94 protein-coding genes, 2 tRNA genes, 1 pseudogene and 1 riboswitch (1 of these 98 cut by a window edge) are annotated in these 93,480 nt (G+C 70.8%); of the genes and pseudogenes, 50 read left to right on the top strand and 47 right to left on the bottom strand.

The genetic code is table 11. The features are described 5' to 3' along the window. The 5 genes from ABZS51_RS01390 to ABZS51_RS01410 all read left to right on the top strand — a co-directional run. Positions 1 to 854, top strand: partial view of an MDR family MFS transporter gene (locus tag ABZS51_RS01390; protein ID WP_355434641.1) — the final stretch only. 1,024 nt of this gene lie to the left of the window's left edge; only the last 854 of its 1,878 coding nucleotides appear in the window; its start codon lies beyond the left edge, outside the window; its stop codon occupies positions 852 to 854. Beyond that, positions 851 to 1,399, top strand: coding sequence for a hypothetical protein (locus tag ABZS51_RS01395; protein WP_310707585.1), 549 nt, complete (start codon positions 851 to 853; stop codon positions 1,397 to 1,399). Before ABZS51_RS01390 ends, ABZS51_RS01395 begins: the two co-directional genes overlap by 4 nt. Then, positions 1,396 to 1,644 (top strand): SPW repeat protein, encoded by a 249-nt coding sequence (locus ABZS51_RS01400; RefSeq protein WP_310707586.1) that lies wholly within the window; start codon positions 1,396 to 1,398, stop codon positions 1,642 to 1,644. The genes ABZS51_RS01395 and ABZS51_RS01400 overlap by 4 nt, the downstream gene beginning before the upstream one ends. 34 nt (positions 1,645 to 1,678) lie before the next feature. Continuing rightward, on the top strand, positions 1,679 to 2,461 hold the full coding sequence (locus ABZS51_RS01405; RefSeq protein WP_355434644.1) for a M15 family metallopeptidase: 783 nt from the start codon (positions 1,679 to 1,681) through the stop codon (positions 2,459 to 2,461). A gap of 232 nt (positions 2,462 to 2,693) precedes the next feature. Then, on the top strand, positions 2,694 to 3,413 hold the full coding sequence (locus tag ABZS51_RS01410; protein WP_355434646.1) for a hypothetical protein: 720 nt from the start codon (positions 2,694 to 2,696) through the stop codon (positions 3,411 to 3,413). Between the two features lie 339 nt (positions 3,414 to 3,752). Here the strand turns inward: ABZS51_RS01410 and ABZS51_RS01415 are convergent, their stop codons facing one another. After that, on the bottom strand, positions 3,753 to 7,079 hold the full coding sequence (locus tag ABZS51_RS01415) for an AAA family ATPase (protein WP_355434648.1): 3,327 nt from the start codon (positions 7,077 to 7,079) through the stop codon (positions 3,753 to 3,755). A gap of 474 nt (positions 7,080 to 7,553) precedes the next feature. Next, positions 7,554 to 8,207, bottom strand: coding sequence for an XRE family transcriptional regulator (locus tag ABZS51_RS01420; protein ID WP_355434651.1), 654 nt, complete (start codon positions 8,205 to 8,207; stop codon positions 7,554 to 7,556). 149 nt (positions 8,208 to 8,356) lie between these two features. On the opposite strand from ABZS51_RS01420, the gene ABZS51_RS01425 reads away from it, so the two are divergent. The 3 genes from ABZS51_RS01425 to ABZS51_RS01435 all read left to right on the top strand — a co-directional run bounded on the left by ABZS51_RS01425 (position 8,357) and on the right by ABZS51_RS01435 (position 9,828). Then, positions 8,357 to 8,710, top strand: a complete 354-nt coding sequence (locus tag ABZS51_RS01425; RefSeq protein WP_253769799.1) for a hypothetical protein — start codon at positions 8,357 to 8,359, stop codon at positions 8,708 to 8,710. Beyond that, a complete protein-coding gene (locus tag ABZS51_RS01430; RefSeq protein ID WP_355434654.1) occupies positions 8,694 to 9,194 on the top strand; it encodes a GntR family transcriptional regulator in 501 nt (166 codons plus the stop codon). Before ABZS51_RS01425 ends, ABZS51_RS01430 begins: the two co-directional genes overlap by 17 nt. A gap of 67 nt (positions 9,195 to 9,261) precedes the next feature. Further along, positions 9,262 to 9,828: an HD domain-containing protein gene (locus tag ABZS51_RS01435; protein WP_355434657.1), complete on the top strand. Its 567-nt coding sequence runs from the start codon at positions 9,262 to 9,264 to the stop codon at positions 9,826 to 9,828. Here the strand turns inward: ABZS51_RS01435 and ABZS51_RS01440 are convergent. Together ABZS51_RS01440 and ABZS51_RS01445 are read right to left on the bottom strand one after the other, a co-directional pair. Next, positions 9,796 to 10,272, bottom strand: coding sequence for an NUDIX domain-containing protein (locus ABZS51_RS01440; protein WP_355434660.1), 477 nt, complete (start codon positions 10,270 to 10,272; stop codon positions 9,796 to 9,798). The genes ABZS51_RS01435 and ABZS51_RS01440 overlap by 33 nt on opposite strands. 2 nt (positions 10,273 to 10,274) lie before the next feature. Then, positions 10,275 to 11,015, bottom strand: a complete 741-nt coding sequence (locus tag ABZS51_RS01445) for an XRE family transcriptional regulator (RefSeq protein WP_355434663.1) — start codon at positions 11,013 to 11,015, stop codon at positions 10,275 to 10,277. A 154-nt stretch (positions 11,016 to 11,169) separates the two neighbouring features. Here ABZS51_RS01445 and ABZS51_RS01450 point away from each other — a divergent pair, with 154 nt between their 5' ends. Together ABZS51_RS01450 and ABZS51_RS01455 are read left to right on the top strand one after the other, a co-directional pair. Beyond that, complete coding sequence (locus tag ABZS51_RS01450) at positions 11,170 to 11,382, top strand: hypothetical protein (protein ID WP_355434666.1); 213 nt, start codon at positions 11,170 to 11,172, stop codon at positions 11,380 to 11,382. Further along, entirely contained in the window at positions 11,379 to 11,570 is a 192-nt protein-coding gene (locus ABZS51_RS01455; protein WP_355434669.1) for a hypothetical protein, read from the top strand. Before ABZS51_RS01450 ends, ABZS51_RS01455 begins: the two co-directional genes overlap by 4 nt. Here ABZS51_RS01455 and ABZS51_RS01460 read toward each other — a convergent pair. Continuing rightward, the gene (locus tag ABZS51_RS01460; RefSeq protein ID WP_355434672.1) at positions 11,530 to 11,898 is read right to left on the bottom strand and encodes a GntR family transcriptional regulator; all 369 of its coding nucleotides are present in this window, start codon (positions 11,896 to 11,898) and stop codon (positions 11,530 to 11,532) included. The genes ABZS51_RS01455 and ABZS51_RS01460 overlap by 41 nt on opposite strands. 99 nt (positions 11,899 to 11,997) lie before the next feature. Here ABZS51_RS01460 and ABZS51_RS01465 point away from each other — a divergent pair, with 99 nt between their 5' ends. The 8 genes from ABZS51_RS01465 to ABZS51_RS01500 all read left to right on the top strand — a co-directional run bounded on the left by ABZS51_RS01465 (position 11,998) and on the right by ABZS51_RS01500 (position 17,924). Beyond that, the gene (locus ABZS51_RS01465) at positions 11,998 to 12,327 is read left to right on the top strand and encodes a hypothetical protein (RefSeq protein WP_185083445.1); all 330 of its coding nucleotides are present in this window, start codon (positions 11,998 to 12,000) and stop codon (positions 12,325 to 12,327) included. Beyond that, complete coding sequence (locus ABZS51_RS01470) at positions 12,320 to 13,654, top strand: FtsK/SpoIIIE domain-containing protein (protein WP_355434674.1); 1,335 nt, start codon at positions 12,320 to 12,322, stop codon at positions 13,652 to 13,654. Before ABZS51_RS01465 ends, ABZS51_RS01470 begins: the two co-directional genes overlap by 8 nt. A 19-nt stretch (positions 13,655 to 13,673) precedes the next feature. Beyond that, complete coding sequence (locus ABZS51_RS01475) at positions 13,674 to 14,318, top strand: DUF2637 domain-containing protein (protein ID WP_355434677.1); 645 nt, start codon at positions 13,674 to 13,676, stop codon at positions 14,316 to 14,318. Positions 14,319 to 14,337: 19 nt separating this feature from the next. Then, complete coding sequence (locus tag ABZS51_RS01480) at positions 14,338 to 14,673, top strand: hypothetical protein (protein ID WP_355434680.1); 336 nt, start codon at positions 14,338 to 14,340, stop codon at positions 14,671 to 14,673. 19 nt (positions 14,674 to 14,692) lie between these two features. Then, positions 14,693 to 14,854 carry a hypothetical protein gene (locus ABZS51_RS01485; protein WP_355434683.1) on the top strand — a complete coding sequence of 54 codons (162 nt, stop codon included), beginning with the start codon at positions 14,693 to 14,695 and terminating at the stop codon, positions 14,852 to 14,854. Positions 14,855 to 15,121: 267 nt separating this feature from the next. Beyond that, complete coding sequence (locus tag ABZS51_RS01490; RefSeq protein WP_355434871.1) at positions 15,122 to 16,474, top strand: replication initiator; 1,353 nt, start codon at positions 15,122 to 15,124, stop codon at positions 16,472 to 16,474. Continuing rightward, entirely contained in the window at positions 16,471 to 16,656 is a 186-nt protein-coding gene (locus ABZS51_RS01495; RefSeq protein ID WP_355434686.1) for a helix-turn-helix domain-containing protein, read from the top strand. The genes ABZS51_RS01490 and ABZS51_RS01495 overlap by 4 nt, the downstream gene beginning before the upstream one ends. Beyond that, positions 16,653 to 17,924: a site-specific integrase gene (locus ABZS51_RS01500; protein WP_355434689.1), complete on the top strand. Its 1,272-nt coding sequence runs from the start codon at positions 16,653 to 16,655 to the stop codon at positions 17,922 to 17,924. The genes ABZS51_RS01495 and ABZS51_RS01500 overlap by 4 nt, the downstream gene beginning before the upstream one ends. Before the next feature lie 46 nt (positions 17,925 to 17,970). On the opposite strand, the gene ABZS51_RS01505 is transcribed toward ABZS51_RS01500, so the two are convergent. Continuing rightward, the gene (locus tag ABZS51_RS01505; RefSeq protein ID WP_355434691.1) at positions 17,971 to 18,666 is read right to left on the bottom strand and encodes an alpha/beta hydrolase family protein; all 696 of its coding nucleotides are present in this window, start codon (positions 18,664 to 18,666) and stop codon (positions 17,971 to 17,973) included. A 188-nt stretch (positions 18,667 to 18,854) separates the two neighbouring features. On the opposite strand from ABZS51_RS01505, the gene ABZS51_RS01510 reads away from it, so the two are divergent. Continuing rightward, on the top strand, positions 18,855 to 19,667 hold the full coding sequence (locus tag ABZS51_RS01510; protein WP_355434694.1) for a helix-turn-helix transcriptional regulator: 813 nt from the start codon (positions 18,855 to 18,857) through the stop codon (positions 19,665 to 19,667). Here the strand turns inward: ABZS51_RS01510 and ABZS51_RS01515 are convergent. Beyond that, a complete protein-coding gene (locus tag ABZS51_RS01515) occupies positions 19,603 to 20,577 on the bottom strand; it encodes a helix-turn-helix domain-containing protein (RefSeq protein WP_355434696.1) in 975 nt (324 codons plus the stop codon). The genes ABZS51_RS01510 and ABZS51_RS01515 overlap by 65 nt on opposite strands. Positions 20,578 to 20,648: 71 nt before the next feature. Here ABZS51_RS01515 and ABZS51_RS01520 point away from each other — a divergent pair, with 71 nt between their 5' ends. Continuing rightward, the gene (locus tag ABZS51_RS01520; RefSeq protein ID WP_355434698.1) at positions 20,649 to 21,539 is read left to right on the top strand and encodes an NAD-dependent epimerase/dehydratase family protein; all 891 of its coding nucleotides are present in this window, start codon (positions 20,649 to 20,651) and stop codon (positions 21,537 to 21,539) included. A gap of 34 nt (positions 21,540 to 21,573) precedes the next feature. Here the strand turns inward: ABZS51_RS01520 and ABZS51_RS01525 are convergent, their stop codons facing one another. From ABZS51_RS01525 to ABZS51_RS01535, 3 genes are read right to left on the bottom strand one after another with little or no spacing between them, the layout of a single operon-like run. Then, positions 21,574 to 22,686 carry a hypothetical protein gene (locus ABZS51_RS01525; protein ID WP_355434700.1) on the bottom strand — a complete coding sequence of 371 codons (1,113 nt, stop codon included), beginning with the start codon at positions 22,684 to 22,686 and terminating at the stop codon, positions 21,574 to 21,576. Next, complete coding sequence (locus ABZS51_RS01530) at positions 22,683 to 23,201, bottom strand: SigE family RNA polymerase sigma factor (protein WP_310707593.1); 519 nt, start codon at positions 23,199 to 23,201, stop codon at positions 22,683 to 22,685. Before ABZS51_RS01530 ends, ABZS51_RS01525 begins: the two co-directional genes overlap by 4 nt. Positions 23,202 to 23,261: 60 nt before the next feature. Continuing rightward, positions 23,262 to 24,731, bottom strand: coding sequence for a glycoside hydrolase 43 family protein (locus ABZS51_RS01535; protein ID WP_355434703.1), 1,470 nt, complete (start codon positions 24,729 to 24,731; stop codon positions 23,262 to 23,264). Between the two features lie 240 nt (positions 24,732 to 24,971). Between ABZS51_RS01535 and ABZS51_RS01540 the strand changes: the two genes are divergently transcribed. Further along, on the top strand, positions 24,972 to 25,817 hold the full coding sequence (locus ABZS51_RS01540; protein ID WP_355434705.1) for an NUDIX domain-containing protein: 846 nt from the start codon (positions 24,972 to 24,974) through the stop codon (positions 25,815 to 25,817). A gap of 57 nt (positions 25,818 to 25,874) precedes the next feature. Next, positions 25,875 to 25,961, top strand: a tRNA-Ser gene (locus tag ABZS51_RS01545). A 25-nt stretch (positions 25,962 to 25,986) separates the two neighbouring features. Here ABZS51_RS01545 and ABZS51_RS01550 read toward each other — a convergent pair. After that, entirely contained in the window at positions 25,987 to 28,434 is a 2,448-nt protein-coding gene (locus tag ABZS51_RS01550) for an AAA family ATPase (protein WP_355434708.1), read from the bottom strand. Positions 28,435 to 28,547: 113 nt separating this feature from the next. Here ABZS51_RS01550 and ABZS51_RS01555 point away from each other — a divergent pair, with 113 nt between their 5' ends. Next, positions 28,548 to 29,504, top strand: a complete 957-nt coding sequence (locus ABZS51_RS01555) for an NAD(P)H-quinone oxidoreductase (RefSeq protein WP_355434712.1) — start codon at positions 28,548 to 28,550, stop codon at positions 29,502 to 29,504. 5 nt (positions 29,505 to 29,509) lie between these two features. Continuing rightward, complete coding sequence (locus ABZS51_RS01560; RefSeq protein ID WP_355434715.1) at positions 29,510 to 30,022, top strand: bacterial proteasome activator family protein; 513 nt, start codon at positions 29,510 to 29,512, stop codon at positions 30,020 to 30,022. Here the strand turns inward: ABZS51_RS01560 and ABZS51_RS01565 are convergent. Then, positions 30,013 to 30,840, bottom strand: coding sequence for an HAD family hydrolase (locus ABZS51_RS01565; protein ID WP_355434718.1), 828 nt, complete (start codon positions 30,838 to 30,840; stop codon positions 30,013 to 30,015). The genes ABZS51_RS01560 and ABZS51_RS01565 overlap by 10 nt on opposite strands. A gap of 224 nt (positions 30,841 to 31,064) precedes the next feature. Here ABZS51_RS01565 and ABZS51_RS01570 point away from each other — a divergent pair, with 224 nt between their 5' ends. After that, on the top strand, positions 31,065 to 31,268 hold the full coding sequence (locus ABZS51_RS01570) for a cold-shock protein (protein WP_043619750.1): 204 nt from the start codon (positions 31,065 to 31,067) through the stop codon (positions 31,266 to 31,268). A 180-nt stretch (positions 31,269 to 31,448) separates the two neighbouring features. Here the strand turns inward: ABZS51_RS01570 and serS are convergent, their stop codons facing one another. From serS to ABZS51_RS01590, 4 genes are all read right to left on the bottom strand, one after another. Beyond that, positions 31,449 to 32,714, bottom strand: coding sequence for a serine--tRNA ligase (serS, locus tag ABZS51_RS01575; protein WP_355434721.1), 1,266 nt, complete (start codon positions 32,712 to 32,714; stop codon positions 31,449 to 31,451). 67 nt (positions 32,715 to 32,781) lie between these two features. Next, a complete protein-coding gene (gene pheA, locus ABZS51_RS01580; protein ID WP_310707601.1) occupies positions 32,782 to 33,705 on the bottom strand; it encodes a prephenate dehydratase in 924 nt (307 codons plus the stop codon). 2 nt (positions 33,706 to 33,707) lie between these two features. Continuing rightward, on the bottom strand, positions 33,708 to 34,136 hold the full coding sequence (locus ABZS51_RS01585) for a DUF4446 family protein (RefSeq protein WP_355434724.1): 429 nt from the start codon (positions 34,134 to 34,136) through the stop codon (positions 33,708 to 33,710). Between the two features lies 1 nt (position 34,137). Further along, positions 34,138 to 35,376: a glycosyltransferase 87 family protein gene (locus ABZS51_RS01590; RefSeq protein ID WP_310707603.1), complete on the bottom strand. Its 1,239-nt coding sequence runs from the start codon at positions 35,374 to 35,376 to the stop codon at positions 34,138 to 34,140. Between the two features lie 338 nt (positions 35,377 to 35,714). On the opposite strand from ABZS51_RS01590, the gene ABZS51_RS01595 reads away from it, so the two are divergent. After that, a complete protein-coding gene (locus ABZS51_RS01595) occupies positions 35,715 to 38,645 on the top strand; it encodes a hypothetical protein (RefSeq protein WP_355434727.1) in 2,931 nt (976 codons plus the stop codon). A gap of 634 nt (positions 38,646 to 39,279) precedes the next feature. On the opposite strand, the pseudogene mptB reads toward ABZS51_RS01595, so the two are convergent. From mptB to ABZS51_RS01610, 3 genes and pseudogenes are all read right to left on the bottom strand, one after another. Further along, a pseudogene (gene mptB / locus ABZS51_RS01600) lies at positions 39,280 to 40,674 on the bottom strand (polyprenol phosphomannose-dependent alpha 1,6 mannosyltransferase MptB); the annotation flags it as partial. Positions 40,675 to 40,929: 255 nt separating this feature from the next. Next, positions 40,930 to 41,655, bottom strand: a complete 726-nt coding sequence (locus ABZS51_RS01605) for a glycosyltransferase (RefSeq protein WP_355434730.1) — start codon at positions 41,653 to 41,655, stop codon at positions 40,930 to 40,932. 298 nt (positions 41,656 to 41,953) lie between these two features. Then, positions 41,954 to 42,301 carry an STAS domain-containing protein gene (locus tag ABZS51_RS01610; protein WP_175594545.1) on the bottom strand — a complete coding sequence of 116 codons (348 nt, stop codon included), beginning with the start codon at positions 42,299 to 42,301 and terminating at the stop codon, positions 41,954 to 41,956. Between the two features lie 118 nt (positions 42,302 to 42,419). Between ABZS51_RS01610 and ABZS51_RS01615 the strand changes: the two genes are divergently transcribed. Further along, positions 42,420 to 42,935 (top strand): hypothetical protein, encoded by a 516-nt coding sequence (locus ABZS51_RS01615; protein WP_310707606.1) that lies wholly within the window; start codon positions 42,420 to 42,422, stop codon positions 42,933 to 42,935. 125 nt (positions 42,936 to 43,060) lie between these two features. Here ABZS51_RS01615 and ABZS51_RS01620 read toward each other — a convergent pair whose 3' ends face one another. Beyond that, the gene (locus ABZS51_RS01620) at positions 43,061 to 44,152 is read right to left on the bottom strand and encodes a HAMP domain-containing sensor histidine kinase (RefSeq protein ID WP_355434734.1); all 1,092 of its coding nucleotides are present in this window, start codon (positions 44,150 to 44,152) and stop codon (positions 43,061 to 43,063) included. Between the two features lie 134 nt (positions 44,153 to 44,286). Then, complete coding sequence (locus tag ABZS51_RS01625) at positions 44,287 to 44,985, bottom strand: response regulator transcription factor (protein WP_355434736.1); 699 nt, start codon at positions 44,983 to 44,985, stop codon at positions 44,287 to 44,289. 94 nt (positions 44,986 to 45,079) lie between these two features. Between ABZS51_RS01625 and ABZS51_RS01630 the strand changes: the two genes are divergently transcribed. Genes ABZS51_RS01630 through yidC form a run of 3 tightly spaced genes read left to right on the top strand, consistent with a single transcriptional unit; the run spans position 45,080 to position 46,189 of the window. Next, positions 45,080 to 45,250 carry a hypothetical protein gene (locus ABZS51_RS01630; protein WP_310707609.1) on the top strand — a complete coding sequence of 57 codons (171 nt, stop codon included), beginning with the start codon at positions 45,080 to 45,082 and terminating at the stop codon, positions 45,248 to 45,250. 19 nt (positions 45,251 to 45,269) lie between these two features. Continuing rightward, complete coding sequence (locus tag ABZS51_RS01635; RefSeq protein ID WP_355434739.1) at positions 45,270 to 45,491, top strand: DUF6412 domain-containing protein; 222 nt, start codon at positions 45,270 to 45,272, stop codon at positions 45,489 to 45,491. A 50-nt stretch (positions 45,492 to 45,541) separates the two neighbouring features. Further along, positions 45,542 to 46,189 (top strand): membrane protein insertase YidC, encoded by a 648-nt coding sequence (gene yidC, locus ABZS51_RS01640; protein WP_355434742.1) that lies wholly within the window; start codon positions 45,542 to 45,544, stop codon positions 46,187 to 46,189. A gap of 41 nt (positions 46,190 to 46,230) precedes the next feature. Here yidC and ABZS51_RS01645 read toward each other — a convergent pair whose 3' ends face one another. Beyond that, on the bottom strand, positions 46,231 to 46,668 hold the full coding sequence (locus ABZS51_RS01645) for an ATP-binding protein (RefSeq protein ID WP_355434745.1): 438 nt from the start codon (positions 46,666 to 46,668) through the stop codon (positions 46,231 to 46,233). Positions 46,669 to 46,811: 143 nt separating this feature from the next. After that, on the bottom strand, positions 46,812 to 48,680 hold the full coding sequence (locus tag ABZS51_RS01650) for a PAS domain S-box protein (protein ID WP_355434748.1): 1,869 nt from the start codon (positions 48,678 to 48,680) through the stop codon (positions 46,812 to 46,814). A 93-nt stretch (positions 48,681 to 48,773) separates the two neighbouring features. Here ABZS51_RS01650 and ABZS51_RS01655 point away from each other — a divergent pair, with 93 nt between their 5' ends. Continuing rightward, entirely contained in the window at positions 48,774 to 49,334 is a 561-nt protein-coding gene (locus ABZS51_RS01655) for a methylated-DNA--[protein]-cysteine S-methyltransferase (protein ID WP_310707614.1), read from the top strand. Positions 49,335 to 49,344: 10 nt separating this feature from the next. Here ABZS51_RS01655 and ABZS51_RS01660 read toward each other — a convergent pair whose 3' ends face one another. From ABZS51_RS01660 to ABZS51_RS01685, 6 genes are all read right to left on the bottom strand, one after another. Beyond that, the gene (locus tag ABZS51_RS01660; RefSeq protein WP_355434750.1) at positions 49,345 to 50,688 is read right to left on the bottom strand and encodes a cytosine permease; all 1,344 of its coding nucleotides are present in this window, start codon (positions 50,686 to 50,688) and stop codon (positions 49,345 to 49,347) included. Then, positions 50,679 to 50,791, bottom strand: a riboswitch (TPP riboswitch). (Overlaps the previous gene by 10 nt.) 96 nt (positions 50,792 to 50,887) lie before the next feature. Next, a complete protein-coding gene (locus ABZS51_RS01665) occupies positions 50,888 to 51,637 on the bottom strand; it encodes a GNAT family N-acetyltransferase (RefSeq protein ID WP_355434753.1) in 750 nt (249 codons plus the stop codon). Between the two features lie 54 nt (positions 51,638 to 51,691). Further along, entirely contained in the window at positions 51,692 to 52,015 is a 324-nt protein-coding gene (locus ABZS51_RS01670; protein WP_310707619.1) for a rhodanese-like domain-containing protein, read from the bottom strand. Next, on the bottom strand, positions 52,012 to 52,425 hold the full coding sequence (locus ABZS51_RS01675; RefSeq protein ID WP_355434756.1) for a helix-turn-helix domain-containing protein: 414 nt from the start codon (positions 52,423 to 52,425) through the stop codon (positions 52,012 to 52,014). The genes ABZS51_RS01670 and ABZS51_RS01675 overlap by 4 nt, the downstream gene beginning before the upstream one ends. Before the next feature lie 48 nt (positions 52,426 to 52,473). Further along, entirely contained in the window at positions 52,474 to 53,352 is an 879-nt protein-coding gene (locus tag ABZS51_RS01680; RefSeq protein WP_355434758.1) for a DNA-formamidopyrimidine glycosylase family protein, read from the bottom strand. A gap of 62 nt (positions 53,353 to 53,414) precedes the next feature. Next, positions 53,415 to 54,020: a transcriptional regulator gene (locus ABZS51_RS01685; protein WP_355434761.1), complete on the bottom strand. Its 606-nt coding sequence runs from the start codon at positions 54,018 to 54,020 to the stop codon at positions 53,415 to 53,417. Positions 54,021 to 54,043: 23 nt separating this feature from the next. On the opposite strand from ABZS51_RS01685, the gene ABZS51_RS01690 reads away from it, so the two are divergent. Next, on the top strand, positions 54,044 to 54,703 hold the full coding sequence (locus ABZS51_RS01690; protein ID WP_355434764.1) for a GPP34 family phosphoprotein: 660 nt from the start codon (positions 54,044 to 54,046) through the stop codon (positions 54,701 to 54,703). A 44-nt stretch (positions 54,704 to 54,747) separates the two neighbouring features. On the opposite strand, the gene ABZS51_RS01695 is transcribed toward ABZS51_RS01690, so the two are convergent. Beyond that, a complete protein-coding gene (locus ABZS51_RS01695; protein ID WP_355434767.1) occupies positions 54,748 to 56,055 on the bottom strand; it encodes an LCP family protein in 1,308 nt (435 codons plus the stop codon). A 624-nt stretch (positions 56,056 to 56,679) separates the two neighbouring features. Between ABZS51_RS01695 and ABZS51_RS01700 the strand changes: the two genes are divergently transcribed. Then, complete coding sequence (locus ABZS51_RS01700) at positions 56,680 to 58,056, top strand: hemolysin family protein (protein ID WP_355434770.1); 1,377 nt, start codon at positions 56,680 to 56,682, stop codon at positions 58,054 to 58,056. After that, complete coding sequence (locus tag ABZS51_RS01705; RefSeq protein WP_355434773.1) at positions 58,053 to 59,090, top strand: hemolysin family protein; 1,038 nt, start codon at positions 58,053 to 58,055, stop codon at positions 59,088 to 59,090. Before ABZS51_RS01700 ends, ABZS51_RS01705 begins: the two co-directional genes overlap by 4 nt. Before the next feature lie 294 nt (positions 59,091 to 59,384). On the opposite strand, the gene ABZS51_RS01710 is transcribed toward ABZS51_RS01705, so the two are convergent. Next, positions 59,385 to 59,467: transfer RNA gene (locus ABZS51_RS01710), tRNA-Leu, on the bottom strand. 199 nt (positions 59,468 to 59,666) lie between these two features. Here ABZS51_RS01710 and ABZS51_RS01715 point away from each other — a divergent pair. The 7 genes from ABZS51_RS01715 (at position 59,667) to pknB (ending at position 68,506) form a co-directional block, all read left to right on the top strand. Continuing rightward, complete coding sequence (locus tag ABZS51_RS01715; protein WP_310707628.1) at positions 59,667 to 60,407, top strand: DUF3662 and FHA domain-containing protein; 741 nt, start codon at positions 59,667 to 59,669, stop codon at positions 60,405 to 60,407. Positions 60,408 to 60,424: 17 nt separating this feature from the next. Next, the gene (locus ABZS51_RS01720; protein ID WP_310707629.1) at positions 60,425 to 60,895 is read left to right on the top strand and encodes an FHA domain-containing protein; all 471 of its coding nucleotides are present in this window, start codon (positions 60,425 to 60,427) and stop codon (positions 60,893 to 60,895) included. After that, complete coding sequence (locus tag ABZS51_RS01725; RefSeq protein ID WP_355434778.1) at positions 60,892 to 62,226, top strand: Stp1/IreP family PP2C-type Ser/Thr phosphatase; 1,335 nt, start codon at positions 60,892 to 60,894, stop codon at positions 62,224 to 62,226. Before ABZS51_RS01720 ends, ABZS51_RS01725 begins: the two co-directional genes overlap by 4 nt. Next, the gene (locus tag ABZS51_RS01730) at positions 62,227 to 63,645 is read left to right on the top strand and encodes an FtsW/RodA/SpoVE family cell cycle protein (RefSeq protein ID WP_355434781.1); all 1,419 of its coding nucleotides are present in this window, start codon (positions 62,227 to 62,229) and stop codon (positions 63,643 to 63,645) included. Next, positions 63,642 to 65,105 (top strand): penicillin-binding protein 2, encoded by a 1,464-nt coding sequence (locus ABZS51_RS01735; protein ID WP_355434784.1) that lies wholly within the window; start codon positions 63,642 to 63,644, stop codon positions 65,103 to 65,105. The genes ABZS51_RS01730 and ABZS51_RS01735 overlap by 4 nt, the downstream gene beginning before the upstream one ends. Before the next feature lie 21 nt (positions 65,106 to 65,126). Beyond that, positions 65,127 to 66,566, top strand: coding sequence for a serine/threonine-protein kinase (locus ABZS51_RS01740; RefSeq protein ID WP_355434787.1), 1,440 nt, complete (start codon positions 65,127 to 65,129; stop codon positions 66,564 to 66,566). Between the two features lie 83 nt (positions 66,567 to 66,649). After that, positions 66,650 to 68,506 carry a Stk1 family PASTA domain-containing Ser/Thr kinase gene (gene pknB, locus ABZS51_RS01745; RefSeq protein ID WP_355434790.1) on the top strand — a complete coding sequence of 619 codons (1,857 nt, stop codon included), beginning with the start codon at positions 66,650 to 66,652 and terminating at the stop codon, positions 68,504 to 68,506. Between the two features lie 274 nt (positions 68,507 to 68,780). On the opposite strand, the gene ABZS51_RS01750 is transcribed toward pknB, so the two are convergent. From ABZS51_RS01750 to ABZS51_RS01760, 3 genes are read right to left on the bottom strand one after another with little or no spacing between them, the layout of a single operon-like run. Continuing rightward, positions 68,781 to 69,353: a gamma-glutamyl-gamma-aminobutyrate hydrolase family protein gene (locus tag ABZS51_RS01750; protein ID WP_355434793.1), complete on the bottom strand. Its 573-nt coding sequence runs from the start codon at positions 69,351 to 69,353 to the stop codon at positions 68,781 to 68,783. Next, complete coding sequence (locus tag ABZS51_RS01755) at positions 69,350 to 69,508, bottom strand: hypothetical protein (protein WP_310707636.1); 159 nt, start codon at positions 69,506 to 69,508, stop codon at positions 69,350 to 69,352. The genes ABZS51_RS01750 and ABZS51_RS01755 overlap by 4 nt, the downstream gene beginning before the upstream one ends. A gap of 4 nt (positions 69,509 to 69,512) precedes the next feature. Further along, a complete protein-coding gene (locus tag ABZS51_RS01760; RefSeq protein WP_355434796.1) occupies positions 69,513 to 70,157 on the bottom strand; it encodes a class E sortase in 645 nt (214 codons plus the stop codon). 172 nt (positions 70,158 to 70,329) lie between these two features. On the opposite strand from ABZS51_RS01760, the gene ABZS51_RS01765 reads away from it, so the two are divergent. Beyond that, entirely contained in the window at positions 70,330 to 70,578 is a 249-nt protein-coding gene (locus tag ABZS51_RS01765) for a cell division protein CrgA (protein WP_310707638.1), read from the top strand. Positions 70,579 to 70,628: 50 nt separating this feature from the next. On the opposite strand, the gene ABZS51_RS01770 is transcribed toward ABZS51_RS01765, so the two are convergent. Together ABZS51_RS01770 and ABZS51_RS01775 are read right to left on the bottom strand one after the other, a co-directional pair. Beyond that, positions 70,629 to 71,489 carry a rhomboid family intramembrane serine protease gene (locus tag ABZS51_RS01770; RefSeq protein WP_355434799.1) on the bottom strand — a complete coding sequence of 287 codons (861 nt, stop codon included), beginning with the start codon at positions 71,487 to 71,489 and terminating at the stop codon, positions 70,629 to 70,631. Positions 71,490 to 71,577: 88 nt separating this feature from the next. Then, entirely contained in the window at positions 71,578 to 72,114 is a 537-nt protein-coding gene (locus ABZS51_RS01775; protein ID WP_310707640.1) for a peptidylprolyl isomerase, read from the bottom strand. Between the two features lie 184 nt (positions 72,115 to 72,298). On the opposite strand from ABZS51_RS01775, the gene ABZS51_RS01780 reads away from it, so the two are divergent. Both ABZS51_RS01780 and ABZS51_RS01785 read left to right on the top strand, forming a co-directional pair. Next, positions 72,299 to 72,814, top strand: coding sequence for a hypothetical protein (locus ABZS51_RS01780; protein WP_355434802.1), 516 nt, complete (start codon positions 72,299 to 72,301; stop codon positions 72,812 to 72,814). A gap of 106 nt (positions 72,815 to 72,920) precedes the next feature. Next, positions 72,921 to 74,009, top strand: a complete 1,089-nt coding sequence (locus ABZS51_RS01785; protein ID WP_355434805.1) for a hypothetical protein — start codon at positions 72,921 to 72,923, stop codon at positions 74,007 to 74,009. A gap of 8 nt (positions 74,010 to 74,017) precedes the next feature. On the opposite strand, the gene ABZS51_RS01790 is transcribed toward ABZS51_RS01785, so the two are convergent. Further along, entirely contained in the window at positions 74,018 to 74,578 is a 561-nt protein-coding gene (locus ABZS51_RS01790; RefSeq protein ID WP_355434808.1) for a hypothetical protein, read from the bottom strand. Positions 74,579 to 74,714: 136 nt separating this feature from the next. Between ABZS51_RS01790 and ABZS51_RS01795 the strand changes: the two genes are divergently transcribed. After that, on the top strand, positions 74,715 to 75,386 hold the full coding sequence (locus ABZS51_RS01795) for a response regulator transcription factor (protein WP_355434811.1): 672 nt from the start codon (positions 74,715 to 74,717) through the stop codon (positions 75,384 to 75,386). Further along, on the top strand, positions 75,383 to 76,846 hold the full coding sequence (locus tag ABZS51_RS01800; RefSeq protein WP_355434814.1) for a HAMP domain-containing sensor histidine kinase: 1,464 nt from the start codon (positions 75,383 to 75,385) through the stop codon (positions 76,844 to 76,846). The genes ABZS51_RS01795 and ABZS51_RS01800 overlap by 4 nt, the downstream gene beginning before the upstream one ends. A gap of 32 nt (positions 76,847 to 76,878) precedes the next feature. On the opposite strand, the gene ABZS51_RS01805 is transcribed toward ABZS51_RS01800, so the two are convergent. From ABZS51_RS01805 to ABZS51_RS01830, 6 genes are all read right to left on the bottom strand, one after another. Next, entirely contained in the window at positions 76,879 to 77,280 is a 402-nt protein-coding gene (locus ABZS51_RS01805; RefSeq protein ID WP_355434817.1) for a hypothetical protein, read from the bottom strand. Next, positions 77,258 to 77,884 carry a PadR family transcriptional regulator gene (locus ABZS51_RS01810; RefSeq protein WP_355434820.1) on the bottom strand — a complete coding sequence of 209 codons (627 nt, stop codon included), beginning with the start codon at positions 77,882 to 77,884 and terminating at the stop codon, positions 77,258 to 77,260. The genes ABZS51_RS01805 and ABZS51_RS01810 overlap by 23 nt, the downstream gene beginning before the upstream one ends. Before the next feature lie 78 nt (positions 77,885 to 77,962). Further along, a complete protein-coding gene (locus tag ABZS51_RS01815) occupies positions 77,963 to 78,769 on the bottom strand; it encodes an MBL fold metallo-hydrolase (RefSeq protein ID WP_355434823.1) in 807 nt (268 codons plus the stop codon). A gap of 27 nt (positions 78,770 to 78,796) precedes the next feature. Further along, on the bottom strand, positions 78,797 to 79,438 hold the full coding sequence (locus tag ABZS51_RS01820; protein WP_355434826.1) for a response regulator transcription factor: 642 nt from the start codon (positions 79,436 to 79,438) through the stop codon (positions 78,797 to 78,799). Further along, positions 79,429 to 80,586, bottom strand: a complete 1,158-nt coding sequence (locus tag ABZS51_RS01825) for a sensor histidine kinase (protein WP_355434829.1) — start codon at positions 80,584 to 80,586, stop codon at positions 79,429 to 79,431. Before ABZS51_RS01825 ends, ABZS51_RS01820 begins: the two co-directional genes overlap by 10 nt. A 157-nt stretch (positions 80,587 to 80,743) precedes the next feature. Beyond that, positions 80,744 to 81,040, bottom strand: a complete 297-nt coding sequence (locus ABZS51_RS01830) for a hypothetical protein (RefSeq protein WP_355434832.1) — start codon at positions 81,038 to 81,040, stop codon at positions 80,744 to 80,746. 218 nt (positions 81,041 to 81,258) lie between these two features. Between ABZS51_RS01830 and ABZS51_RS01835 the strand changes: the two genes are divergently transcribed. Continuing rightward, positions 81,259 to 81,735, top strand: a complete 477-nt coding sequence (locus tag ABZS51_RS01835; RefSeq protein ID WP_355434834.1) for a hypothetical protein — start codon at positions 81,259 to 81,261, stop codon at positions 81,733 to 81,735. Positions 81,736 to 81,850: 115 nt separating this feature from the next. Next, positions 81,851 to 83,242: an AlkA N-terminal domain-containing protein gene (locus ABZS51_RS01840; RefSeq protein WP_355434837.1), complete on the top strand. Its 1,392-nt coding sequence runs from the start codon at positions 81,851 to 81,853 to the stop codon at positions 83,240 to 83,242. 51 nt (positions 83,243 to 83,293) lie between these two features. On the opposite strand, the gene ABZS51_RS01845 is transcribed toward ABZS51_RS01840, so the two are convergent. Genes ABZS51_RS01845 through ABZS51_RS01855 form a run of 3 tightly spaced genes read right to left on the bottom strand, consistent with a single transcriptional unit; the run spans position 83,294 to position 86,076 of the window. Next, on the bottom strand, positions 83,294 to 84,493 hold the full coding sequence (locus ABZS51_RS01845) for a cytochrome P450 (RefSeq protein ID WP_355434840.1): 1,200 nt from the start codon (positions 84,491 to 84,493) through the stop codon (positions 83,294 to 83,296). Positions 84,494 to 84,542: 49 nt separating this feature from the next. Next, positions 84,543 to 85,388, bottom strand: a complete 846-nt coding sequence (locus ABZS51_RS01850; RefSeq protein ID WP_355434843.1) for a DUF72 domain-containing protein — start codon at positions 85,386 to 85,388, stop codon at positions 84,543 to 84,545. Between the two features lie 34 nt (positions 85,389 to 85,422). Continuing rightward, positions 85,423 to 86,076, bottom strand: a complete 654-nt coding sequence (locus ABZS51_RS01855; RefSeq protein WP_355434846.1) for a DUF4291 domain-containing protein — start codon at positions 86,074 to 86,076, stop codon at positions 85,423 to 85,425. 121 nt (positions 86,077 to 86,197) lie between these two features. Here ABZS51_RS01855 and ABZS51_RS01860 point away from each other — a divergent pair, with 121 nt between their 5' ends. Then, the gene (locus tag ABZS51_RS01860) at positions 86,198 to 86,932 is read left to right on the top strand and encodes a TetR/AcrR family transcriptional regulator C-terminal domain-containing protein (RefSeq protein WP_310707666.1); all 735 of its coding nucleotides are present in this window, start codon (positions 86,198 to 86,200) and stop codon (positions 86,930 to 86,932) included. Between the two features lie 63 nt (positions 86,933 to 86,995). On the opposite strand, the gene ABZS51_RS01865 is transcribed toward ABZS51_RS01860, so the two are convergent. Beyond that, entirely contained in the window at positions 86,996 to 90,760 is a 3,765-nt protein-coding gene (locus tag ABZS51_RS01865; protein WP_355434849.1) for a S8 family serine peptidase, read from the bottom strand. Between the two features lie 160 nt (positions 90,761 to 90,920). Here ABZS51_RS01865 and ABZS51_RS01870 point away from each other — a divergent pair. Next, the coding region (locus ABZS51_RS01870; protein ID WP_355434852.1) for an AAA family ATPase at positions 90,921 to 93,480 on the top strand (2,560 nt) is incomplete at its 3' end.

Consider the following 93,480-nt stretch of genomic DNA (forward strand, 5'->3'; position numbering starts at 1 on the left):
TGCTGATCGTCGCCGTGGGCCAGTTCCTGCTGTCGCGGCTGCACGTCGACTCCAGCCAGTGGCTGATCGGGATCGACGTGGCCGTGCTGGGCCTCGGGCTCGGCCTGTCCATGCAGATGCTCATCCTGGCCGCGCAGAACGGCTCCGAGCCGCGCGACATGGCCTCCACCACGTCCGGCGTCTCGTTCTTCCGCTCGCTCGGCGGCGCCGTCGGCGTGGCCGCGTTCGGCGCGATCCTGCTGAACCGGCTCAAGGACGAGATGACCGGCCTGCTCGCCGCCCGGCACGTCAAGGTCCCCGGAGGGGCCTCGATGTCCCTGGGCAGCCCCGACGAGATCCAGCACCTCCCCGAGCCGATCAGGGGCATCGTGCTGGAGTCGTTCACCCGGGGGCTGGAGACGGTGTTCCTCGTGGGAGTGCCGATCACGCTGCTCGGCTTCGTCGCCGTGGTCTTCCTCAAGGAGCTGCCGCTGCGCGGCGCCTCCTCGGCACCGGCCGCCCAGCAGCCCGCCGCCGCCGAGCCGGCGTCGGCGCCGCTCAGCAAGGACGACCTCGTGCTCGCCGGTCTGCTGCTGGAGCTGGTGGCGCAGCGGGTGGAGCTGGTGAACGGCCGGCGGTCCGCGCTGCTCAGCGCCGTCGCCAGGATGGCGCCGGCCGACGACCACCGCACCGAGTCCGAGCGCGCCCGCTCGGTCGCCCGCACGGTGCTGCGGCCCACCTCGCGCGCCCTGATCGCCCACGCCGCCACGCCACAACCTCCTGGCGCCCCGCCGTCCCCCGCGTCCGCACACCCCGGGACGCCACGGCCGGGCAGAACGTACGCAGACCTCGTCTCCGGAAGGACCACACGATGATCCGCAAGTTCGCGGGGGCGGTCGCGGCCACCCTGGCGTTCCTGGCCGGGCTCTGGCTCATGCTCGCCCCCTTCGCCCTGGGCACGCAGCCCTCCGGCGACGACTGGACCGACGCGACGACGACCGAGTTCTTCACCGGCCTCGGCGTGGCCGTCGTCGGGCTCGCGGGCGCCGCCCTCTTCGCCTCCGCCATCCGGGAGACGCTCGTGGAGCGCGGCCTGGTCACCGTACGGCAGCGGCCCGAACCCGAGCCGCAGCCCGAGCCCGAGCCCGTCCCCGCGCCGCCCGTCGCCTCCGGCGTGCCGCAGCCGTCGTCGGCCGAGCTCGCCGCGCTGCTCGCACCGCTCGTCGAGGCACTGCGCGCCGACCTGAACGCCGACCTGGCCACCACCGAACGCCCCATCACCGAACGCCCCGCCCCGCGCCTGGACCCGCGTCAGGCCGGCGACCAGCACCCGAACCTGTTCACCCCCGGCCACACCGGCCGGCACGAGCCCGAGCCGACCCACCCGAACGGCTTCGTCGGAGCGGAGGACCACCGTTGAACAAGGCCAAGGCGGGCGTCGTCGCCCTCGCCCTGCTGCTCCTGGCCGGCCTCTGGCTGGTCGCCGCCCCGTTCGTCGTCGGCTACCAGCCGCGCGGCGCCGACTTCTCCGACGCCACGGTCAACGACCTGTGGGTGGGCGGCCTGCTGGCCGGCCTGTCGTTCGCGACGCTCGTCGGGTACACCGGCGCGGCGCTGCGTGCCGTCGCCCGGCGTGGTCGGCACACGGGGGAACACACGGCCTGACCTGGTGAAACGGAGCTTCGCATAGGGTGGTCAGATGAAAGGTGCCGCCACCCTGGCGTTCGTGGTGCTCGCGTCCGTCTCCTGCGGCGGGCAGGCCCCGGCCGCCTCGTCCACGCAGAGCCCGCCACCCGCCTCCGCCCCGGCCTCCACCCCTGAGACGAGCGGGGCCGGCATCACCCCGGCCCCCTCCTCCCCGTCCCCCGCGAGCCCGTCCCCCACGAGCTCCGCGAAACCCACCCAGGCCGGCCCGCCGCCGTTCACGGCCAAGGTCACCCGCATCGCCCGTGACCGCCTGCCGTACTCGTGGCGGCCGGGCTGCCCCGTCTCCTACCGGGACCTGCGCCTGGTCACGATGACGTACTGGGGCTGGGACGACCGCGCCCACACCGGCGAGCTCGTCGTGCGCAAGACCGTCACCGACGACATCGTGACGGCCTTCAGGAAGCTGTACGCCATGCGCTATCCCATCAGGCAGATGCGGCTCGTGGACGTCTACAAGGGCGACGACTACGACTCCATCGACGCGGACAACACCTCGGCCTTCAACTGCCGCCCCGCCACGGGATCGAGCAACTGGTCCAACCACGCCTACGGGGAGGCGGTGGACGTCAACCCGCGCGAGAACCCGTACGTGACGGCCTCGGGCGGCACGGCGCACGCCAACGCCAAGAAGTACGACCACCGCCCGATGCGCGGCAAGGGCGTCATCAACCCGGGCGACCGCGTGGTCCGCACGTTCGCCGCGGTCGGCTGGGGCTGGGGCGGCGCCTGGTCCGGCACCAAGGACTTCCAGCACTTCTCCCGCAGCGGCCGTTGAGGGCTGGAGTGATGCCGCGACCTGGCCATTGACCTGCGGTGCGGCCACTCACCGCTTCTCGGCTTCTCCGGTCGCCTCACACCCTCGTGTGCCCTCGTTGTGCCCTACCTGGAAGGTATCGCCGGAGGTGCTTGCGCTACCTTCCAGTACACAGGTGGCCGGCACCCGATCCGGTGCATCGCGGCCGCCGACGACGTATACATACCTCTACATACCTCGGCGAGGAGTCCGGTTGGCAGTCAGGACCACACGACCCCATGTCGCCCGCGTCCTGGAGCTGACCCGTGCCGCCCTCTTCATCTTCGACGACGCGATCTGCGGCCTCTTTCACCATGTGGACCCCCAACCGATCGCCGGGGAGATTCACGATCGGCTCTTGGCTTCGGGGCACCAGATGCCGTTCCTCGTCGCTCTCAACCCGGACCCGATCTCCATGATGTGGTACGCCCAGGACGTCAACCGGGACATCGGCACCGAAGCGGCCCGGCTCGTGCGTGATCTCGAGGTCGCGGCGGTGCGCACGGCCGTGCCCGTACCCGGAGTGCGTGAGGCGCTGCACGCCTGCCACGCCAGCGGCAGAGGTGTCGCGGTGGTCGGCGACACCTCCGCCGACGCGATGGAGACCTACCTGGACCTGCACGGCCTCCGGCAGTTCGTCGGAGCGGTCGTCGGCCGCGAGAGCCTCTTCCCGCTGCCCGCCGGCAACCGGACGGGCGAGACCCTCCTCAGGGAGGCCGCGCAAGCGCTCGACGCCAAGCCCGCCGACTGCGCCCTGGTCACTCTGAGCCCACAGTCGGCGCTCGTGGCCGGGCTCGCCGGGATCCGCTCCCTCGGAGTGGTCAACAAGCGTGGCCCCCGCAAGCACCTCGCCGATCCCCCCGACGCGGTGGCCGTCTCCTCCATGGCTGATCTCGCCGACGGCTTCGCAATGGTCCCTGTGCTGAGCACTTGATTACGAGTGAAGCGGAAAACCTTGGTCGGCGACCGGCCCTGCTGCTCACCGTGTGATGCGGTACGGAACGATCAGCCTGCGTGAGGCGGCGTTGCTGTACTTCCCTGCTGTACAGCGGACCACAGCAACCCGCGTATCCGGTGGCAAGCCGACCCGGAGCGCAGGGCCGCCCAGGCCCGAGCACCGGAAGCGGCGCGGCAGCATGGGGTTCTGCTTGTGAGTCAAACACTCATCCCGTTCGGCCATCACAGAAGACCATCGCCGCTGAAAAGCCTATCGGGCGAAGAATGCGAAGCTGGTTACATAAGGTACATATCCACCCATCAGGCCAGATGTCCGTTACAACAGTTCAGGCTTAGTTTGATCATTGACCCATTCGTCACCAGCAGGACGGATAGTCATCGATGTCTTCAGAATCCGCGTTCTAACACTACCTGGACCGCGCAAGAGGAATGCCTCTAGCAGGTCTGCCGCTAACATGAATTCCGGCCGTGAAGTATCAAGGTCTATATTGGCATTGCCGTCGAAGCCACTGCCCGCGCCTTCTATTTCCTCACGAAGGCGCTTGAGGGCCTCTCGAAGAGAATCGCTTGATTGATACTCCGCAAGGAGAATCAATAGAGCCGTACCGGCAGCGGATTTGTACAACTCCGGGTCAGCGATTGCAGGGATTTCTACCACTAAGTTAGGGTGCGCCCAGATAGCACTTGCCAAACTATACGGATCCACATGCCGAATCTCCCGATGAGAGACTCTCCATTTAACCAAGTCGGCAAGAGACTCGTATTGGATGGAATGGCTGCCCAACTTCAGCAATATATCGACGGCCTTTAAAGCAGCTGAGACTTCCTTTTCACTTCCAACCAGTTTGGGAGGCAACAGGATCGAAGTGCTGCGATGACGCCGAAGGGGTACCATGAACGATGCAATACAAGGTTCAATGAGATCGACAATGCTTTCTTCGACGTCACAGTAGTTGGCACCGCTTTGAACGGCCATTCCGATACGGATCCAGGACTCAAGCCTACGATCTCCGATCAGACGCGCATAAGAAGCGTACTGGAAATCGGAGCCAAGCATGCCGGCACCAATACCAACTGCGTCGCCATCCAGACCGAGGGTGTCCAATATGGCATTCCAGCCATTCTGATCCAGACTCCCTCGCCAAAGGTTCACTAGGGATGCCCATGAGGCTCGTGGACTATCCCCTACCGGGAATAGCTCGCTGAGTTGTACAGCCTGTTCAGAGAAAATGATGCGCAGTAGCACTAGATTGGCGCTGTAGGCCCCTATTTGCCGCACTCGATCCAGCGGCAAGGGGCAGTATCCGCTGTAGCGCTCCGACATGTGACGCTGTCGACAACTGGTTAAGAGCATCCCTAGCAACCGCAGCACATCTTCTTGATCTTTCGGGGCGAGCGCTCTAAAGATTTCAGACAAAAATGACGATATTTGTTCTCGTATAGCAATAGGCTGATGAGACAGTAGTGCGAATAGTAGATCATCGTTGAGCGCTGTCGCGCCGCGTCGATATTCATTGGCCACATACATGAGGCTTTTGAGTATCTCGATAATCTGGGCAGCTACCAAGTATTCAGCAAATGTGGCATGAAGAAATTCGTAGCTCCTTCTTGCGGTTCTCTGTCCTTCAATCTGAGCCTCTGCTGTATGAATGAAGAAGAATCGCCCTACTAAATCTCGACCCAATGTGGCAGTATCGATACTCATGGACCGATTGCCATTTAGCGCGACGATATCGTTCCCCAATTCGATATCTGTCGTATCCTGCCTACCTCGGTTGAACATCGCAAAGGCAGCTATCGACAGGTGCCACAACCTGTCATTTACCTCGTCGCGAGCCTGATGCGAGTTAAGGGCGTTACCCTGTTTCGATATTTCCCGAGTAAGAAAATTCTCTAGGAGATGCCGATAAACTTCGGAACTGGACACGTCGGCGTCCAGAGGAGGGGAAGATGGGTCTGAGGAGTAAAGAGCAAGCATCATCAATAGCAAAGGCTGAGATGATAGCTCTCGCAGCCTCATCGCTCCTTCGAGGGAAAGTACACCAATCTTGCCTTCGGTGATTAAGGATGCATTCTCCTCATTCCATGACTGGAGCCACGATGCAACCTGATCTCTATCGAACTCTTCCAGCCGAATTAGTGGAGTTCCCTCAGCTATTTCGACACGGTCCGCTACAAGAGTGCGAGACGTAACGACTACGACTACGGGCCGCTGTTGTTCAGCTTCTCGACGCTGGAATTCCGCTACTTCTAGCAGGTAGCTCGCCCGGTGTAAGGCGGACGCCTGCAGAAGCTCGTCTAGCCCGTCGAGTAGCACTACTCTAATTGTCTTTCGACTTTCGTCAGCCAATTCATGCCATTCGACTCTCTTATGTGTCGAATGATCAAGAGCCTGTTGTATTTGTTCGAATATCGGAGCGTCAGAGCTAACCCGCCTCAGCGGCACTCGTACTACTGTATACGATTGGACAGGGAGACGTGCTGCAAGGACTTTCGTGAAGAGGCTTTTTCCAGCTCCAGGGTGCCCCAGTACTACCAAGGGGAGTCGTGTTGCTTCGACACTGGTGATATGAGCCGCAAGGATCAAGTCTATATCCGTGTGTATAGACTGCTTCTGCCACCATTCCTCACTGGAGGGTCGTGCCGTGGAGTTGTTTCGTGCCATTCGACAATACGGATCCACGTATATCTGGCCGACCGTTGGGAAGCTGATTGGCTCCTGCTGCTTCGCCATATCTATGGGAACGATCAAATCGGAGAGTGCACCCTTATTTGCGCGACTCACGATATTCATTAGTTCGCGGCTACCTGCACGTGTCGAGGCGGCCGCTACAGTCAGCAATCGTTCGATGCGACTCAAGGCTACACTTTTGCTGTCGATGGCCGCGTGAAGGTCAGCTTGTATAGCGCGCATCTGGTAGCGAGTCGATGCATGCTCGTTCATACTGGCCCACACCAGAAACTCGGGCACACTGGAGGCCAGTTGTAGATATTGCGTCCTATATTTCTCAACTGCACCATCTACAACAACTTGCATTGAAGATCCTTTGGGCATTTTATTCCATGCTTCGAGACCCCCTAGAAACCGTTCCGTACGCCCACAAAGCTGCTCCATCCATTTTCTCACATGAGTAACATTTTCTTCGAAGCCACGAATAGCCGAGGGTGCAGGTATAGCTGTGCTATATATTGCATCAAAAAAGGATTCGCGCGAATCCCTCCACTTCCCGGTCACAAGCATCTCTCGCTCGTCATCGCTCAATGCAAGGGAGAGGCTTGCCTTTTCGCCAGCCCACTCGCGCAGGGCATCGAAGAACGCAGCTGCTACTACTGTCGTATGAGCCGCCGTAATCAATTGATAGCGATCGTATCCGTTAGTGCCCAAGAGATGATCTGAAACTTTGTTGACTACCTTTCTCAGCAAACCCATCGCTTCATTTTTCTGGTCAACCCATCCCCAGACAGCTGCCAGGCCTGCGAGCGGCGCTAGATTGGGCACTCCGATAGCAATCGCTCCTGCCAACATCCCACCAGATAGAATCGCGCCTCCCAGAAGCTTGTCGAGCTTTTCGACAGTAGGGCGTTCATAGTGGCCGAGAATGCTGAGTGCACCTTGGTACGTCAGCGCGGGATCTCGTCTCATTTAATCTCCAGTGCTGTGCGTGTTTCGCAGGGCCACATCCCGCATCGCAGGTGTCAACTGACACGTAGCTTGGAGGATGGTCTGCGCTTGAGCGCAGTGAGAATCTATAGCGGCCTGCAACCGCATTACAAGCTGGATCTGTACATCTGTCCCATGCTCATTTCTACGGCGCCGTCTTACCCCTGGCAACCTCAGCCGCCATCTCCTGACCTCTGTCGTCCACGAGCTGTCTGACGCCATTTCGCCGTGGGCGGCGCTGGCCGCGACCGGCCGGAGAGCCGCAGCGCGGCCAGCGACCGTCCGACGCGCGGCAGGCCGCCGCAGGCGGGCTGCCCTTGATGACGTACAGAGAATTTGCTTTCTGATCTTGCTGATCTGCAGCTCGATCCGGCTCAGCAGTCGTGGCGATAGGGCTCAGCGGCAGTCCACACACGTTCGAAGCAGGTGAGGTACGTGGCTGCTGCGCCATGATCTTCATTGTGGCGTAGGTGCATGACGGGGGCGTCGGCTGCTTGGGGTCGCATAGGCGTGTGTGTTGACGAGGAGGTCGTCGTCGGCTCGGTAGATCGAGCTGTAGAGCACCGTGCGGTGTAGCCGGAGCTCGATACCTTCGCCGGCTGTCAGAGGGTGGTAGAAGGCGAGGGCGTTGCGAATGCGTGCGGACATGACGTCGGGGCCGATGCCTTCATCGCTTCCTCGGGTCGCTACCTCAGTGCTGGCGGGGTCGCCGAGGAGGATGCGGACCTTGGTGCCGGCGCTGGCGCGATCGGTGAGGATGCCGAGGAGGCCGGGGTCTTCGGCGATGAACAGGGCGCTGTAGGCGAGGATGCCGATCTCAGCCGTTGCTCCTTGGAACAGGCTGCGCCAGACCCTCTGGGGGACGCTCCAGCGGTGTGGGTAGACCGCTTCGACGCCGTCGGCAAACGCTCGGTGTCGCTGGGCGGCTTCTGGCCATAGATCGGCCTCGTCGGTGTGGAGGAGGTCGGCGATGGCCCAGCGGTGGCGTGGGTAGGGGGTGCGGCCTGCGAGCCAGCGTGCGACCGTCTTCGGGTCGACAGCTAATTCGGCGGCGACGTCGGTCGGGGTGAGTCGAGCTGCTGCCAGTGCGTAGCGCAGGTTGTTGTTCATGGGCCCGCCTGCTTGTCTCGCGAAACGGTCTCGTGCTGCGACGATACATCAGACGTCCCTAGACGTCCCTAAGTTGTGGTGTTCCCGCCCCTGACCTCTGGACGAACCTCGACGCGTACACCCAATCGGGAGCGTCAGGAGGGACGAGTATGCAGACGAGCAAGACCGTCAAGGAGCAGCAGCGGGCCTATGCGGAGCGGTTGTTGACCGCGCTGGGCAAGGAGTTGGCGCGGCGGGAAATCACGGCGGTGCTGGTCGTGGCACAGGACGGGCGGCCGGCCCTGGACGTCACCGACAGCCGATGCAGGATGCGGCGGGTGTTCGTGCAGCTGCCGTTCTGCTGGTTCTACTGGGGCGACCAGGGCGACGAGCGGGTCTCGTTCCTCCAGATGCCCGCCGCGGTGGACCGGGTCGAGCAGGCTGCCCGCGACGGGTGGAACGACGGCGAACAGCGCGAACTCAGCATCGACCTGAACAAGATGATCGATGCCTACCGCGGTTAATCCGGTGGCCAGAGGTCGGTGGCTGACTGGCGGGCGCGTCTACCCCCAGGTCGCCGACCGGCTTCGGGAGCGGATCGTCTCGGGTGAGTTCCCGCCGGGCAGTGTGCTGCCGTCGGAGACGGCGTTGGGTCGCCTCTTTGGGGTGGCGCGTAACACGGTCCGGCGGGGGCTGGCGATGCTGGAGGACGAAGGACTGTTGGTCACCGTTCCGTCCAAGGGGCGGGTGGTGTGCGGGGAGAGGCCGGCGGCACCGCCGTACCGGTATCTGGTGATCGCCGCCGAGTTGCGCGAGCGGATCGCGCGTGGGGAGCTTGGCCCGGGTGCTGCCATACCGAGTGAGGCTGACCTTCGGCGGCGCTTCGGTGCCTCGCGTAACACGGTGAGACAGGCGTTGGCGGTGCTGGAGCAAGAGGGCCTGGTCGTGGCCGAGCATGGTCGCGGCCGGTTTGTCCGGGTGAAGGGTGAACGGCAGGCGGGAGAGTGAGACGTCCTGGGACGTCTGGCCTTGCCCTCTAGATGCGGCTCGGTCCGTGATGTCTATGGTGTGGCTCGTGGGACAGGTTGAGTGGGCATACGGGCTGGCCAAGGACCTATTGGCGACCGCGTTGCCCCGGCGGTGGGCGCATACACAGGGGGTCGCCGAACGGGCCGAGAGCCTGGCCGGGATCCTCGGCGCGGACACGGACACGTTGATCGCCGCCGCGCTGTTGCATGACATCGGGTACGCCCCTGACCTGGTCGACACTGGCATGCATCAGCTCGACGGCGCCCGGTATCTGCGAAATGTGGTCGGCGCCGAGGGTCTCTTGTGTCGGCTCGTGGCGTACCACTCGTGTGCGGACAACGAGGCTCGGGAACGAGACCTGCTCGACGTCCTGGCGGCGGAGTTCGCCGCGGAGCGGCCGGATCTGGCGCGGGCGCTGACGTACTGCGACATGACGACCGATCCGGATGGCCGGCACCTGGATGTACGGGACCGGCTGGCGGAGATCCACTCTCGTTATGGGAGTGACCATGTGGTGAGCCGGTCGATCATGGCGGCGACGCCATGCATCGTGTCGTCGGTGCGGGCAGTGGAGGCGGCGCTAGCCGATGTGCGGCAGGCCGACGCCGGATAGGAAGTGCTCTATCCGCATTCGCATCGAGGCCGCCATAGGCAGTGACAGGACCTCGTCGCGGGGCACCCATTGCACCTCGCGCGACTCCGCGCTCGGCGTCGGGCTCCCGGAGATGGGCCGTCCGGTGAGGACTATGGAGAACTCTTGACGTACCTCACCGTTGGAGGTGTAGAGGATCACATGGCCGGGGTCGGTGTAGGTGCCGACCAGGCCGGTGATCTCGCACGTGATGCCGGTTTCCTCCAGCGTCTCCCGGACCGCGGCTTGGGGCAGGGATTCGCCGAGGTCGATGGCGCCGCCGGGCGGGGCCCAGTTGTCGTTGTCGGTGCGGTGGATCATCAGCAGGTCGCCGGCGTCGTTGGTGACGATGACGTTGACGGACGGGACCAGGCTGTTGGGCTTGGGCGCGTCGGGGTCGTGGTGGAAATCGATGCGCTGGCCCATGGTCAGGACTCTACCGGGGTGGCCTTGGCCCAGACCTTCTCGTAGCTCTCGGCGTAGGTAGCGACCATGTCGCCTCCGGCCACGCGGCGTAGGTGCAAGACGGGGGCGTTGCCGGCTCGGGTGCCGAACACGTGGGTGTTGATCAGGTATTCGTCGTCGGCGCGGTAGATCGAGTTGTACAGGATCGTGTCGTGCAGCCTGAGCTCGAAGTTGTCGAGGCCGAGGATGGGGCGGTAGAAGACGAGGGCGCTGCGGATCTGGGCGGCCATGCTGTCGCCGATGCCTTCGTCGGCGCCGCGCTGGGCGACTTCGTGGCTGTCGGGGTCGCCGAGCAGGACGCGGACGCGTACCCCGGAGCGGGCCTTGTCGCCGAACATGCGCATCAGGCCGGCGTCGTCGGCGAGGAACAGGCCGCTGTAGACGAGGACGTCGATCTCCTCGGACGCGCCTGAGAAGAGGCGTCCCCAGATGTCCCGCGGGACCGCCCAGCGGTGCGGGTAGATCGTGAGGACTTCGCTCTGTGAGGCCGCGGCGACCTGGTCGCGGGTGAGGGCTTCGGGCCAGAGGTACGTCTCGTCGACGCCGAGGTAGGAAGCCGTGGCGAAGCGGTGCTTTCGGTAGGGTTCGCGTCCTTTGGTGATCCAGCGTTCGACGGTCTTGGGGTCGACTTCGATCGCGTCGGCCAGGTCGGCGATGGTCACGCCTTTCTGGAGAAGCGCCGCGCGTAGCCGTTCGTTCGCCATCGCACCTGCCCAGTGAGGACGTCCGGGGACCTGCACATCGTAGGCCGGACGTCTTGAACATGTCCCGTCGTGTAGTGATCTCGTCCTGACTCTGCGTCGCATCCTCGGTTGCACAACGCCACAACGGCCCCCAACCGAAGGAGGAGATGCCTCAATGAACATGATCAGCTTCCTGGACGAGACCCCCGCGTGCGAGTGCGGCAACGCGCTGGCCGACGGCCAGGTGCGGTGCTCCAAGTGCCTGGCGCGAGAGCGGTACACGCGCAAGCAGCGGGCCAGGAACCGGCGTGAGCGGCGGCGGGCCGAGTCCCGGCGTCCCCCACGCGGTCCCCGCACCGTCACCGCGGCGGGGGTGAGCTGGACGTGAGCTGGCTCCCGCTGATCGGCGCCGGACTGCTCGGCGCACTGCTGCTGGTGGGTTACGTGACGGTCCTGGTCGGGATCCGACGTCAGGACAAGGCCATGACGCTGCGGCGTGAGGTGTCCGGCGTGTCGGCGTCGCTGGCTCGCCGGGTCACCGGCTGCCACGTGAGGGACGGCGTGCAGTGGACGTAGCCAACTGCTCCTCGACCTTCGCCAGGCGCGCCGACAGGTCTAGTACGGCGGTGCGCAGTTCGGCGACCTCGCCGGCCAGGTCGCCGGCGGGCGGGGCTTCGGTCTGGTCGCGGACGAAGACGCCCTTTCCCTGCTGGCCGATGACCACGCCCTCGTTGCGCAGGATGCCGACGGCCATCTTCACCACCGACAGGGAGGCGTCGTACTCCTCGGCGAGTTGGGCGGTGGACGGGAGCGGGCTGCCGGGCGCGAGGGCGCCGCCGCGGATCTGGGCGCGGAGATCGTCGGCGATCTGGAGGTAGCCGGGCCGCCCGGTGTGCTTGACCATCGCGTCAATCTCACCACACCAAGACAGCCACGCCAACATTGACAACTGAGCCAACTAGGTTAACTATGTTGGCTACGACGTATGAGGAGGTCACACGCCATGCGCACCATCCCGATCCCGGTCGACACCGGCAAGCTCACCATCACCTGCGTCAAGGCACCCCGGCCGCGCGTGCTCAACCGGGACACCGGCGAGATCAAGACCGACAAGAACGGCAACACCGTCTACGAGGTCACCGTCTCGGTCGAGGACGAGTTCGGCCGGATCGAACTCGTCAAGATCGGCATCACCGGCGAGCCGCCCATCACCGCCGGCGACCCGGTCAACGCCGTCGGCCTGGTCGGCTACGTCTGGGAGATGTCCGGCCGGTGGGGCATCTCCTACCGCGCCTCGGCGCTGCTCCCGGCCCGGGAGGCCGCCGGTGTCTGACCTGCCGCTCTGGCTCGCAGTCCTGCCCCTGATCGGGGTGGGACTGTGGGCCTGGCGCCGCTTCCATTACCCGTCGTTCTGGCTGATCGCCGGCTTCCCGATCGCCGCCGTCTTGGTGCGTGCGTCGTGGCGGCGGGTGGCGCTGGGCTGTGGGCTGACGAAGAAGCGGCAGCGATGGTGGTTCACCACCATGCCGGGGCTGGTCGCCTCGACCGGGATCGTCAAGGTCAAGCGGCGCTTCCAGCGGGTTGCCGTCGACACCAAGCCGTTTATGTGGCTGCCGCTGCCCACCCGACATGGTTGGCGCGTCACCGTCCACACGCTCGAAGGGCAGATCCCCGGCGACTACGCCGACGCCGCCGAACGGCTTGCCCATTCCTGGGGCGTCCATGCGATCCGCGTCTCCTCGCCCGGACCCGGACGAGTCATCCTCGCGGCGACCATGCGGGATCCGCTGGTCACCGTCGACCAACTCCCGCCCTCGGCCGACCTACTTAAGGTCACTGTAGGCAGGCTGGAGACCGGCAAGCCGTGGACGATCGACTTCCGCACAGTGCCCCACTGGCTGAACGCCGGAGCGACACAGTCCGGCAAGTCCAACCTCGCCAACGCCCTCATCGTCGGCCTCGCTCCACAACCTGTTGCCTTGGTCGGCGTCGATCTCAAAGGCGGGGTGGAGTTCACCCCGTACGCGCCGCGCCTGTCGGCCCTGGCCACCTGCCGCAGCGAAGCCGGCCGACTCCTGGACGACCTCGTCGCGCTGATGCTCGATCGGATGGGCGTCTGCCGCCAAGCCTCCGCCCGCAACATCTGGCAGCTCCCACCCGCCCTACGTCCGGTGCCCATCGTGGTCCTGGTCGACGAGCTCGCCGAGCTGTACCTGATGGCCGACAAGAGCGAAAAGGATGAGATCGCAAAGACCTCCACCGCGCTGCTGCGCGTGGCCCAGCTCGGCCGAGCGTTCGGCATCTACCTGTTCTGCTGCGGCCAAAGGATCGGCTCCGACCTCGGCCCCGGCGTCACCGCCCTGCGCGCCCAGTGCTCCGGCCGGATCTGTCACCGCGTGAACGATCCGGAGACCGCGACCATGACGCTGGGCGACCTCGACCCGGCCGCGCTCGCCTCGGCTCGCGCCATCCCAGCTGAGACACCCGGCGTCGCCATCGTCGCCTCACAGGACGGCCAGTGGTATCGGGCCCGCTCCTTCTACGTCAGCGAGCAGACCGCCGAACACGCCGCTCACACCCACGCCCATCTCACCCCGCCCTGGCCGGAGATCATCGCCCACCTGACTCAGCACGACCCGTCCGAACTGCTCGACGCCTGAACCCATGAAGGGAGGAACGATGCGACGCATCACCTGCTGGCTCCTCGACACCGGCCCCGTGCTCGTCCTGGCCGCCATCGCCGGCGCCGGATCGTTCACCCACATCCGCGACACCGCCACCGAACACGGCCAGACCGGCTGGATGTCCTGGGCCGTCGCCGTCTGCATCGACCTCACCTGCGTCATGGCCGCCCGCGAACGCCAACGCGACAAGAAGACCGATCGTCAGCGCCGCGGCCCGATCTCCTGGCCCATCCTCGTCCTGACCGGCGGCATCGCCCTCTCGCTGGCCGCCAACCTCCAACAAGCCGACCCAACCGTCTGGGGCTGGATCACCGCCGCCACCCCGGCCGGCGCCTTCCTCATCGCCGTCTCAATGCTCGAACGCCGCGCTGCCGGCGCCCCGCCTGAACCGTCCCCGGATACCGCGTCGTCCACAGCGCTCGTTCCAGCCTCGTCCGACGTCGTAGCCCGCCCAAACGTCGACGACCAGGACATCCGCAAGGACGGCCCCGCCCCCGCACTGATCGACTACGCCCGCCGCATCGCCGACGAACACCACACCCGACACGGCACACCCATCACCCGCGACGCCCTACGCGCCCGCCTCGGCATCTCCAACCAACTCGCCACCGACCTGCTCAACACCCTGCACACCGCCTGACCCCGAAGGGAGAGCCACCATGACCCACGACCGAACCGCCATCATCACCGGCCTGCGCCACCTGGCCGACTTCCTCGACGCCCACCCCGACATCCCCGTCTCCGCGACCGCCCCGCTCTACCACTTCACCCGAACCGGCAACGACGCCGACCAGCGCGCCGAGATCGACCAGATCGCCACCCGCCTCGGCACCCCCATCAAGGACGAGACCGACCACGGCCACTACACCACCGCGATCAGCTTCGGCCCCATCGAATACCGCGCCATAGCCATCACCACCGAAGCCCGCGCCCGCCAAGCGGCAGCCGCCAGCTACCACGGCTGCGTCCAACCCGACCCCACACCCGCCACCTGACCGACGAAAGGAGAAACCGATGCGCATCCGCCTCGACGGCACCCGCGCCGAACTCATCGACGCCCTGTTCCGGCTCCGCCTGAACTTCACCGTCTCCGGCGTCTCCCGCGCCTACCCCGACCGCGCCAAGCCCCGCCACTGGCACATCTACGTCACCACCCACCCGCGCGAGCGGACCTGACGGCCGTGAACGAGCAGGAGCCGGTGATCACGCACTACCGCTGTTGCACCTGCAACGGAACTGGTCTCGACGAGGACCGCAACCGCTGCCTCGACTGCGACGGCACCGGAATCGACAACCACGGCGCCCCATAGGCGCAGCGCCCCCGGCCTGGCCGCACATCCGCCAAGACACACGCCAGGTCGGGGGCCATCCCCTCACCCGAACGAGTGAAAGGAGGTCTCCATCTTGCCTGCAACCCACACCACCGCGCACGCCAAAGCGGGCATGATCGCCCGGCTCAACAGCCCCGACTACGACCGCTGGGCCGCCCAGATCCACCGCACCGGCGGATGCCGCCAGCCCATCCACCTGCGCGGCAAGGTCGACCACTACGACCGCGTCACCGGTCGGCTCCTGCACCGCTACACCACCCGCACCGAGCCGGACGGCGTCCTGCGCCTGCCCTGCAAGACCCGCCGCGCCTCCCGGTGCCCGGCCTGCGCCGAGGTCTACCGCACCGACACCTACCACCTCATCCGAGCCGGCGTCACCGGCGGGAAGGGTGTTCCGGACACGGTCACGAGCCACCCGACGTTGTTCGTCACCCTGACCGCGCCCTCCTTCGGCACGGTCCACGCCCGCCGTGAGAAGGGCGGCAAGGTCCTGCCCTGCCACCCCCGCCGCGACGCTGAGATCTGCCCACACGGCCGGACCATGTCCTGCACCACCAAGCACAGCCTCGACGACCCGCGCCTCGGCGAACCGCTGTGCCCGGACTGCTACGACTACACCGGCTCGGTCCTGTTCAATGCCCTGGCCCCGCTGCTGTGGAAGCGCTTCGCCGACTCCCTACGTCGCCACCTCGCCAAACTCGGCGGCATAGCCCTCAAAGACCTCCGCCACCACCTCACGGCGTCGTTCGCCAAGGTCGCCGAGTACCAACGGCGCGGCGTCGTCCACTTCCACGCCGTCATCCGCCTCGACGGCCCCGGAGGACCAACCGCCCCGCCACCGGCTTGGGCAACCGCCGACGCCCTGACACAGGCCGTCCAGCACGCCGCTCGCGTCGTCAGCGCTCTGGTCCCCGCCTACGACGACCAGCCCGCCCGCCTCTTCAAGTGGGGCATCCAACTCGACATCCGCCCCATCACTCTGACCGGCGACCTCACCGACCAGGCCGTCGCCGGCTACATAGCCAAGTACGCCACCAAAGCCGCCGAATGCGTCGGCACCCTGGACCGCCGCATCAACCCCCTCGACAACCTCGACACCTACAACCTCCGCGACCATGCCAAACGCCTCATCACCGAATGCCTCCGCCTCGGCGCCATCGAAGACCTGGCCGACCTGCGCCTCGCCCAATGGGCCCACATGCTCGGCTTCCGCGGCCACTTCTCCACCCGAAGCCGCCACTACGGCCCCACTCTCGGCGACCTTCGCGCCGCGCGCGAGCAGCACGCCCGCGATGACGACATCACCACAGGCCGCCTGCCGCTCTTCGACGAGGACACCGTTCTCACCGTCAGCGAATGGGCCTACGCAGGCAAAGGCCATTCCGCCGGGGACCTGCTTCTCGCCGCAGCCATCACCGCCTCCATGCCCGCATACGCCCACGGACACCGAGAGGAGGCGTCATGACCGTACCCGCGAGCGAGGAGCGGATGTGGACGGTGCAGCGGCTCGCCGACTTCCTCGGCATTCCGACGACCACGCTCTACCAGTGGCGCTACCTCGGCAAGGGCCCAAGGGGTTGCAAGATCGGGCGCCACGTGCGCTACCTCCCCGAGGACGTCTACGCCTGGGTGCGTGAGCAGTCATGACGGTCTACGACAGGTGGCACAAGTCCAGACCACGCCCAGGGGACGCCAAGTGCGCCGAACACAACCGCGTGCCCTCTTCCGACCACGGCAAGGGCGAACGCTGGCAGGTCCGTTGGCGCGACGACCACGGTGAACAGCGGAAGAAGAACTTCGACAAGCGCGCCGCAGCCGACGCGTTCGACGCCAAGGTCAAGAACGAACTGGCCGTCGGCACCTACGTGGATCCCAGCGCCGGCAAGGTCCTCTTCCGCCAGCGCGCGGACGAATGGCTGAGATCGGCACCGTTCGACGAGGCCGTCCACGACCAGGTCGCGATGAGGCTCCGCAACCACATCTATCCCGTCCTGGGCGACCGGGAGATGCGCGTGCTGGCCAACCGGCCATCGATGGTCCAAGCCTGGCTACGCGGGCTACAGGGCGAACTGGCCCCTTCCTACATCAGGGTCCTGCTGGCGCACGTGTCCGCTGTCTTCTCCGCGGCCGTGGACGACGGCCTCGTCGCGCGGAACCCATGCAAGGCATCGGTCGTGCGAGCGCCGAAGGTCTCACGCGACAAGGTGAAGCCGTGGACGTACGAGATGGTGGAAGGCATGCGGGCCGCTCTCGGGCAGAGATACGCCGCGATGGTCGACATCGGGGCCGGCCTCGGTCTGAGGCAAGGCGAAATCTTCGGCCTGACCGTTGATGACGTCGACTTCCTTCGGCGGGTCGTCCACGTGCGCCGCCAGGTGAAGATCATTCGTAGCAGGCAGGTCTTCGCTCCACCGAAAGGCGGGAAGACGCGCGACGTTCCGCTTCCGGACTCGGTGGCGCTCCGGCTCTCCGCCCACCTCGCCGTCTTCCCCGCCGTGGACGTCACGCTGCCCTGGCTGGCGCTCGCCGGCAAGCCGGTGACGCACCGACTGCTCTTCTCCACGCCGAACGGCAACGCGATCCACTGCACGTACTTCAACCAAGGACAGTGGCGGTTGGCCCTCGTCCGCGCGGGCATCGTGCCCGCCCCTCCCCAAGGCCAGATGCCCGAGTCGCACCGCGAGCACGGCATGCACGCTCTTCGCCACTTCTACGCCTCCGTACTGCTCGACGGGGGCGAGAGCATCAAGGCCCTCAGCGAGTACCTCGGGCACCACGACCCGGGCTTCACCCTCCGCACGTACACGCACCTCATGCCGTCCAGCGAGGACCGCACCCGCAAGGCCGTCGACCAGGTCTTCGGGACACACTCACCCGAGCCGTGTGCCCTCGATGTGCCCTCTCAAGAAGCCTGACCCACGTAACCGCAGGTCAGAAGCTCAGAGAACAACTACCAGCACTTCAGCCGGAACGGCCGCTGAGACCGTCGCCTTCGCCGAGCAGCAGTGCGGCGACCGCTTCCGGGGCCTCATGCATGGCGTCGTGGCCGGTCGGGAGGTCGTGGACCTGCCAACCCGGATCGGCTCGGAGCCGGGTGCGGAGTTCGGCGAACGGCGTCCTGTCCTCCCATCCCGAGCAGTAGACGAACTCCCGGCGGGGGACCTGGGCGTGCCCGCCTGCGAGCCGGATCCCCTGCAGGAACGAGGCGAGGGGATGGGGACGGCGGCGGGGATCGCCGCCGTCCGGCGGTCGGACGGCGTAGCCGGTGGTCGCGGCCCCGGCAGCGAACACTTCCCGGTAGCGCTCGGTCGTCGACGACCAGCACGACTCGCCGTCGCGCGGTACGTAGGCGTCGAGATGCACCAGTCGTGAGACCCGGCCCTCGGCGCGATCGGCGGCGGCGGCGATCACCATCCCGCCGTAGCTGTGGCCGACCAGCGTCGCGCTGGTGACGTGGGCGCGATCGAGGAGCCGCAACACGTCGTCGGCGTGCGTGTCGAGGTTGGCGGTCGCGACCGTCGCGTCGTCGTCGTCCGGCCGCAGACCGGTCAGGGTCAGGGCGTGAACGGCATGACCCGCACGCTCCAGCAGCGGAACCACCGCCTCGAACGACCAGGAGCCGTGCCAGCCGCCGGGCACCAGAACGAACGTCGCCATGCGTTTCTGCCTTCTCTCAAGCCGCGGCATCGAGGCACGCCGCCTCGATGCCATGTGATCCGGTCGGGCGCTCCGCGCGATCGAGGAACGCTCCGCATGAAGGCAGTTTCACCGGAGCAAGGTGTGGCTTGCCACCGATAGGATGCCAACTTATGCCCGTTCGCCGCCAACCTCGCCGGGACGCCGGTGTGACGTCACACCTGTGGCCGTCCGGCGGGCGCCACCTCTGGCCGTCCGGCGAGACGAGCACGGTGCAGTCGCACGCACGGGGACACCTGGTATACGCGGCCAGCGGCGTCCTGGCGGTTCACACCGAGCGCGGCACGTCGATCGTGCCCGCCAACCGGGTCGCCTGGACCCCCGCCGGGTTCACGCACCACCATCGCGCCCACGGCGACACCGACATGCGGATCGTCTTTCTCGCGCCGGCCCTCGCCCGGCTCATACCAGACCATCCCGCAGTGTTCCTGGCCTCCGACCTCGCCCGCGAGATCCTGCTCGCCCTGACCGGCCCCCGCAACTACGACGACGCCGCGCCTGCCTACAGCCGCTCCGCGCGCTCTCGCCTCCTTCGAGTCCTCGTCGACGAACTCCGCGAAGCCCACGAACAGCCACTGCACCTGCCGCAGCCACGGGACGACCGACTGCGGGCCATCGCCCGGATGCTGTACGAGTCGCCGGGAGACAACGCCACGCTGGCCGAACTCGGGAAGACGGTCGGAGCCGGCACCCGCACCCTCAGCCGGCTGTTCCGCGACGAACTCGGCATGACCTTCTACGAGTGGCGCACGCAGCTACGCATCCACCACGCGCTCGTGCTCCTCGCCGACGGCCACGACACCATCCGAACCGCCGGCGCCTGCGGATGGGCCAACCCCAGCAGCTTCATCGCGGCATTCACCAACATCATCGGAACGACCCCGGGCCGCTACCGGGTCAGTCGCCGGACCGCCGCCCGCGCATCGCGGCTCCCCGAACCGCCTGGCCCCTCACCCGGGTGAAGCTGGCACGGTAGGCCGTGGGAGTGAGCCCGACCCGGCCGGCCAGGTGCTTGCGAAGGGAGTCCGCGCTGCCCAGACCGCTCTGCTCCGCCACCTGGTCCATGGGCAGCTCGGTGGTCTCCAGCAGCTCCCTGGCCCGGTCGACGCGCCGGTGCAGCAGCCACTGGAGCGGGCTGAGCCCCGTCTCCGCGTGGAAGCGCCTGGTCAGGGTCCGTACGCTCATCCCGGCGTGACGGGCCAGGTCCGCGAGGGTGAGCGGGCGATCGAGGTGTTCGAGCGCCCAGGCCCGGGTGGGGGCGAGCGACGTGCCGCGGTCGTCGGGCAGCGGGGTCTCGATGAACTGCGCCTGGCCCCCCGGCCGTACGGGAGGGACGACCGCGAGCCGCGCGGCCGTGTTGGCGACCGCCGCGCCGTAGTCGAGCCTGACCAGATGCAGGCACAGGTCGATGGCGGCCGCGGCGCCCGCCGAGGTGAAGATGCCGCCGTCCTCGACGAAGAGCAGGTCGGGCTGGACGTCGACCGAGGGGAAGCGGGCGGCGAGGTCGTCGGCCAGTCCCCAGTGGGTGGTGGCGCGGCACCCGTCCAGCAGGCCGGCCTGGGCCAGGACGAACGCGCCCGTGCAGAGCGAGGCGATGCGCGCGCCGCCGGCCGCGGCCTTCCGCAGGGCGTCGAGGACCTCCGCGGGAGCCTGCTCGCCGCCGCTGCCGACGGCGAGCACCGTGTCGGCGCCCTCCATCACGTCCAGGCCGTCCGTCACCACGATGTCGGGACCCCCCACGGTCGGCACCGTGCCCGGCCGCGCCGTACAGACGCGCACGTCATAGTGGGGGACGTTGTTGAACACCATGAGCGGGATCGAGACGTCGAAGCTGAGCACGGGGGGCACGATTACCGCGGCGACGAGGTGCATGGCCAGATCTTCCGGATAGTTGGCATTCCAGCCACTATGTCACGGGGCCGCGGATCGGCACTGTTGTCCTCATGACATCTCATGTGATCGTGGGTCGCGGGGCTGCCGCGTCGAGGGCCGCTCTGCTGCTCGCCGAGGACGGCGAACGGGTGCGGATGATCAGCCGCACGGGTGGCGGGCCCGACCACCCGCTCGTCGACAAGGTCGCCGCGGACGCGACCGACACCGATCGGCTCACCGAGCTGACCGAGGGGGCGGACACGCTGTTCTCCACCGCCGCGCCGCCGTACCACGCCTGGCCCGAGCAGTTCCCCGCCCTGGCCGGATCCCTGCTCACCGCGGTGAAGCGGACCGGCGTCGCCTACGTCATGCTCGGCAACCTCTACGCCTACGGGCCGGTGGACGGGCCGATCACGCCGGACTTCCCGCTCACCGCGACCGGGCGCAAGAGCCTGGTCAGGGCGCGCATCTGGGAGGAGGCCGCAGCCTCGGGAGTGAAGGTCACCGAGGTGCGGGCCGCCCAGTTCTACGGCGCCGGCGCCTTCTCGGTGTTCAGCCTCATGGTGCAGCGGCAGGTGCTGGAGGGCAGGCCCGTGCTGGTGCCGCAGGAGCTCGACGTGCCGCACAGTTACTCGGCGATCGGCGACACCGCACGCACGCTGGTCGCCGCGAGCCGCCACGAGCAGGCGTACGGCCGGGCCTGGCACGTGCCCACCTCGACGCTGTCGGTACGGGAACTGGCCGGGCGACTCGCCGACCTCTCGGGAGCGCCCGAGCCGCGGATGGAGGAGATGACCGAACGCGACCTGACCTTGCTCGCGTTCACCGAGCCGTTCTGGGCGGAGCTGCACGAAGTGCTCACCAAGCCCGGCCACCCGTTCGTCATCGACTACTCCGAGACCGAGAAGATCCTCGGCGTGAGCGCCACACCGGTCGACGACGTGCTCCGAGAAGTGCTCTAGCTCCGTCACGGCCATGGTGTCCACCGTCAGGGGATCACTGGGCGAAACCGGGCAAGGTCAAGCCCTCGTGGCGGCCCGGGTAGCGGGACAGGAGCCGGGCCTTCCCCGTGGTGACGTCCACCCCGTACGTGCTCGTGTCCCCCTTGGCCCCGTAGGCGATCGTGACCTCGTGGCCGTTCAGCCAGGGACCCGCGCCCATGGCCTGGCCCCCGCCCTTCGGCATGCCGCGCATGGTCACCTTGCGGAGGATCCGGCCGGTCCTGGCGTCGAGCACGGTCAGCCTGTTCCGGGCGAGGTCGTCCGTCGCGGGGGCGGCGCCGTCCCTGCCGAAGGCGACAACCGTGCGACCGTCAGGGGCGGTCTCGCTGAACATGATGAACACGCCGTCGAAGCGCACCGGCCTGCCTCCGCCGGCGACGGGCATCAGCCACAGGTCCGTCTTGATGTACCGGACCAGCTCGGCGACGCCGCCCTTGATGGCGACCGGCTCGTACTTCCCGTTGATCGGCACCGTCCTACCCGTGCGCGTGTCGATCAGCGAGCCGGGCTGCTTGCTGCCCTCGCGCGGGTCGAAGGCCAGGTAACGGCCGTCGTCGGAGACCACGAGCATGGAGCCGACGCCGATCCGGTCCTCCTTCACGGTGGCGGTGGAGATCGTCTTCGCGCCGGTGACCAGGTCGCGCACCACGTGCGCCTGCGCCTGGCGGCTGTAGTACGCGAGCAGGCGCCCGTCCCTGCTGATCGCGACCGGCGTGGTGTCCATTCTCGTGGTCTGGGCCAGCGCCTGCGGCACGCGGTACGTGGTGCCGGCGGCGGTGACCACCCGCCACTCGACGGCGCTGCAGTCCAGATGCCGCTCCGCGTCCACTTCGCAGGAGGTCAGGTACGCGTGGCTGAGCGGTCCCACTCGGCCCTCGGGCAGGTCGTGGACCGTGTCCAGGCGCTGGGGCGTGGCCGGTGGGTTCGCGCCCTGACCCGGCAGCGTCACCACGGCCGTCGTCACGCCCAGGACCACGGCCGTGGCGAGCGCGGCCAGCGCCGTGCCGGTGCGACGCCTGCGACGGTGACCCGCGATGGCCAGGTCGGCCAGGTCCACCAGAGGGGCGTCGTCGGCGATGCCGTTCAGTGCCTCGCGCAGCCGCGTCATGGGGCCACCTCCGCGATCTCGGAGTCGGACAGCAGGTGCGCCAGCTCGGGCGCGTGTTCGCGCAGGCGGGCCAGCGCGTGGTGGGTCTGGCTCTTGACGGTGCCGACGGCACAGCCGAGCACCTCGGCCGTCTGCGCCTCGGTGAGGTCCTCGCGGAAGCGCAGCACGATCACCGCGCGCTGCTTGGGCGTCAGCCTCGCCAGGGCCTGGCGCAGGACCATGCGGTCGAGCGCGGCGTCGTCGTAGGAGACGCCGCGCTCGGGCGGGTCGCCGCTGGGCAGTTCGAGACGCCGCCGACGCTGCCAGGAGATGTACTGGTTGACCAGCGCCTTGCGGGTGTACGCCTCGGGGTTGCCGCCCCGTGACAGCTTGTGCCACTGGCCCACGACGTTGGTCAGGACACTCTGCAGCAGGTCCTCGGCGAGGTGGGCGTCGCCCGTCAGCAGGTACGCGGTGCGCATGAGCGCCTGCTGGCGGGCGAGCACGAACTCGCGGAAGCCGTCGTGACGATCCAAGGTGGGACTCCTCTCGCCCGTTGCCAACGCGATCGGCGGGGCGAAAGGTTGCAGGACTTCTTACCTTTCGAGATCGACGGTGAAGGCGTCGAAGGCGGCGTGTCCCGCCGGGGCGTCCCCGTGGGAGGCGGCGAACAGCCCGAGCACCGCACCCACCCACCGGCCCTGCGTGGCGTGGAACGGCTCGCCGATCTCGCGCAGGCCGTCCCCGGTGTCGGCCAGGAACGTGACCACCGCGCCCTGCCCGACACGCGCGCCCAGGGTGACGGCCACGCCCTCGGGCACGGGCACCGGCGCGGAGCCCGCGCACACCACGGCGGGCCCGTCCTGCGTCGACTCGACCGCCACGTACGCGGAGGTGCGGCCGACCACGGCCAGGCCCGCCCGGCCCTCGCCGTGCAGGGTGACCTGGGTGACGACCGTGCAGGGCTCGCCGGGGAGCCGCTGGGTGAGGACTGCCGGGCGTTCCCACAGGTCCGCGGGGCCCGGCACGCAGGTGAGCCGGAGTGTCCCGTCGCGCAGCTCCCACCAGGACGGGTCGGGGTTGGCCTGCCAGCTCCACTGCGGGCCGAGGCCGGGCCCGGCGAAGTCGTCGGACGTGGCCGGCGCGGCCGGCTCCCCGCCCGGCACGGGCACGGGCCCGCCCGGCACCGGGACGCCGTCCGCGCCCATGACCGGCCAGCCGTCCCGCCACTCCATGGGCTGCAGGTGCACGACCCGGCCGTACGGGCCGCGGTCCTGGAAGTGCATGAACCAGTGCTCACCGGACGGGGTGTCCACCCAGCCGCCCTGGTGCGGGCCGTTGACGTCGGTGCCGCCCTGCTCCAGCACGATCCGGTCCTCGTACGGTCCGAAGATCGACCGGGACCGGAACACCGACTGCCAGCCCGTCGCCACGCCGCCGGCCGGGGCGAAGACCCAGTAGTGGCCGTCGTGCCGGTACAGCTTCGGGCCCTCCAGCGTGCGGTAGCCGGGCAGCAGGTCGGCGTCGATGACGATCGCGCCCTCGTCGAGCACCCGGCTCGCGTCGGGCGCCATGCGGTGCAGCGTGAGCCGGTTGCTGATCCCCGCCCGGCTCTTCGCCCAGGCGTGCACCAGGTACGCCTGGCCGTCCTCGTCCCACAGCGGACACGGGTCGATGAGGCCGAGACCCGGCTTGACCAGGTGCGGCTCGCTCCACGGACCCCGCGGGTCCTCGGCGTTGACCTGGTGGATCCCCACGTCGGGGTCCCCGTAGAAGATCCAGAAGCGGCCGTCGTGGTGGCGCAGCGAGGGCGCCCACACGCCGCAGCCGGGACGCACCTCGTCGTGGCCGGCGGTCACGGCGTGCCCGATGATCGTCCAGTTGACCAGGTCGCGCGAGTGCAGGATCGGCAGGCCCGGGACCTTGGTGAAGGTGGAGGCGGTCAGGTAGAAGTCGTCGCCCACGCGGATCACGTCGGGGTCCGACCAGTCGGCGTTGAGCACGGGGTTGCGGTAGGTGTCGGCGGGGTCCAGGGGCACGGTGGATCTCTCCTGGTCGATCAACATGTTGTCTCAGGGACTCTATCTGCAACCGGTTGCAGAAACCATCCTCCAATGTCCGGGTCAGGACGGCCGAAAGCACGCCGTCACCGGCGCCCGACCCGCCAGTCTTCGCCCGAGCAGACGGCCTGACCCTCGCAACCGTTTCCAAAGCCCCTCCCGGGGGGAGCGGCCCTAGGCTGGAGTCCTTGGGGCCCGGACACGGAGACCCGGACAGGGGAGACTCGGACAGGGAGACACGAGAGCATGGCGGCTGGCGACGGCGACGGTTGGGCGGAGTGCGGACGAGGTCACCGGCACTGGGGACTGCACGGCGCCTCCGGGCTGCTCGCCGTCCACCATGACCAGGCCGGCGTGCCGTACGTGCTCATGCAGAAGCGCTCGTGGTGGAGCCACCACGGCGGCACATGGGGCCTGCCGGGAGGCGCGCTCGACAGCCACGAGGACGCCGTCGCCGGCGCGCTGCGCGAGGCCCGCGAGGAGGCCGCGCTCCCGGCCGACGCGCTGCGGATCAAGGGCGTGTACATGGATGACCACGGCGGATGGGCGTTCGAGACGGTGATCGCCGAGTCGGCCGAGCTGCTGCCCGCCGTCCCCACCAACGGGGAGAGCGACGAGCTGCGCTGGGTGCGCCTGCCGGAGATCACCGAGCTGCGGCTGCACCCCGGGTTCGCGGAGACCTGGCAGGAGGTGCGGCAGGAGCTGCGGCCCGAGACGCTCGTCCTCGACGTGGCGAACATCGTGGGCGCCCAGGCCGAGCACGGCTGGTGGAACGACCGGCTCGGCGCCGCCACCCGGCTGCTCGGCGAGGTGTCACGGCTGGCGCCGGCCCACCCCGTGCTGGAGCGGTGGTACCCCCGGATCGTGGCCGTCGTGGAGGGGGCCGCCCGCGAGGTTCCGGACGTGGCGGGCATCCAGGTGGTGGCCGCCACCGGCAGCGGCGACGACGCCGTCGTGGAGGTCGTACGGCGGGCACGGCCGTGGGAGCGGGTGCTCGTCGTGACCGCCGACCGGGGCCTGAAGGAGCGCGTCACCGAGCTCGGCGCCACCACCCAGGGCCCCAGGTGGCTGCTGTCGCAGCTCACCGGCTAGGACCCCGCCGGTCCGGTACCCCGGCGCCACGGCAGCCGCTAAGGTGGTGTGCGCACTGGAGGGTTCGCATAGTGGACGAGTGCAGCCGCCTTGAAAGCGGCCAGGTCAGCGATGGCCTCGTGGGTTCGAATCCCACACCCTCCGCTCGGCTCCGGCTCCCCCCGGCGGCCTAGTCCCGCCCCGGGGCCGCCGCCGGCTCCCGCATCCCCGCGAAGCCGTCGCCCACGTACGCCGCGAGCTGCAGGAAAGCGTCGCGCGTGCCCTCCTGCAACCGGTCCAGGTCGATCTCCGCGCCCTCCTCCAGATGCGGGTCGTACGGCACCCGGATCACGGCGCGGCAGCGGGCGGCGAAGTGGGCCTCCAGCTTGTTGAGGTCGACGGCCGACTTCGTCCGCGGCCGGACGCTGCACAGCACCACGGTCGCGTCCCGTACCAGGTCGCCGTAGTGGTGCGCCTCCAGCCAGTCGAGCGTGGCCGAAGCGGCCCGCGCGCCGTCCACCGACGGCGAGCTGACCAGCACGATCTGGTCGGCCAGGCCGAGCACGCCGCCCATGGCGGAGTGCAGCAGGCCGGTACCGCAGTCGGTGATGCAGATGGAGTAGAAGTTCTCCAGCACCTGCGAGACGGACTGGTAGTCCGCGCCGCTGAACGCCTCCGACACCGACGGGTCCCGGTCGGAGGCCAGCACCTCCAGCCGCGACGGCGCCTGCGAGGTGAAGGCCCTGATGTCCACGTACCTCTTGACCTGGTCACGCTCGTTGAGCAGGTCGCGGACCGTCGCCGACGTCTCCAGCACCAGCTTGTCGGACAGCGTGCCGCGGTCGGGGTTGGCGTCCACGGCGATGACGCGGTCGCCGCGCGTCTGGGCGAGCGTCGCGCCGAGGCCGACCGTGGTCGTGGTCTTGCCGACGCCGCCCTTCAGGCTGAGCACGGCCACGCGGTGGTGGCCCGTGGCGACCGGGGTGCGGGCCCTGGCCAGCAGCTCGCGACGGCGGCGCACCTCCGGCGGCTCACCCGGCTTGATCCAGCCGCCCGACGCCTTGTACACCAGGCGCCGCCAGCCCTTGGAGGGGGCGTTGCGGCGGCCGCGGAGCAGCGTCTCGGGGTCGAGGCTCTCGGCGGTCGGCTTGCCGGTGACGGGCGGGCGCGGGGAGGCGGTGAAGACGGGGACGGGCGCGGGGCGGCTCGGCCTGCGCACCGGCGGCGCGGGCTCCGGCGCCGGGGTCGGCGGGGCTGCGGGGGCCACGGGCGGCTGGGCCTGAGAGGCGCGCTGCCGTGCGGGCGGCTCGGGGAACTCGGGCGGCTCCGGACGGTCCAGCCCCCTGCCGTGGGCACCGCCGGCCAGGGGGTGCGGGACCGTGTCGTACGTGCGCCGGCCCGCGTCATGCCGGCCCGCGTCATGCCTGCCCACGTCGTGTGGGCCCGTGTCGTGCCGGCCCGTGTCGTGCGGGCGGGGGTCTGGCGTGGCCTGGAGGGCTTCCTGGGCGCCGAACGCGGGCGGGTGGGTGAGTGGCCTGCCCTCGGCGGGCGCGGCGGACCGCTGGTCGTCGTGCGCCACGGCCTCCCCGAAGAGCGGCTCGGCGTCCCCGAAGGGCGGCTCGGCGTCCTCGGGCCGGTCCGTCGCTGCGCCGGAGCTCGCGTGGTCGGAGCGGGCGTCGCCGGTGCGGGTGTCCTCGGGCCGGGTCTCGTCCTCACCGGGCGCGGTCTCCGCGGCCCGCGCCTCCTCGGACTGCCGCGTCTCGGGCTGCCTCGCATCGGGCTGCCGGGTCTCGGACTGCCGGGTCTCGGACTGCTGCGCATCGGACGGCCACACGACGGGCGGCCGTACGTCCGGCGAGGTCGTGTCCGGGGAGCCCAGGTCCTCCCGTACCTCCGAGGGCTGTGAGTCGAAGGCGTTGAAGCGCTCAGGCGGGAGCGGCCACTCCAGCGGCTCCGACCAGGCCGTGCGCTCGTCGGCCGCGCGTCCCGCCGTGGCAGTCGGGTCGTCGCCGTCCCGCACCGGCCGCAGCTGGGGCAGCGAGGGGTACGTCTCGCCGTCGTCGGCCCGGGGCAGCGGCTTGAGCGGCTCCAGGAACGCCTCGTCCGGCCGTCCGGCCCCGGCCGCCGCCGGGTCGTCCCGTTCGTCCCGTTCGTCCCCCCGCCTCGCGTCGAACGGCGCCGCGGGCGTCTCGAACGCCGACGGCTCACCGAACGCGCCTGTCCGCCCCGGCTGGTCGTACGCGGACGGCTGAGCGGGCGCGGGCGGCTGCTCGGGCGTGGGCGGCTGGTCGAAGGAGGACGGCTGCTCGAAGGAGGACGGCTGGTCGAAGGGCGACGGCGGCTGGAGCCACTGGGTCGAGGCGTCATCCTCCCGCCCCGCCTCATCCTCCCCGGCGCCGGAGTCCACCGCGTCCGGGTTCGAGCTGTACATCGACCCGGCGGCGGCCCGGAACAGCGGCTGCGGCGGTACGTCCGGCGGCGTCACCGACCGCCAGGGGTCCTGAGGGTACGGCGAAGCGGACGGCTCGTCGGCGGAGCCGGTGGAGCCGGCCGGTACGGACGCCTCCTCCGACTCCTTGATCGCGTCGAGCCAGGCAAGCTGCTCCTCGAGCGATTCCTCGCGGTCGTGTCTCGCCACCGTGGTCCCCCTCGGGTGGGTGTAAAGGGGCAGCAAATCTTCTGAAGATTAACGCCAGGTGTTCCCATGGTCGCAGCCAACCCACAACTTCTTTGCCCGGTTACGGTGGTGACATGCGAGCCATCGAGATCGCCCGGCCGGGCGGCCCAGAGGTCCTGGAGTGGCGTGAGGTGCCTGATCCGCGTCCCGAGCAGGGCCAGGTCGTCATCGAGGTGACCGCCGCCGGGGTCAACAGAGCGGACGTGCTCCAGCGAAACGGTTTCTACGACCCGCCGCCGGGCGCCCCGCCGTACCCGGGCCTGGAGGTCTCAGGCGTGGTGGCGGAGGTCGGCGCGGGCGTGCCGGGGTTCGAGTCCGGTGACCGGGTGTGCGCGCTGCTGGCCGGCGGCGGCTACGCCGAGCGGGTGGCCGTGCCGTGGGAGCAGGTGATGCCGGCGCCCGAGGGCCTGCCCCTGGACGAGGCGGCGGCGCTGCCGGAGGTCGCCTGCACGGTGTGGTCCAACGTGTTCATGCTGGCGCGGCTGCGCAAGGGCGAGACGCTGCTGGTCCACGGCGGGGCCAGCGGGATCGGGACGTTCGCCGTCCAGCTCGCCAAGGCGCTCGGCTCGCGGGTGGTGACCACGGCCGGCACCGACGCCAAGCTGGCGCGGCTGCGGGAGCTGGGCGCCGACGAGACCGTCAACTACCGCGAGCAGGACTTCTCCGACCTCGTGCGGGCCGACGTGATCCTCGACATCATCGGCGCCCGCTACCTGGCCGGCAACCTCCGGGCGCTCAACACCGGAGGACGCCTGGTGATCATCGCCCTCCAGGGCGGCGCCAAGGCCGAGATCGACCTCGGGCTCCTCCTCACCAAGCGGGCGGCCGTCCACGGCACGACGCTGCGCTCCCGCCCCGCCGAGGAGAAGGGCGTCATCGTGCGCAGCGTCGTGGACAACGTCTGGCCGCTGGTCGCCGCCGGGGCGCTGCGTCCCGTGGTGCACGCGCGGGTGCCGATGAGCGACGCGGCCGAGGCGCACCGCATCCTGGATTCCGGGGAACACATCGGCAAGATCCTGCTAGTACGGTGAAACCTATGAGTGCTGAGGACAACAACACCTCTCGCATCGTGGTGGTCGGGCCAGACTTCCAGGGGCAGAGCGACAGTGGGGAAGAGGAGCGCTCGGTCACCAACCTGGTCGAGCAGCCCGCCAAGGTCATGCGCATCGGCAGCATGATCAGGCAGCTCCTGGAGGAGGTCCGCGCGGCGCCGCTGGACGACGCCAGCCGCAAGCGGCTGAAGGACATCCACCAGTCCTCGATCAAGGAGCTGGAGGACGGCCTGGCGCCCGAGCTGGTGGACGAGCTGGAGCGGCTGTCCCTGCCCTTCACCGACGACAACGGCACGCCGCCGAGCGACGCGGAGCTCCGCATCGCCCACGCGCAGCTCGTCGGCTGGCTGGAGGGGCTGTTCCACGGGATCCAGACCACGCTGTTCGCGCAGCAGATGGCCGCTCGGGCCCAGCTGGAGCAGATGCGCAGGGCGCTGCCCGGCGTACCGCACGGCGAGGAGCACCGCCCGCCGGGCGGCTCCGGCCCCTACCTGTAGTCGCGGGAGGGCGGCCCGTAGAGCTCCTCGAGCACGCGGGCCACGCCGTGGTCGTCGTTGGCCGCGGTCACGTGGTCGACCGCGGCCAGGACGGCCGGATGCGCGTTGGCGACGGCGTACGAGGTGCCTGCCCAGCTCAGCATGGGCAGGTCATTCGGCATGTCGCCGAACGCCACGACCTCCGAGGGTTTGATCTCGTGCCGCTCCGCCAGCACGGCCAGCGCCGTGGCCTTGGTCACACCGTGAGCGCTCATCTCGACGAGGCTGCGGCCGCTGGAGTGCGTGGCGGTCACCAGGTGCCCCACGAGCTCGTGGACGGTCTCGTGGAGCGCGTCGGGGTCCATGTGGGGGTGCAGGGCCAGCAGCTTGGCACAGGGCTGCGAGGTCAGCGTGCGGATGCCGACGCGCAGCCCGGCGACGGCCTTGCTGTCCCAGCCGCCGAGTGGAAATTCGGACTCATGCGCAAATCCCCCCTCATACTCGACCGAAAATGCGAGTTCGGGCACGTTCGCTCTTAGCTGAGCGACGACTTGTTCCAGCACATCGGCCGCGATCAGGTGAGATTCGACTATGCGTTCCGTATGCAGGTCGTAGATCAGGGCGCCGTTCGCACAGATTGCCAGCCCGCGGTGACGGAGCGCACCCGCCACTCCGCTCATCCACCGGGGCGGCCGCCCGGTGACGAACACGAGCATGGCGCCCGCCTCTTCGACCCTCGCGAAGGCCGCAGCCGTCCGGGGAGAGACGGTTCCGTCAGCGCGCAGGGCGGTGCCGTCGAGGTCAGTGGCCACAAGACGCGGCGCGGGGAGACTCTGCATAACACGTTCCAGTTTGCCGGGTGATGCCGCCGGCGAGAAATCTTCCCAGAGACGGGAACACCAACGCGCCAGAATGGTGTTAGATGTGGTGGCGTTGTATTAGCTGATCCCGTAGTGAAAACCAGCATGACTTTGTCTGAGCCACCCCGGGGTGCTTGCTGTACGACACACCGGGACTCGCGAGGTGCGGGTCCCATAGATTCACATCCTGAGGGAGAGCTTTTATGGCTCAGGGAACCGTCAAGTGGTTCAACGCCGAGAAGGGCTTCGGCTTCATCGCCCCGGACGGCGGTGCGCCGGACGTGTTCGTGCACTTCTCTGAGATCGTCGGCAACGGCTACCGCAGCCTTGAAGACGGCCAGCGGGTCGAGTTCGAGATCACGCAGGGACAGAAGGGGCCGCAGGCCTCCCAGGTCCGTGCCATCTGACCTGTAGCAGCGAGTCAGGCCGGGGTCCGCGTCCAGCGGGCTTCCGGCCTTTCGCGTTCCAGAGGCCCGTACGGGCCTCGTACGGCCGCCGAGAAGGACAAGGGCCCGGCGACCCCCGCAAGGGGTCTCCGAGCCCTCTCAAGGCCGCGTACGGCCTACTTCTCGGCGGTCCGGGCCGGCCTACTTCTTGGCGGGCTCCAGGACGTCGAGGCCGACGTACGGGCGCAGGGCCTCCGGCACCACGACCGAGCCGTCGGCCTGCTGGTGGTTCTCCAGGATGGCGACGATCCAGCGCGTGGTGGCCAGGGTGCCGTTGAGCGTGGCCACGTGCTGCGGCTTGCCGTCCTTGTCGCGGAAGCGCACCCCCAGCCGGCGGGCCTGGAACTCCGTGCAGTTGGAGGTCGAGGTCAGCTCCCGGTAGCGGCCCTGGGTGGGGATCCACGCCTCGCAGTCGAACTTGCGCGCCGCCGACATGCCGAGGTCGCCCGCCGCCGTGTCGATGATCCGGTAGGGCACCTCCACCGCGTCGAGCATCTCCTTCTCCCAGGCCAGCAGCCGCTGGTGCTCCTCGTGCGCCTCCTCCGGCCGTACGTAGGAGAACATCTCCACCTTGTCGAACTGGTGGACGCGGATGATGCCCCGCGTGTCCTTGCCGTACGAGCCGGCCTCGCGGCGGAAGCAGGACGACCAGCCCGCGTAGCGCAGCGGCAGCTCGTCGCCGCCGAGGATCTCCTGGGCGTGGTAGCCCGCCAGCGCCACCTCGGAGGTGCCGACCAGGTAGAGGTCGTCCTCGGGAAGGCGGTAGATCTCCTTGTCGTGGGCCACGTGGAAGCCGGTGCCCTGCATGGTCTCCGGCTTGACCAGCACCGGAGTGATCATGGGGGTGAAGCCGGCGGCGATGGCCTGCTGCATCGCCATGTTGAGCAGGCCGAGCTGGAGCCGGGCGCCGACGCCCTTGAGGAAGAAGAACCGCGAGCCGGACACCTTGGCGCCCCGCTCCATGTCGATCGCGTCGAGCAGCTCGCCGATCTCCAGGTGGTCCTTCGGCTCGAAGTCGAACCGGCGCGGCTCGCCGTGGGTCTCCAGCACGACGTAGTCGTCCTCGCCGCCGTGCGGCGCGCCCTCCTCGACGAGGTTGGGCACCGTCTGCATGAGCTCGTCGAGCTCGCCGCCCAGCCGCTCGGCCTCCGACTCGGCGGCCTTGACCGCGCTCGCCAGCTCCTTGGCCCGGGTCAGCAGCGCAGCCTTCTCCTCGCCCTGCGCCTTCGACACCGACTTGCCGAAACTCTTCTGCTCGGCGCGCAGCGACTCGAAGCCGGTCAGCGCGGAGCGCCGGCGCTCATCGAGGTCGAGCAGCGTGTCGACGACGGCGTCGTCCTCACCGCGGGCACGCTGCGACGCCCGGAGCCGGTCGGGGTCCTCACGAAGGGTACGCAGGTCAATCACAAGGAAAGGCTACCGGCGCGGGACGTCTCCTCGCCCCTCGATTCCCGGACGTCGCCGCTGCGGCCCGTCAGACCTCGCCGGAGCGGATCCGGGCCAGCCAGCCGCCCGCCTCGGCGAACTCCTCGTCGGCCGTGCCCCGCTTGACCCGGGGCACGACGCCGTCGGCCCGCGGATAGCTGCCGAGGAAGCGCACCTCGTCGCAGATCCGGTGGAGCCCGGAGATGGCCTCGCCGACCCGGGCGTCGGCGACATGGCCCTCGAAGTCGAAGTGGAAGAAGTAGCGGCCGATGCCGTCGCCGGTGGGCCGCGACTCGATGCGGGTCAGGTTGACGCCGCGCACGGAGAACTCGGTCAGCATCTCCAGCAGCGCGCCCGGGTGGTCGTCGGCGAGGAAGACGACGAGCGTGGTGCGGTCGGACCCGGTCGGCCCGGGCAGCGGACCGCCGGGACGGGCCACCTTGACGAACCTCGTCACCGTGTCGGTGCGGTCCCCGATGTCGCCGGCCAGCTCCACCAGGTTGTAGTGCTCGCCCGCGATGCGCGCCGCGATCGCCGCGTCGTACGGCGAGCTGGGCAGCGACACCTCCTGGGCCGCGGCGGCCGTCGAGGGCGCCGCCACCACCACCGCGTCGGGCAGCTCCCGGGAGAGGAACGCGCGGCACTGGGTGATGGCCGCGGGATGGGTGTAGACGCGCTTGATGCGCGGGATCTCCGTGCCGGGCCGGGCCAGCAGCGAGAAGCGCACCGGCAGCAGCAGCTCGGCGTTGATCAGGAGAGGCTCGCCCCAGGCGAACTCGTCCAGCGTCGTGGTGATCGCCCCCTCGACGGAGTTCTCCAGCGGCACGACGGCGCCGTCGGCCTCGCCGCTGCGCGCGGCGGCCAGCGCGGCGCTCACGGTCGGGCAGGGCAGACGCTCGGCGCCGGGATCCAGGAGCCGCAGGGCTTCCTCGGTGAAGGTTCCCTCGGGCCCGAGATAGGCGAGTCTGGGCATGGCTACAGGGTATCCGCAGCTTGTCGAGGTGCGCGCGGCTTCGCCGCGACTGATCCCAGCCCGAGCCTGGCCGCCCGCACCGCCTGCTCCTCCTCCGGCGACAGCGGCTGCTCGCCCCTGCCGCCCACCACGCGCCGCACGTACGTGCGGCTCTCGGAGCAGCCGTTGATGGAGGTCAGCACGATGCCGTCGCCCAGACCGTTGATCATCGCGACCGAGAACGACAGCTCGCCCGCCATCTTCTCCAGGGCGTCGTACCGGCACACGGCCACGTCCCGGATGGCCAGCAGGTCCCCTCGGGCGGCCGACGCCTGCCGTACGAGCATGCGGCGGCAGTCCTCGATCTCCTCCCGAGCCCGCCGGAGAGCCAGGTAGCCCATGACCACGCCGCCCGTCGCGGCGGCGGCGCACATCCCCACGGCAATCAGCACGCTACCGAGGGTAATGGGCGGCCAAGGCGCCTGGCGAGGGCTCGGCCGCCCTCCGCTTCGGCAGCCAGGCCGCCAGCAGCCAGACCAGGGCCAGCGCGCCCAGTCCGTACCCGTTCTGCACGATCTTCCCCAGGACGGGGCTCAGCACCGGGATCTCGGCCGCCTTCAGCGACACGCCCCACCAGGGGATCGGCAGCACGTAGTACAGCCACACCCCGGCCGCCACGCGCAGCCGTACCGGATCGCGGCCGTCGCCCACGAGCGCGCCCAGCACCACGACCACCCAGGCCAGATGGTGGATCCACGCGACGGGCGACAGCAGCACCGCCATCAGCCCCACCAGCGCCACGGCGGTGACGTGGTCGTCCGCCCGGTACGCCTCACGGGCGGCGCGGAACCCGTACCAGGCGACCACGGCCACGACCGCCACCCACAGGACCGACGTCAGCGTGTCGTTCAGATACAGGCGGATCAGCATGCCGCGGACGGACTGGTTGGTGGTGCCGGCGTTCGAGCCGAGACGTTCGGGGTCGAGGAGCGCCGAGAACCAGAAGCCGGCCGCGTCCCGGGGGATCACCGCGAACGGCAGCAACGTGAGGAGCCCCGTCACGAACGACGCCATGAACAGCGTCCGCCACTGCCTCGTGACCAGCAGGTACACCAGGAAGACGCCGGGGGTGAGCTTGACCGCGGTCGCCACCCCGATCAGGAACCCGCGCGGCCACCACGGCCGCCGCGCCACGCAGTCGGCCAGGCACAGCGCCACCAGCATGATGTCCACCTGCCCGAACCGGACCTGGTCGCGGATCGGCATCACATACGTGCACGCCACCATCAGGAACGCGAACACCCACGGGCCGTGCTTCCCGAGCGCTCCGACAAGCGCCTTACGGAAGGAGTACCCCACGGTCACTGCCAGCGCCACGAAGATCCCGGCCGTCCACACCCACTGGGCCGTCCCCCACGACATCTCGGCCAGCGCCACGGCCAGCATCGCCGCGACGGGCGGATAGGTGAACGGGAGCAGTTGGGGGGCGGGGGTGGAGAAGTCGTACACGGCGCGGCCGTCCAGGAGCATCTGTCCGCCGGTACGGTAAACATCGAGGTCGACGAGGCGCTGGTCGTCGGGGTTCGTCAGCCAGTGCAGCACCAGGGGAGCCACGGCCCACGCCACGACGACCGCCGCCACGGCCCACGCCCACCACTGCCGCCGGAGCACCGGCGTCTCGCCACCTGTCACGGTGTGGGAGGTTACCGTGGCTGTTGCCGATCGAGGGTCAGACACCGGGGGTCCCGTACATGCCGCACGCCAGCTTCAGCGCGCCCTCACACCCCCGCACGCCCCTGGCCCCTCTCCCGCCCCGGCGGTCGCCTTCCCTGCCTGACCGCTCGGCAGCGTCGTCGTCTCCCACCCCCATGTCTCCTTCCCCCTCGCTGACGGCTGGTTCCCCCTCGCTCACGCCTCCTTCCCGCTCGCTGACGGCTCCTTCCCCCTCGCTCATGTCTCCTTCGTCCGCGCTCACGCCTCCTTCGTCCGCGACTCTGCGGATGGTCCTCGCGCGGCTCGCCGGTCGGTCGTTGACCCGCGCACTCGCCCTCGTCGCGAGCGCCGTCCTCGCCACTTCCGCCACGACGACCCCCGCAGCCGCGACCACAGTCGCAGCCTCCGCGACCACGAGCGGACCCTCACCGCTGCACGCCCTCCAGCCCATCGCCCACACCCCGACCGGCCGAGCCGGCCAACTGACCGGCAGGGTGGCCCTCATCGGCGTCCCCGGCCTGGAGTGGAGCGACCTCGACGCTTCCCGAACCCCCAACCTGTGGAAGCTCGTCGGACGAGCAGGCTCGGCGTCCCTGTCCACGCGCGCCGTCCCGCCCCCGGACCGTGGCGTCACGTGCCCCCTGGCAGGGTGGCTGACCGTCTCGGCGGGCCAGCGAGCCGGTACGGCCGAGCGCGGCTGTCCCGCCCTGCCCACGCCGCAGCGGAACGGCGACGGCGCCACCGTCCCCGGCTGGGCGGCGCTGGCCGCTCTCCAGGCGGACACGGGCTACGACGCGCAGCTCGGCACGCTCGGTCAGCTGGTGACCGACGGAGGGGGCCGGGTCGCGGCCATCGGTCCGGGAGCGGCCATCGCCGCCGCCAACAAGGCGGGAAATATCGCCACATACGCCGACACCCCGGAAGCCCTGCCGGACCCGTCCTCCTACCACCTGATCGTGCAGGACGTCTCCCCCCTGGCCGAAGCGTGGTCCCGCCAGCCCCTCGACGAGTACGGCGTGCCGTCGCCCATGCCGACAGCCACGAGACGGGCGGCCGTCGCGGAGGCCGACCGGCGCATCGGCACCCTCCTGACCCGGCTGCCGTCCGACACGACGATCCTGGTGGCGGGCATCTCCGACGTCACCCCGAACGCCCACCTCCACGTCGCCCTCGCCACCGGCCCGGCCCCGGCCGACCGACCAGCCCCCACCAACGAGCCGACCGCAACCCCACCCTCCAGCGACCAGCCTTCCGGCGGGAAGCAGCCCGGCCGGGAGCAGCCCGGCGGAGAGCAGCATCCCGGCGAGGAGCAGCCTTCGGGAGGGAAGCATCCCGGCGGGGACCAGCCTTCCGGCGCGGACGAGCCCTCCGGCGCGGACGAGCCCTCCGGCGCGGACGAGCCCTCCGGCGGGGAGCAGTACCGTCACGGTCACCTCACCGCCACCTCCACACGTCAGGACGCCCTGGTCACGATCACCGACCTGACGGCCACGGCGATCGCGACACTCGGGCTCGAACCTCCGCGTCAGGTCGTCGGCCGCGCCTGGCAGAACGACGGCCCCGCCCCGGCCGCACCGGCCGAGACGGTCGCGGAGCTGGCGGACGCCGACCTGGCCAGCCAGGTGCTCCGCGATGTGCGTGGACCGTTCTTCGCCGTGTTCGTCTCGGTGCAACTGGCCTTCTACGCCTTCGCCGCGCTCGCCCTCCGCCGCCGCCGCAAGTCCCCCGGCACCCGAGGCCAGGCCCTCACCACCGACGCCCCCCAGCAGCCCAACGGAACGGACACCTCCCCGACCCTCCCCACACCCCTCCAGGCCACCCCGGCGGCGCCCCACGGGGCCGGCGCCACAGCGCAGAAGGCCGAACTGCCCACGGAGAACACACCAGCAGCGGACGCCCCAACAGAGACGACACCGATGGGAGCTCCCCCGGCCATCACACCGGAGACAGACACCTCCACACGAACAACCCCGCTGACAGGCAGCCCAGCAGAAACGACACCGACGGCGGACGTCCCGGCAGGGACCGCATCAGCGGCGGACGTCCCGGCGGGGGCCGCATCAGCGGCGGACGTCCCGGCGGGGGCCGCATCAGCCGGCGTACCTTCGGAAGTCGCGGCGGGTGGCGGGCCTGGTGGGGGCGCCAGGAGGGATGTCGCAGGGGAGTCGCGGCTGCTGACCACCGTGCAGGTTGTGGCGGTGGTCAGTGGGGCCATCGCCGTCTCCACGTTCCTGGCGCAGCTTGTGCCCTGGTGGAGCCTGCCCACGCCGATGGCGGCCCTGATCGTCACCATTCTCGGCATCGCCCTGTTGATCAGCGGGGTGGCGTTCGCCGGGCCGTGGCGGGGGCACGTGCTCGGGCCGCTCACCGTCGTCGCGGCCGTCACGTCGGTGGCTCTGCTCGCGGACGTGATGACCGGCTCCACGCTGCAGGTGAACGCCGTCACCGGCTACGAGCCCGTCACCGGCGGCCGGTTCTACGGGTTCAGCAACATAGCCTTCGCCGTCTACTCGACCGGAACCATCCTCGGGCTCGCCGGGGTCGCCCAGTGGCTGCTGGGCAAGGGCGCGCCGCGAATCGTGACGCTGCTGGTCTGCGCCGCGTACGGCGGCCTGGCGGTCTTCGCCGACGGGTGGCCCGCATGGGGCGCGGACTTCGGAGGCGTGCCCGCCTTCGTGATCGGACTGGCGGTCTTCCTCATCATGCTCTCCGGTCGCCGGGTCTCCATCGTCAAGCTGCTGCTGGTGGCGCTCGGGGGCGCCGCGCTGATCGGCGCCATCGCGGTCTTCGACTGGCTACGGCCCGCGACGCAGCGAACCCATCTGGGCAACTTCGTCCAGCAGATCATCGACGGCCAGGCATGGACCGTGGTCGGCCGGAAGTTCGGCGCCATGATCGGCGTCACCGTCGGGAACTGGTCGCTGACGCTGCTCTCCGTGGTGGCGCTCGCCTTCCTGTTCCTGGTGCTGGACCGCCCGTCGCGCTGGGGCGCGTCGGCGCTCGGCCAGGCGTACGCGCTCGCGCCCGCCCTCCGCGCCGGGCTGTTCGGGGCGTTGACGTGCGCGTTCATCGGCTTTCTCATCAACGACTCGGGGATCGCCATCCCGGCCATGGCGCTCACGGTGGCGGTACCGCTGTCGCTCGCCGCTTCCGTACGGGCCCTGCGGATCTCCGGGCCCACCACACCAGGGCCACCGTCAGAGCCAGCAGCATCCACGGAACCACCTGCGGCCTCACCACGGCCCTGAGCCAGTCGAGGTCGGCCGGCAGGCTGATCACCCGCGCCGGCAGGTAGGCCAGCGACAGCACCAGCAGGTGCACGACGAGGAAACCGTCGAAGGCCGTGGCCGCCACCAGCGTGAGCAACGCGAACGCCATCCCGTCGTACCAGGGCAGGACGTACGGCGTCGCGAACACGTACGCGGCGACCAGCACCGCGGACACCACCTCGGCCGGCGGCCCGCCGGCCGGGTTGCCGGTCGTCGGCGATCCGGACGGGGTGAGGCGGGGAGACAGGCGGAACAGCGACCAGGCGATGAGGGCGAGGACGAGCAGGGAACCGATCTGGATCTCACCTCGGTAGGCGCTCCCCTCGCCCACCAGCGTCTGCAGCCAGCCCTGGACGAGCTTCCAGTACGAGGCGTGTGAGATCGCCTTGCTGGTGCGGGTCACGGGGCTGATGGCGTCCGTGCCCACGATGGCGTACCCGGCGACCACCACGGCCAGGGCCGCCCCGGCCATCAGCGCCAGTCGTCCCGGGCGGCGCCGCAGCTCCCACGCGGGGCCCAGGGCGACCAGTCCCGCGTTGACCTTGATCGCCACCCCGAGGCCGAGCAGCGGCCCTGATCGCAGCGGACGGCCGCGCGCCAGGAGGGCTGCGATCATGCAGGCGACGGCCAGCGTGTCCACATGCATGCCGGCGACGAGCTGGTACAGCAGGAGCGGGTTGGCCGTCCACAGGAGGGCTGCCCGCAGTCGTCCGGCGGGGTCGTGCCGGGTGAAACGGTCGATCAGGAGAGCTGTCGCGATGAACGCGGCGGAATTGAGCAGGCCCAGGACGAAGATCGTCAGCTTTAGCGAGTCGCCACCGACCCAGCTGGCCAACGCCTGCGCGCCCGTCGCGACCGGGCCGTAGACGCTGGGCTCCTCGCGCCACGGATCCTCCACCGCCTTGGCGATGGGGTCGGCGGGAAGATCGACCGCGCCGTGGGTGTACGGGTCGACGCCGAGAACCACCATGCGGCCGTACGCGGCGTAGTTGAGATGATCGCCGGAGCCGGAGGGTGGCAGGAAGGCGAGCAGACCGGCGGCGACGCAACCGATGAGGACGAGCAGCCGGGCCGGCGGCAGGCCGTGATCGCCACGGCGGAGAGGGCGCTCTCGCGGGTGTTCGGGCGGTTGGCGCGGTGTTGCCGGATGTGGGCCGGTGCGGGGTGTAGTGGTTCGTGGTGGGCCTGAAGGCTCCGGGGTGGTGCCGTCGGGTAGCCGGTGGGGCGGTGAGATGTGGTCAGCGGGCGGGTTGTGGTCGAACGCGCCGTGGTCTGAGGTGATGCGTCCCACCGCGCTGTGGTCCGAGGCGAGGTGGCCCAGGGTGCTGCGGTGTGGCTTTGGGTGATCTGCGGCGTTTCGGGGGGTGGAGGGTGGCTGGGTCGGGTGGTCATTCGAGTGGGAGGCAGCTCGGCGGGTGGCGGTCAGGCCCGCCAGGAGGCCCAGGCCGCCGAGGAGGACGGCGGCCACGGCCATGGCGATCACGAGATGGGGATCGGGCCGGACGTCCAGGGAGAACGGCGGTGTCCAGGCCGGGCCGCCGAGGGCCGGGACCATGGCGGACGGGCCGAGGACGCCGATGGCGATCGTCAGCAGGATCGACGCGACGATCGCGATCGTGGCAGCCCTCGGAAGCCGGTGGCTCGGCTTTCCGCTCTCGTTCTCCGGAGTCACCCGCAAATTCCAGCACACCGGGCCGAGCACCCAGGTCGTCTGTCCCCAGGCTGTGGATAACTTCGCGTTTCTGGTGGATGAAGGGGTGGGGATTGTGCCGGAGGGGTGGCTGGAAAGGCCCGGATCGGGTTTCGGACGGACAGTGGGGTGAGTTTCGGTCGTATCCGAGCTCGTTCTTGAGCGCCGGGCGAGCTGCGTCGGGCGAGCTGCGCCGGCGAGCTCCGCCGGCGAGCTCCGCCGGGCGAGCTCCGCCGGTGAGCTGCGCCGGGTAGACCGCGCGTGCGGTACGTCAGGACATGTCTGGACAGCGAGGCGGCCCGAAATAGGGCCGGTCATTCGGCAGATGCGCCCGTACCCGCGTCCTGGGATCAGCCGTGCGGGCGTGCCCGCGCCGATGGGCGAGGGAGACGGCGCGGGAGCCTGGGCCTTGCCCGTAAGGGTGGGGCCGGACGGGTTGCCGGGCCGGCTCCGGGCCGTCTCGGCGTTCGGGACAAGGCGACGGCACACGGGGCGGCCGAAAGGTGATTCGTAGGGGAATCCGCGGGGTGTGGAGGGTGGTGAGAGGGATCGACCGGGTTTGCGTGGAGCCGGTCAGCGGTTGGGGCGGAGTTTGTTGAGGTTTTGGGTGATTAGGGGCTCGCGGGTCGCCAGGGCGAGTGCCACGTCGCGGAGTTGACGGGCGCGGTGAAGCTGGGCGCGCCAGTCCGTGCCCGTCGCGCGGTGGCTCATCTCCACCTCGACCTCCACCACGCGGAACCCCTTGCGCAGCAGGTCGATGGTGAGCCCCGTCTCCACCCCGAACCCGTGGGCCAGTGGCCTGGCCGCCTCGAAGGCGTCGCGGGTGAGGCAGCGCTGGCCGTTGAGGGGCTGGGTGGCCGTGAACCCGGTGGCGCGGCGGATGCCGTCACGCGACAGCCGGACGACCATGCCGTGGCCGCCGAGCTTGACGCGCGCGGCGAAGACCGCGATGGACATGTCGGCCGTGCCCTCGCGGATCGGGGTGATCAGGGCGGCCGCCGCGCCGGCGGTCTCGCCGAGGTCGGCGTCCAGGAACAGTAAGTGGCGCGGGGTGTCGCCGTCGAGCAGGCGTACGGCTTCCGCGCCCGTCTCCATGGCGGCGGCCTTGCCGCGGTTGCGGCTGTGGCGCACCACTCGGGCGCCCGCCGCGCGCGCCGCCTTGCCGGTCTGGTCGGACGATCCGTCGTCGACGACCACGACCAGGTCGACCCCCGGGAGGGCCAGGGAGGCGGTGACGGTGGCGCCGATGCGTCTCGCTTCGTCCTTGGCCGGGATGATGACCGCCGTGTCGCCGCTCACCTCGCCTCACCGACAGAGGTGAGGGCGGGGATGCGGGTCCCCGCCAAGCCGGGCGCGGTCATCCGGTGCGGGCCGGGAGCGTGGGTCCGGCCCGCGTCGATCGCGGAAGCCCGTGTCGCGTGCGGCATGATCGCGGGAGTCCGTGTCGCGTACGGCGTGATCGCGGGAGTCCGTGTCGCGTACGGCGTGATCGCGGGTTCCCTGATGACGGTGAAGTCTCTGCCGGCCGTAGGGCCCGCGGCCGGCGCGAGATCCGTGGTGGGCGAGGGGATCGGGTGCGGGCGGGTCAAGGGCGATCTCACGACCCCTCGGTGATCAGGAGTTCCTGCGGCACCGCGTCGTACACGGTGAAGACCGAGTCGAGCCCCGTGACCTGCAGGATCTTCCGTACGGCGGGACGAGGGGCGGCCACGTCGAGGGCGCCGCCCCGCTCCTTCATGCGTTTCAGCGCCGAGAGCAGGACGTTCATCCCCGTGGAGTCGCAGAAATCCACGCCGGACATGTCGATGACCACGCGGCTGGGCCCGTCCTGCAGCAGGCGAGTGAACTCGGACTGCAGGTGGGGTGCCGTATAGAGGTCGATTTCGCCGGTGATGGCGACGAGCGCCTGGCCGGCATGTGATCGAGTCGAGACCTTGAGCTCCACAGGGGCAGGCTAGCGGCGCGAAGCCTTCCGGTCACGTTGTCACGCCGAGAGGCGAACAGCAGGTTTTTGTCCTCCGTTTGGGCTTCACAGGAACGCAGAGTACGCGAAGCTTGACGGTGTGACACCGGCACGGCCGGAAGGGGGCGGCCCGGCACCCGCATCCGGAAACCACTCTGATCGCCGCATCGAGAAGGAGGGGCTGGGCGCGACTCACGGGCCCGAGTATCTGATGAACAGCGAAGAACCCGAAGATCCTCAGCGTCAACGGCTCCGCGAGCACCTGGAGACCATCCTCATCCGCACCGAGAAGGCCGCCCCCTGGAACGACGAGGTCGGGCGCCTGCGTGGTCTGGTCAACCACGAGGGGTTCGTCCCTGTACGTACCCGGCTGGCGATCGAGGACCTGGAGTTCCTCGCGGGCGCCCGCCGGGATGTGCTGGCATTCACCGAGTTGACGCTGCGACTGCTCGACCTGCATCAGCCCAGGGACGCCGGGGGCATCACCAGCGACTCGGCCAATCCGATCCTGCGCTGCCGGAGCTGCATGTGGCGCTGGCCGTGCCCGACATTTCGTGCGATGTCAGAGTCGTTCGGCGGGACTCTCGACGGCGACACCCTCCCCGAGCGCGCATAGGACGACGCCGCGCAGTGAGTGGCCGCCGGGACCGCATGGCGAGGCGCGACGAGGCCCGGCGGCCTGACGCGCACCAGCGCCTCAGCGCACCAGCGCACCAGCGCACCAGCGTGAGACGGATCGCGTCAGCGCACCAGCGGGAGACGGATCTCGAAGCGGCAGCCCGGGCCGTCGTTGACCACGCCGATCATCCCGTCGTGCGCCTCGACGATCCCCTGGGCGATGGCCAGTCCGAGCCCGGCCCCACCCCCCTCCCGGGTCGGGGTACGGGCGGTCTCGCCCCGGAAGGCGACGTCGAACACCCTTGGCAGGTCCGCGTCCGGTATGCCCCCGCAGCAGTCCCTCACCGACAGGCAGGCCATGCCCGAGTCCACCTCGGCCCGCAGCACCACGGAGCGGTCCGAGGGGGTGTGCCGGATGGCGTTCACGACGAGGTTGCCGAGCGCCCGTCCCAGCGCTCCCGCGTCGGCCTCCACGGGCACCGCCTCGGCGGCCTCAGCGCTCAGCTTCACGCCTTTCGCCCTGGCCAGCGGCTCGGCCCCGGCGAGGGTGTCGGCCACCAGGTCTGCCAGACCGATCCTGGCCCGGGACAGCCGCAGCGCCCCCGAGTGGATGCGTGACAGCTCGAACAGGTCGTCCACCATCGCCGACAGGCGCTCCACCTCCAGCTTGATCTGCCGGTGGTAGCGCCCGACCGTCGCCTCGTCGGTCACCACCCCGTCCTCCAGCGCCTCGGCCATGGCGCGCATCCCGGCGAGCGGCGTGCGCAGGTCGTGGCTGACCCATGCCACGAGTTCGCGCCGGGCGCCTTCGAGGGCGCGCTCGCGGGCGTACGCCTCCTCCAGCGTGTTGGCGATCGTCTGGAGCTCGGCGGGCAGGCCGGCCGGTGCGGTGAACGGCGGCTCGCGTACGGCGGCGACCAGCCGGCGGCTCTCGCCCACGACCCGCCTGGCCAGCACGTACGCCACCCCGAGCCCCACGAGGCCGCCCACCGCGACGACGCTGAGCACGATGTTCTTGACCTGGCCCTCGATGATCATTTTCAGGGTGATCGCCACGACGCCGGCCAGGGTGGCCGCGATGGAGACGACCATGACCACGGCCAGCATCACGCCGATGGAGCGGCGGCGCAGCGCCCACATGGCCCACACCCCGACGAGCGCCACCAGCAGCCCGAGCCCGGCCGTGACCGCGACGATCATCCCCAGATCGCCCATCGCCGCAGCCCCGGTCGCCACAGGACTGCCAGGGAGCCGAACCACATGACCGCCAGGGAGCCGAGCCACAGGACCGCCCGGGAGCCGGTCCACGAGAGCCGTCGGGAGGCCGGTCAGGAGAGGGGGCGCCGGGCTCATCCCGTGGTCTCCAGAGGCTCGAACCGGTACCCGACCCCCCACACCGTCACAATTCTGCGCGGCTCCGTCGGATCCACCTCGATCTTCTCCCGCAGCCGCCGCACATGCACCGTCACGGTGGACGAGTCGCCGAACGACCACCCCCACACCTGGTCCAGCAGCGCCGACCGGCTGAACGCCTGACGAGGGTTGCGCATGAGGTACGCCAGCAGGTCGAACTCCCGCGCCGTCAGCATCACCTCGGCCCCGCCCAGCCGTACCTCGTGCGCCCCCACGTCCACCATCAGGTCGGCGTCGCGCAGGACCCCCGTGCCGCCCGGCACGGAAGCGCCGCGCGCCCGCCGCAGCACCGACTGGACCCGCAGCGCCAGCTCGCGCGGGCTGAACGGCTTGGTGACGTAGTCGTCGGCGCCCGTCTCCAGCCCGACGACCCGGTCGATCTCCTCGCCCAGCGCGGTCAGCATGATCACGGGGACCGGCCAGCGCTCCCGCAGCTTGCGGCACACCTGGAGGCCGTCCACCTTGGGCAGCATGAGGTCGAGGACCATCAGGTCGGGCGGCCGGGCGAGGGCGCGCCGCAACGCCTCGGCGCCGTCGCTCACGCACTCCACCTCGTGGCCGTCGCGCTCCAGGTACCGCGCCACCACCTCGGCCACCGTGGGGTCGTCGTCGACCACCAGGATGCGCGTGCTCACGTCTTCACCGTACGGCCGGCGCCCCCTGATGAGACACCCACGTCATCGGTTCGTAAGCCTCGCGGATCTTGGTCGGAGGACGTACGGTGGGCTCATGAGTCGAGTCGTCATGCTCGTGCTGGGAGCCCTGCTGGGGCTCTTCGTGCTGTTCACCTTCGTCCTGCCCATGGTGGTGGGACTCCTGAAGGTCGCGCTGATCATCGGGGTGGTGGCTCTGCTCGTCTTCGTCGCCGTCACCTTGGTCGGCAAGACGTCGTCGCGGTAGCCCCGGTCCGGGACCTGACGTGACCCTGTTCCTGCTGGACCCGTGGCTGGCCGGCGTCACCATGGTGGCGGTCCTGCTCCTGGTGAGCTGGGCCGCCAGGCTGCTGCCCGTCGCTGGCGGCCGCGGGCCGAGCTTCCCGCTGGTGTACGCCCGGCGGACGGCGTTCCAGCGTCAGCGTGATCCCGGCGCCGCCGGTCGGCCGCGCCCGAGAGCGCCCTCACCCAGCCCCGCTTCCGTCTAGCGGGGCTCGTCTCGTCGAGCCCTCGTCACCTGCACGTCGAGGAAGGGCTCATGATCGATTCTCTTGTCACGCTTCTCGTCGGCATGTCCGGAGGCCACGCGGCCGTCGCGATCGTGCTGTTCACGCTGGCCGTACGGCTGCTGCTGCTCCCGCTGAGCGTCCGGCAGGCGCGCGCCGCGCGCGTCACCGAACGCCTGGCTCCGAAGGTCCGGGCCCTGCGCAAGCGGTTCGAGCGCAACCCGGAGCGGCTCAGCAAGGAGCTGTCCCGTCTGTACGCGAACGAGGGCAGCTCTCCGCTGGCCGGAATCTTGCCCGGGATGGCCCAGCTGCCGTTCATGTGGCTGATGTACCGGGTGGCCACGCATCCGACTGCCTTGGCCGGTCATGACCTTCTGGGCGCCCCGCTGGGCCAGCAGGTTGCCGGAATTGTCACCCATTACGGACTGATCAGTTGGCCCTTTTCGGTCTTCATCGCGGTGATCGCCCTGGTCACGCTGGTGGCGTGGCTCCAGGCACGCCGGATCAGGGCCACACTCCCCGAGGAGCAGCCGGCGCTGATGCGGAGGATCATGCCGCTGATGCCCTTCGGCTCGGTCCTGGCGGCCCTGGTGATGCCGCTCGCCGCCGCCCTGTACCTGCTGATGTCCAGCGCATGGACGTACGGTGAACGGACGGTGCTCACGCGCCGGTTCGCCTGACGGGAGCGGGCGAACGCCCGGACAAAAACCGAGAGGCCGGCTCAGCCGGCCTCTCGCAGGGCTGCGACCTGGCCTTTCATGGTGCCGTTGCCGTTGGGGGCGGGCAGGACGGCCCAGACCGTGGTGGTGTCGCCGTCGTGGCGCACACCCCAGCTCTCGGCGACGTACTCCACGATGCCCAGACCCCGGCCGCCGAGGGAGGACAGCGTGGGACGGCCCGCGCGCGGCTCGGTCGCCGCGCCTCCGTCGCTCACCGCGACCTCGATGTGGTCGTCGTTGCGCAGCCAGGTGACCTTGACCATGCCCGACGGCAGCGGATGCGCGTGCCGCAGCGCGTTGCTGAGCAACTCGCTCACCACGAGCACCGCATCGTCGATCGCGGCGGAGAAGACGCCGCAATCCTGCAGGTCAGTGCTCAGACGCTGGCGGGCAACAGCGACGCTGGACGGCGCGTACGGCAGCAACACCACGCTTGACACACCCACCTCCCCGTCTTCACGTGCCCCCCGCGGGAACACTCCCCGGTACGACCGAAATGCCCCGTTACTCGATCCCAGAAACCGGATCTCGATCACAGCTTGTCCACATCGGACGATAGGTCAGCTCAACCGTGACCACCTCGTTACCACACCGGTGTGTCGGTTCCGATAGGAGCAGCCGCGTTGAGCACCATCCGCATCCGGGTGCCTCCTCCCGGTCGCGCATGGGCGCTCACGTCGCCGCCCTGGGCCCTCGCGAGGCTGCGGACGATGTAGAGCCCGAGCCCCACGCCGCCGAACCTCCTCCGGTCACCGCTGTCGACCTGGACGAACCTCTCGAAGATCCGTTCTCGGTCGGACGCGGCGATGCCGACGCCCTCGTCGTCGACGACCACGACCACCCTGTCGTCCTCCGGCCATGCCTGGACCCTGATCAACCCGCCCTTCGGTGAGTACTTGAAGGCGTTCTCCAGCAGCTGGCCGAGCACGATGTCGGTGGCCAGCGCGTCGCCCTTCACCCACGGCAGGCCGCCGGGAATTTCCACCTCGACCCGATGCGTGTCGGACAACTCGGGCAATCCTAGCGTTGCCGCATTAATCCGCTCAGCCAGGTCGAATGCCTCCACCCGTACCTTGAGCTCGTCGGCGCCGGCCCGCGAGCCGAGCAGCAGGTGGTCCATGAGCGTCCCCAGCGACCTGGCCCGCTCGGCGATCGTGTGGACGGCGGAGCGGCGCTCGGGGTCGCTCAGCTTGTCCCAGCGGGCGTCGAGGGTGCTGGCGAAGCCCCGCACGATCGTGATGGGGGTGCGCAGCTCGTGGCTGGTCGTCGCCAGGAACAGGTCCTTGGCCTCCTCCAGCTCCTTGGCGCGCGTCACGTCGCGGAAGTCGACCACCATCTCGCCGGTCTCCTCCACGCGCGCGCTCACGACGTCGAGCCAGCGGCCCGTGTCGAGCTGGAACGTCAGCTTCTCCCCCGGGCTGGGCAGCGGGAACGGCGGCGGTCCGCCCCGAACGTCGTCGACGGGCAGCCCGGTGAGCTCGGCCGCCGCGGGGTTCCACCGGATGACGCGGCCGGCCCCGTCGAGCACGGCGATGCCGTCGGCGCTGGCGTCGAACACCGCCTGCTCGTGGGCCCGCTGCCGCACCGCCTCCTGGTAGGCCATGGCGTTGCCCACCGCGATGCCGGCGTGCCCGGCCAGCAGCTCCAGCAGCTCCAGCTCCAGGTGGCCGGGCTTGCGCTGGGCGTACAGGGCGTAGAGGGCGCCGTACGGCCGCCCGCCCACGGCGGCCAGCCCGAGCGCGATCGTGTGCAGGCCGGTCAGCTCCGCCCACAGCAGCTCGTCGAGCCCGTGGGACTCCAGCAGGACGGTCTTGCCGGTGCGCAGCAGCTTGTCCACGAGGCTGGTGCGCAGCCCGGCCGTGGCGTCCTTGAGCGTCTCGGGCAGCCGGTGGGTGCTGACCACGCGCAGCCGTTCGCCCTCGATGAGCACGAAGCCGCCCGCGTCGGCGCCCGTCAGCTCGGTCAGGCTGCCGGCGATCCGGTCGAGGACGGCGGGCAGCTCCAGCTCGGCGTTGATGTCGCCGACCACGTCGGTCAGCCGGCGTACCAGCCGGACCCGGCGCGCCATGCGCTCGCTCGCCGCCTCCTCGGCCGCCGCGCGGTGGTGGACGCACACGTATCCCACCACCGAGCTGCCCATCACCAGCGGCCCGATGTCGACCGTCACATCGAGCACGCTTCCGTCGCGGCGTAACCGCTTGGTGCGCAGCGTCACCTGGTCTCCGGTACGCGCGCGTTCGAGCACCGCGTTGTGCTCAGCCGTCAGCTCCCCCGGCACGATCGGCGCCCTGCGGCCCAGCATCTCCTCGGCGGTCCAGCCGAAGAGCCGCTCGGCGGCCGGGGTCCACACCAGCACGGTCTGGTCCCGGTCGAGCGCGATCAGCGCGTCGGGCGAGCCGGCGAGCACCGCGCGAGCGATCTCGTCGTCACTGCCGGCCCACTCGTCACCCACACCTCCATAGTGCCCGCGCTGCGCGGCCGCCGTCGGCCGATCCGTCCGATACGCTGCCGATCACGACCTACCAGGTGAGAAGAGGGTGAGCGGATGTCGAGCGGTGATCTCGATGCCCTGCTACGGGTGACCTCCGCCACCTACCGCGGGGAGACCCCGCCCGACGTCGCGTTCGGCACCTATGACGGCGCCGTGGGGCGGCTGGTGCTGGCGGTGTCCGGCAAGGGGATCGTGGCGTGCAGCTTCGAGGACGAGCACGCGGTGTACGAGCGGGTGACGCGGCACGTGGGCTCGTTCATCGGGCCCGACCCCGGCCGGCTGGACCCGGTGCGCCGGGAGCTGGACGCGTACTTCTCGGGGCGGCTGCGGGCCTTCACCACGCCGGTCGACCTGGCCATCGCCACGTCGTTCGCGCGCACGGTGCTGCAGAAGACCATGGCGGTCCCGTACGGCACGACGGCGACGCTCAGTGAGATCGGCGAGCACATCGGCCGGCCACGCGCGCTGCGGGCGGTCGGCAACGCGCTGATGGCCAACCCGGTGTGCGTCATCGTGCCGTGCCACCGGATCGTGCCCGGCGACGGCGCGCTCGGCGACTACGCCGGGGGCGTGAACGCCAAGCGCCACCTCCTCACCGTCGAGTCCCGCTCCTGATCACGAGCTGTCAGACGCGGTCGGCGTAGGTCCGGCGCCGGGCCAGGCCGAGGGCGAGCGTGACCAGGGCGGCCACGAGCGCCGCGCCGAGCGCGCCGTTCATCCACGGCTGACGGGTGAAGCCGATCGCCTCGCGCACCCAGGCCCAGAGGCCGTCCCACGCCCCGACGGTCGGCGTCGAGGTGGTCAGCCAGTACGCGGCGAAGCCGAGCACCCAGGGCACCAGCATGGACCAGCGGGACGGCGCGTCCTCGTCGGTGTTCCACCGGGCGGAGCCGCCGAGCACGAAGTAGTCCACGGCGAGGACCGCGAACATCGGCACGAACACCGCGCCGATGATGCCGAGGAAGGCCCCGTAGGAGTTCACGTCCACCACCAGCGCCACGGCCGTGGTGACCACGCCGATGGCGACGCTGAAGAGGCGGCGGTCGACGCGGGGCATGAGGTTCTGCAGCGAGAGGGTGGTCGAGTAGACGTTCGCGAACGACTGGTCGGTCTCGCGCAGGACGAGCACGGCGAAGAACAGCGCGCCGAGCGGCGCCGCGACGAACGTCCCGAACACCGCGGTGCCGTCCGCCTGGACCGCGGCCGCCCCGGCGATGGCCACCGCGTACACGCCGAGCCCCAGGCAGGCCACCTGGGCCAGCGTGTAGCCGCCGACGACGCCGGTGAACGCGGCGGCGCTCGACCTGGAGTGCCGGGCGAAGTCGGCGGCCATCGGCACCCACGAGACCGACAGCGCGATCACGTAGTCGACGGCCGGCGCGAACGCGTGCCACGAGCCGCCGGCCTGCGGCTGAGCCTGGCCGAGGAAGTCCACGGCGAACCAGGCCAGCGCGATGACCACGGCGACCGTGACGTACCGGCGCAGCAGCCGCACCGAGCCGAGCGGCCAGATCGACAGCGAGGTGGTGAGGACTCCGGCGACGATCACCCAGACCGCGTACGGCACCGCCGGACCGAAGATCGCGCTCGCGCCCATGGAGATCACCCAGAGCTCGAAGGCGCCCCAGCCGACCATCTGGATGATGTTGAGCACCGTCGGCAGGTACGACAGCCGCGCCCCGAACAGCCCCCGGAGCAGCACCATCGAGGGCCGTCCGGTCTGCGTGCCGGGGATGGCGGCCAGGCCCACCATCGCGGTGCCGACGAGGCTGCCCACGACCGCGGCGGTGAGGGCCGCGGCCACGCTCAGCGGCGCGCCGCCAAGCGGGTCGAGCAGGAAGAGCGCGCCGGAGAAGCCCAGCAGGCTCACCCCGAGGTTGGCCCAGAGCGCGCCCTGGTCCAGCACCCCGAGCGTCTTCGGCGGGGCCTCGTCGAGGGTCAGCGGGACTTCGTTGACGGCATGCGTCATCACACACTCCCTACGCCGGCATTACCCGGACAGGTTCATGCGGTCGGCAGCAGCGGCAGCTGCCCTCTCAGCCCGGTGGCCCCGAGCTCCCGCGGGATCTGTAGTTGTCGCGCGCCGGACCACCCTGGTCTGTGCCGGAGATGTCCTGGCGTGCGCCCTCATGATGCCTCATGCGCCGCCGGACGGCCACCCGGGCCCGTCAGGGGGTGTAGACGTACGGGGTCGTGGTGCCGAGCGGCACGAAGCCGAGCCGCAGCAGGATCGGACGGCTCTCGCTGGAGGCGTCCACGTGGAGGTAGCGGTAGCCCCGCTCGACGGCCACCCGCGCCCGGTGGGCCAGCAGCGCCCGGTACACGCCGCGCCCGCGCCACCCGACCACCGTGCCGCCGCCGAAGAGCCCGGCGAACTCGGTGTCCGGGTCCAGGTCCACCCGCGCCCCGCTGATCGGCCGGTCGCCGGCCATCGCGACGACCGCGGCCATCGACTCGGGCCGCTCGGCCAGCCGGCGGAGCAACTGGTCGCGCAGTCCCGGCGCCGGGATGCCGAACGCCTGCTCGTGCGCCTCCATGAGCAGCTCGATCCCCGCCGGGTCCTCCGCCGGGCGCAGGACGACGCCTTCGGGCAGCCGCGGCTCGGCGGCCATGGCGGCGGCCTCCGCGGCCAGCAGCGTCTCCTCCGGCTCGGCCGCGAAGCCCGCGGCCGACAACCGCTCCGCCAGGTCGGCGGGGCGGTCATGGGAGTACAGCTTCCACTCGAACGAGCGCTTCAGCGCGGTGAAGTACGCCACCTGCGCCGCGATCTCGGCGTCGGCCGTGTCCTCGTCGAGGTCCGACCACAGGATGCCGTTCCAGCCGCCCTCGGCCGCCTTGCGCACCACGCGGCCCGCCCGCTCGCCCTGGCTGATTCGCACCTGGCGGTCGTAGGCCGCCAGCATCTCATCACGATTCACCGGCACAGCCCACCAGCACGGACGCGCGCGGGGCAACCGGATTAAGGGACCGGCTCAGGCCACGAACGGCGGCTGACCGGTCTCGCTGACCATCGGACGGCTCGCGCCCTCCCACGACTGCATGCCGCCGCCGACGTTGACCGCCTCGCGCCCCAGGTGGTTCAGCCAGGCCGCCACCTGGTAGGACCGGCCGCCGACCCGGCAGACGACGTAGACCTTGCCGCCGGCGGGGACCTCGTCGACGCGCCCCTGGATCTCGCTCATCGGGATGTGCACGGCCTCGGGGGCGTGGCCCGCCACCCACTCCTCCCGCTCGCGCACGTCCAGCAGGAAAGCGTCGTCGGGTACGTCACGTGCCTCTACCTCGGGAACCGTCATGCGTCCATCATCTCGCGCCCTCGGTCGTAGGCCGCACGGGCCTCGGCGATCTCCCGCTGATGCCGCTCGGTCCAGGTGACCAGCGACTTGATCGTCTCGTGCAGGGTGCGGCCGAGCGGCGTGAGCGCGTAGTCGACGCGGGGCGGCACGACGGGATGGACGGTCCTGGTCACCAGGCCGTCGCGCTCCAGGTGGCGCAGGGTCACGCTGAGCATGCGCTGGCTGACCCCGTCGATCTCGCGGCGCAGCTCGCTGAAGCGCAGGCTCCGGCTGTCGAGCAGGGCGATGACGAGCAGCGACCACTTGTCGGCGACGCGGTCCAGGATCTGCCGGACCTCGCAGTCCTCGCGGGTGTCCCACTGCCGGACGTCGTAGTCGTCGGTGATGTCACAGGAGGCGTGGTCGTCCATGGCTCCATGCTGTCGCAGGCAGCCGGCGGTTACAAGAGATAACCGACCCTACTTGAGCAGGCGCGACAGGCGCCGGTCGGCGAGCGGCTTGCCGCCGGTCTGGCAGGTCGGGCAGTACTGGAGCGAGGAGTCGGCGAAGGAGACCTCGCGGATGGTGTCGCCGCAGACGTCGCACGGCTGGCCGGCGCGGTTGTGGACGCGCAGGCCGGACTTCTTCTCCGCCTTGAGGTCCTTGGCGGCCAGCCCATGGGCCCGCTCCATGGCCTCGCGCAGCGTCGTGACGATGGCCTCGTGCAGGTCCGCGATCTGCGCGTCGGTCAGCGAGGACGCGATCTTGAACGGGGACATCCGGGCCGCGTGGAGCACCTCGTCGGAGTAGGCGTTGCCGATGCCCGCGACGACCTTCTGGTCGCGCAGCAGGCCCTTGATCTGCGTGCGGTTGCCGCCCACGATCTTCTTCAGCGTCTCGACCGTGAACGACTCCGCCAGCGGGTCCGGGCCCAGCGCGGCCACGCCGGGTACCTCGGCCGGGTCCCTCGTGACGTACATGGCCAGGCGCTTCTGCGTGCCGGCCTCGGTCAGCTCGAACCCCGGCGCCAGGCCCTCGTCGTCGGGCGCGAACCGCACCCTCGCCGCGAGCGGGCCCTTGCCGGGACGGACCGGCTTGGCGCCCGACAGGTCGTCGCGCCAGCGCAGCCAGCCGGCCCGGGCCAGGTGGATGACGAGGTGGAGCCCGTCGCAGTCGAGGTCGAGGAACTTGCCGTGCCGCGACACCCCGGTCACGGTCAGCCCGCCCAGCGCGCTCACCGGCGGGTCGAAGGTCTTGAGCGCCTGGATCGCCACCACGTCCACGGCCAGCACGGTCCGGCCGACCGCCCGCTCACGCAGGAATCCGGCCAGGGACTCGACTTCGGGAAGTTCCGGCATGCCACCAGAGTACGGTCACTCACCGACAGCTGCCCGGACGCTCGCGGACGCCGCTCCACGCGTCAGGGCACGTCCCAGAAGGCCAGCTCATGGGCCATGCCCTCGCGGAAGAGCCGCTCCGCCCGCACCGGGTCGGGAGCCGCCTCGTCGATCATCACGGCGATCCGGGCGGCCAGCGCGGCGAACCCCGGGTCGGCGTAGGTGCCCACCCACGCCCGGTAGCGCGGCTCGGCCGGCGGGTCCTGCGCCAGGATCCGGCCCAGCGTCGAATATCCCCACATGCACGGGTACAGCGCCGCCAGCCCGTCGGCGTACGTGGCCGCCGACTCCAGCAGGAAGGCCGTGTACGCGGCGCACGCCGGCCCCTTCACGGCTCCCTCCAGATCGGCGCCGAACTCGGCCGACATGGTTCGGTGCAGGCTCAGCTCGTCATGGAAGGTGGCGTGCGCCAGGTCCACCAGATCCCCCAGGTGGCCGTCCGGCGCCTGCCAGGCCAGCCGGGCGAAGACCCGCACGTAGTCGAGCAGGAACAGGTAGTCCTGCTCCAGCCAGGACCGGAACACCGCCTCGGGCAGGTCGCCGCGCGCTATCCCGGCGACGGTGGGGTGCGCGAGCTGGGCGTCGAGCAGGGGGCGGCCGGCGGCGTGCAACTTCTCGGAGATGGACATGAGCGCACGTTAGTGTCGGGGGCATGACTGTGACGATCGCCGAGGAACTCCTCCTGCTCGCCTACAGCGAGGACGAGGGCAAGCAGCTTGTCGGCTCCGCCCAGCTCGACCCCGCGCTGGCCGGAGCCCTCCTGGCCGAGCTGGCCGTCAACGGCCGGATCGAGCTGTCGGACAAGACCGTGACCGTCAAGGACCCCACTCCCCTCGGCGACGAGGAGCTGGACGCGGCCCTGGCCCGCATCGCGGCGGAGGGCAAGGAGCGCAAGCCCGTCTGGTGGGTGCAGAGGCTCATGGCCGGCAAGCCCCGCCCGCGGTTGCTGACCCGGCTCGCCGAGACCGGCGTGCTGACCGAGCAGCGCGGCAAGGTCCTGGGGATCTTCCCGACGACGCGGTGGCCGGAGGCCGACGGCTCCGTCGAGGCGAACGTCAGGGAGCGGGTCGCGAGCGCGCTGGGCGGCGCCGACCCCGACCCGCGCACCGCGGTGCTCATCGCGCTGCTGCACGCCGCCAAGATCGAGCGCAAGGCGTTCCCGGGCGCGAGCAAGGAGCGCGTCAAGGAGATCGCCGAGGGCGCGTGGACGGCCGACGCCGTGGCCAAGACCATCGCGGCGATCAACGCGGCCATGATGGCCGCGGTCACGTCGGCCGCCATCGCGGCCTCGACCAGCGCCGCCACCAGCTGAGCGCCCCCGGTCCCGCCCTCGCGGGACGGGACCGGGGCGGCCGGTCAGCCGGCGTCCAGGATCTCCTGCGGGACCGGCCTGTCGTTCTTGAGCGCGTCGAACAGCGCCAGCGCGCGGGTCCGGTCCCACTTGATCGCCGAGCCGCCGCCCGCGATCTCGTTGCCGCCGAACGGCACCACGGTCGTCACCGGGCTGTCGCCCATCGCCAGCCCCAGCGAGAGCATGTCGAGAGCGCCCGTGGAGGAGTCGACCGTGACCGCGTCCGTGGCGCTCATGGCCAGCGGGATCGAGGTGAAGGGGTTGAGCAGGACACCGGGTCCGGCGGCCTTCTTGACCACCGCGCCGAGGAACTGCCGCTGCCGCTTGGTCCGCTCGAAGTCGGGCAGCGCGCCGCCCTTGCGGGTGCGCACGTAGCCGAGGGCCTGGCTGCCGTTGAGCACCTGCTTGCCCTTCTTCAGCTTGAGCCCGGCCTTGGGGTCGTCCACGGCGGCCCGTACGTCGATCTCCACGCCGCCGATCGCGTCCACGATGCCCACGAACCCGGCGAACCCGATCTCCATGTAGTGGTCGACGTGCACGCCGGTGACGGTCTCGACGGTACGGGCCAGCAGCCTCGGGCCGCCGAACGCGTAGGCGGCGTTGAGCTTGTTGCGGCCCTTGCCGGGGATGGTGACGGCCGAGTCGCGGGGCAGGCTGACCAGCGTCGGCTTGTCGCTGCCCTCGGGGATGTGCAGCAGCATCATCGAGTCGGTGCGCTGCCCGGCCGCGCGGCCGGTGGCGAGCTTGCGGCGCTGCGCCGCCGACAGGCCCTTGCGGCTGTCGGAGCCGACGAGCAGCCAGTTGGTGCCGGGGGTGTCGGCCGGGCGGCCCTCGTAGTCGTCGAGGACGCCGTCGATGCCGGCCAGCCGGGAGTCGATCCAGAAGAACAGCCCCACCGCGACGACCAGCAGCAGGGCCACCACGCCCGCCACGATCTTCGCGATGGTGGACCACGACGGCAGCCGCCTCGGCGAGCGCGACCGCGAGGGACCGGAAGGGCCCGACGGGCCGCCGGGCCCCGGGGGCCCGTCCCGCCGCCCGAGCGGTCTGACGGGCGAGTCGCCCGAGCGCTGCCTGCCGTACACGCGGGCGGCCGACCGGGGAGCGTCGCCGGCGGGCGAGGCGGGCCCGGAGGCGTTGGGGAGCAGGTGCGTGGGCGCCGACTCCGGCCCCGACGCGGAGGGCCGCTGGTGGGCGGGCGCGCCGCCGGACAGCAGGCCCCCGTCGTTCCCGGGGGGCTTGTCGTTCCTGGAAGGCAGTGGGCGGCCGTCGCCCGGCGAGCGCATGGCCCGCGTCCGGTCGTCCTCAGACACGTCCCCCTACTTCCTTCGGCTGCCATAAACGCTACGTCGTACCTGCACCAGTGAAGCCTTCCCGCCGGGCATTTGCCACGGAAAAGTACGCGGAACCAGGGCCCGCATCAAAGTCCGCGGTGGCCGACTCGACTTGACGGGTGGGAGATCGGCAACGAGTGAGGTCCCCGGTACGAGGGTTGATCGACCAAGATCAACCCTCGTACCGGAGACCTCGTCACCACCTTAGCGGGGACGCGGCGACCCGACCTGACCCCTGCTCGCCGACCACGCCCCCGCCGGCCACCGCACCGAGGTCTTCGCCTGGCTCAGCACCTTCACCTGGGCCGGCTACGGTCTGGGCACCGCCGTCGCCGGCCGGCTCACCGGCCCCCACGACACCGGCGCCACCGCCTTCGGCGTGGCCGCCGCCGCAGCCGTGGCATGCGCGATCCTGGCAGCCGTCGCCAACCGGATCTCCTCGCCCCTGCTGACACCCGCGCGGGAAACATACGCACGGGAAACATAGTGGGGAGTCGGATCGTTACGGTTATGGACGACCTCTATCGAAGGGAAGATCGTGTCCGCTCCGGACCCTTGGAGTAGCAGCCCGTGCGGGTGCACGGGTTCCTCTGAGAGCTCACCATGGTGAGCGCTTATCTGGGCCTGCTGGCCCTTCTCCTTCTCACCGCGGCGACCGGGTACTTCGTCGCCCAGGAGTTCGCCTTCGTGGCGGCCGACCGGAGCGTCCTGCGCGAGCAGGCCGCGGCCGGTGACAAGGCCGCGGACAAGGCCCTCCAGGTGACCTCCCGCCTCTCCTTCATGCTCTCCGGCGCCCAGCTCGGGATCACGGTGACGGCGCTGCTGGTCGGCTTCCTGGCCGAGCCGGCGATCGCCACGCTCGTACGGCCCTGGCTGGACGGCCACGGGCTGCCCGACGCGGCCGTCACCGGGCTGTCGGTGGCGGCCGGCGTGGTCGCCGCGACCATCGTGCAGATGGTCCTCGGCGAGCTCGCGCCCAAGAACCTCGGCATCGCGCGGCCGGAGCCCGTGGCCAAGTTCCTGGCCGGCTCGACGCTCACCTACCTCGCCGTGGTCGGCCCGGTGGTCCGCCTGTTCGACTCGGCCGCCACCGGCGTGCTGCGGCGCGTCGGCATCGAGCCGGTCGAGGAGGTGGAGCACGGCGCGACGCCGGAGGAGCTGTCGCGGATCATCGCCGAGTCGACGCGGGCCGGCGAGCTGCCGCCGCGGCTGTCGGAGCTGCTGGAGCGGGCCCTGGAGTTCGGCGACCGCATCGCCGAGGAGATCATGGTGCCGCGCCCGCGGGTGGTCGCGCTGCGCGACTCACAGCCGCTCTCCGACCTCGTGCAGGTCATGCGCGACCGCGGCCACTCCCGCTACCCGGTGCTGGGCGCCGACGGCGACGTGGCCGGCGTGACGGGCGTGCGCGAGCTGCTGGCCTCAGGTCTCGACATCGGGGCGGACGGCACGGCAGGGGGCGGGACGGTCGGCGACATCACCAGACCGGCCCGCCTGGTGCCCGACTCGCTGCCGCTGCCGGGCGTGATCGAGCAGATGCGGGCCGGCAAGGACGACATCGTCTGCGTCATCGACGAGTACGGCGGCCTGGCCGGCGTCATCACCATCGAGGACCTGGCCGAGGAGCTGGTCGGCGAGCTGGTCGACGAGAACGACCCCGAGCCGGCCGGCGCCGTGGAGCGCCCGGACGGCGGCTGGGACGTGCCCGGCAGCCTGCGGCTCGACGAGGTCGAGCGGGCCACCGGCGTGGCCCTGCCGGAGAGCGACGACTACGACACCCTCGCCGGTCTCATCCTGGCCAGGCTGGGCCGCATGGCCGAGGCGGGCGACCAGGTGGTCGTGCCCCTCACTGCCGAGCCCGACCTGTTCGCCGAGGACGACGGCCAGGAGCGGCTCGCCGAGCTCACCGTCGTCGCGCTCGACCGCCGGGTGCCCGGACTGGTACGCCTGTCGCCGGTGCTGCAGACGGAGGCCGCCCGATGACGATGATCCTGCTCAGCCTCGTGCTGCTGGCGCTGAACGCGGTCTTCGTGGCCGCGGAGTTCGCCTTCGTCTCCGCGCGGCGCCACCGCCTGGAGGAGGCGGCGAGCGGCGGCAACCGGCTGGTCCGCTTCGCCGCCAGGTCGGCGGTGGGCGGCGGACGCCAGCTGTCGATGATGCTGGCCGGGGCGCAGCTCGGCATCACGCTCTGCACGCTCGGCCTCGGCCAGGTCACCGAGCCCGCGATCGAGCACTTCCTGGAGCCGGTCTTCGCCGCCCTCGGCGTGCCCGAGTCGCTGCGGATGCCGATCGCGCTGACCATCGCGCTGGCGCTGGTCACGTTCCTGCACATGGTGATCGGCGAGATGGCGCCCAAGTCGTGGGCGCTGACCGCGCCCGAGCGGGCCGCCATGCTGCTGACGCTGCCCTTCCGCGCGTTCGTGACCGTGACGCGCCCGCTGCTGTCGACGCTGAACGGCCTGACGAACCTGATACTGCGCGCCTTCGGCGTGCGGCCACGCGACGAGCTGGCGACGACCCGCACCCCGCGGCAGCTCGCCATGCTGGTGGGCGAGTCCGGCCGGATGGGGCTGCTCGACCGGGAGGAGCACGACCTGCTCACCCGGGCGCTGCGGCTCCAGGCCGAGGGCATCGAGCGGCTCATGGTGCCCATCGGCCGCGCCGTGACGGTGCCGCCGGAGGCCGGCGCGGAGGCCATCAGGCGGACCGCCCGCGACAGCGGCCACCTGCGGCTGCTGGTGGGCGTGCCCGGCGACATCAGGGGCGTCCTGCACGCGCGTGAGGCGCTGCTCCAGCCCGACGCCACGGCCGAAGGGCTGGCGCGGCCCGTGCCGCGGCTGGCGTGCGTCACGCAGGTCCCTGAGGCCGTGACGGCGCTCCAGGACGCCCGCGCGCACCTGGCCCTGGTCACGGACCAGGGCGGCGAGGTCATCGGCATGGTGACGCTCACCGACCTGATCGGGGAGCTGCTGGACACCCGCGCCGCCCTGGCCGCCCCCGCCATGGCCGCCGTCTGAGAACGCCGCGGCCGGTCCGGAAACGGGCCGGCCCGGCAGTCAGGCGTGACTCCCGGGGACGGGCTCCGGCGCGCGCCTCACCCGGGCGCCCATGCTCCGCTGTGAGCGAAATCTCACCGTGAACCCGGCGAAAGCAGTCCGAAGGCGATCTGCAAGCGGCCCGCCCCACACTCATCGCCGGGGGAGCGCCAGCCGCAACCTCTCAGGTTCCTGGGAAAGAAAAAGCCCCGGCTCTTGCGAACCGGGGCTTGTCTTCGTCAGTGTGGTTCTGCCGATTTCATCGGCGAACCTGAGTGGGCGAGGAGGGATTTGAACCCTCACGTCCTTTCGGACACACGGACCTGAACCGTGCGCGTCTGCCGTTCCGCCACCCGCCCTTTGTTGGGTGCGGAGAAACAGTAGCACGGAACAGCCGCTGGTACTGAACCCGGATACGATCGCATAAGACACGGGAGCGGATGAGCTGGGCGCGACGGCTGACCAAGCGCCTGGACCGCCGTGACGTGGGACGAGCGGAGCCAGGCGCGCGAGCGCCTGGAGGCCGCGATCATATGCACGGAGGAAGGGAGGTACCCGGTGGGAGTCCTTCAGCGCTTCGAGCGAAGGCTCGAAGGCTTGGTTGAGGGGGCCTTTGCGCGGGCGTTCAAATCTGACCTTCAGCCGGTCGAGGTCGCCAGCGCGGTTCAGCGGGAGATGGACGAGCGTGCGGCGATCGTCGCACAGGGTCGCACACTCGTGCCCAACGACTTCGTGGTGGAGCTGTCCACGACCGACAGCGAGCGGCTTGAGGTCTACGCCGACAGCATCAGCCACGAGCTGGCCAACCTCGCCAGGGAGTACGCCAAGGAGCAGGGCTACTCCTTCGTGGGACCGGTCCGGGTGCGGTTCGAGACGGCGGCGGACCTCGCTGTGGGTCTGTTCCGCATCAGGTCGGGCGTCATCCGCGGCGCGACGGTGGAGCAGGACGAGATCCGCCAGCCGGCCAGCGACCTGCCCCCTTCCCGGCCCAACGCGTTCGGCGGGCGGCCCCGGCTGCTCGTCTCCACCCAGGACGACCCGCAGGGTGACCGCTCCTACGAGCTCACCACGCCGGTGACCCTGCTCGGCAGGGGCACCGACTGCGATCTCCGCCTGGTCGATCCCGGCGTCTCACGCCACCACGCGGAGCTGCGCGTGGAGGGCCCCCAGGTCTTCCTGGTCGACCTGGGTTCGACCAACGGCACTTTCGTCAACGGCCAGCCGGTACGCAGAGTCGAGCTCCAGAACGGCACGCGAGTGACGTTGGGGCGCACGACTCTGGTGTTCCGGCGCGATTAAGGGTAGACAAACGGTCCATGTCCGAGCTCACGCTGCTGCTGATCCGGCTCGCCTTCCTGGCTGTGCTGTGGTTTTTCGTCATTGCCGCAGTCGGCGTGATCCGGACTGACTTGTTCGGATCACGTACGGCTCCCTCGGGTCCGCGAAAGACCGCGAAACCCGCCAAACCGGTGGCCAAGCCGAAGAGCAAGAAGGGCGAGCCACGCCAGCTAGTCGTGACCGGTGGCCCCTTGCAGGGCACCACCATTAACCTCACGGAGACGCCCATCACCATCGGCCGGGCGAACGACGCCACGCTGGTAGTCACCGATGACTACGCATCCAGCCGGCATGCCCGGCTCTTCCCTCAGGACGGTCAGTGGATCGTGGAAGATCTTGGTTCGACCAACGGCACGTACCTCGACCGCTCAAAAGTCACCCGCCCGACCCCGGTGCCGCTCGGTGTTCCGATCCGCGTCGGCAAGACAGTCATTGAATTGCGCAAATGACCATCGCACTCCGCTACGCCGCCCGCTCGGACGTCGGCCTCCTCCGCGAAGGGAACGAGGACTCGGCGTACGCGAGCGGCCGCCTGCTGGCCGTCGCCGACGGCATGGGCGGGCACGCACACGGCGAGGTGGCGAGCTCCGTCGCCATCGCCGCAATGGCCTCCCTGGAGGAGGCCCAGCAGGGCGGTGACCTGCTCAACGCCATCGAGGCAGCAGTACGCGACGCCAACCGCAGACTGCACGAGATGGTGGGGCGGGACCCGAGCCTGAAGGGCATGGGCACCACGCTCACCGCCATGCTCTGGCACGGCACCCAGGTGGCCCTGGTGCACGTCGGCGACTCGCGCGCCTACCTGCTCAGACGCGGGGAGCTCTACCAGATCACCCACGACCACACGCTGGTGCAGCAGCTGGTCGACGACGGGCGCATCACCCCCGAGGAGGCGGCGACGCACCCGCAGCGCTCGATCCTGCTGCGGGCCCTCGACGGGAGCGGCGAGGTCGATCCCGATCTCACGCTGCGCGAGGCCCAGCTCGGCGATCGCTACCTGCTGTGCTCCGACGGGCTGTCGGGTGTGGTGAGCGCGGAGACGCTGCACGCCACGCTGACCAACATCGACGACCCCGAAGAGGTCGTCCGGCAGCTCATCGACCTGGCCAACAGGGGCGGCGGGCCCGACAACATCACCTGCGTGCTGGCCGACGTGCTGGAGATCGCCGACGACCAGCAGGCGCCCGCCGAGGCCGCGGTGGTGGGCGCGGCGGGCATGGACCGGCTGAGACCCGGCCCGCAGGAGACCTCCCCGGGGCGATCGAGCGCGGTGACCGCGCCCCAGCCGGTGATCACTGACGACGAGTTCGACGAGCCGGGCGCGCAGGCGACCCGGCGGTCGGGCGGCCGTCGTCGCGTGTGGCCCGTGCTGGTCTCCGTGCTCGGCGTCGGGGCGGTGGTCGCCGGTGTCGGCGGCTACTTCGGCTGGCAGTGGACCCAGGAGCAGTTCTTCGTCGGAGCAAGGGGCGGCGAAGTGGTCGTTTTCCAGGGCATCCAGCAGGAAGTCGGCCCGCTCCAGTTCTTCTCGGTGGCCAAGTACACCGGAAAGCCCGTGTCCCGGCTCTCCGCCCCCGACCAGGCGCTCATCGAGGACGGCATCGAGGTCGCCAGCGTCGACGAGGGCCTGAAGAAGATCAACGACCTCAGGTTCGCCGACGACCAGACCGGGTCGAAGGACAAGGCCGCAACCGACGCGAGCGCGTCCCCGTCCCCCGAAAGCGCCAAGGCGTCCCCCAGCGCCACGAAGGCATCTCCGAGCCCCACGAGGACGAAGCCCTAGATGAGCGAGATGGCCGCCTCCCCCGTTCCCATGCCCGCCAAGCGCCGAGGGGCGCAGCTTCTCATGCTGGCGCTGGCCGTCGGCATCGTCATGTTCGCCTACGCCTACGTGGGCCTGGCCGTCGACGGCAAGGTCCCGGCGGGCATGCTGACGTACGGCCTGGGTCTGGGCGGTCTGATGCTGGCCGCCTATCTCGTCCTGGCCAAGTTCGCGCCCTGGGCCGACCCTCTGATCCTGCCGCTGGTGACTTTGATCAACGGTCTTGGCCTGGTGATGATCTACCGGCTCGAGGCCGCCAAGATGCCCGGCGCGTCCGCTGCCAACCAGATCATGTGGACCGGTCTCGGCGTCGCCATGTTCTCGATCACGCTGATCGTGCTGCGCGACCATCGCATGCTCCAGCGCCTGACCTACACCGCGGGCGCCGTCGGCCTGGTCCTGCTCGCCATCCCCGCGGTGCTGCCCGGCAGCCTCAGCGAGGTGCAGGGGGCCAAGATCTGGATCCGCATCGGCGGCTTCTCCATCCAGCCGGGCGAGTTCGCCAAGCTGGCCCTGGTCGTCTTCTTCACCGGCTACCTGGTGGCCAAGCGCGACGTGCTGGCCCTGGCCGGGCGCCGGCTGCTCTTCATCGACCTGCCCAGGGCCAGGGACCTCGGCCCGGTCCTCGTCACCTGGGGCTTCAGCCTGCTGGTGCTGGTCTTCGAGAAGGACCTGGGCACCTCACTGCTGCTGTTCGGCACGTTCATCGCGATGCTCTACATCGCCACCCAGCGCACGTCGTGGGTGCTGATCGGCATCCTGCTGTTCGTCGGCGGCGCCTTCGTCGCCGGGCAGATCTTCGACCACGTGGGTGCCCGATTCGACGTCTGGCTGGACCCCACCAACAACATCTTCTACGGCAACGCCGACATCTGCCAGCAGGATCCTCCGGGCAGCCCGATGTGCGGCAAGAGCTACCAGACCATGCAGGCCCTTTTCGGGTTCGGCGCGGGCGGCATCCTGGGCACCGGGCTCGGCCAGGGTCACCCCTACCAGATCCCGCTGTCGTTCTCCGACTTCATCTTCGCCGCGACCGGCGAGGAGCTGGGCCTGACCGGCCTGATGGCACTGCTCATGATGTACGCCCTGCTGGTCGAGCGCGGCCTGCGCACCTCGCTCGCCGCCCGTGACCCGTTCACCAAGCTGCTGGCCGGCGGTCTGTCCTTCCTGCTGGCGTGGCAGCTGTTCATCATCGTCGGCGGCGTGACCAACCTCATCCCGCTCACGGGCCTCGTCACCCCGTTCATGTCGCAGGGCGGCTCGGCCCTGCTGGCGAACTGGATCCTCATCGCCCTCCTGGTACGCACGTCCGACGCGGCGCGGAAGCCACCGCCGCAGGCGATCCAGAACGAAGGAATGACGCAGGTGTTCCAGCGATGAACAGCACCGTCAAGCGCATCGCCGTGGCCTGTCTGGCCATGTTCGCGCTGCTCATGGTCAACGTGAACTACGTCCAGGCGATCAAGGCCGGCACGTACTCCGAGGACCCGCGCAACATCCGCAACTTCTACGAGCGCTACGCCGTGCAGCGCGGGCGGATCACGGCCGGTGGCAAGGAGATCCTCGCCCAGTCGGTCGAGACCGACAGCAAGGAGTTCCGCTTCGTCCGGCAGTACACCGAAGGCAAGCTGTACGCGCACGTCACGGGCTTCTTCTCGCCCGAGAGCGCGGACGCCATCGAGTCCACCGAGAACAAGCTGCTCGACGGCTCCAGCTCCGACCTGCTGCTGCGGCGCAGCATCGACCTGTTCACCGGTGAGCCCACCAAGGGCGCCAACGTCGACCTCACGATCAACCCGAAGGCGCAGAAGGCCGCGTACGACGCCCTGCGCGGGAGCGGCAAGCGGGGCGCCCTGGTGGCGCTCAACCCCAAGACCGGGGCGATCCTCGCGATGGTGTCGCTGCCCACCTACGACCCGGCCGAGCTGTCCGGCACCAACAAGAGCAAGGTGTTCGCCCGCTACGACGAGCTGGCCAAGGAGAAGGGCCAGCCGCTGCTCAACCGCGCCATCCGCCAGACCTACCCGCCCGGCTCCACGTTCAAGGTGGTCACCGCGGCCGCGTACCTGGAGGACGACTCCTCGCGCGGGCCGGACACCACCGTGGACGCGCCGCAGCGGCTGCCCCTGCCCGGCACCACCATCAGCCTGCCCAACTACGGCGGCGCCGCCTGCGGCGCCGGCAAGGTCCCGCTGGTCTTCGCGCTGGAGAAGTCCTGCAACACGCCGTTCGGATCCATCGGCATGGAGCTCGGCTACGACAAGATGAAGGAGCAGACCGAGAAGTTCGGCATGGGGGAGCAGCTCGGCGTACCGATGTCGGTGACCCAGAGTGACTTCGGCAAGGAAGAGGACAAGGCGGCCCTGGCGATGGCCTCGATCGGGCAGCGCAGCAACCGGATGACGCCGCTGCAGATGGCCATGATCGCCGCGGGCATCGCCAACAACGGCACGGTCATGAAGCCGTACCTCGTGAACAAGATCACCGACAGCAAGGGCGACTCGATCGAGGACGCCGACCCGCAGGAGCTGAGCGAGGCGGTCAGCTCCGAGACGGCGGGCAAGCTGCGCGAGATGATGGTCAGCGTCGTCAACAACGGCACCGCCAACCTCGCGCAGATCCAGGGCGTCCAGGTGGCCGGCAAGACCGGCACGGCCGAGACCACCGACGGCCAGCCCCCGCACGCGTGGTTCATCTCGTTCGCCCCGGCCGACGACCCGCAGATCGCGGTCGCGGTCATCGTCGAGTCGGGCGCCGCCAACGTGGGTGCCGAGGCGACGGGCGGCCACACCGCCGCGCCGATCGCCAAGCAGGTGATGGAGGCGGTGCTGAAGAATTGATCGACGGCAACGTGCCGGGTCATGCGGCTCGGTAACCGCTATCTCCTCCTCTCCCGCATCGCCATGGGCGGTATGGGGGAGGTCTGGCGTGCCCGCGACGAGCTGCTGGGCCGCGAGGTGGCGGTCAAGGTGCTGCGCAGCCACATCCACGGCGACCCCACGTTCCGCGCGCGGTTCCGCAACGAGGCGCGCATCACCGCGGCGCTGGCCGACCCCGGCATCGCGCAGGTCTTCGACTACGGCGAGCAGAACGACCTGGCCTACCTCGTGATGGAGCTGGTCCACGGCGAGCCGCTGTCGGCCATCCTGGCCCGCAACGGCGCGCTGGGCCCCGAGGTGGCGCTGGACGTGCTCCAGCAGACCGCCAAGGCGCTGCACACCGCCCACGCCGCCGGGGTCGTGCACCGCGACGTCAAGCCGGGCAACCTGCTGGTGACGCCCGACGGCCACATCAAGGTGACCGACTTCGGCATCGCCCGCGCGCTGGAGGCCGCGCCGGTGACGCAGACCGGCACCGTGCTCGGCACCGCGCAGTACGTCAGCCCGGAGCAGGCGCAGGGCCTGCCGCTCACGCCCGCCACCGACCTGTACTCCCTCGGCATCGTCGTCTACGAGTGCCTGGCGGGCCGCACCCCGTTCCGGGGCGAGAGCCAGGTGGCGATCGCGCTCCAGCATCTCAACGAGCAGCCGCCGCCGCTCGGCGTCGACGTGCCGGCCCCGGTGCGTGACCTGGTCATGGCGCTGCTGTCGAAGGACCCGGCGCGCCGGCCCGGCTCCGCGCGGGAGCTGGCCGACCGGGCGTACGTGCTGCGTGACTCGCTGGTGGGGCACGAGCAGGGCGTGGAGCTCAGCATGCTCACCGACCCCGACGGCTTCCGCGTCCACGAGCGGAGCGGCCCCGGGCAGACCGGACCGACCCGGCCGGGGCAGGGCGGGCCGGGGCAGGGCGGGCCGGGGCAGGGCGATGACCCGACCTACGACCTGATGGGCGGGGGCGTGCCGGCCACTGTGGCGCGGCGTCCGGCTCGGCGGCCCTCCCAGCGCAAGGGCACCGGCGCGCGGGCGCTGGCCGTCGTCGCCGCGGCCGGCTGCCTGGCCGCGGTCGGGTTCGGTGCCATGACGCTCGCCGAGCGCGACGCGCCCACGCGGCCGCCGGACGTCACGGAGCCGTCCGGCGCCGGCTCGGCCACGCCGACGCCGACGCACACCCGCACGGCCAAGGCCAAACGCACGCGGCGCCCGCCCGCGATTACGGCGAAGTCCAAACGGCCGGTACCCTCACGGTCGGCTACCGTTGACAAGTCGGCGACTCCTACCCGGAAGCCGACACCCCGACCCACCCCGACCACCCGTACCCCGACCCCCACACCGACTCCGAAGCCCACGACGACGCCGACAAGTCAGACACAGAGCGCTTCACCTGACCCGGCGGCGACAAACCCGCCGAAGGATGGGACGTGACGCGTCATGGGGTCGATGATGGACACCGGCGGCTCCGCGCAGACCGCGGTACCCAAGATGAACGGTAAGGGACAGTGCAGGAAATGACTCAGCCTCGGCTACTCGGAGGTCGCTACGAGCTCGACGGTGTCGTCGGGCGCGGCGGCATGGCTGAGGTGTATCGTGCCCGGGACATCCGGCTGGACCGCATAGTCGCGATCAAGACTCTCCGGTCGGATCTGGCGCGCGATCACACCTTCCAGGCCCGTTTCCGCCGTGAGGCGCAGTCCGCGGCTTCGCTGAACCACCCGGCCGTCGTCGCGGTCTACGACACCGGCGAGGACGTCAGCGAGGGCGCCCCCGTGCCCTACATCGTGATGGAGTACGTCGACGGGCGCACCCTGCGCGACCTGCTCCGGGCCGACCGGCGGCTGCTGCCGGAGCGGGCGGTCGAGCTGGTCGACGGCATCCTGCGGGCGCTCGACTACAGCCACCGCGGCGGCATCGTGCACCGCGACATCAAGCCGGCCAACGTCATGATCACCCGGGCGGGCGACGTCAAGGTGATGGACTTCGGCATCGCCCGCGCGATGGCCGACTCCGCCGCGACGATGACGCAGACCGCGCAGGTGATAGGGACCGCCCAGTACCTGTCGCCCGAGCAGGCGCGCGGCGAGCGCGTCGACGCGCGCAGCGACATCTACTCCACCGGCTGCGTGCTGTACGAGCTGCTGACCGGTCAGCCGCCGTTCACCGGCGACTCGCCCGTCGCGATCGCCTACCAGCACGTGCGCGAGGAGCCGATCCCGCCGTCGCAGATCGACCCGGAGATCCCCCAGTGGGCCGACGCGATCGTGCTCAAGGCCATGGCCAAGGACCCGGCGCATCGCTACCAGAGCGCGACCGAGATGCGCGCCGACATCCAGCGGGCGATGTCCGGCATGCCGGTCGACGCCCAGACGATGGCCATGAACAACACGTACGCCCCGACCACCCGCATGATGACCTCGACGCAGCAGGCCGCGGGCCCGGCGACGCAGCGCAGCACAGCCGTCCCGCCGTACGAGTACGACGACGACCGTGGCGGCGGCAGGGGCGGCGGCGGCCGGCGGCGGGCCAGTGGCGGCGGGGGCAACACCGCGCTGAAGACGGCGGCGTGGATCCTCGTCCCGCTGCTCGTCATCGGCGCGTTCATCGGCGTGGGCTACGCCTTCCTCAGCAACACCGACACGCCGGCGGCGCAGGCGCTCAAGGTCCCCTCGCTGGAGACGCAGACCGAGCAGGCCGCGGTCGCCGAGCTGACCGGTCTCGGGCTGAAGCCCCAGGTCGTCCGCGAGTTCAGCGACGAGTACGACCCGAAGACCGTCATCAAGACCGATCCGGCGGCGGGCGCCGAGGTCGAGAAGGGCGCGACGGTCAAGGTCGTCGTCTCCAAGGGCAAGAAGAAGGTCAAGGTGCCTGACGGGCTCATCGGGCTCACCAGGGAGGAGGCCACCGAGCTCCTCCGGAAGGAGGGCCTGACCGCCACGATCAAGACCAAGTCCTCCACCAGGAAGCAGGGCACGGTCATCTCCACCGATCCCGCCGCGGGCGAGGAGGTCGAGGACGGCGGCAGCGTCACGCTGTACGTGCCCAAGGAGCTGACCACGGTCCCGAACGTCACCGGCATGACGGCCGACGAGGCCAAGGCGGCGCTGGAGGCGGCCGGCTTCAAGGTAAAGATCAGTGAGCAGTTCAACGAGCAGGCCGAGGGCACGGTCTTCCAGCAGAACCCCGGCCCGGACGCCAAGCTGTCCCCCGGCACGACCATCTCGCTCCTGGTCTCCAAGGGGCCCGACCAGTCGCAGCCCACGGACCAGCCGACGTTCACGCAGGAGCCCGATCCGACGCTGCCCACCGACGAGCCGACGGACGAGCAGACGACGATCGAGGATCCGACCGGCGACGACGGCTTCGGATGACGTTCCGGAGCGCGTGACGCTCAGAGCGCTTGAGGAGCCGCCTCCCGGCTGGGAGGCGGCTCCCCGCTTTTCGGTGGCTTCCGGCGGGCCTGTGAGCGCCTGAGAGCCGCCAGGGGCGCCTGTGGATGAACGCCCGCCCGGGGAACGCGGCGAGAACGGCCTGCGGCTCCCCGGCGGCCGGGCCAAGCGAAAGAGCGCCCCCGCCGCTCGGGGGCAACGGCGGGGACGCTCATCTGTGAGTCGTGGCGGCCGGGCCGCGCGTTACACGATCGCGCTACCCGATCGCGTTCAGCCAGTTGGCGAGCAGCCGGTGGCCGTGCTCGGACAGCACCGACTCGGGATGGAACTGGACGCCCTCGATCGGGGCCTCGCGGTGGCGCAGGCCCATGATGACGCCGTCGTCGGTGCGGGCGCTCACCAGGAGCTCGCCGGGGACCGTCTCGGGGCGCACGGCCAGCGAGTGGTAGCGGGTCATCCGCACCGGCGAGGGCAGCGACGCGAACACGCCCCGGCCGTCGTGGGCGATCGCGCTGGTGCGACCGTGGACGATCTCCGGCGCGCGGGAGACGGTGGCGCCGTAGGCGTGGGCGATGGCCTGGTGGCCGAGGCAGACGCCGAGCAGCGGCCGGCCCTCCTCGGCGGCCCGGCGCACCAGGGGCACGCTGACGCCCGCCGCCTCGGGGGTGCCCGGACCCGGGCTGATGAGGACGCCGTCGAAGCCGGCGGCGTCGGTCACGGCCACCTCGTCGCGCGGGCGCACGTCGCACGTGGCGCCCAGCTCGCGCAGGTACTGGACGATGGTGTGGACGAAACTGTCGTGGTTGTCCACCACCAGCACACGGGTCATTGCGTAACCGTCACCTCGTCCAGCGTCATCAGGGGTTCGAGCAGCGGAAACACCCGATACCACAGTACGGCCACCGCGATGCCGGCCAGCACGGCGGCCAGCAGTGCCTTGACGGCCGTGGGGCCGGGGAGCCTGCGCCAGATCCAGCCGTACACGTGATCAGTCCTTCCTGAGCTCGACGCGGTCGAGCACCCCGTGCACGATGTAGCGCTGCGCGGCGGAGTACTCGGGGTGGCAGGTGGTGAGCGTGATGAACGCCTTGGACGGCTTGCGCCGGGGCTTGCCGGGCACCGGGGCGATGACGTCCAGGTCGGTGGGCAGCACGACCTCGTGGTAGGTCACCCGGTAGGTGTAGCGGGCCTCGCGCGCGTCCACGACGATCTCGTCGCCGCGTTTCAGCTCGTCGATCTGGTTGAACGGCGCGCCGTAGGTGGTGCGGTGGCCGGAGACGACGAAGTTGCCCTTCTGGCCCGGCAGGGCGGTGCCGGGGTAGTGGCCGGGGCCCTTGCGCAGGTCCTCGACCGACACGCCCTCGATCACGGCGTACTTGTAGTCGTTGCCCAGCCTGGGCATGCGCAGCAGGGCCACCGCGTGACCGAGCTTGATCTTCTTGAGCCGCTTCGGGCGGCCGTCGTCGCCCTGCTGCTCGCCGCCCGACTGCTCGCGGGCCAGCTCCTGCTCCAGCAGCGGCTGCTCACGGTCGGTGTAGGCGCCCGTGCCCCAGAGCAGGTAGGCGCAGAACAGCAGGAGTACGAGGCCCGCGGTGATGCACAGCTCCCCCACGGCCCGTAGCGTGGCCCTCACCCCCACAGCGTAGGCGCGCCGCTACGGTTCGTGAGGGATCGCCATGTCATGCGCGTGGCGACTATCCTGGGCCGGTCCCAAGCTCGCCGCTCTCGGCTACGCTGTCTCAACTACGCTAAACGAAGAGCCTGTGGACGATCCGGAAGCCCAGGCCCTCAGCAGGAGTCATCCAGTGCCCAAGTCGAAGGCTCGCAAGAAGGCGGTCTACACGCCGCCGCAGAAGTCCCAGCAGGTCAAGGTCAGCCCGCGCTGGCTGGCGCCGACGATGGTGGCGTCGTGGATCATCGGCATCCTGTGGATCGCCACGTACTACGTGGCCCCGCAGCAGGCGCCCCTGATCAAGGACCTCGAGGCCTGGAACCTGCTGATCGGGTTCGTTTTCATCATCTTCGGTGTGGTGCTCTCCACCCGCTGGCGTTAGATCTTTCCACAGTCTTTTCCACACCCTGGGGACGCCGGGTCACCGGCCGTTCACCCGGCGGTGCCGAGAATGGCCGTGGTCCGTACGACGACGAGTGCCACGAGTACGACCAGCGCCCCCGCGAGCGCCAGCGCCTGCCACAGGGCCCGGTTGCTCCGGGGGGCGTAGGCCATCGCGGCGGCGAGGACCGAGCCGGTGATCAGTCCGCCGATGTGGCCGGTCCAGCTGATGCCGGACACCACGAACGTGAACACCAGGTTGAGGCCGATGATCAGGGCGATGCCGCGCACGTCCAGGTTCAGCCTGCGGCCGACCACGAACACCGCGCCGAACAGGCCGAAGACAGCGCCTGACGCGCCGATCGTCGCCGTGTTGAGCGGGTCGAGCCAGTAGCTCAGCACCGAGCCGCCCAGCGCGCTGAGCAGGTAGACGGCCAGGTAGCGGATATGGCCGAAGGCACGCTCCAGGTAGGGGCCGATGACGTAGAGTGCCCAGCCGTTGAACAGGATGTGCAGGATGTCCCGGTGGAGGAACGCTCCGGTGAGCAGCCGGTAGTACTCGCCCCCCTGGGCCACCCCGTTCGGCCACATGGCGAAGCGCAGAGAGAGCGGGTCGTTCGGGAGCTGCTGGATGCCGAAGACCACGACGTTGATCGCCAGCAGCGCCCAGGTCACGTACGGCGTGCGGACGACCGCGCCGCCGAACGTGGACCTCGCCTGGCGCATGCCCTTGCTGCCCTCGGCCACGCACTCGGGGCACTGGAAGCCCACGGCGGCGTCGCGCATGCAGTCGGGGCAGATCGGGCGTTCGCAGCGCTGGCAGCGGACCCAGGTCTCCCGCTGGGGATGCCGGTAGCACGTCGGCACGGCCTCCGCGGGCTGCTCCGGGGGCAGGGGCGGCTGGCTGGTCATGCCCGCAGCCTACGGCCTCACCGGCCCTGCCGCGTGCGCCGACGCCGCCCCTCAGCCTCCGACCCGGGTCCCGGGCCGAGCCCTGGGCTCAGCCCTGGACGCGCTCGATCGTCACCGACTCCAGCACGACGTCCTCGACCGGACGGTCGTTGCGGCCCGTGCGGGTCTTGGCGATCGAGTCGATGACGTCCTGGCCCTCGACGACCTCGCCGAAGATGGTGTGCCGGCCGTTGAGGTGCGGCGTCGGGACGACCGTGATGAAGAACTGCGAGCCGTTGGTGCCCTTGCCGAAGCGGACGCCCGCGTTGGCCATGGCCAGCAGGTAGGGACGGTTGAAGTAGAGGTCCGGGTGGATCTCGTCGTCGAACTCGTAACCGGGGCCGCCGATGCCCTGGCCGAGCGGGTCACCACCCTGGATCATGAAGCCGGAGATCACCCGGTGGAAGATCGTGCCGTCGTAGTACTTGCCGGTGCTCTTCTCGCCGGTGCCCGGGTGGGTCCACTCGCGGTTGCCCTCGGCGAGCTCCACGAAGTTCCGCACGGTCTTGGGCGCCTGGTTGGGGAAGAGTTCGACCTTGACGGTGCCGTGATTGGTCTGCAGGTTTGCGATCAGCTTCTCAGCCACGAGACAGCTGCCCCCCTCTATGCACACGGTTAGTTCTGTGGTGTTTCGTTGACTATGGCCGTTAGGCCTCCGGGCCATCCTCCCACGGCTCGTCATGATTGAGCCGCCTTCTACCGGGAAGGTCAGGCTCGGGGCCCCAACGACAGGGGAGGTTGTCGTGTCCCTGACACTAAGAAGACGCCGCGTGGTCATAGAGGTTCCCGCCACGTGGATGGGCCGCATGAAGGCCCGGGCCGTCGAGACCGGTCAGCGTGTTGCACCCATGGCCGACCAGGCCAAGGTGATGGCCGATCAGGCCAGGATCATGGCCGACCAGGCCAGGTTCGCCACCGCCCAGCGCATCGAGGACGCCCGTTACTGGGCGGCACCGAGGCTGGAGGACGCCGCGCATCGGGTGGAGGACCAGTTCGCTCCCAAGGTCAGCTCGATGCTGACCGCGGCGGCCGACAAGATCGACCCGACGCCCGCCAGATCGCGGCGTTGGCCGATCATGATTCTGATCACTGGTGTCGCCGTGGGCGCGATGGGCTACATGGCCTATCGCCGTAACGCGCAGCAGTGGACGGATCAGATGAAGGACTCCGCGTCCGACGCGTCGCGTTGGGTGAGCGAGAAGGCGGACAAGACCGCCCAATCCACGGAGAACGCCGCGTCCACCGTCACCGAGACGACGGACGAGGCAGCGCACAAGATGCAGTGAACCAGCGCGAAAGTGCGCCCCCACCTCAGGGGGGCGCACTTTCGCGTTTCACGGCACCGGCGGGGCGGCGTTGACGGCGTACCAAGCGCTTGTTAGAACGAGCGGCATGAGCCTGTCACCGCTCGACGACCACCCCGTCCACCAGGCCGCCGAGGTCATGCGGCACGTGACCACGTCCGACCGCAACTTCTACGACCGCTACTACTTCAACTGCCACGCCGGCACGGACGAGCTGATGCTGATCATCGGCCTCGGCCAGTATCCCAACCTGGGCGTCACCGACGCGTTCGCCTGCGTGCGGCACCGTGACGCCAACCGCGACCTGCACCGCGTCGTGCGCGCCTCCCGCGAGCTGGGCGCCGACCGGATGGACACCGGGATCGGCCCGTTCCGGGTCGAGGTCGTCGAAGGGCTCAAACGGCTCCGCGTCGTGCTGGAGCCGAACGAGCATGGCCTGTCCTTCGACCTCGCCTGGGAGGGCACGATCCCGGCGACACTGGAGCCCCGGCACTTCCTGCGCCGGCAGGAACGGGTCATCTTCGACTCGGTACGGCTCGCGCAGACCGGGAGGTGGACCGGCCACATCCGCGTGGGCTCCGAGGAGATCCCGGTCACCCCCGACCGATGGCAGGGCACCCGGGACCGGTCCTGGGGCGTCCGGCCCGTCGGCGAGCCGGAGCCGCCCGGCGTCCAGGCCAGGAACGCCGGCACGTTCTACTGGCTGTACGCGCCGATGATGTTCGACGACCACGCCATCCTCTGCATCGTGCAGGAGGACGAGCGCGGGCGCCGGGTGCTGGAGGAGGCCACCCGGGTGTGGTCGGACGGCCGCGAGGAGGAGTACCTCGGCCGGCCCGAGTACCGTCCCGTCTACGCGCCCGGCACCCGCGACGTGGTCGAGGCCACGATCACCTTCGCGCCACCCGGAGGCAAGCCGTTCGACGTGCGCTGCACGCCGATCCTGCCGGTCCACCTCATGGTCGGCACCGGGTACGGCCTCGAACCGGACTGGCGGCACGGCATGTACCAGGGCGCCGGGCCGGTCGTGCAGGGGGTGACCTACACGCTGCCGGCCGACGCGGCCCGGATGTGGGGCCTGGTCGACGCCGTGGGCCGGTTCGAGTACGACGGTCTGGTGGGACACGGGCTGTTCGAGTACTGGGCGCTCGGCCCGCACCCGTCGTTCACTTCCTGACCGGCCGGCTACTCCTTCTCGGCCTTGCAGACCACCGTGAAGCGGACGCCCTTGACGTCCTTGAGGCCCTTGGGCGGCACACCGTCGGGGCCCTCGGCCGGGACGGCGGGCACGGCCTCGACCACCTCGGGCTCGCCCCCCTTGACCTCACCCCCCTTCAGCTCGCCCTCCTTGAGGCCGCCCTCCTTGAGCCGCAGGATCTTCGCCTCCTCTCCGGGCTCGGCCTTCCTGATGCGGAGCTCCGGCGCGCCCTCGGGGAGGGTTTCGGCCGCCTTCTCCGCCTTTTCCGCGGGCACCGCGCGCTCCAGGCGGAAGTCCTTCACCCGGGCGGGCTCGACCGGCTCGCCCGGATCGCCCTCGGCGACGACGACCTTGCCGTCCTTGAGCTTCACGACTTTGAGGGCCTTGACGCCCTTGGCGAAGCTCAGGGTCTCGCCGTCGCTCGTCCTGCAGACGATCGCACCCTCGGGCGCGGGCGACGGGGTCTCGTCGGCCAGCGCCGACCCGCTGAGGATCGACAGGGCGAGGACGCCCACCGCGCCCAGGATCCCGACACGCCTCTTCAACATGGACATCTTCCCTTCATGGAAGGTGCTCGGCACGATCTGACGGTCCGAGACTGGCCCGCCGTACCTGAAGCGAGCCTGAACGCAGCCGAAATGATCTTCAGGTTGGCTTTAGGCAGCGTGCGGCACTCTGGTCGGCGTGCGGCTCTTACTGGTGGAGGACGAGCGGCGGCTGGCCGGTCTCGTACGGGACGGGTTGTCGGGCGAGGGCTTCGCGGTCGACGTGGCCCACGACGGCCGCGACGGGCTGTGGATGGCGACCGAGAACCCCTATGACGTGATCGTCCTGGACGTGATGCTGCCCCGGATGAACGGCTACACCGTCTGCGCCCGCCTGCGCGAGGCCGGGAACTGGACGCCGATCATGATGCTCACGGCCAAGGACGGCGTCTACGACGAGGCCGAGGCCCTCGACACGGGCGCCGACGACTACCTGGCCAAGCCGTTCTCGTACGTGGTGCTGCTGGCGAGGCTGCGGGCCCTGGTGCGGCGGGGCGGCAGGGAGCGGCCGGTGTCGATCACGGTGGGCGACCTGGTGCTCGACCCGGCGGGGCTGCGCTGCCGCAGGGGCGAGGTGGAGATCGCGCTGACGCCGAAGGAGTTCGCCGTGCTGCACGGGCTGGCGCGGCGGGCGGGCGAGGTGGTCTCCAAGAGCGAGCTGCTCGCGCAGGCGTGGGACTTCTCCTACGACGGCGACCCGAACATCGTCGAGGTCTACATCAGCGCGCTGCGGCGCAAGATCGACCAGCCGTTCGGCCGGTCGTCGCTGATCACGGTGCGGGGCGCCGGTTACCGGTTGGAGGCGACATGAGCGCGGACCTGACGCGGACCCCGCGGGACCGGCTGCGGACCGCACTGCCGGCCGGGCTGGTCGCCGGGGTGCGGAAGAGGTTGCCTGTCGGTCTGCCGGCCGGGCTGTCGTCGGTACGGCTGCGGGCCACGGCGGCGGCGACCCTGGTCGTGGCGCTCGCCCTGGGGGTCGCCGCGGCCGTACTCGTCGTGACGTTGCGCGGCAGTCTGGAGGCCAGCACGGACGCCGAGGCGGCGCGGCGGGCGGTGGCGGCGGCGCCGCGGCTCATCCAGGCGGTGAAGGCCGTTCAGGCCGAGCCGGCGGAGGCCGGGAGCGCGGCCCCGCTCGACGCGAAGCCCGTGAAGACCGAAGAGAAGCCCGGCGTGAGGACCGAAGGGAAGCCGGGTGTGCGGCCCACTGAGGAGACCTATGAGGGGGCCGAGGCGGATCAGCCGATGGGTGACCCCGACGTCCTGCTCATCGGCGGCTCAGGTGAGTCTCTGGCCGTCACGGAGTGGGCCCAGCCGCGCCAGTACGCCGTGGCGGCCCTGAAGGTGGCCACGGCGGACGGGACCTCCACGGTGCTGGCCAGGGCCTCCCGCGCCGGTGCCGAGGAGGCGTTGCGGGCGCTCGACGGCGCGCTGCTGCCCGGTGTTCCGGCGCTGCTGGGGGTGGTGGCGGCGATGACGTGGTTCTCGGTGACCCGGGCGCTGAGGCCGGTCGCCGCGATCCGCGCCAAGATGGCCGACATCACCGCCCGGGACCTGCACCAGCGCGTGCCGGTGCCGCGCTCGGGCGACGAGATCGCGGCACTGGCCACGACCGTCAACGGCACGCTCGACCGGCTGGAGACGGCCGTCGGGACGCACCAGCGGTTCGTCGCCGACGCCGCGCACGAGCTGCGCAGCCCCATCGCCACGCTGCGGGCGCGGCTGGAGCTGGCCCCGCCCAGCGAGCTGACCCGCGAGGCGCTGGCGGACGTCGAGCGCCTCCAGGCGCTGGCCGGCGACCTGCTCATGCTGGCCAGGCTGGACGCCGGTGAGCCGGTGCGGACGACGTCGCTCGACCTCGGGCAGGTGGCGTTCGAGGAGTCGGTGCGCCACGGGCAGGAGAAGGAGCCGCGGGTCGTGGTGGACATCGAGCCGGACGTGGTGGTGCGGGGCTCGCGCGGCCACCTCGCCCGGCTGGTGACGAACCTGCTCGACAACGCGCGGCGGCACGCCGAGACGGCGGTGACGGTCCGGGTGCGCCCGGGTGACGGCCTCGCGGTGCTGGAGGTGCTCGACGACGGGCCGGGGATCCCGCCGGAGCACCGGGAGGCGGTGTTCGACCGGTTCACCCGGCTGGACGAGGCGCGGGCCAGGGACGACGGCGGCGCGGGCCTGGGTCTGCCCATCGCCCGCGACATCGCGGGGCTGCACGGCGGCACTCTGGTGGCGATCGACGGCGGCTTCCGCGCCACGCTCCCCGCGAGCACGTGACCGGGGCCGGCCCCCGGTGAGGTGGGCCGGCGCTAGGGAGACAGGTGGACCGGGCAGCCGAGGTCGGCGCCGATGCGGGTCAGGCCGGCGGCGAAGGAGTCGCGGGTGTTCCGGTCGTAGCCGATGAAGAAGCGGTTGGCCAGCCGCACGCCCCAGCGCAGACTCGTGGCCACGTCGTAGACCCGGTGGGTGAGCCGCGTTCCGCCGAGGTGGGCGACGAACGTCCACTCGCCCCGGTACCACCATCCGCCCTGGAGGGCGATCATCCGGTCCGTGACCTCGGCGGTGCTCGTGTGCCCGGGGATGTCCTCGACGGTGAACCGGCCGCTGTCCGGCGCGCCCTCCGGCAGCAGGGTCCGGGCCAGCACCGCGCGCACGCGCTCCACCGGCGCCTCCACCACGCCCGACACCTCAGTGATCAGCCTCTTGTCCATGGTCGCCTCCTTCGGATACCCGCTCCATCAGTGATCGCTTGACCGTGTCCGGCCAGTCGAGCGCGCCGCTCTCCAGCCGCTCCAGCACGCCCCGCACCCAGGCCAGCTCGGCCGCCTGGACGGCCCGCTGGTAGTCGAGCTCCAGCGCGAGCACCTCCGGCAGGCCGTTGTCGGCCATGCCCGCCAGGTGCGCGTCGAGGCCGCCGACCGCCGCCTCCAGCGCGGCGGCGCGGTTGCGCAGCGCGCGCCGCGCCTCGGGCACCGGCAGCGCGCCGATCAGCGAGATCCCGGCCACGAGGACACGCCGGTCCGGATCGGGCCGTTCCAGCAGGCGCCGCAGCCTCGTGGCCAGCTCCTGCCGTCCCTCGCCGGTGATCTCGTAGACGGTCCGCTCGGGGCGGCGGCCCTCGCGCGCGGTGGCCGCGGGGACGATCAACTCCTCGCGTGCCAGCCGTTCGACCGCGTGGTAGAGGCTCCTGGGCAGCCCGGCCACGTAGTCCTTGTGCGTGTCCACGATGAGGCGGTGCAGCTCGTAGGGGTGGCTGGGACGGACCGAGAGCAGGGCGAGCACGGTCAGCCCGGCCAGGTCATGGCGCTGCGCCATGATGCCTCCTTCTATAGTGCAACTTGCACTATAAGCGGGGCCGCCGGAGCTGTCGAGGGTCCGCCGGGGGCGGGCCCGTCAGGCGAGGAGACTGTCGAGCTGCATGAAGGCGCGCTCGATGATCTGCCGGGTGACGTCCTCGGGGTACGGGAACTGCTTGACCATGTCGCGCAGCCCCTCCACGTGCGCCCGCCTGGCCAGCGCGGCGACCGTCGCCAGCTCCGCCGCCTGCGCCTCGGCGAACGCACGGTCCACCACCGCGCCGTGACCGGGCACGATCACCTCGCCGGGCAGCTCGGCCAGCATGGCGGCCGCCGTCTCCGGCCAGTCCAGGGGGTACGAGTCGCCGAACGCCGGCGGCGCCCCCTGCTCCACCAGGTCGCCCGCGAACACCACCCCGGCGTCGGGCACGTACGTGACGATGTCGTTGCTGCTGTGGCCGAGCCCGAAGTGGCGCAGGTGGACGATCCGGCCGCCGATGTCGAGCGTCGCGGCGGTGGTGAACGTGTGGTCGGGCGGCACGATCACCACCTCCTCCACCTCCTCGCGCCTGGCCTCCGGCACCCGGTCGACGACTCTGGCGCGCTGCTCCAGCCCGTACCGCTCGATCTCCTCCGCGCACCTCACGTGGCCCCAGATCTCGGCGGGCAGGAACGGCGCGTTGCCGAAGTAGTGGTCGAAGTGGGAGTGGCTGTTGACGACCGTCCACGGGCTGCCGGTGATCCGCCTGATCGCCTCGATCAGGTCGGCCGCCTCGCGGTGGGACATCCGCGTGTCGAGTACGAGGCAGTGCCCGTCGCCGACCACCAAGCCGACATTCATGTCGTACGACCTGTGGCGCCGGACGTACACCCGGTCGCCGACCTCCCGCCATTGCTCCCTCATGAACGAAACCTTACTGACCGGACGATCTCAGCCCCGGAGGTAGGCGAGGACCGCCAGCACCCTGCGGTGGCCGTCGGCGGCCGGCGGCAGGTCCAGCTTGGTGAAGATGCCCGCGATGTGCTTGGCCACGGCCGCCTCCGTGACGAACAGCTCACGCGCGATCGAGGCGTTGGCGCGGCCCGCGGCGACCAGCCCGAGCACCTCCCGCTCGCGGGGTGTGAGCCGCGCCAGCGGGTCGCGGCGCCGCCGCAGGAGCTGGCGCACCACCTCGGGATCGACGACCGTGCCTCCGGCGGCCACGCGGTCGAGCGCGTCCACGAACTCCCGCACGTCACCGACGCGGTCCTTCAGCAGGTAGCCGATGCCGGCGCCGCCCTCCGAGTCGAGCAGCTCGGCGGCGTACGTCTGCTCGACGTACTGGCTGAGCACGAGCACGGCCAGCTCCGGGCGCGCCCGGCGCAGCTCCAGGGCGGCGCGCAGCCCCTCGTCGGAGAAGCCGGGCGGCATGCGCACGTCGGTGACCACGGCGTCCGGCCGGTGCTCGGTGGCGGCCTCGACCAGCGCGGGCGCGTCCCCGACGGCGGCGAGCACGGTGTGGCCGAACCGTTCGAGGAGGCCGACCAGCCCCTCCCGGAGCAGGACGGCGTCCTCGGCTATCACTACGCGCACGGGATCTCCACTCGCACCAGGGTCGGCCCGCCGGCCGGGCTGGACACCGACAGCCTGCCACCCACGACGGCGAGCCGGTCGGCCAGGCCGGTCAGACCGCTGCCGCGCCCCGGATCGGCCCCGCCGCGGCCGTCGTCGCGGATCTCCACGAGCAGCGTGCCGCCCTCGGCGCCGCCGGTGACGCGGGCCGCGCTCGCGCCGCTGTGCCGGGCGACGTTCGTGAGGGCCTCCGTGACGACGTAGTAGGCGGTGACCTCCACGGCCGGTGGCAGCCGCTCCTCCAGCGCGAGCTCCACCTCGACCGGGACGGGCGAGCGGCCGGCGACGTCGCGGACGGCGGCGGGCAGTCCCCGGTCGGTGAGCACCTGGGAGTGCACGCCCCGGATGAGCGCCCGCAGCTCGGCCAGCGCCTGCTTCGCCTCGTCGTGCGCCCGCGCCACCAGCCGTCCGGCCGGAGTGTCGTCGGGCAGGTCCAGCCGGGCGATGCCGAGGCTCATCGTCAGCGCCACCAGCCGCTGCTGGGCGCCGTCGTGCAGGTCACGCTCGATCCTGCGTCGCTCGGTCTCGAACGCGTCCACGAGCCGGGCCCGCGACCGCAACACCTCGCTCAGCTCGGCGGCCTGCGGGGCCAGGATCGCACGGGTCATGGCGCCCCTCGCCCCGGCCCAGGCGGTGAGCGTGTACGCGGCGACGGGCACCAGCAGGACCCCGAGGCCCGAGGCAGCGAGCCCGACGGGGACGCTCACGGTGGGCTGCACCACCGGCGTCAGGATCAGCAGCACGAGCCCGACCGCGGCGAACAGCGCCATGACCACGTCCAGCCACCACAGCAGCAGCACCGTCACCCCGCCCAGCGCCGCCTCCCGGCGCAGCCCGCCGGGCGTGACGGGCAGCGGCACGTCGTCCACCAGCCGCAGCCGCCACCGTTCGTAGCGGGCCACCACGGGGGTGAGCAGCGCGACCACCGCCACCCCGGCGACCGCGACGGCCGGGGAGGCCGTCACCGCCACTCCGGCCACGACGCCCATGACGGGCACTCCGGGCACGACCGCGGCCAGCAGGTAGGCCAGCGAACGCCACGGCCAGGCCGACCTCAGGAAGGGGATCGGCCGCTGGGTGAGCGCTTCCGGCGCGGTCCTGACGAGCACGCCGCGACACTATCCGCGCGCGGCCCCAGGGGTCGGTAGTGCCAGGTAGACCTTTTTGCCCGCATTCACACCGGGGCTTCTCGCAGGCGAGCTCAGAGGGGCGGATTCAGCCTCCGGGCCGCGACCGGTGGACCGGGAGCTGAGTACGCGAACCCCATCATCGACTGACGGCGTCCCGCTCGATGGCGGGCAGGGCGGTCAGGAAGGGCGTGGAGTCGTCCGATGGCGGCGGCACCGGGTCCGGGCGGTCCACGGCCTGGAGGGTCAGGGCGCCCGCGGCCAGGACGACCAGGCAGACCGCCACGATCAGCACCCGCCGCCGCAGCCGGGAGCCCGGGGCGAAGGCCAGCCGGAGCCGCCATCCCAGTCCCGGCGGTTTCAGGCGCACGCCGGCCGTCAGGCGGGCGAACGCCGCGTCGACGTCCAGCTCGGGCTGGTCCTCAGGCGGGTTCACAAGACAGCGATCTTAAAACATTACAAACGCCATCAAGCGCTTTCTCGATCACATATTGATCACGCACTCGATTTCGATGCGCGGGGCACGGCATTTCGGCCCGAAATTCGGCGGCGGCGCCGTTCAGGAGTGTTGTACGGCGTGGCGCGCTTTTCCACCGCTAACGCTCGACATAATGAGGTGATCACCTGGTCGCGGACGCCCGGCGGGAGGAATCCATGCGTTCCGTCGCGGGATTGGGAGCCGCCGCCGTTCTCCTGATGAGCCCGGCCACCGCGACCGCTCTGCCTCGCCCGTCCGTCTCCACGGCCGCCGTCCGCGGCCCCGTGCCGGACGACTGGAAGAAACGCACATCCCTGCGGATCCTGCCGCCGTGGCCGCGCCAGAACGACGAGGTGCGAGTCTTCGTCCACTGCCCCGTCAAGGCCAACCACGCGCTCATCGGGTCCACCGCGTTCACGCTGAAGGGCTCGCGGCGCATCTACCGCGAGGTGGGGCTGGGCCTGTCCGACCGCGGGCTCGGCCGGCGCGCCGTCGGCATCTCGTACTACGCCTTCCCGGGCGACCACCTCGCGCACCTCAGGTGCGTCAAGGTCACGATCGACGAGCACACGCGCATCCGGAAGGTGCGGCTGATCAGCCGCTTCACCGTGCCGCTGGTTGTACGCCCGTTCCGGCTCGGCCGCTTCTTCTGACCCGGCCGTCCACCGGGCGCCGGTCCCTGTCCGGTCGGATCGGGGCACGCCTTCCCAACCCCCGTTGTCCGGATATGTCTGGCATGGCAGGGGGACGGTGTCGTACATCTGACCCATGACCACGTACTCCGCCGTCGTCACCACCGGCATCTACTGCCGGCCCGGGTGCGGCGCGAAGCCGCTGGCGAAGAACACCCGCACGTACGAGCTGGCCGCCGCCGCCGAAGCCGCCGGGTTCCGCGCCTGCCTGCGCTGCCGGCCGTACCGTGTGGCCGGTCCCATCGCCGCCGACACGCCCGAGCTGGTGTGCCGGGCGTGGCAGCTCATCATCGACGGAGTCCTCGACGAGGGGACCGAGGCGGCGCTCGCCGAGCGGGTCGGGCTGTCGCCGCGCCACCTGCGGCGCCTGTTCCTCAGGCATCTCGGCGCGAGCCCCGACCAGCTCGCCCGCTCCCGCCGGGCGCACTTCGCGCGGCGGCTGCTCGACGACACCGACCTGACGGTGCTGGACATCGCGTTCGCGTCCGGGTTCGGGAGCCTGCGGCAGTTCAACCGGATCATGCGTGAGGTGTTCCGCGCCTCGCCGACCGACCTGCGCGACCGGCGGCACCGCGCGGACCGGCTCGTCGCCGACGGCGGCCTCGCGCTGCGGCTGCCGGTCGTGCCCGGCTACGACTGGGACGCGGTACGGGACTTCCTCGCGGCGCGGGCGGTGCCGGGGGTCGAGGCGGTCGAGGGGCGTACGTACCGGCGCACGATCTCCGTGGACGGCGCGCCGGGGGTGCTGGAGGTCTCCCCCGGCGACACCGCGGGGCACCTGCTGCTGCGGGCCCACCTGCCGTACTGGGAGGGGCTGATCCACGTGGTGGACCAGGTGGGGCGGCTGCTCGGCACGGAGACCGACCACGCGGCCGGGGTCGCCGCGCTGTCCGCCGATCCGGTGCTCGGGCCGGTGGTGCGGGAGCGGCCCGGGCTCGCCGTGCCGGGGGCGTGGAGCGCGCTGGAGATCGGCGTACAGGAGGTCCTGGGCCGGGGCCGGTGGCTGGAGGCGCTGGTGGAGGGCCTCGGGACGCCGGTCCCCGGGCTGCCCGGCGGCCTGACCCACGTCTTCCCGGAGCCCGGGGCGCTGACCCGGACCGCCCTCGCGGCACTGACCCTGCCGGAGACGGCCTCTCCGCTGAGCGAGGCGGAGGTGACGCGGGTCGCGGCGCTCGCCGCGGCCGTCGCCGGCGGGGACGGGGCGCTCGGGTACGGCACGAGCCCGGACGCGCTGGGGGCGCTGCCGCACCTGGACGAGGACCTGCGCCAGGCCATCGGGCTGCGGCTGGGGCAGCGCGAGGCGTTCCCGCTCGCGGACCCGGCGCTGCTGGCCGCGCTGGAGCGGATCGGCGTGCCGCGGACTGGCGCGGCCCCGTGGACGGCCGGGCGGTGGCGCCCGTGGCGGGCGCTCGCGGCCGCCCACCTCATGGCGTACGGCGAGCGTCACCGCGTTCGGAGCCGGACCTGACATGGCGTACGGCGAGCGTCGCCGCGGTCGGAGCCGGACCTGACGGGGCGGTCACCACGTGAGGTGGAGCGCCTCCGGGGAGCGGTGGATGAGGGTGGGGGCCATGGTGACGTCGGTGCGGTCCAGACGCAGGCCCGGCAGCTCGCGGACAAGGAGCTCCAGCGTGATCCGGACCTGCTCCTTGGCGAGGTGGGAGCCCGGGCAGCCGTGCGGGCCGTGGCCGAAGGACAGGTGGCGTGCGACCGGGCGGGCGATGTCGAACGTGTCCGGGTGGGTGTCCGGATCGGCGTCGCGGCCGGCTGAGGCGAACGACACGAACACCATGTCGTCCCGGTGCAGCTCCGTCCCGCCGAGCGTCACATCCTCGGTGACCGTACGGCGGAAGCCCTGGATCGGCGCGTCGAACCTGACCGCCTCCTCGACGGCGGCCGGGATGAGCGCCGGCCGCTCGCACAGCAGCTCCCACTGGCGGCGGTCACGCAGCAGGTTCAGCATCACCGTCCCTAGCAGCGCGGTGGCGGTGAGGTGGCCGGCGAGCAGCAGGTTCTGCACGTTGGCGACGATCTCGTTGCGCTGGCCGAGCGTCAGCTCCCCGGAGCCGGGGGCCAGGTCGCGGACGATTTCGGTGATCAGGTCGTCCCGCGGGTTGGTCCGCCGCGCGCGGGCGTAGCCGTCGAGGAGGCGCTGGAGGGTCACCACGTCCTTGGCCGCCTCGACCTGCTGGTCCTCCGTCAACCCGGCGAACACCAGCTCCTCCGCCTGGTGCCCGCCGTGGACGGCGCCCGGCGTGTCGGCCGGGTCCAGCCCCATGAGATGGCCGATCACGGCGGCGGGCAGCGGCCTGGCGTAGGCGTCCATCCACTCCACCCGCCCGTCGCCGGCGAACCCGGCGATGAGCGCCTCGGCCCGTTCGGTGACGAACGGCAGGGCGGCGGCGATCCGCGCCGGGGACAGGCCACGGGTGAGCGGCCTTCGCAGCCGCCGGTGCGCCTGGCCGTCGGCCGTGAGCACCGCCCGCGCCCCGCCGTACCCCTTGGCCATCTCCGACAGCGCGCGCCCGCCGGGCACGACGTCGGGCCGCAGCGCGCCCGCCGACGAGAACTGTCCGGGCCTGCTCAGCACCTCCCGGACGTCCTCGCGCCTGCTGACCAGCCAGGCGTCCAGGTCGGGCACGAACGTCAGGCCCGGCGTACGGCGGGCCTCGGCGTACAGGGGGTACGGGTCGCGGTAGAACCGGTGCAAACGTTGCAAGCGCGCTAAGGCGTCAGGGTTCACGTACCCATCGTGACATCGCGGGGTCTCAGAAGAGAGTCAGCGGCTCGGTTCCGGTGGCGTCGGACGGCGACATGGGCTCGGGCAGCGGCTCCAGCTCGGGCACCAGGGCGCGGACCTCGTCGTGGAAGCGGCGGGCGAGGGGCAGCGCCTCGGCGTTGTCCGGGGTGTGGACGAAGACCGTCGGGGAGCGGCCTTCGCGCAGCCACTCCACGACCGTGCCCACCCACGGCCGCCAGCCCTCGGCCGTACGCGTGATGTCGTCCCGGCCCAGGTAGCGGACGATCGGACGGTCGGTGAGAGCCGTGGCGCGACGGGGCACGCGCGGCTTCTTCGTCCAGGCGTCACGCTCGGCGTCGCTGGTGGGCGGGCTGTCGAAGAACGCGACGGTGTCGAACGGGATCCACTCGGCGCCGACGCGGCCGAGCACCGACTCCAGCGCGCGGGCGGCCCGTACGTCCTCGAAGAAGGCGCGGTGCCGCACCTCGACGGCGTACCGGTGCCCCTCGGGGAGCCGCTGGAGGAACGCGGCGAGCGTGCCGAGGTCGTTCGGGCCGAACGAGCCCGGCAACTGGACCCACAGGGCGTGCGCCCGGGGCCCGAGCGGCTCGATCGCGTCCAGGAACGTCCGCAGCTCCTCGCCCGCGCCGGTGAGACGGCGCTCGTGGGTGATCGGCTTGGGCAGCTTGACCACGAACCGGAAGCCGGGATCGGTCTGCGCCGCCCACGACTCCACCGTGCTCCTCGCCGGGGTGGCGTAGAAGGTGGTGTTGCCCTCCACCGCGTCGCACCAGGTGGCGTAGGCCCGCAGGCGCTCGGTGGGGGGCAGCGGGTGCGGCAGGAAGCGTCCCCGCCACGGTGTGTGAGTCCACATGGCGCATCCCACATGAAGCCGCATGCCCACGACGCTACACGCCCCGCTCCGCCGGGAGGGTGGCGCCGATGGAGCGGGCGAGGTCCGCGGGCAGGGGGTACGGGCGCTCCGCGGGCAGCAGGCCGGTGATGTCCCGGCCGTCGCGAAGGGCCCGCCGGAGGTCGTGGACGCGGCCGGTCACGTCCGTGATCGCCACGATCCACTCGCCGAGGTAGCGGGTCACCGCCTCACCGGACAGGCCCACCTGGATCGACCGGTACGGCAGGGCGTTGTGGTGCGGGTCGCGTTCGGGGTCCCACTGGATCCGCACCGGGCTGGCGCGCAGGCGTGCCTTCCACCCGGCCGCGTCGGCGGCGCCGTCGGAGTGGCCGTCGGAGTGGCCTTCGGGGTGGCCTTCGGAGTGGCCTTCGGGGTGGCTGAGGCAGGCGTGTTCCAGCGCCCACGCGAACCCGTCCCGCGTGATGTCGATGGCCAGGACCCTCGTCTGGCCGGGCTTGGCGGCCCAGCCGCAGCGGTACATCATCCACAGGAAGGACGGCTTGATCCAGGTCATCCGGTCACGCTTGAACGGGGGCACGAAGCGCTGCGCGGCGACGGCCGGGTCGGCGATGGCGGGGTCGTATGCCTGGTAGACGGTGATGGACTCGTCGGTGAAGGCGGCACGGATCTGCCGGTACGGAACGTTCATCCAGGCGATGGTGCAGAACCGCCCACCTGCCCGGCAACCGGTTTCCGCTCGGCGATACAACGTATGGTGCCGATACAGTGTCCCGTACGGACAGGCCTGCGCAAGGGGAGGAGGCGCGAAGGTGGCGCGACGAGAGGCCGGAGAGGGCGAGCCGACGCTGGTGTGGGAGCGGCCCGAGCCACCGGCCAGGCCCGCCCCGACCCCCCTGAGCAGGGACGGGATCGTGCGGGCCGCGATCGAGCTGGCCGACGCCGACGGGCTGGACGCGGTGTCGCTGCGCAAGGTCGCCGCCGCGCTCGACGCGGGCCCGATGCGGCTGTACGGCTACCTGTCCACCAAGGAAGAACTGCTGGACCTCATGGTGGACGCCGTGTACGGCGAGATGCCCCGGCCGGCCCGCACCGGCGACGACTGGCGAAGCGCCCTGCGCTCCCTCGCCCACGGCACCAGAGAGGCCGCCCTGCGGCACGAGTGGTTCGCCGACCTGCTCGGTGGACGGCCGCACCTCGGCCCCAACGCGCTGGCCCGCCTGGAGGCGTCCCTGGCCGCCCTCGACGGCGCGCCCGGCTTCGACCACATCGACACGGTGCAGCACGCCGTCCAGACGGTGAACGTCTACCTGGTCGGGGCAATCAGGACCCAGGTCGCCGGGCTGCGCGCCGAGCGGGACACCGGCCTGGACGAGCGGCAGTGGCAGATCGCCTCCGGCCCGTACCTCACCCGGATGCTGGCCACCGGCCGCTACCCCACGCTGGCCCGCTGGGTCCACGACGCCACCCACATTGACGCGGACGCGACCTTCGAGGCCGGCCTCGCATGCGTCCTGGACGGCATCGCCGCCCGCCTCCGCCGCTGAGATCCCCCGTGGAACGCGGATGCCCCCGGCTCCGGAGAGCCGGGGGCACCTGGTGTCAGGCCGTCATGGGCGCTTCCACGGTTCGAAGTAGGCGACCGTGGCGAAGTCCATCTCCAGGGCGTCGGGCGGGGTGCCGCCCGTGGCGCTCACCCCGGTGACGAAGAGGCGGACCCCCGTGCCGGTCACCGTGTCCACCGCCAGCGCGTGCGCGCTGTCGCGGGCCGCGACCTGGCCGTCGTAGCGGCCGGTCCAGACGGGCGCACCGGTCCGGGCGTCGTAGGCGATCGTCACGTAGTCGTCGCCCGCCGACTCGTCGTCGGAGCTCTCACCGGTGACGACGACCTTGCCGCCGTCCGGCGTCACCGCGACGTCCCAGGCGTAGTCGTCGCGGTTGGCCCGGCCGTTGTGGCGCTGCACCCACGACCGCCGTCCCGTGGCCGGGTCGTAGGCGACGGTGGTGTAGTCGGCCTCGGTGCCCTCGCCCGTGGTGTTGCCCGTGACGTACAGCTTGCCGCCGCCGGGGGCGAGGGTGATGTCGTGGGGGTTGTCGCTGAGGTGGGCCGGGCCGTCGAAGCGGTCGGCCCACAGCTCCTTTCCGGTCGTGGTGTCGTAGGCGATGGTGGTCATGTCGGTCTGCGTGTCACGGTTCTCGGCGGAGCCGGTGATGAAGACGGCCTTGCCGTCCGCGGCGACCGTCGCGGCGACGGGGATGTCGATGGCGTTGGCCGAGCCGTTGTGGGCGGCGCTCCAGAGCTGCCGGCCCGTGCCCGCCTCGTACGCCACGGTGCCCCAGTCGGCCAGGCCCGTGCCCGACGGCCCCGAGCTCTGGCCGGTGACGAAGACCGTGGACCCGTCCGGGCTGACCTCGACCACCCGCGCGTCGTCCGTGCCCCCTCCGGGCCCGTCGAAGTACGACGTCCACCTGGGTGTTCCGTTGTCCGCGTCGTACGCGACGGTGACGTAGTCCTCCTTGCCCGCCTCGCCCATCGTGCTCATACCGGTGAGGTACACGGTCTTCCCGTCGGGGCTGACCGTGAGCGCGTTGGCGAAGTCGGAGCCGTTGCCCGCCCCGTTGCGCCGGGCGACCCACAGCTCCTTGCCCGTGGCGGCGTCGTACGCGATGGCGACCGCGTCGCTGCTGGTGTCCTTCCCGGTGCTGAGCCCGGCGAGGAACACCTTGGAGCCGTCGGGGCTCACCGCGAGCGACTCGACCTCGTCCCAGCCGGCGGGGCCGGTGTAGCCCGCGTTCCAGACCTCGGCGCCGGTGGCCGGGTCGTAGGCGACGGTGGCGATGCGCGGCTTGAGCACGCCCGGGGCCGGGTCGTAGCTGACGCCCGACACGTAGAGCCGCTTGCCGCCGGGGTCGAGGACGGTCTGCTCGGCCGAGTCGACGCCGCCCGCGGCGCCGAAGGTGGCCGCCCACTTCTCGGGCACCGGGCGCACGAGGACGGGGACGTTCACCGTGTGACGGCCGTCCTTCCAGGTGAGCCGGCCACCCCGGTAGACGTTCATCGGGGCGGTGGCCTGCGTGAACGTGACCGTGAACGACTTGGTCTCACCCGCGCGCAGCGTGAGCCGGCTCGGAGAGACCTTGGTCGTGATCCCGGCCAGCCCCGAGGTGGACGCCGTGTAGGTGGCGGTGGAGCGGCCGACGTTGGTGACCCTGCGGGTGACCGTCTGGGTGCCGGCCAGCCGCCCGACCGCGATGGAGGGAACGTTCATGTCGCTCGGGTCGAGCGAGTGGCCGGCCTTGGACAGCGCCTGGCAGACCTTGTCCTCGACGCCCTTGGTGGTCGCGCAGAGGAACGCGGCCCAGTCGTCGACGCCGCTGTCGTAGGCGAGGCCCGGGTCGGCGGCGCTGTTCGGGGTGACGTGCCCGGCTCCCTCGCCGAAGATGACCGCCGGCTCCGTGCCGGGTCCGTCGCGGACGTCGGAGCCCGTCGTCATCAGCGCCGACTTGATCGTCATGGGCGACCAGTCCGGGTGCAGGTCCTTCAGCAGCGCGGCCAGCCCGGCGACGTGGGGCGAGGCCATGGAGGTGCCGCTGAGGACGTTGAACTCCTGCCCGTTGTTGCCCGGCGGCGCCACCGCCGCCAGCACGTCCTGCCCGGGGGCGATCAGGTCCGGCTTCAGCAGGTCGCCGCCGCCCGCGCTGAGCGGGCCGCGCGAGGAGAACGAGGCGATGTACGGCGCCGGGACGTCGGTGCTGATCTTCGCCTGGTCGATCGTCGCCGTCGCGCCGGGGGTGGCGGCGTAGTCCTTGACCGCCTGCCTGTCCTTGACGTCGAGGTGCACCGTGGGGATCGTGTGCAGGTCGGCGTTGAGGGAGTTCTCGTCCACGTTGGTCAGGACCATGCCGACGCCGCCCGCCTCGGCGACGGCGGCGCTCTTGTTGAACCGGGGCGTCACCCCGCGGTCACAGATGACGATCTTGCCCTTGACCTTGGCCGGGTCGAGGACCGGCTTCCCGTCGTTGTCCTTGGTGGTGTAGCACTGCGCGGCGCGTGTCGGGTCGGCCCCGGGCAGCGTCGCGGCGGTCGCGTCGACGAGGGGCGCGGGGCCGGCCTTCGCCGCCAGCGAGACGCCGCTGTACGTGGCGCCGTTCCCGAGCGTCACCGAGCCCCGGGCGCCGCGGTTGTGCGTGCCCGCCGCGACCGTGGTGATCCAGGGGGACGGGTGCGCGACGGTCGACGCGGCCGGGCCGCTGTTCCCGCCCGCCGCGGCGACGAAGACGCCCGCCTCCGCGGCCGACAGGAACGCCATCTCCACCGGGTCGAGGAAGTCCGTGCTGGTCCCGGAGACGGAATAGTTGATGACGTCCACGCCGTCGGCCACCGCCTGGTCGATGGCGGCGACCAGGTCGGAGGTGTACCCGTTGGCCGTGGACGCGTCCTGCGTCGACCAGAGCGCCTTGTAGGCGGCGATCCGGGCGCGCGGCGCGATGCCGCTCACCTTGCCGAACGTCGCGGCGGCGCCGGTCGCGGGCACGTCGTGGTTGCCACCGGCCGTCGAGGCCACGTGCGTGCCGTGACCGTTGTAGTCACGCGGGGACAGGTACTCCCAGGGGAAGTACTCCTTCACCGCCGCGTCGCCGCCCCACGCGGCGGTGAAGTGCCGCGCCGCGACGAGCTTGCCGTTGCACGCCTTGCGGTCCCAGGAGTCGTCGCCGGCCTGCTCGCACTCGCCGTGGAAGCCCTTGACCGGAGGGTACGGCTTGCCCTTGCCGTCGGTGCCGGCGAAGCTCTTGGCGTCCGGCCAGATGCCGCTGTCGATGACGCCGATGACCAGGCCCTCGCCCGCGCCCTTCTTGCCGTCCGGGCCGCCGAGCCGGTCCCAGAGGCCGCCCCGCGCGTCGAGGCCCAGGAACGAAGGCGTCGAGGACGTCGCCACCGACACCTTCCTGTCCTCGGTCACGGCCACGACCTCCGGTAACGCCCTCAGCTGCGCCGCCTGGTCCTTGGTCAGCTTCGCGGCGAAGCCCTCGAACGCGTACACGTACTCGTACAGCTTCTTGCCGCCGCCCGCCTTGCGCAGCGTGGCGTCGTGCCGGCCGCGCAGGTGGTCGACGTACGTGGTGACCTCGGCGGAGCGCGGGTCGATCTTCTCGCCGCGCTGAGGCTTGGTCGTGGCCAGCCCGGCCCTGTCCCCCTCGTACGTCACGACGGGGTCCTCGGCCATGTGAACTATGTAAATATTCTGCTCTTCCGGGCCGGCTTCGGCGAAGGCCGGGCCACCGGGCCAGGCGGCTCCGGCCAGCATCAGCCCGGTCAACGCCAGCGTCGCCGACAGCCGTCTACGACCATGGCCAGCGGATTTGGACAGTTCCATCGTTGCCCTCCGTGCATCGCCGCCGATCAAAGCGGACGATCGCTGAGGCTAACGAGATCCGGCCATACGGGTGATCCGTACCGTATACGGATTTTTGCCACCTAACCCGGACGGAGAGATCCGCTAACCTGCTGGTGGTGAGCGAGAGGGGGTTGGCCGGATGCCCTTGGCGCCGCCCCGCCGCCCCTCGGGCTCGCTGTCGGACGTCCTCGTCGGACGGCAGTCCGAGCTGGCGCTCCTGCGTACGGCCGTCGCCTCCCCGCCCTCGCTCGTCCTCGTCGAAGGCGAGGCGGGCATCGGCAAGAGCCGCCTGGTGGGAGAGCTCCTCGCCACCCCGGAGCTGGCCGGCGTCCGCAGGCTCGTGGGCCAGTGCGAGCAGCTCCAGGAGCCCCTGCCGCTGTCGCCCGTGCTCGACGCCATCCGGCTGACCGGCGCCGAGCTGGCACGGTCCCGGCCGCTGAACCCGGTGACCGGGGCCCTCGCGCCGCTGCTGCCGGAGATCGCCGGACAGCTCCCGCCGCCCCCGCCCGCGCTGCACGACCAGCGGGCCGAGCGGCACCGGGTGTTCCGGGCGGCCGTCGCGCTGCTCGACCACCTGAGCCCGCTGGTCCTCGTCCTGGAGGACGTGCACTGGGCCGACGGCGGCACCCACGATTTCCTCTCCTTCCTGGCCTCCCACCAGCCGCGCGACCTGTCGGTCATCGTCACGATCCGCCCCGCGGCCGGGCCCCTGCCGCTGCGGGAGGCGTTCGCCCGGGCGCCGTCCGGCCCGGCGCTGACGGTCGGCCTCGCCCCGCTGAGCGGCTCCGAGGTGGAGGAGCTGGCGGCCGGCATCCTCAAGGCGGACCTCCCCCGCACGTTCACCGCGCCGCTGTACGAGAAGACGGGCGGCATCCCGTTCGTGGTGGAGGAGGTGCTCCGCACGCTCCTCGAACGGCTGCCCGCCGGCGAGATCCCCGGCCGGGCCGACGTCCTCGCCGGTCTGGCGGTGCCGACCGTGCTGCGTGACGTGGTGCTCCAGCGCCTGGCCTCGCTCGACGACACGGCACAGGAGATCATCGGCGCCGCGGCCGTCGTCGGCATGACGCCCGACGAGCACGTCCTCGCGGACGTCACCGAGCACGGCCCGGCCGAGGTCGCCCGGGCGCTCGCCAAGGCGCAGGCCGTCGGGCTCCTGCACGAGCAGGACGGCGGCTGCCGCTTCCGGCACGCGCTGGCGCGGCAGATCGTCTACGAGGCCCGGCCCGTGTCGGGCCGCCGCTGGCTGCACCTCAGGACGGCCCGCGCCCTGGAGTCCCGCCCGGGCCCGAAGCCGGTGGCCGGGCTGGCCCACCACTACCGGCACGCCGGCCGTACGACGGAGTTCGTGGAGAACGCGGAGGCCGCCGCCGGCACGGCGATGTCCCACGGCGACGACGCCACGGCCGCGCGGTTCCTGCTCCAGGCGCTGGAGACCGGCGAGCTGCCCGGCGACGTGCGGGTACGGCTGGCCGTCAAGCTCGGCCGGGCGGCCGTGGACGGGCTGGCCCACGCCGAGGCCGTGCCCATCCTCGAACGCCTGCTGGCCACCGAGCCCCTGCCCGCCCACCTCCGGGGCGAGCTGCGCTTCGCCCTGGGCCGCCTGCTGCGCCAGCAGGGCGAGGCCCGCGCCGGCCACCTGCGGATCGAGGAGGCGCTGGACGACCTCGCCGACCGGCCCGCCCTGCTGGGCCGCGCCCTCGCCGTACTGGCCGCGCCCGAGACCGTCGTGGACCGGCACATCAGCGAGCACACCGCCCGGTGCGACGAGGCGGAGGAGGCCGCGCGCCGCAGCGGCGACCCCGACGTCGGCGTCGCGGTGCGCATCACCCGCGCCTCGCTGCTGCTGGAGCAGGGCGACCCGGCGAGCCGGCGGCTGATCGACGAGCTGCGGCACGACGACCGCCTCCGGGCCGCGCCGCGCGAGCACGCCCGCGCCTGCCTCAACTGGGCGCAAGGCGCCCTGCACATCGGTCACCTGGACTGGGCCGAGGCGCTGCTGGCCGAGGGACGCCAGGTGGTGGACCAGGCGGAGTACCTGCGGCTGGCGGAGATCGTCGAGCTGGTGACGGCCGCCGCCGACCATGCGGCGGGACGCTGGGACGGGCTCGCCGGCCGCGTCCGCCACCTCGGGGACAGCGCTCCGGCCACCTTCGCCGCCGCGACCCTGGACGTACGGCTCCTGCACGGCACGCTGCTCGCGGCCACGGGCCCGGCCGAGGAGGCGGTGGCGGCCCTGACCGAGGTCATCGCGATCGCCGAACGCGTCGGGGCGGTGTGGCCGCTCATCCCCGCGCGGACGGCGCTGTCCCGGCTCCTCCTCACGCTGGACGACGCGGCCGGCGCGGCCGAGCAGGCGACGGCCGCGCTGGTACGGGTACGGGCGAAGGGCAACTGGGCGTGGGGCGCGCAGAGCGTGCTGTGCCTGGTGGACTCCCTCGACGCGCTGGGCAGGGCGGGTGAGGCGGTGGAGCTGGTGGACGAGCTGGCCGCGGGGATGGCGGGCGCCGACGCGCCCCTCGCCCAGGCGGCCCTCCTGACCGCCCGCGCCGTGCTCGCGCGTGCTTCGGGGCCCTCTGCGGCCGACCGGCTGCTGGACGGGGCCCGTACCGTGCTGAAGGACGCCGGCCTGCGCTACGAGGAGGCCCTGACCGGCGAGCGCCTCGGGCGATGGCGCTGCGAGCAGGGGGCGGCTGACGGCG

Origin of the sequence: Nonomuraea sp. NPDC005501, from assembly GCF_040605905.1 — a bacterium.
Taxonomy (GTDB): Bacteria; Actinomycetota; Actinomycetes; order Streptosporangiales; family Streptosporangiaceae; genus Nonomuraea.

What these genes read in the sequence shown, in the direction of transcription:
- ABZS51_RS01460 (WP_355434672.1), bottom strand. Translation starts at nt 11,898, where the DNA reads ATGGTCAAGCACACCGGGCGGCCCGGCTACCTCCAGATCGCCGACGAT.
- ABZS51_RS01855 (WP_355434846.1), bottom strand. Translation starts at nt 86,076, where the DNA reads ATGAACGTTCCGTACCGGCAGATCCGTGCCGCCTTCACCGACGAGTCC.
- ABZS51_RS01805 (WP_355434817.1), bottom strand. Translation starts at nt 77,280, where the DNA reads ATGGACAAGAGGCTGATCACTGAGGTGTCGGGCGTGGTGGAGGCGCCG.
- ABZS51_RS01565 (WP_355434718.1), bottom strand. Translation starts at nt 30,840, where the DNA reads ATGCAGAGTCTCCCCGCGCCGCGTCTTGTGGCCACTGACCTCGACGGC.
- ABZS51_RS01835 (WP_355434834.1), top strand. Translation starts at nt 81,259, where the DNA reads ATGCGTTCCGTCGCGGGATTGGGAGCCGCCGCCGTTCTCCTGATGAGC.
- ABZS51_RS01560 (WP_355434715.1), top strand. Translation starts at nt 29,510, where the DNA reads ATGAGTGCTGAGGACAACAACACCTCTCGCATCGTGGTGGTCGGGCCA.
- ABZS51_RS01680 (WP_355434758.1), bottom strand. Translation starts at nt 53,352, where the DNA reads ATGCCGGAACTTCCCGAAGTCGAGTCCCTGGCCGGATTCCTGCGTGAG.
- ABZS51_RS01740 (WP_355434787.1), top strand. Translation starts at nt 65,127, where the DNA reads ATGCGGCTCGGTAACCGCTATCTCCTCCTCTCCCGCATCGCCATGGGC.
- ABZS51_RS01685 (WP_355434761.1), bottom strand. Translation starts at nt 54,020, where the DNA reads ATGTCCATCTCCGAGAAGTTGCACGCCGCCGGCCGCCCCCTGCTCGAC.
- ABZS51_RS01810 (WP_355434820.1), bottom strand. Translation starts at nt 77,884, where the DNA reads ATGGCGCAGCGCCATGACCTGGCCGGGCTGACCGTGCTCGCCCTGCTC.
- ABZS51_RS01415 (WP_355434648.1), bottom strand. Translation starts at nt 7,079, where the DNA reads ATGAGACGAGATCCCGCGCTGACGTACCAAGGTGCACTCAGCATTCTC.
- ABZS51_RS01420 (WP_355434651.1), bottom strand. Translation starts at nt 8,207, where the DNA reads ATGAACAACAACCTGCGCTACGCACTGGCAGCAGCTCGACTCACCCCG.
- ABZS51_RS01815 (WP_355434823.1), bottom strand. Translation starts at nt 78,769, where the DNA reads ATGAGGGAGCAATGGCGGGAGGTCGGCGACCGGGTGTACGTCCGGCGC.
- ABZS51_RS01490 (WP_355434871.1), top strand. Translation starts at nt 15,122, where the DNA reads ATGATCGCCCGGCTCAACAGCCCCGACTACGACCGCTGGGCCGCCCAG.
- ABZS51_RS01725 (WP_355434778.1), top strand. Translation starts at nt 60,892, where the DNA reads ATGACCATCGCACTCCGCTACGCCGCCCGCTCGGACGTCGGCCTCCTC.
- ABZS51_RS01570 (WP_043619750.1), top strand. Translation starts at nt 31,065, where the DNA reads ATGGCTCAGGGAACCGTCAAGTGGTTCAACGCCGAGAAGGGCTTCGGC.
- ABZS51_RS01430 (WP_355434654.1), top strand. Translation starts at nt 8,694, where the DNA reads ATGCCTACCGCGGTTAATCCGGTGGCCAGAGGTCGGTGGCTGACTGGC.
- ABZS51_RS01475 (WP_355434677.1), top strand. Translation starts at nt 13,674, where the DNA reads ATGCGACGCATCACCTGCTGGCTCCTCGACACCGGCCCCGTGCTCGTC.
- ABZS51_RS01630 (WP_310707609.1), top strand. Translation starts at nt 45,080, where the DNA reads ATGAGTCGAGTCGTCATGCTCGTGCTGGGAGCCCTGCTGGGGCTCTTC.
- ABZS51_RS01535 (WP_355434703.1), bottom strand. Translation starts at nt 24,731, where the DNA reads ATGTTGATCGACCAGGAGAGATCCACCGTGCCCCTGGACCCCGCCGAC.
- ABZS51_RS01700 (WP_355434770.1), top strand. Translation starts at nt 56,680, where the DNA reads ATGGTGAGCGCTTATCTGGGCCTGCTGGCCCTTCTCCTTCTCACCGCG.
- ABZS51_RS01525 (WP_355434700.1), bottom strand. Translation starts at nt 22,686, where the DNA reads ATGACGCGGCTGCGCGAGGCACTGAACGGCATCGCCGACGACGCCCCT.
- ABZS51_RS01655 (WP_310707614.1), top strand. Translation starts at nt 48,774, where the DNA reads ATGTCGAGCGGTGATCTCGATGCCCTGCTACGGGTGACCTCCGCCACC.
- ABZS51_RS01790 (WP_355434808.1), bottom strand. Translation starts at nt 74,578, where the DNA reads ATGTTGAAGAGGCGTGTCGGGATCCTGGGCGCGGTGGGCGTCCTCGCC.
- ABZS51_RS01690 (WP_355434764.1), top strand. Translation starts at nt 54,044, where the DNA reads ATGACTGTGACGATCGCCGAGGAACTCCTCCTGCTCGCCTACAGCGAG.
- ABZS51_RS01450 (WP_355434666.1), top strand. Translation starts at nt 11,170, where the DNA reads ATGAACATGATCAGCTTCCTGGACGAGACCCCCGCGTGCGAGTGCGGC.
- ABZS51_RS01540 (WP_355434705.1), top strand. Translation starts at nt 24,972, where the DNA reads ATGGCGGCTGGCGACGGCGACGGTTGGGCGGAGTGCGGACGAGGTCAC.
- ABZS51_RS01670 (WP_310707619.1), bottom strand. Translation starts at nt 52,015, where the DNA reads ATGACGGTTCCCGAGGTAGAGGCACGTGACGTACCCGACGACGCTTTC.
- ABZS51_RS01800 (WP_355434814.1), top strand. Translation starts at nt 75,383, where the DNA reads ATGAGCGCGGACCTGACGCGGACCCCGCGGGACCGGCTGCGGACCGCA.
- ABZS51_RS01520 (WP_355434698.1), top strand. Translation starts at nt 20,649, where the DNA reads ATGACATCTCATGTGATCGTGGGTCGCGGGGCTGCCGCGTCGAGGGCC.
- ABZS51_RS01395 (WP_310707585.1), top strand. Translation starts at nt 851, where the DNA reads ATGATCCGCAAGTTCGCGGGGGCGGTCGCGGCCACCCTGGCGTTCCTG.
- ABZS51_RS01495 (WP_355434686.1), top strand. Translation starts at nt 16,471, where the DNA reads ATGACCGTACCCGCGAGCGAGGAGCGGATGTGGACGGTGCAGCGGCTC.
- ABZS51_RS01505 (WP_355434691.1), bottom strand. Translation starts at nt 18,666, where the DNA reads ATGGCGACGTTCGTTCTGGTGCCCGGCGGCTGGCACGGCTCCTGGTCG.
- ABZS51_RS01735 (WP_355434784.1), top strand. Translation starts at nt 63,642, where the DNA reads ATGAACAGCACCGTCAAGCGCATCGCCGTGGCCTGTCTGGCCATGTTC.
- ABZS51_RS01555 (WP_355434712.1), top strand. Translation starts at nt 28,548, where the DNA reads ATGCGAGCCATCGAGATCGCCCGGCCGGGCGGCCCAGAGGTCCTGGAG.
- ABZS51_RS01675 (WP_355434756.1), bottom strand. Translation starts at nt 52,425, where the DNA reads ATGGACGACCACGCCTCCTGTGACATCACCGACGACTACGACGTCCGG.
- ABZS51_RS01425 (WP_253769799.1), top strand. Translation starts at nt 8,357, where the DNA reads ATGCAGACGAGCAAGACCGTCAAGGAGCAGCAGCGGGCCTATGCGGAG.
- yidC (WP_355434742.1), top strand. Translation starts at nt 45,542, where the DNA reads ATGATCGATTCTCTTGTCACGCTTCTCGTCGGCATGTCCGGAGGCCAC.
- ABZS51_RS01405 (WP_355434644.1), top strand. Translation starts at nt 1,679, where the DNA reads ATGAAAGGTGCCGCCACCCTGGCGTTCGTGGTGCTCGCGTCCGTCTCC.
- ABZS51_RS01445 (WP_355434663.1), bottom strand. Translation starts at nt 11,015, where the DNA reads ATGGCGAACGAACGGCTACGCGCGGCGCTTCTCCAGAAAGGCGTGACC.
- ABZS51_RS01500 (WP_355434689.1), top strand. Translation starts at nt 16,653, where the DNA reads ATGACGGTCTACGACAGGTGGCACAAGTCCAGACCACGCCCAGGGGAC.
- ABZS51_RS01840 (WP_355434837.1), top strand. Translation starts at nt 81,851, where the DNA reads ATGACCACGTACTCCGCCGTCGTCACCACCGGCATCTACTGCCGGCCC.
- ABZS51_RS01705 (WP_355434773.1), top strand. Translation starts at nt 58,053, where the DNA reads ATGACGATGATCCTGCTCAGCCTCGTGCTGCTGGCGCTGAACGCGGTC.
- ABZS51_RS01485 (WP_355434683.1), top strand. Translation starts at nt 14,693, where the DNA reads ATGCGCATCCGCCTCGACGGCACCCGCGCCGAACTCATCGACGCCCTG.
- ABZS51_RS01660 (WP_355434750.1), bottom strand. Translation starts at nt 50,688, where the DNA reads ATGACGCATGCCGTCAACGAAGTCCCGCTGACCCTCGACGAGGCCCCG.
- ABZS51_RS01865 (WP_355434849.1), bottom strand. Translation starts at nt 90,760, where the DNA reads ATGGAACTGTCCAAATCCGCTGGCCATGGTCGTAGACGGCTGTCGGCG.
- ABZS51_RS01785 (WP_355434805.1), top strand. Translation starts at nt 72,921, where the DNA reads ATGAGCCTGTCACCGCTCGACGACCACCCCGTCCACCAGGCCGCCGAG.
- ABZS51_RS01465 (WP_185083445.1), top strand. Translation starts at nt 11,998, where the DNA reads ATGCGCACCATCCCGATCCCGGTCGACACCGGCAAGCTCACCATCACC.
- ABZS51_RS01480 (WP_355434680.1), top strand. Translation starts at nt 14,338, where the DNA reads ATGACCCACGACCGAACCGCCATCATCACCGGCCTGCGCCACCTGGCC.
- ABZS51_RS01440 (WP_355434660.1), bottom strand. Translation starts at nt 10,272, where the DNA reads ATGGGCCAGCGCATCGATTTCCACCACGACCCCGACGCGCCCAAGCCC.
- ABZS51_RS01750 (WP_355434793.1), bottom strand. Translation starts at nt 69,353, where the DNA reads ATGACCCGTGTGCTGGTGGTGGACAACCACGACAGTTTCGTCCACACC.
- pknB (WP_355434790.1), top strand. Translation starts at nt 66,650, where the DNA reads ATGACTCAGCCTCGGCTACTCGGAGGTCGCTACGAGCTCGACGGTGTC.
- ABZS51_RS01515 (WP_355434696.1), bottom strand. Translation starts at nt 20,577, where the DNA reads ATGCACCTCGTCGCCGCGGTAATCGTGCCCCCCGTGCTCAGCTTCGAC.
- ABZS51_RS01730 (WP_355434781.1), top strand. Translation starts at nt 62,227, where the DNA reads ATGAGCGAGATGGCCGCCTCCCCCGTTCCCATGCCCGCCAAGCGCCGA.
- ABZS51_RS01770 (WP_355434799.1), bottom strand. Translation starts at nt 71,489, where the DNA reads ATGACCAGCCAGCCGCCCCTGCCCCCGGAGCAGCCCGCGGAGGCCGTG.
- ABZS51_RS01850 (WP_355434843.1), bottom strand. Translation starts at nt 85,388, where the DNA reads ATGTGGACTCACACACCGTGGCGGGGACGCTTCCTGCCGCACCCGCTG.
- ABZS51_RS01720 (WP_310707629.1), top strand. Translation starts at nt 60,425, where the DNA reads ATGTCCGAGCTCACGCTGCTGCTGATCCGGCTCGCCTTCCTGGCTGTG.
- ABZS51_RS01620 (WP_355434734.1), bottom strand. Translation starts at nt 44,152, where the DNA reads ATGGGCGATCTGGGGATGATCGTCGCGGTCACGGCCGGGCTCGGGCTG.
- pheA (WP_310707601.1), bottom strand. Translation starts at nt 33,705, where the DNA reads ATGCCCAGACTCGCCTATCTCGGGCCCGAGGGAACCTTCACCGAGGAA.